Raw genomic sequence first — 93,947 nt, 5'->3', positions numbered from 1 at the left:
GAGGCGTACAAGCAGCTGGCCGCCCAGTGCGACTACCCGCTCCACCTCGGTGTGACCGAGGCGGGCCCGGCGTTCCAGGGCACGATCAAGTCGGCCGTGGCCTTCGGCGCCCTCCTCTCCCAGGGCATCGGCGACACGATCCGGGTCTCGCTGAGCGCGCCGCCCGCCGAGGAGGTCAAGGTCGGCATCCAGATCCTGGAGTCCCTCAACCTCAAGCAGCGCGGCCTGGAGATCGTGTCCTGCCCGTCCTGCGGGCGCGCTCAGGTCGACGTCTACAAGCTGGCCGAAGAGGTCACGGCCGGCCTGGAGGGCATGGACATCCCGCTGCGCGTGGCCGTCATGGGCTGCGTCGTCAACGGCCCCGGGGAGGCGCGCGAGGCCGACCTCGGTGTCGCCTCCGGCAACGGCAAGGGGCAGATCTTCGTCAAGGGCGAGGTCATCAGGACCGTCCCCGAGTCGAAGATCGTCGAGACCCTGATCGAGGAGGCGTTCAAGCTCGCCGAGCAGGACGGCGCCAAGGCGGTGGGCGAGTGAGCACACCGTTTGTCGTCAAACAGCTCGACCGGGTCGTAATCCGCTTCGCGGGTGACTCCGGCGACGGCATGCAGCTGACTGCGACCGGTTCACGGTTCGGACGGCCGGCTTCGGCAGCGACCTGTCGACGCTGCCGAACTTCCCCGCCGAGATCCGCGCCCCCGCAGGCACCCTCCCCGGTGTCTCGTCGTTCCAGCTGCACTTCGCCGACCACGACATCCTCACCCCCGGCGACGCCCCGGACGACCTGGTCGCGATGAAACCGGCCGCGTTCCGGGCCGACCTGGTCGGGGGCTTGAGCCCCCGACGAGAACCGCACACCGACAGCGACACGAACAAAAGGAAGCACCCGTGACCTACGTCATCGCCCAGCCCTGTGTGGACGTCAAGGACAAAGCCTGCATCGAGGAATGCCCCGTCGACTGCATCTATGAGGGCCGGCGGGCCCTGTACATCCACCCGGACGAATGCGTCGACTGCGGCGCCTGCGAACCGGTCTGCCCCGTCGAGGCGATCTTCTACGAGGACGACGTGCCCGTGGAGTGGAAGGACTACCACAAGGCGAACGTCGAGTTCTTCGACGACCTGGGCTCGCCCGGCGGCGCAGGCGGCCTCGGCCCGCTTGAGCGCGACCACCCGCTCGTCGCCGGACAGCCGGTCCGCGCGGCATGAGCCAGGTCGGAATGGACCGCCGGGCGCGGGTCACCGTTCGTGCGCCGGGCAAGGTCAACCTGACGCTGTCGCCTTCCTCTGCCCGGACGGACACCACGAGCTCACCACCGTCTTCCTGACAGTCGGCCTCCACGACGCGGTACGGACCGCCCCCGCACCCCGGCTCACCGTTACCGTCCGGGGCCCCGGCGCCGCCGACATCCCCGCCGGCGACGGCAATCTGGCAGCGCGGGCGGTCCTCCTGATCGCCCGCGCCGCCGGGGTCGAACCGCCAGTCGCCCCCCACATCGACAAACGCGTCCCCGTCGCCGGGCGGCATGGCCGTAGGCAGCGCCGACGCGGCGGCCGCGCTGGTGGGCCTCGGCCTCTCCCGGGAGGAACTGCGCCTCCCGGCCACCGCCCTGTCCGCGACCGGCCGCTACCGCGACGTCCTCGTCACGGCCGGTCCGTCGAGCGGCTGTACGGCGGTCCCGGACTGAACCGAGGGCCGTCGAGGGTGGTATCGGAGCGGTCCGGCGGGAACGCCGAGGGGCCGATACCGGAGAGATCCGGGACCGGCCCCTCGGCGTTCGACGCGAGGCGTAGCTGCTCAGGCCGCGGAAACCGCTCCCGCCGTCGAACGCCTTGAGGTCGAACGCGGGGTCCATGACGGCCTCGGGAGCGGGGGGGGGGGGAGAGCCCAGCCGCGAGCGGCTTGCGCGCCGTGATGTGGTCCGGGGCGCGGTTGACGGACTCCACGGCGACCAGAGCGCCGCCCGGTAGCAGAACAGGGAGAAACAACCGCTCACCGTGCCCGGGAGGACGTCCTGCCTGTGCTCGATGATCAGCATCGATCCGCCGCCCGGCTCCGGGCGGCGCACGTGCCGCCCGCAGAAGAAGCGGACGAGCCCCGTCCGGGGAACGTACGCCCCATGCCCAGGAAGCGCACGCTCCGCCCCGTCGACCAGCCCCCCGTTGTTCAGGCCCTGTCGTTTGGATCATCCCGGCGTCGCCTGATCCAAACGACAGGGCCTAGACCTCGGCCTCCGCCAACCGGACCGTCCGCTCCGCCAGCTCGCTGATCCGTGCCCCGTCGAACCCGAACACCGCACTGCGCACCGTGTCCTCCAGCGGCTCGGTCCACTGGTCCGGGATCGCCGCCGCCCCGGTCAGCACACCCGTCACCGAGCCGGCCGTCGCCCCGTTGGAGTCGGTGTCCAGGCCGCCGCGGACGGTGAGCGTGATGGTGCGGGTGAAGTCGCCGTCGCCGTACAGGAGCCCGGCGGTGAGCACGGCGGCGTTCGGGATGGTGTGGATCCAGCCGAGCCCCACGGTCTCCTCGGTGAGCGTGCTGAGGGTGTCCTCCCAGGTCATCCGGGTGTCGTGCAGCGAGGCGACCCGGCGTACGGTGCGCGCGAGGCGGCTGCTCGCCGGGATGACGGCGAGCGCCTCGTCGACGGCCGCGCGGATCGTGGTAGCCGTGAACGCCGCCGCGATCAGCGCCGCCGCCCACATCGCGCCGTACACGCCGTTGCCGGTGTGCGACAGCGCCGCGTCCCGGCGGGCGAGGGAGGCCGCACGGCGCGGGTCGCCGGGGCAGGTCCAGCCGTAGATGTCGGCGCGGATGAGGGCCCCGATCCACTCCTGGTACGGGTTGTCGTACGTCGCGGTGAGGGGCGGCTTCAGACCGTTCGCGAGGTTGCGGTACGCCGCCCGCTCCGCCGTGAAGGTCTGGAGATACGGCAGCCGCAACAGCCACAGGTCTCCCACCTGCTCGGTGCTGAAGCCGAAGCCGTGCGTTTCCAGGAGGTCCAGTCCGAGGATCGCGTAGTCCACGTCGTCGTCGCGGCAGCTGCCATGGATACGGCCGCGCACGCAACTCCGCCACTCGGGCCGCAGCTCGAAACCGTCGTCCTCGCTGACCGGCTCGGGAAGATAGTCGGTGAGGGGCAGGGCGGCGGCCTGCCGCAGATACCGATCGATCCGCTCCCGCGTCCACAGGTCGCCCTGCTCGACCGGTTTGCCGAGCATGTTGCCCGCGATCCGGCCCAGCCAGCCTCCGAGGATGCGGTCGGCGAGCTCTGGCTCAGTGCCCACAGGGGTCATAGGACCGGTCTACCCAATTCCGGCCGTGGTCGCTCGGGGTTCGGCGGCTCGCACAGCGGCTTCCCGGGCCACTCGTACGTTGTTCCCACAGAGTTCTCAGGGGCCGGGCAGCGCATGACGGCATGGGCCTCCTCCGGTTAAGGTCGCAGCGGCGCGACTGGCCTTGACGTGCGCGAGGCCCGGAGAGCAAGGGGATAACAGGTGACACAGCGCGTGCTCATCGCCGCGGACAAGTTCAAGGGGTCGCTGACGGCCGTGCAGGTCGCCGAGCGGGTGACGGCCGGTCTGCGCCGGGCCGTGCAGGACGTCGTGGTCGAGGCCATGCCTGTCGCGGACGGCGGTGACGGAACCGTGGACGCGGCGGTCGCGGCCGGCTTCGAGCGCCGTGAGGTCCGGGTCGCCGGGCCCCTCGGGGACGAGGTGACGGCGGCGTTCGCGCTGCGCGGCGACACGGCGGTCGTGGAGATGGCGGAGGCCAGCGGCCTCCAGCGGCTGCCCGCGGGCGTCTTCGCACCGCTCACGGCGTCCACCTACGGCTCCGGCGAGCTGCTACGCGCCGCGCTGGACGCGGGTGCCCGCACCATCGTGTTCGGGGTCGGCGGCAGTGCCACGACCGACGGCGGCGCCGGCATGCTGAGCGCGCTGGGCGCGCGCTTCCTGGACGCCGACGGAGAGCCGGTGACGCCGGGCGGTGCGGGCCTGGGAGACCTGGCCACCGCCGATCTGTCGGGCCTGGATCCGAGGCTGGCCTCGGTGGAGCTGGTGCTCGCCAGCGACGTCGACAACCCGCTGACCGGCCCGAAGGGCGCGCCGGCCGTGTACGGCCCGCAGAAGGGTGCCTCGCCGGACGACGTGGAGAGGCTGGACGCCGCGCTCGCGCACTTCGCGAAGGTGCTGGAGGAGTCGGTCGGTCCCCAGGCCGCCGAACAAGCCGCCGAGCCCGGGGCCGGTGCCGCGGGCGGCATCGGCTACGGCGCCCTCCTCCTCGGCGCCCGCTTCCGCCCCGGCATCGAGGTGATGCTCGACGTGCTGGGCTTCGGCCCGGCACTGGAACGGGCCGATCTGGTCATCACCGGCGAGGGCTCCCTGGACGAGCAGACCCTGCACGGCAAGGCCCCGGCGGGCGTCGCGGCGGCGGCCCGCGCCCGCGGCATCGAGGTCGTCGCGGTCTGCGGCCGGTTGGCCCTCACTCCAGCGGCCCTGGGCCACGCGGGCATCCGCCGCGCGTACGCCTTGTCGGAGCTCGAGCCGGATCCGGCGAAGTCCATGGCCCAGGCAGGTCCGCTCCTGGAACGCGTGGCGGAGTCGATCGTGCGGGACTTCCTGACCTGACCGTGGAGGCGACCTGACCGTGGAGGCGGCGCACAGCCCCCTCCTCAACGGCGCGTGCAACGCGTGAGGCCCGGATGCGGAAGGCATCCGGGCCTCGAGAGCGCACCGAACGACGCTAAAGACGGAATCAGCGTCCGTCGCCGGGTCGGTCGTCCGGGCCGCACTTGTCAAAGGTGCCGTCGAAGTGCACGCAAGCGGTGACCTTCACGACGTAGTTGCTCGTGGAGTTGTCGCTGAACGTGGTCTTTCCCTTGCCCTTCGTGTTCCGGAGGACGAGGCCCTTGGTGTTCTTGCGGTCGAACTCCGAGTAGACGTCGTTGCCGTCCGCCCTCTCGTCGAGCACGGCAACATTCTTGTTGCCGTTCGACTGCAAGCTGTAGGCGTAAGCGAAGTGGATGTCCGGGTTCGTGTGGTGGTTGATCCTGGACGTGACATCTTCGCCGGCGTCTGCGAATGCCGGCGAAGCCCCCGCAACGGCGCCGAGCATGGCGACTGCGACGGCAGCCTTCTTGGCGCTTCTGGATATCTGCATGAATTCTCCCCTTTGGCGCAGCGACTCAACAGCTGCGATTGGCGGTCACCACGAAAAACGGCCTTCAGGTATGACGCACCCATGGGCGGGGCGACGCAAGGCAGGTCACGCCTAGCGGCTTCCGTTGTGGAGCCCCCCATGGAAGCGAGAAGAAGGCCCTCCTCGCGACCAGTGCAAGATCATAGGCCAAAGCCGACGGCAGGCAAGCGTGATGTGAGCGGAGCTCGCATCACCACTCGGCGCGCTTCGCATGCGAGGGGAAAATTCCTGTGATCTCTCATCTGCCATGCAACGTAAGCGACTTGACGCCACGTGCGCTCGGTCCGGCGAACAACCTCGTTGCTCTAAAGGCGGGTTGAAGCGCGGCACGCACACACGCCTTTCCCGGCATGTGACGTGCGTCATATGGCCCTCGATGGAATGGGGAGCTTTCTTTTGCCTGGTGATCGCCTTGGCCTAACATCGGCACCAATCGCGAGGGGCTGACCTCTCTCGCGCAACGGGGGACGATTCGCGGGGGCGCTGTTTCATGCTCACGGGAAGCGCCCGTCATCCGCGGGACAGGGGGATCGCCTCTGCCCCGCAGCGTCACCGCGACATCGCACGGTGACGCGGCAACAGCTACCCGAGGGCACATCACGTGAGCAACTCCGACACCGGGCCCGCGCCCGACCCCGTACTCCACATTCAGGATCTGGACTACTCGGTCCGGAACCGGACTCTGTTCAAGGGCCTGGAGCTCAGCGTCAGCGCCGGCGAGTCAGTGGCGATCACGGGCCCGAGCGGCTCGGGCAAGAGCACGCTGCTCTCGTCGGTCCTTGGTCTGATCAAGCCGCATGGCGGAAGCATCAGAGTGACCGGAGCGGAGGTAACGAAGCTGCGAGGAAAGCAGCTCGCCAGGCTGCGCAGCGAAACCATCGGCACGGTCTTCCAGTTCGGGGAGCTCCTGCCCGAACTCAGCCCGCTGGACAACGTGGCGCTGGCGGCGCTGCTGTCGCGTTCCGACCGCGCCGGCGGGTACCGCAAGGCACAGGAACTGCTGGACGAACTGCGCGTTCCGTCGGCTGAGACGACGGAGGAACTCTCCGGAGGAGAGCATCAACGTACGGCTGTGGCTCGTGCGCTGATCAACTCGCCCGAGCTGATCCTGGCCGATGAGCCCACCGGCTCCCTCGACCCTGACGCCACTGCTCGCATCGCGGAACTGCTCTTCGATCTCCCCCGGCGGCGCAGGTGTGGGTTGGTGCTGGTGACACACGATGTCGAGGTTGCCGCACGAGCGGACCGGGTGCTGCGTCTCGAAGCCGGCCTGCTGGTTCCCGCCCAGGTGCGGGAGGCGGTGCAGGCGTGAGCGGGGCCAGACGCGGCGGGTTGTCACTTCAGCTCCTTCGCATAGGACGCGACGCGGGTCGACGCTCGGAGGCGGCCGGAACCAGGGCCGCGGCTCTGGCGCTGTCGGCTTTCGCTGTCGCACTGTGCCTGGGCCTGCTGGCGATGGTGCACGCCGCCTATGTCGGCAAGGAGCTGCGGCGCGACGCCAGGACTCCGGTGGCGCAGACAGAGCAATCGCAGGCCACCCCGGCCACGCTGTGGCTGGTCGGCTCGGACGCGCTGAAGGGGCAGCGGCTCTTCAGCGTCGTGTTCATCGCGCCGCACACGTCGAATGCCCCACTTCCTCCAGGGGTGGATCGTTGGCCGGGGCCGGGTGAGGCCGTTCTCTCCCCAGGCCTGCTGAAAGCCGGCGCCGCGGAGGGAATCGCCGGCCGGTACGGGAAGCTCTCGGGCACGATCGGGCAGGAGGGGTTGGACGACCCTGGAGAGTGGCTCGCCTACGTCCGCCCGGCCAAGGGCATGAAGGCCGAGGCGCCGATCGAGGCCGTGGTCGGTTTCGGGCCGAAGGCAGGCCTGCCGGCTGAAGGCCTGGCGCCAGGCACGGGCCGCGACAACGACAAGCCCGAGTGGATGTTCCAGGGCCTCGTCGTCGGCCTGCTGCTCGTACCGAGTCTCGTGCTCCTTTTCACCGCACTGCGCGCCGGGGCACATGGCCGTGACCGCAGAGGCGCCCTGGTCGACGCCCTGGGAGGGCTGAGGCGCGACCGCGCCCTGATCGCCGTGGGCGAGGCGGTGCGACCGGTGATGTGGGGAGCCTTCGCGTCGATTCCGTTCATCGCCGTGGCCGCGTTCGTTGACGTCCGAGTTCCGTTCGTCGGCTACATGACGTCATCCGCCGATGTGCGTCAGCATGGCTGGCCGGTACTGCTTACTCCTGGGGCCGTCATCGTGACGGCACTGGCCCTGGCCGTCATCAGCGATCAGCTGTCCACCCGGGCCGGGGGGACCCGCCCCGTCAACGCGAGCAGCTCACGCCGGCAGCGGCACCTCGCGTTCCTCTGTGCGCCGGCGATCCTGCTCGCCAGCCGCGGTCCGGAACTCGCCGGGGACAGTTCGCTGTACCGGGCATGGATCAGCTGGATCGGCCTTGCTCTCGTCGTGCTGACTCTGCCCGCCGGAGTGGCGGTCCTCGTGGCCAGGCTCGGGGGGAGCCTGGAGCGGACCGGGCGACAGCGGGGGTGGGCCGGTGCGCTGATCGCGGGCCGCCGCATCAGCCGCTACCCGGCGGCCACGGCCCGCCTGGTCACTGGTGTGACGGTTGCGCTGATCGTCTTCATGCAGGCCCTCGCCTGGCAGGCGATGATCGGGACCTACCACGCCAAAATGGAGGAGATCCTCAGCGCTGTCGACAGAAACGTGGCCGAGATCGGCCCCAGGGGGACTGTCTCCCCCCGGGAGGCCGCCGCCTATCTCGAGTCGATCCCCGAGGGCAATGAGCCCGTCGTCCTCGCGCCTCCCCGCACCGCCGGTGACGGCCCCATCACGATCAGCGGAGGATGCGTTGCCCTGGAGAGTCTTCGGCTGCCGTGTTCGCCCACACCGGCCCGCGTCGACGTCGCACTCGATCGGCGCTTGCAGCAGCTGCTCCAGTGGAACACGGAGGGGGGCACCTACCTGAAGGTGGTCCGAGCCGACCACGCCGAGCTGGCCAGGCAAACCCTGCCGAGCGCCAACACCTTGGCGGTGGTGAAGGCTGATGGCGGAGTCCCCGCCTTCGCGGCGCTCAAGGAAGCCTCCTACCGGGCCTATCCCCGCGGGGCACAGGTCCGTTTTCCCGGGGAGGAGTGGCTGGCGGACGGCATTCCGGACCGGGACCAGGGCCGGTGGATCCAGCTCTTCGGTGTGCTGGGGATGGGAATCCTCATGCTCGCCATCGGCCTCAGTGGCAAAGCCGAGTTCCTGCGCCAGGGCCGGGCACTGGCGCCGCTGACCGTGTTGACCGGCGGATACCGCGTCTTTCGCAGCAGTGCGGCCTGGGCGATCGTCGCGCCGCTCGCGCTCGCCGCGCTGGCGGGGTGCGTCGTGGCTGCCTGGACCGCACGACCGGTCGCCCGGCCGGGAATGGCTTACTACGTCCCCGGGGGCCTCATGGCGACCGCCGTCATTGTGGTGCTCGCCGTGTCCGTCGTGATGGGGCTGTGGGCTGCTCGGATCGCCGGGCAACAGGCACGCAACTGGCGAGCCTAGCCACCACTTCCGGCCCGGCCCGCATCGGAGGCCACTTCGGAGCGCATAGGGACCGCGATGCCGGCGCAGCGACGGACCATGCTGATCACCGAGATGCCTGCGGTGGCCCGGCCGCTGTCGGCAGCGTCGAGGGTGCTGCCGCGAAAACCCGAGGGGCCCGGACCGAATCACGATTCGGTCCGGGCCCCTCGGGCAACGTACAAGCCGAGCTACGGGACCTGCGCCGCCCGTGCCTCGCGGCTCTCGCGCCGGTTGTCACGGAAAGTGTTCACCCGGCGAGCCGTGGCGAACAGCGGGATCGTCGCCGCCATCACGATCTGCAACGCGCAGCCCATCTGGAGCAGCACCTGGCCGCCCGGCGCGTCGAACGCCCACGCCGCCAGCAGACCCATGGCCGACACGATCCAGCCGAGCACCGCCACCGCGAGGATGCCTCGCGGCTTCGGGTACTCGACCCGGCTCACCATCAGCCACGCGGTACCGACGACCGCCAGCAGGGTCGCCTCGAACGGCAGCTCGAGCAGCACGATCGAGACGACCGTGAGTGCACCGAACGGCGAGGGCATGCCCTGGAACGTGCCGTCCTTCACGGTGACGCACGAGAAGCGGGCGAGCCGCAGCACCACCGCCAGCAGCACAACGATCGCGGCCACCGCCGCGACCCGCTCATGCGCGTCTCTCGCGACCATGCCGTACACGAGCACGAAGTACGCGGGGGCCAGACCGAAGCTGATCAGATCAGAGAGGTTGTCCAGCTCCGCACCCATCGGCGACGACCGCAGCTTGCGGGCCACGAGGCCGTCGAACAGGTCGAAGACAGCCGCGCACAGCATCAGTATGACGGCCGTGGCCGCGCTGTTGCGGGCCATGCCCGAAGTGTCACCCGAGAGGTGCGGGATCAGGATGCCGGTGGTGGTGAAGTACACCGCCATGAAGCCGCACGTCGCGTTGCCGAGCGTCAGGGTGTCCGCTATCGACAGGCGCAGAGAAAGAGGCATCTCCTCTTCGTCGACCTCGTCGGCCTCGGGCACCCAGCCCGGCTGTGTCTCAGGATCAATCACGGTCAATGCGAGTCACCCCAGCCACGGTCTTCTGCCCGACCTCGACCGCGACCTCCACGCCCTCGGGCAGGTAGATGTCGACACGGGAGCCGAAGCGGATCAGACCAATACGGTCACCCTGCTCGACCTTCGTGCCCTGCGGGATGTAGGGGACGATGCGGCGGGCCACCGCGCCGGCGATCTGGATCATCTCGATGTCGCCGAGTTCGGTGTCGAAATGCCAGACTACGCGCTCGTTGTTCTCGCTCTCCTTGTTGAACGCCGGAACGAACCCGCCCGGGATGTGCTCGACGGACGTGACCGTGCCGGAGAGCGGCGCGCGGTTGACGTGGACGTTGAGCGGGCTCATGAAGATCGCGACGCGGGTGCGCCCGTCCTTCCACGGCATGATGCTCTGCACCACGCCGTCGGCGGGCGAGATGACCCGGCCCTGGGCGATCTCGCGCTCGGGGTCGCGGAAGAACCACAGCATGCCCGCCGCGAGCGCGGTGGCGGGCACGGCCACAGCCTTGGCGACGCCGGAGCGGCGTGCGCGGGCCAGGCTGAGGGCTGCGGTGGCGACGGTCGGGAGAAGCCACGGCGATGCTCCGCGCGCGAGGCGTACGCCGGCCCGGCTGTCGCGTGGTGCAGAGGTTTGGCTGTGGGGCATGGATGACCTTCGTAGCGGATGATGCCGCGCTTCGGCGGGGGACGGCGGCTTTCCGGGGATCGTACCGGTCGCGGGCCACAACTGGGTAAGCCAGGAAGTCGAGTCGGCGGCTGAAGAGTACTGACGGGGTGTGATCTTCTTCTCGAAGAAAACACCCCGAACCCGGACATCTATCCCTGGAAGCGATACTCTTCGAGCAACCTGCGACCGATGATCATTTTCTGGATCTCGGCGGTACCTTCACCGATAAGCAGCATCGGAGCCTCTCGGTAGAGGCGCTCGATCTCGTACTCCTTGGAGAAGCCGTAGCCGCCGTGGATCCGGAAAGCATCCTCCACGACCTCCTTGCAGTACTCGGAGGCGAGGTACTTCGCCATCCCAGCCTCAAGGTCGTTTCGTTCACCGGAGTCCTTTTTGCGTGCCGCGTTCACCATCATCGCATGCGCCGCCTCGACCTTGGTAGCCATCTCGGCCAGCTTGAACTGGATGGCCTGGTGCTGGGCGATCGGCTTGCCGAACGTGTGCCGCTGCTGGGCGTACTGGACGCCGAGTTCGAACGCACGCTGAGCGACGCCACAGCCACGCGCCGCCACATTGACGCGCCCGACCTCGACGCCGTCCATCATTTGGTAAAAACCTCGGCCGGTGACGCCGCCGAGCACCCGATTGGCCGGAATGCGCAGGCCGTCCATGATGAGCTCGGTCGTGTCGACGCCCTTGTAGCCCATCTTGTCGATCTTGCCGGGGATGGTGAGGCCCGGGCGGACCTCTCCGAAGCCGGGCTCCTTCTCGACGAGGAAGGTCGTCATCGACTTGTGGGGCGCGGTGCCCTCGGGGTGTCCTTCGTCACTTCGGACGAGTACGGCCACCAGAGACGACGTTCCGCCGTTCGTCAGCCACATCTTCTGGCCGTTCAGGACGTACTCCTCGCCGTCCTTCACCGCCTTCGACGTGATGGCCGACACATCGGAGCCCAGGCCCGGCTCCGACATCGAGAAGGCGCCGCGGATGTCGCCGGCCGCCATGCGCGGCAGGAAGTGGTCCTTCTGCTCCTGTGTGCCGTGCTGCTTGAGCATGTACGCCACGATGAAGTGCGTGTTGATGATGCCGGACACCGACATCCAGCCGCGGGCGATCTCCTCGACGCACAGGGCGTAGGTGAGGAGCGACTCGCCCAGGCCGCCGTACTCCTCGGGAATCATCAGACCGAACAGGCCGAGTTCCTTGAGGCCGTCGACGATCGCTTGCGGGTACTCGTCGCGGTGCTCCAGCTCGGTCGCGACCGGGATGATCTCCTTGTCCACGAAGTCGCGGACGGTGGAGAGGATCTCCTGCTGAATGTCCGTCAGACCGGCGGTCTGGGCGAGGCGCGCCATGGCTACTTCTCCTGCTGCTTCAGTTCGGGGCGGCCGGGCTGCTCGCCGCCGCGCTCCTTGATGTACGTCTCGGTCGGCACCATGACCTTGCGGCGGAACACGCACACCAGCGTGCCGTCCTGCTTGTAGCCCTTGGTCTCGACGTAGACGATGCCGCGGTCGTTCTTCGACTTCGACGGCCACTTGTCCAGCACGGTCGTCTGGCCGTAGATCGTGTCGCCGTGGAAGGTCGGCGCCACGTGCTTCAGCGACTCGATCTCCAGGTTGGCGATGGCCTTGCCGGAGATGTCCGGCACGCTCATGCCGAGCAGCAGCGAGTAGATGTAGTTGCCGACGACGACGTTCTTGCCGAAGTCCGTCGTCTTCTCCGCATAGTTCGTGTCCATGTGGAGCGGGTGGTGGTTCATGGTGAGGAGACAGAACAGGTGGTCGTCGTACTCGGTGACCGTCTTGCCCGGCCAGTGCTTGTACGTCGCCCCGACCTCGAACTCCTCGTAGGTGCGTCCGAACTGCATCGCGCTCAGGCCTCCGGGATCTCGAACTTGCTGGTGCGCTGCATGCCGGCCGCACGGCCCTTGCCGGAGATGACCAGCGCCATCTTGCGGCTGGCCTCGTCGATCATCTCGTCGCCGAGCATCGCGGAGCCCTTCTTGCCGCCCGCCTCGGACGTGTAGTAGTCGTACGCGTCCAGGATCAGCTCGGCGTGGTCGTAGTCCTCCTGGGAGGGCGAGAAGATCTCGTTGGACGCCTCGACCTGGCCCGGGTGCAGCACCCACTTGCCGTCGAAGCCGAGCGCGGCGGCGCGCTGGGCGACCTCGCGGTAGCCGTCGATGTTGCGGATCTGAAGGTAGGGGCCGTCGATCGCCTGGAGGTTGTTGGCGCGGGCGGCCATCAGGATCTTCATCAGGATGTAGTGGTAGGCGTCCGCCGGGTAGCCGGGCGGCTGCTCGCCCACGACCAGCGACTTCATGTTGATCGACGCCATGAAGTCGGCCGGGCCGAAGATGATGGTCTCGACGCGCTGGGACGCGGTCGCGATCTCGTTGACGTTGTTCAGACCCTGGGCGTTCTCGATCTGCGCCTCGATGCCGATCTTGCCGACCTCGAAGCCCATCGTCTTCTCGATCTGGGTGAGGAGGAGGTCCAGGGCCACGACCTGCTGGGCCGTCTGCACCTTCGGCAGCATGATGCAGTCGAGGTTCTGGCCGGCACCCTCGACGACCGTGACGACATCGCGGTACGTCCACTCCGTCGTCCAGTCGTTGACGCGCACCACCCTCGTCTTGCCCGTCCAGTCGCCCTCGTTGAGGAACTTGACGATGGTGTGCCGCGCCTCGGGCTTGGCGAGCGGGGCGCACGCGTCCTCCAGGTCGAGGAAGACCTGGTCGGCGGGGAGGCCCTGGGCCTTCTCCAGGAAGCGCGGGTTCGAGCCCGGTACCGCCAGGCAGGAACGCCGGGGGCGAAGGCGGTTGACCGTGGTCATGCGGGGACCTCCAGGGGGTCGAGCTTGTTCGCTTTCCGGATCTCGTCGACGATGCGGCCGATGATTCCGGTGATGTCGAAGTCCTTCGGGGTGAAGACGGCGGCCACACCGGCTGCCCTGAGCTGCTCGGCGTCACCATTCGGGATGATGCCACCGGCGATCACCGGTATATCTGTGGCACCGGCCACACGGAGCCGTTCCAGCACGTCCGGCACCAGCTGTGCGTGCGATCCGGAGAGGATGGACAGGCCGACCGCGTGCACGTCCTCGGCGAGGGCCGCGTCCACGATCTGTTCGGGCGTCAGGCGGATGCCCTGGTAGACCACCTCGAACCCGGCGTCACGGGCCCGCACGGCGATCTGCTCGGCGCCGTTGGAGTGCCCGTCCAGGCCCGGCTTGCCGACCAGGAAGCGCAGTTTGCCGACGCCCATGTCCTTCGCCGTCAGGTCGACCTTGCGGCGGACCTCGGCCATGGCCGAGCCCTCCTCCGCCGGGACCGCGACCGGTGCCGACGAGACCCCGGTCGGCGCCCGGAACTCGCCGAACACCTCGCGCAGCGCCCCGGCCCACTCGCCGGTCGTGACCCCGGCGCGGGCGCACTCCAGGGTGGCCTCCATGAGGTTGGCGGTGCCCTTCGCGGCCTCCTTCAGCTTCTCCAGCGCCTTGCACGGGCGCGGATGGTTGAAGGGCGGCTGGTAGCGGGTGTCGCGCCAGTTCTGAAGACCCGCGATCACCCGGGCCTCGACCGCCGGGTCGACCGTCTGGATGGCCGTGTCGAGATCGGCGGTCAGCGGGTTCGGCTCGGTCGTCTCGAAGATGTTGACGCCGATGATCTTCTCCTGACCCGACTCGATCCGGGCCCGGCGCTCGGCGTGCGAGGAGACGAGCTGCGACTTGAGGTAGCCGGACTCGACGGCGGCCATCGCGCCGCCCATCTCCTGGATCCGCTCGATCTCCGCGAGGGACTCCTCGACGAGCTTGCTCACCTTCGCCTCGATGACGTGCGAGCCCTCGAAGATGTCCTCGTACTCCAGCAGATCGCTCTCATGGGCGAGCACCTGCTGGATGCGCAGCGACCACTGCTGGTCCCAGGGCCGGGGGAGACCGAGGGCCTCGTTCCAGGCCGGCAGCTGCACGGCACGCGCGCGTGCGTCCTTCGACAGGGTCACGGCCAGCATCTCCAGCACGATCCGCTGGACGTTGTTCTCCGGCTGCGCCTCGGTCAGACCGAGGGAGTTGACCTGGACGCCGTACCGGAAGCGGCGCTGCTTGGGGTTCTCGATGCCGTAGCGCTCGCGCGTGACCTGGTCCCAGATCCGCCCGAACGCCCGCATCTTGCACATCTCCTCGATGAAGCGGACGCCCGCGTTCACGAAGAAGGAGATACGGGCCACGACGTCCCCGAACTTCTCGGCGGGGACCTGCCCTGAGTCGCGTACGGCATCGAGAACCGCTATCGCGGTGGACATCGCGTACGCGATCTCCTGGACCGGCGTGGCGCCCGCCTCCTGCAAGTGGTAGCTACAGATGTTGATCGGGTTCCACTTCGGGATGTGGGAGACCGTGTACGCGATCATGTCCGTCGTCAGCCGGAGTGAGGGTCCCGGCGGGAAGACATGGGTCCCCCGCGACAGGTACTCCTTGACGATGTCGTTCTGGGTCGTGCCCTGGAGCTTGGTGATGTCCGCGCCCTGCTCCTCGGCGACGACCTGGTAGAGCGCCAGCAGCCACATGGCGGTGGCGTTGATCGTCATCGAGGTGTTCATCTGCTCCAGGGGGATGTCCTGGAACAGCCGGCGCATGTCACCGAGGTGCGCGACCGGCACGCCGACCCGGCCGACCTCGCCGCGGGCGAGGATGTGGTCGGAGTCGTAGCCGGTCTGCGTGGGCAGGTCGAACGCGACCGACAGGCCGGTCTGCCCCTTGGCGAGGTTGCGCCGGTACAGCTCGTTGGACGCCTCGGCCGTGGAGTGACCGGCGTACGTGCGCATGAGCCACGGCCGGTCCTTCTCCCGCGTGCCTTCGGCGGGCTGACGCTCAGTCATCTATGACCCCGGGTGTCTCAGATGTTGCGGAAGCGGTTGATGGCGTCGATGTGCTGCGCGCGCATCTCCTCGTCGCGCACGCCGAGACCTTCCTCGGGGGCGAGGCACAGCACGCCGACCTTGCCCTGGTGGAGGTTGCGGTGCACGTCGTAGGCCGCCTGGCCGGTCTCCTCCAGGGAGTAGACCTTCGACAGCGTCGGGTGGATCTTGCCCTTCGCGATGAGCCGGTTGGCCTCCCAGGCCTCGCGGTAGTTGGCGAAGTGCGAGCCGATGATCCGCTTCAGCGACATCCACAGGTAGCGGTTGTCGTACTCGTGGTTGTAGCCCGAGGTGGAGGCGCAGGTGACGATCGTGCCGCCCTTGCGCGTGACGTACACGGAGGCGCCGAAGGTCTCGCGGCCCGGGTGCTCGAAGACGATGTCGACGTCCTCGCCGCCGGTGAGCTCGCGGATGCGCTTGCCGAAGCGCTTCCACTCCTTCGGGTCCTGGGTGTTCTCGTCCTTCCAGAACTTGTAGCCCTCGGCGTTGCGGTCGATGATCGCCTCGGCGCCCATCGCCCGGCAGATGTCCGCCTTCTGGTCGCTGGAGACGACACAGATCGGGTTGGCGCCACCGGCGAGGGCGAACTGCGTGGCGTACGAGCCGAGTCCGCCGCTCGCGCCCCAGATCAGGACGTTGTCGCCCTGCTTCATGCCGGCGCCGTTGCGGGAGACCAACTGACGGTACGCGGTGGAGTTCACCAGGCCCGGGGCGGCGGCCTCCTCCCAGCTCAGGTGGCCCGGCTTGGGCATGAGCTGGTTGGACTTGACGAGGGCGATCTCCGCGAGGCCGCCGAAGTTCGTCTCGAAGCCCCAGATGCGCTGCTCGGGGTCGAGCATGGTGTCGTTGTGACCGTCGCTGGACTCCAGCTCGACGGACAGACAGTGCGCGACGACCTCGTCACCGGGCTTCCAGGAGTTGACGCCCGGGCCGGTGCGAAGGACGACGCCCGCGAGGTCGGAGCCGATGATGTGGTACGGCAGGTCGTGGCGCTTGGTCAGCTCGCTGAGCCGGCCGTAGCGCTCCAGGAACCCGAAGGTCGACAGGGGCTCGAAGATCGAGGTCCAGACGGAGTTGTAGTTGACCGAGGAGGCCATGACGGCCACCAGGGCCTCGCCCGGGCCGAGTTCCGGCACCGGCACGTCGTCCAGGTGGATCGACTTGCGGGGGTCCTTGTCGCGGGTCTGTAGGCCCGCGAACATCTCCGTCTCGTCCTTGTGCACGGTGATCGCGCGGTACGACTCGGGGAGCGGCAGAGCGGCGAAGTCGGCCGGCGTCGATTCCGGCGACTGGATCGCGTCCAGAATGTCCTTCACGGTCACGGTGTTGCCTCCGGCGGTGAGCACCCTGAGGGAGGGTGCTGAGGGTTACGTCGGTGCTGCTGAGGGTTTTTGTGGGTGCCGTCGGTTCGGCTGTTGTGCTGTTCGGCAGCGCTTTGTGGCGCGGGAGGTTGCCTGTGACGCAGGCGCCGGGCGCGCAGACCCCGGGGAGGGTTTGCGGGGACAGCCGACGTACGAAAGGTCTCTGCACGCCGGCCGCCCGGACTCCTTCAACGTATGGCACGGCGTGTCACCTGGCAAGGCACCGAGTGCCAGAACTTGCTCTCAGATGAAATCTTTACGTAACAAATGAGCGATGATCGATCAAAGCTACCGACGAGTAGGTTCTTATCGGGTGCTATCGGTCAGGACCATGGCCGTCGCGGTACGTGGCGCCCGCACCGCGCGTCCGCTCAGCTCGCGATCTTCGTCAGCCGGTGGAGGAGCGTGTTCCGGTGGACCGCGAGCCGCTCCGCCGCGCGGACCAGCTGGAAGCCGCCCTCCGCCCAGGCGATCAGCGTCTCCCGCAGCACCGGCCGGTCCTCTCACACGCAGTCCAGCAGGGACCGCGGCCGCGTACCGGGCGCGCTCGTGCCGTACCAGGGACCGCGGCCGCGTACCGGGCGCGCTCGTGCCGTACCACCGAGGCCGCGAGCTGGGCACGCGCAGGTCGGCCACGGCGAAGACACGGCCGTCCGGCTCCAGCCGGGGGACCGGCACGCAGTGCCAGTGCCGAGTCCCGGTGCGAGGCCTGCACCCCGGCGACGCCCCGGCCCGGCTCACCGATCCCGCACCGCGCGTCGGCCTCGTGCCGCCCGCCCAGCCGTTCCCCCAACGCGGAGCATCGCTCGACGAGCTGCTTCGGGTGGCCGGCCGAGGCGTGCAGAACGGCGTACCGGCCGGCCGCGAGCTCCCCGGTCACGTCCTGAGCGGAGCCGAACACCTACCGGACCCTCCGCAGCAGCGACACTCGTGACGCCCCGCGCGTCCGGACGTCCAGCACCACAGTCGTACGCGACAGCCGCGGATCGGCCCCGGCTCCGCCATCCGCGCCGCCACCGTCTCGGCGTCGACCACCTCGGGGTCGTTCAGCGCGATGTCCCGTACGCAGTCGTCGACCGTCCGCTCGTGCAGCAGTCGGGAGCGCAGCAGTCGGGAGCGCAGCAGGGCTCCTTCCTCCAGGAGGATCTCGGTCTGCCGCTGGACGAGCGGTGGCCGCCGGGAAGGGCTACAGCTTCTCGGTGCCGGCCGGGTCGCTGTCGAGACGGCTGGTCCATCTGGGGTCGGCGAAGGCGGTGCCGGCGTCGTTGGGCAAGGGCGTGCGGGGCACCGGGACGACGGAGTCCGACCGGGACCCGGACCGTTTCCGGCCGGGCCGCGTGGAGGCGTTGGTGGCGGCCGCGCGGCCGTATCTGCCGGGGCCGACTGGGAGCGGCGGGAGCAGGAGTGGATGGGGCCGCGCACGATGACCCCGGATGGACTGCCTCTGTTGGGCCCGCGGCCCCTCCCGGGCCGCCCTCGCACCCTCCTCGCCACCGGCCACGACATGCCGGCCCCGGCTACGGGGCGGCTGATGGGCGGGGGCTGCCGACAGGGGAGGCGGATCCCGGGTCGGCGGCCCGATGCGCGCCGGGCCGCTCCATCCGGCGTCTTTCGCGACGCCGGCATGATCCGCCGGACGGGCCCTGGGCGCCCAGACCCTAGGCGCCCAGGCCCAGCAGGGCTACTTGCAGGGGAAGCGCCGGCTCCTCGGGAAGGGCAGGGGGTTCTTCCCCGCGGCCCGTGTGCGTGGGCGGGACGGCGCGCAGGCCCCCTATGCCGTCGGCCGCCCACTTCGCGTCCGTCGTGGGGAGGGACAGCGTCATGCGCCGCCCGTCGGCCAGCGTGGCTTCGAGCTTGGTCGGGTCATTCGCCTGCATGGCAACTCACTTCCGTCGCGCAACCATGAAGATCGTGCTTCGAATTGGAGGACGGATGAGCCGACGCGATGGTTCCCACCGAGGGATCCGTCGCGAGCCCCCTGCGCAGAGCCTAGGCCCGCTCCTTCAGCGCCTGCTCGATCGTCCGCATCACCTCGTCGAGCGGCGCGTCGGTCCGCGCCACCGTCACCAGCACCTCGCCCTGCGAGGCCACGGAGGCGGGCGCCGTGCGCGGCGCGGTGTCCCGGCCCGCCCCGATACCCGTGCCGAACGTCCTCCGTACGATCGCGAAGGCATGGTCGAGCTGTGCCTCCACGTCGCCCTGGCCGCCGGCCCGCAGCCAGCGCCGCAGGACGTGGTTGTGGGCGGTGACCACGGCGGACGCGGCGACCTCCGCCAGCAGCGGGTCGTCGTTGGCGTCGTCGTCGTGCGCGTGCTCGTCGAAGTGGCCGAGGAGATAGCGGGTGAAGAGGCGCTCGTAGCGGGCCACCGACGCGATCTCCGCCTCGCGCAGGGTGGGCACCTCGCGCGTCAGCTTGTAGCGGGCGACCGAGATCTCCGGCCGCGCCGCGTACATCCGCATGACCTCCTTGATGCCGCGGCACACCGTGTCGAGCGGGTGCTCATGGGCCGGGGCGGCGTTGAGCACCGCCTCGGCGCGGATCAGGGTGTCGTCGTGGTCCGGGAAGATCGCCTCTTCCTTGGAACGGAAGTGGCGGAAGAACGTGCGCCGGGCGACCCCGGCCGCGGCCGCGATCTCGTCGACGGTGGTCGCCTCGTACCCCTTGGTCGCGAACAGCTCCATCGCCGCGGCCGCCAGTTCGCGGCGCATCTTGAGCCGTTGGGCGGCTGCGCGACTGCCGGCGGCACTTTCCGGCGCGTCGGGCGTGGCTGGTGTACGTGAGGACTTGGCGGGCTGGGACATGACCCGAACGTACTGCATGTGCGCAGCTTGATGCGCATGTACCGGGTTTCCCCCGCCCTCGGCAGGCGGGGGAGGCCCCGGTTCGGCAGCTGGGGCCGAGCCGTGCCGGGAGGCCGGAAGCGGGCTGCCGGGGTCCAGCAGCCCGCCCCACTCCTGACCGCTTCTGAACCAGTCCCCGGGCTGCTCAGCGCCGGGCATATTCGCGGAAGCCGCGGCCGGTCTTGCGGCCGAGGCAGCCCGCGGCCACCAGGTGCTCCAGGAGCGGCGCCGGAGCCAGACCCGGGTCGCGGAACTCGCGGTGCAGGACCTTCTCGATCGCCAGGGAGACATCGAGCCCGACGACGTCCAGCAGCTCGAAGGGGCCCATGGGGTAGCCGCCGCCCAGCTTCATCGCGGCGTCGATGTCGTCGAGCGTCGCGTAGTGCTCCTCCACCATCTTGATCGCGTTGTTCAGGTACGGGAACAGCAGCGCGTTCACGATGAATCCGGCACGGTCACCGCAGTCCACGGCGTGCTTCTTGATCCTCCCGCAGACCTCGCGGACCGTCGCGTGGACCTCGTCGTCCGTCAGAACCGTACGGACGACCTCGACCAGCTTCATCGCCGGCGCCGGGTTGAAGAAGTGCATACCGATCACGTCCTGCGGACGCGAGGTGGCGCGGGCACAGGCGACGACGGGCAGCGACGAGGTGGTGGTGGCCAGCACCGCGCCCGGCTTGCAGACCTTGTCCAGCGTCGCGAACAGCTGCTGCTTGATCTCCAGGTCCTCGGCGATGGCCTCGACAGCCAGATCGACGTCGGCGAACGCGTCGTACGAACCCGCCGCGGTGATCAGGTCCAGGGTCTGCGCGGCGGCCTCGGCGGTCATCCGCCCCTTGTCGACAGAGCGCGAAAGCGACTTGCCGATACGGGCCTTCGCGGCCTGCGCCTTCTCCTCGCTGCGGGCGGCCAGCACGACCTCGTACCCGGCCTTGGCGAAGACCTCGGCGATCCCGGACGCCATGGTGCCCGAGCCCGCGACGCCGACCGAGCGGACCGTACGGCCGGGGGTGAGGGCGGCGCCGTCCAGCGGCGTCAGCGCGTCCCGCACGACGGTGGCGCTGCCCGGCGCCTCGTACGTGTAGAAGCCGCGGCCCGACTTACGGCCCGTCAGGCCGGCCTCGCTGAGCTGCTTGAGGATCGGCGCGGGGGCGTGCAGCCGGTCGCGGGACTCGGCGTACATGGCCTCCAGGACCCGGCGCGCGGTGTCGATGCCGATCAGGTCGAGCAGGGCCAGCGGCCCCATCGGCAGTCCGCAGCCCAGCCGCATCGCGGCGTCGATGTCCTCGCGGGAGGCGTACTTCGCCTCGTACATCGCGGCCGCCTGGTTGAGGTAGCCGAACAGCAGGCCGTCGGCGACGAAGCCGGGCCGGTCGCCGACCGCGACGGGCTCCTTGCCGAGGTCCAGGGCGAGGTTGGTGACCGCGGTGACCGCCGTCGGCGCGGTCAGCACGGAGGAGACGACCTCGACCAGGCGCATCGCGGGCGCCGGGTTGAAGAAGTGCAGTCCGAGAACCCGCTCGGGACGGGCCGAGTCGGCGGCCAGGCGCGTGACCGAGAGGGCGTTGGTGCCGGTCGCCAGGATCGTCTCGGGGCGCACGATCCCGTCCAGCTCACGGAAGATCTGCTGCTTGATCTCGTACGACTCCGGCGCCACCTCGATGACCAGGTCCGCGTCGGCCGCGGCCCGCAGTTCGGTGAAGGTGCGGATGCGGGCGAGGGCGTCCGCGCGCTCCTCCTCGGTCAGCCGGCCGCGCTCCACGGCACGGGCGGTCGAGGTCTCCAGCGCGGCGACGGCCTTGGCGGCCGTGGCCTCGCTGATGTCGATGCCGATGACCTCGCGACCGGCCTTGGCCAGGATCTCGGCGATGCCGGTGCCCATGGTGCCGAGGCCGACGACGGCGACAGTCTTGAGCGGGGACAGAGGGGTGTCGGACGAGGTGTCGGACAGGGGAGTGGCCATCGCGGGACTCCAGGAATGAGGGTGACGACTGGAATGCGCCCGGGTGCGCCGAGAAGGCGCACCGGGTGCGGAATGGAGTGAGTGCGGGTGTCGTTGCCGGGCTTCTGGCGCACACGCCCGGTGCCGTCGCCGAGCGCGTGCACACGCGCCGGGGAACGGCGGATCCGACCGGCCCTGTCCCGGAGCCGAGTCGTACTGAGGTACATGAAGTACCGAACCGACCAACACTCGCGGCGGCTGCGTCACCAGGCCGCTGCAAGCAAATCCACGAGTGGGTGACTCGCTCGTATGAGCTTAACCGGTGGGTAACGAGCGCGCCAGACCTCGTCTTTGTGATGTAGGTCCCGTGACGCGGGCCGCTTGCATACGCTCGCCTTCATGGACGAAGAGTTGCGATCACTCACGGAGCGCTTACGGCAGGAGTCCGGGGCGTCGGCCGCGTACGAGCACCTCGCGGCGACCGAGGACCTCGACGAACTGGCGAGCGTGCTCACCGCGCCCGGACAGCCGCTGTGGGCCAGGGAGCTGGCCGCGTTCCGGCTGGGCCTCGCGGGCGACCGACGGGCCTTCGAGTCCCTCGTCCTGCTGCTCAACCACCGCGATCCGGAGCGCTGTGTCTCCGCCGCCCACGCCCTCGCCCGGCTCGGCGACCCGCGCACGGCCCGCGCGGCGGCCGCCCTCGCCACCAACGAACTCCGCGTCGCCTACGCCCTGCTCCCGGTCCGCCTCCTGGTCGAACTGCGCGCCCCCGAGGCCGTCCCCGCCCTGATCACCACCCTGGAACGCCGCCTGCGCCCCCACGACCCCTACCGCCGCGTGGCCCTCGCCTGCGTCGAGGGCCTCGGCACCCTCGGCGACACCCGCGCCAGACGCGTCCTGAACGAGGCCCTGGCCCACCCGGCACTGGCGGAGGCGGCGGTCCGGGCGCTGGCGCGGATTCCGCGTCAGCGGTGAGCCCCCAGCTCCCGCATGTACCGCACCTCGGGCACCTCGACGCCGTCCACCTCGAAGGGCTCCTCGGAGCCGTCCGCCCGGAAGCCCGCCCGCTCGTAGAAGCGCCGGGCGCGGGTGTTGTCCTTGAGGACCCACAGGAGCATGCGGCGTCGTCCGGCGGCCGTGCACCGGCGTATCGACTCCTGGAGCAGGGCGTGGCCCGTGCCGGCGCCGTACCGTCCGGGGTCCACGTAGAGGGCGTACAACTCGGCGTCCTCGGTGTGCGCTTCGCCGTCGCGGTACGGGCCGTGGCAGGCCCAGCCGACCACCCTGCCCTCCTCCTCCGCGACCAGGTTCACCACCCGTCGGTCCGCCCCCGTGAAGTGGGCGCGGCGGCGATCGGCGTCCCGGGCCACATCCATGGCGTCCAGGTACGACTGCGGCATGAGCCCCTGATAGGCGCTGCGCCAGCCGCCGACCCGGATCTCGGCGACGCGGTGGCAGTCGGCCAGGGTCATACGGCGGATTCCGATGCGGTGATCGTCGTTCATGGCTGCACCCTAGAGACCGCCCGCTCCGGTCTGCCTCCTGTTTAGCCGTCAGGAGGTCGGACAGCCGGGCGGCCAGGGGCTCAGTGGCGGAAACCGATCAGCTGGTGCAGTTCCGCGCCGCGGGCCGACGTCGAGGCCACCTTGGAGCTCAGCGGCTTCGGGTCGGGCCGGGCCTCGCACACCGCGTCGACCGCGCCCGTGCCGCGCGGCACGGTGCCGTCGGTCAGGTAGGCCGCGAGGTGCCTGTCCAGGCAGCGGTTCCCGCCCAGGGTGATGCCGTGGTTGCCGCCGCCCCGCTCGACCACCAGGCTGGAGCGGGCCAACTGCCGGTGCACCGTGACGGCACCCTGGTACGGGGTGGCCGCGTCGCCGGTCGACTGGAACAGCAGTACCGGCGCCACCTTGCTGTTGGCGATGCTCGGCGAGGACAGCGAGGTCGTAGGCCAGAACGCGCACGGCGCGTTGTACCAGGCGTTGTTCCAGGTCATGAACGGCGCCTTCGCGTACACGGCCCAGTTGTCCGCCCGCCACCGGTGCCAGTCGCGGGACCAGGCGGCGTCCCGGCACTGCACGGAAGCGTAGATGCTGTAGCTGTTCTCGTCGGACGCGTCCGAGGCGCCGAACCTCTCGTACGCCTCGATCAAGGGGGCAGCGTCCCTGTGGTTCGCGTACGCCGCGAACGCCTCGGCGAGATAGGGCCAGTAGCCGTTGAAGTAGCCGCCGGGAAGGAAGGTGTCCTCCAGCTCGGAGGCACCGACCCTGCCCCCGGCCGGCGCGTTGGCCAGGGCCGTCCGCATCGCGTACCACTTGGCCTCGACCCTGGAAGGATCGGCGCCGAGCCCGTACGTCCTGTCGTGCTTGGCGACCCACGCAAGGAACGCGCGATGCCGGTCGTCGAAGGCGACGTCCTGCGCGAGGTTGGCCTCGTACCAGACGCCGGTGGGGTCGACGACCGAGTCCAACGCCGCGCGCCGCACCCGCTCCGGGAAGAGCTTGGCGTAGACCGTGCCGAGGTAGGTGCCGTACGAGTAGCCGAAGTAGTTGATCTGCCGCGCGCCCAGTGCCGCGCGGATCCGGTCCATGTCCCGCACCGCGCTGATCGTGTTGATGTACGGCAGCAGGTCTGCGTACTTCTCACCGCAGGCCCGTGCGAAGGCCTTGGCCCGCTGGAGGTTGGCCTGCTCGATCTGGCGGGTGCGGGGCACGGAGTCCGGGCGGACGGGGGCGAAGTAGCCGGGGTCGCAGGTGAGGGCGGGCCTGCTCTTGCCGACTCCGCGTGGGTCGAAACCGATGACGTCGTACTGCGCCGCCACCTGCTTCGGCAGTGCCGCGGCGACGAACCCGGCGAGCGTGAGACCGCTGCCCCCGGGGCCGCCCGGGTTGACCAGCAGCGGGCCCTGGTACTTCTTCGCGGTGTGCGGGACGCGGGACAGCGCGAGGGTGATCCGCCGGCCGTGCGGGTCGGCGTGGTCGAGGGGTACGTCGAGCGAGGCGCACTGGAGCGTCGGGTACTTGGTGGTGCCGCACTTATTCCAGGTGAGGGGCGCGGCCTGGGCGCTCTCCCCGGAGTGCGGGGCACTGGCCTCGGCGGGGGCGGCCGTCACGCTTCCGGCCAGGACGACGGCGGCGCCGCACAGCAGGGCTGCGCGTTTTCCCATGGTGGTCCTCCCAGGACGGAGCGTTCCGGACCGCGTAGGCCACAGTCCTGGCCGCATTCATCCCGGATCGGACGCCTGGAAGAACTGTTTCTGAGCAGACTTGACCCTATTGGATCGCAGATGCCCTCCAATGCACTCCGGGTCTGCGATGACCTCAGAGCAGGGAGAGCCGGGTCGGTTCGCACCGTGTGTGCCCGGCGGGCTCCGGCACCGGTTCGGACTCGCGGATCCGGCGCGGCATCCCCGCGCGCGTGGGGCCGATGCCGTACTCCTGCGCCAGGTCGTGGACCTGACGGGTGATCCGGCGCTGGTACCACTTCGCCGCGGTCGCTGCTCTGGCCAAGGTGGACCCTGTGCAGGGGGGCCAACTGCACGGTGCCCTCTTGCTCGAAGCGGGGGGCGGCATGTTGTGAGGCGGTCGAGGCCGGCCGGACGCCGTAGCGGGGCGACAGGGTTCATCCGCCTCACAGCTGACGGACGACGTCCTTCCCCCGCCGGGGTCTCGAAGGCGCGGTTCCTTCGCGCGTACGGTGGAGGCATGGCCGGACGGGTATGCCGGTGCAGGCGCTGCTGGGGGCCGTTGCGGACTACCCCGCCGTGACGCGGTGTTCTGCTCCTCGAAGTGCAAAGCCGCCGCCCGCCGCGACCGCCGGCACCGCGTCGAGACGACGAGCATCGCCATCGCGTTCATCAACGGCGAGGAGACCGAGCAGGTGGTAACGCGCCCGGTGTGCGGGACCCGCTTCGCGCTCGGGCACGGTCCGCCGTGACGCGGTCTTCGACCGCCCCGCCTGCGGCCCGAAGGCGTACCGTGCCCGGCGCCGGGAGGCCGAACAGGTCCGCGAAGCCGTAATGCCATGCCGATTCAACAGGGAAGTCCAGGGCATTCACCACGCTATCGACGACGCCCAGATGACCCAGCTCCGCGAAGCTCTCCGGGCTGAGATGGCCGGCATGAAGCCTTTCCCGGTTCAGCTCGGTCCGGTGTGGCCCGGCGTCACCGCGATCACCGTTGCCGTCTATCCGGAGGACGGCATGGCCCAGCTCAACGTGCGGGCCCGGGCGGCAGCGGGGAAGGTGCCCGGCATCTCCCTGCGGGCCCAGGATGCCAAATTCTGGGCTCACGCCACGATGGCGTACGGCCGCGCCGCCTTCCCGGACCAGAAGCTGAACCGGGCGCTGCGGGCACTGCGGCCGCCGCGCGTCGAGATCACGATCGACCGCGTCCATCTCGTCAACCAGTACCAGCACCCAGACCGTGGCTACTACACGTGCGACGTCGTCGAAGAGTTCGCACTCGCCAGTCAGGCCCGGCGGTGCAGGCCTGCGAGCGCCACCAGGTCCAGCAGCTCATCGAGGGCGGCCTGCACCTGACACTTGTCCTCCGCGCCGGTGAGGCTCATGCCGTCCAGCACGTACCCGGCCCGGGCCACAACCGGCGAGCCGCCCATCCGTCACGTCCGGGTCGGCCGCCCGCAGTCCGGACCGGATGGCGGCCGCGCTCGCCCTGTCCTCTGCCCGCACCGCCACGGCGATCACTCGCTCGTTCGCATCCGGCATCCACTCCTCGGTGTCGAGATCGTCCCGGAGCTCCGCGATCGCAGCCAGCACCGCCTCAGTCGGCGCAATGACCGCGACCATACTCGGTCGGGTGAAGATGGCCGGTGTGGGAGAACTGCTGCGGGCGCCAGACGCGTAGTGCTGTGCACGAGGCAGATCATTGACGCGCATGTGGCACAACCGGGCCTGGCCGTGGTGGAGGTCGCGGCCGCCGATGACGAGACCGCGTTCGCCATCCAGGAGTTGCTCGCGGCTCCACCGCAGCAGGCGCTTGCCGGGCCGTGATGTCGCGGAACCCGGGGCGTGGGGGTGGTCTACCACCAGGGCGTGCAGGTGATGCCGCTCTGGGGGGAGGCACTGGTCACCTGCGCGCAGACGCGGAAGGCCCGACTCGCCGAGTTGCTGGTCGGGTAGGCCGGGGTCGTGATCCTGGCGCCGCTCGCAGTCGTAGTGAACGGGCCGCACTGGATCCACGAGTTCTTGCCGTCGTTGGTGACGTCCATCCAGACCACTCCGATGGCACCGGCGCCCCACGTGCTGGAGCTGGTGCTCAGAACGCCCCACCCCATCTGTCGGCCCCCGACAGTGCCGGTGTGCATCCCGTACGAGGCGACGGCCCACGGCCTGCCGCCGAAATCGGCTATCACTGCCCCCGCACCCGCCACGCCGCGGCCGCTGAGACTGTCCGGAATGTCGGTGAAACCATTCGCTCCTCCCGTGCAGTCCGACGGCTCCGCCTGAGCCGCACCGGAAGAACCGACCACGAGCCCTGCCCCGAGCATGAGCGCGGCCGCTCCCACGCTGAAGATCCGGCGGATACTGTGCATGTCTTCTCCCTGGTCTAAGGGCGGACGGATCCCGCAGATCGGCTCTTTGCCGTAATGCCCGCCGGCCGGGACCTTCGGCATGTCGTCACAACGGCTACTGCTGTTATCCGACCGGAGCGTTCACGGCGCTCCTGCTTCAGCCGCCGTAGCGGCCAAGAGGTCCCCCGAGCCAGCGCCTCGAACTGTAGACCGCGCCAGGGACGTCGCGTCCCTGACAGATGTCAGGGTGTGGCATTCGCCCCTCACCTCATCGGCCACGCATCGAGTAGGCGCATTTCAACCTCGATACCGCAGATCAGAGCGGCCATGGTGCCGGTGGGGCAGAAGCCACCGCCGCTCCGCAATGGCAAGCCGCGCACGTAGCAACGTGGGGTACTTCGGCGACCACCGCCCGGCCAGCACGGTCTTGGGCATCACTGAACTGACCTTGCCCGGCCAGGTCAGTCGGGGTCACCTTGATTGCGTTCCGCCTCCTTGCCGCCGTCGGCTGGCTCCCGCTGGTTCTCGCTGAGCGTGGGCTGTGGGGGCTGGTATCGGTGTCGCTGGCTTTCTTCGTGGAGTCCTTGGCGATCTCGATCGAAAGCCCGGTGGAGATGAGCTAGCGCCAAGCGGTCACGCCGACCGGATGCCGGGGCGATGAATGCCACGATCCGCTCGTTCAACTGGGGGATGGTGGCGGTCGGGGCGCCGATCGGCGGATACCTTGCCGACCAGGTCAGCTATCGGTTCGCTTTGTGGATGGGTCTGTCTGGAGCAGTCGTTCAGGCGCTCGTGCTCACGGTGTCCCGCACGCGGGAGGCGCGTGCTGCCGATGAACTCGAGCCTTTCGCGGCTGTTTGAAGGCGCGGAACGGACGGTGGCTGAGGGCGAGTGCTTGTGCACCGTTCGTTTCGTGACCGAACTCGGTCATGCCTGCACGCCGAATAGGTGCGGTCCTGATCGGCTCGATGCGTGTTGTGACCATGTCGCAGGAGTGCGCTCTGGGCCTCCTGTCACGGTGTTGTGCTGGCGGGGTGGGTACGCGGGCCAGAGTGCGGTCGGATGTGTGCGGGCTGGATCAGCTGATTGCTCCGTACGTGATCGCCGACGAGGTCCGTGACCAGCTGGTGCGGGGCGAGGCCTGGTTGCGTTGCGAACCGCTACGTGGGGCACGCCAACAGAATCAAGACGATCAAACGGCAGATGTACGGGCGAGCCTCCTTCAGCCTGCCCAGAGCCCGCATCCTCCAGCCGTAGCCATTCCGGATGGGCCGTCACAACCTGCTGGCCGGCCGCTGAGCGCCGTAGTTTGCCAATTCGGCGCTCAGTGAGCGAAGGGCATCTGTTCAGTCGAGGATCGCGGTGGCTTCGATCTCGACCAGGTGGTCGGGGACGTCCAGTGCCGCAACGCCTATCAGTGTGGCCGGAGGAACCGGGGTGACCCCCAGCTTCGCGGCCGCCCGGGAGATCCCTTCCAGGAGCGCGGGCATCTTGTCGGGGGTCCAGTCGACGACATAGAAGGTCAGCTTCGCCACGTCGTCGTAGGAACCGCCGACCTCGGCCAGGGCGGTGCCGACGTTGAGATAGCTCTGCTCGACCTGGGCGGCGAGGTCGCCTTCGCCGATCGTGTCCCCCTCGGCGTCCCAGGCGACCTGCCCGGCGATGAATACCAGCCTCGATCCGGATGCGATCGACACCTGCCGGTAGACATCGATCTTGGGCAAGCCGCTGGGGTTCACAAAGGTGATGGCCATGGTGCGTGTCTCCTTGTCCTGAGCGCCGGTGGGCTCGCGTCCGCGCTGACCGTGCCGCCATTGGTCTCTTGTGGTTACTCAGGAACCGTAGGAGAGTGGTCGCTGAGGTGGAAGAACGCACTTTTTGGTGACTGGAGAACCTTATGGTGACCAAGCAGTTCACAGGCTCGCCCGAGGATGCAGACCTGGCGCGTGCGGACTCCTTGGCGCGGGAGATCTTCTCCGACGTCGCCAACAAGTGGGCGTTCCTGATCGTTGAGGGTCTCGGGGATCGCACCCTGCGCTTCAGCGAGCTGCGCAACGAGATCGAGGGCATCAGCCACAAAATGCTCACCCAGAACCTGCGCATGCTGGAGCGCAACGGTCTGGTCGAGCGCACCGTGTACCCCACCGTCCCACCGCGGGTCGAGTACACCCTCACCGAGCCGGGCCAGGCTCTGCGAGCGACAGTCGACGGGATGTGCTGCTGGACCCGCCAGTACCTCGGTCACATCGAGGCGGCCCGCCGTCACTTCGACCTCTGACTTCTGCGGCCAACCGGGGGTGTCCCCGCTCGTGCCGTATCTCAGCCCGACGACGTAGCGCGCAGGCTGCTCCTGGCGTAGCGGTCACGCAAGCGCGGTGACAACCAACTGAGGCGCTCAGTCACACCTCAGCTGTGACTGAGCGCGATAGTGGCCGCAGGGAAGCGTCGACGTGAGCCGCCCCATGCCCTCGTCGGCTGCCATGGGAAGCCGGCAGGCGGCGGCGCGTACAGGCCTGCCCGGCGTGACACGTCGGCTTCGCCACGGAGTGTCGGGTCGGCGCCGGCTCGCCAGGAGGCCGAGCCGGAGCCTGGGCCCGGGCGGACTTCGACGCCCCGTGGCGTCACAGATCTCGGTGACTACCTTCTGCGGTGCCCGGCACGAGCGGTCGGCCGGTCGGCAGCGCCAGGCTGGTCTGCGCCATGGCGTTGATCATCACGCTGGGATGTCGGAGAGCGGCCTGCTGTACAGCGCCCTGCCCATGGGGGAGCCTTCGCCGACGACATGAGCCCGGATGGACGCGAGGTAGTCGTCGCGGCTGATGCGGCCGTCGCCGTTGGTGTCCAGGGCCGCGAACGCGGCTTCGGCGTTGGTGGCCGGGTTGTTCAGTGCCGTGCGCAGGGCGGTGAACTCGCAGAGGTCGAGGGCGCCGTCCTGGTCGGCGTCGGCGAGGTCGAAGAGCGCGCCGAGGACGGGCGCGCAGACGGTGTCGAACGCCTCGGCGCCGGCCCATGCCGTGTACTCGTCGAAGGTCATCTTTCCGTCGCGGTCGGCGTCCATCGACGCCCACGCACGCTCGCCGAGGGTGCGTGCGGTGATGACGAGCTGGTCGTCTTCCTTGAGTCCCATGGCCAGCGCCACGTTCCTGGTGCGCGCCATGTATTCCTCTCTGGAGACGGTTCCGTCTCCGTCCGCGTCCAGCATGGCGAAGACGAGCCTGTGCGCGGCTGTCTGGTCCATCGTGATTCCTTCCGCCGTGAGTTCGCAGGTGGGTGCTTCCTTCCGAATTGGCTGTCCTACCCGTCGGGTTGGGGATCAAGGCGCCCCTTTTGGGGGGCGTGGGGGCGTTTCTCCGACGCGGACTGCGCTTTTCGCGCGGGTGGTGTGCCTCAGGGAGCCGGGTGCGGCTGAAGCGGCCTGGGGTAGTCACTGCCCGTTGGAAGATCGGATTCCGTGGAGGGTGGATGTTCGGCAGACACGGTGCGGCAGTGGCGCTGAGTTCCCTGGGCCTGGTGGTCTCGTCGGTGGTGTGGGCTCCATCTGGTCAGGCCCACGAGTCCGTGCCCACAGAGAGCGTCCTGTGTACGGGTTCCAGCACCAGCACGTACGACCCGCCCTTGACCGTGCTTCCCCGCCAGACCCGCGTCCAGACGCACGCCAGTTACACCTGCGGGGTCGCTCCCGGCCGGACGGTGCCGGCCACCGGCTACATGGAAGGGACGTCGCCCGCGGCGTCCTGTATCACGGTGAACAGCCCGCGCCTTGGGGAAGTCGTCCATTACGCCGACGGGAAACGGTCGTCGATCGCGTACGACAGCAGCACCAGCATTCGTGTCGCCGGCGTTCTCGTCGTCAGGCTGTCGGGCCGGGTCGTCGAGGGGCGGGGCGCAGGGCTGGCGGCGCATCGGACCGTTGCCGCGCTCCCCGGTCAGCTGCCCACGACGTGCCTGTTGTCCGGACTCCGGGGCAGCAACGGTGAGGCACAGCTGGAGATCGGGCCGTGAGCCGGGCCACGGTGGACATTCCCACCGAACCGATCGGTAGCATCCCGCGGCCCGCCGAGCTGCTCGCCGCCATGGCGGACCATGCCGCGGACCGGATCAGCGACGAGGAACTCGCCGTCGCCCAGGAACGCGCGGTTGGCGACACCGTCCGCCGACTTGAGGAAATCGGCTCCCCGGTGGTCACCGACGGAGAACAGGCCAAGCCCAGCTTCGCCACCTACCCCCTGACCGGCCTGACCGCACTGGCACCCGACGGCGTCGTCATCCCGTTCGCCGACGGACACCAGCGGCAGCTGCCCCGCCTGACGGCCGGACCACTGCGCTACGGCACGTACGCCGACCGCTACCTGCACGCCGCACGCCGGCACACCGCCTTGCCGGTGAAGCAGGCGGTCATCGCGCCGTCGGCGCTCAGCCTGCTCTACCCGCCCGACGGTATCGACGGATACCCCCGCGAATCCTTCCTCGACGACCTCACCGCCGAGGCCGAAGCGGACATCCGCCGCTGTCTGGACGCCGGTGCGCACCGCGTCCAGCTCGACTTCACCGAGGCCCGTCTCGCGCTGAAGCTCGACCCGAGCGGAGGCCTGCTGGATCAGTTCATCGCCCTCAACAACCGTGTCCTGGAACGCTTCTCGACCGCCGAACAGGCCAGGATCGGGATTCATACCTGTCCGGGCGGCGATCAGGACTCCACCCACAGCCTGGACGTCGACTACACGGCTCTGCTTCCCACACTCCTGCGGCTCAAGGCCGGCGCCTTCTACGTCCAGCTCTCCAGCGAGCCGGAACCGGACAAGGTCCTCGCCGTCCTGGCAGAACACCTCCCTGACGAGGCCCAGGTGTTCATCGGAGTCACCGACCCGATCGACCCGCGTGTCGAGACGCCCGAACAGGTACGCGACCGCGTCCTGGCCGCCGCCCGTCACCTGCCCATCGATCGTCTGGGCACCTGCGACGACTGCGGCTTCTCCCCCTTCGCCGACGACACCTCCACCTCCCGCGACACCGCCTTCGCCAAGATCAGCGCCCGCGTCGAAGGCACCGCCCTGGCCGCCCGCGAACTGCTCGGCTGACCCAAAGCCCCCGAGCGGTCGCCCGACGCTGCTGGTGTAAGTCGGGGGCCGGCGCGACGACGCCTGCGCGACCCGTTGGGGTTGTGCAGGCCGTCGTCGTGTTCAGGAGCGGACCGCCTGGCCCCGCAGGAAGCGGCGCCCGGATCAGCAACCACATCGACGACTCCGTGCCGCGCGTCATCTACCAGCTGCTCGTCCGTCCGGACCTGGAGGGGCTCTTCCTGAGCAGGATGCCCGCGCGCGGCGGAGATCCGAGGCGGGATCGCGCAGCGCCGCTGGGGCGTGGAGCGCGCCCTGCGCGACCTCGGGCTCGGTGACGGTCACGGCGCAGACGTCGCGCGCATTCGTAGCTGCTGCTGGTGCGTCGGTTACAGGCGCTTCGCTGTGCGGTCGCGCAGCAGCAGCCACTGACTCGCGTCGGTGCCGCCTGAGTGCGCAGCCGGTCCATGCAGCAGCACGGCGTAAGCCGTCCTCTCCGCCTTGCTCGGGGCGGCATGCCGGCCTGGCGCCTCCGGGGTCGGGAATGACCTCGTCATGCCTTTCCAGGCCTTGTCCGCGTTCGGAGTGCTGAGCATCGGCCCTCCCGGCCTCAACAGGGTCATGCAGTGAAGTACGCGCACGCGTGCGAGCAGCCCCGGTAGGGATTGACCGTCCACTCGAAGGGCATGCGCGAGGCGCCCGGGACCCGGTTGACGATCGAGCGGGCCCGGATCTCATGGAACGTGATCCCGGCGAACTCGGGCGTGTCGAAGGTCCGGGTGACCACGGCGTCCGCGCCGAACAGGGCGGAGTCGGCCCGGCTGTGATCGGACTCCAGGGTGAGGTTCTCCCAGCGCATGGTGCCTCCTCGGTAGCACTGAGCCCCAGAATAGAACACATGTTCCCTTGATCGTGCGACCTATGTCCCCGCTTCGTTTTCGATCGCTGTGCGACCGCTTCCGTGAGTTGATCGGGACCCCGATTTGGGCGCTGTGGCAGCGGGGTGGTTGGCTTGCTCCAACCCCCGAGAAATCAGGTCCTGGAGGAAGTCAATGGCGCAGGTCGAGGCCACTACGGAGCGGGTCGTCGCGGCGGACGCGGAGAAGGTGTTCGACGCCCTCGCCGACTACAGCGGCACCCGGCAGAAGGTCCTGCCCGAGCACTTCAGCGAGTACGAGGTGCGCGAGGGCGGTGACGGCGAGGGCACCCTCGTCCACTGGAAGCTCCAGGCCACCAGCAAGCGCGTGCGCGACTGCCTCCTGGAGGTCAGCGAGCCCACCGACGGCGAGCTCGTCGAGAAGGACCGCAACTCCTCCATGGTCACCACCTGGCGGGTCACGCCGGCCGGCGAGGGCAGGTCCCGGGTCGTCGTCACCATCACCTGGCAGGGCGCCGGCGGCATCGGCGGCTTCTTCGAGAAGACCTTCGCTCCCAAGGGCCTCGGCCGCATCTACGACGCGCTGCTCGCCAAGCTCGCCGCCGAGGTCGAGAAGTAAGTCCCCGGTGTGCGGGGGCCCTTGGCCTCCTCACCGGTTCGAGTGGATCTCGGTCGTGTCCGGGACGGCGCCGTAACTCGCCGTGCTTGCTCGTAGTTGTCGCCTATTGCGGGAAATGTGAGCAGGTACGGCGAGGGGAGCGGTCCGTGGGCGGCACGACTTTGGTGCAGGACGAAACCGTCACCGCACCTCCTCCACCGGCTCCATCTCAGGAGGCCGAGCCCCAACTGAGCCCGCGCCGCGTGCGCCTGGTCTTCTTCGGACTGATGCTCGCGCTGCTGCTGGCCGCGCTGGAGCAGATGATCGTCGCCACCGCGCTGCCGAAGATCGTCGGCGAGCTGCACGGCCTGGACAAGATGTCCTGGGCGATCACCGCCTACCTGCTCACCGCCACCGTCGGCCTGCCGATCTACGGCAAGCTCGGCGATCTCCTCGGCCGCAAGGGCGTCTTCCAGTTCGCGATCGTCGTCTTCGTCATCGGCTCCGCGCTCGCCGGTCGCGCCGAGACCATGGACCAGCTGATCGCCTACCGCGCGGTCCAGGGCGTCGGCGCCGGCGGGCTCATGATCGGTGTCCAGGCGATCATCGCGGACATCGTGCCGGCCCGGGAACGCGGCCGCTTCATGGGCCTGATCGGCGCCGCGTTCGGCCTCGCCTCGGTCGCCGGGCCCCTGCTGGGCGGCTACTTCACGGACCACCTCTCCTGGCGCTGGTGCTTCTATATCAACGTCCCCTTCGGCCTCGTCACCCTGGTCGTCGTCGCCGTCGTACTGAAGCTGCCCAGGCCGAAGGCCAAGGCCCGGCTCGACGTCCTCGGCGCCCTGCTGCTCGCCGCCGCCTCCACCTGTCTGGTCCTGCTGACGAGTTGGGGTGGCACCGAGTACGCCTGGGACTCCCGCGTCATCCTCGGCCTCGGCGCCGGAGCCGCCCTCGCCGCCGTCCTCTTCCTCGTCGCCGAGCACTACGCCGCCGAACCCCTCATCCCGCTCAGGCTGTTCAGGGACTCCGTCTTCAACGTCACCGGACTCGTCGGCCTGGTGATCGGAGTCGCCCTGTTCGGCGCCGCCAGCTATCTGCCGACCTACCTCCAGATGGTCGACGGGGCCACGGCCACCGAGTCGGGCCTGCTGATGCTGCCGATGATGGGCGGCATCGTCGGCGCCTCCATCGTCTGCGGTCAGCTGATCAGCCTCACCGGCCGCTACAAGATCTACACCGTGCTCGGCAGCGCGCTCTCGACCGTCGGCATGTGGCTGCTGTCCCGCCTCGAAGTGGACACGCCCCGGCTGCACTACAGCATCTGGATGGCCGTACTCGGTGCCGGTATCGGCATGGTGATGCCGGTCCTGATCCTCGCCGTGCAGAACTCCGTGCGCCCCACCGACCTGGGCACCGCCACCAGCGCCAACAACTACTTCCGGCAGATCGGCGGCAGCGTCGGCGCCGCGATCTTCGGCACGCTGTTCGCCGGCCGGCTCGCCGACGCCCTGGCCGAACGGCTGCCCACGCGCGCGGGCGCCGAGCTGCCCGACCCCGAGTCGATCACCCCGCAGCTCGTCCACACCCTGCCCGCCGCGCTGCGCGACGACTACATCCAGGCCTACGCCGACGCCATGCCGAGGATCTTCCTCTACCTCGTGCCGGTGCTCGTCGTCGGGCTGCTCATCGCCTTCTTCCTCAAGGAGACCCCCCTGTCGACCGATGCGGCGTCCCACAACGCCCCGGCCCCGGAGACGGACGCGGCGCCGGCGAACCCCAAGATTCCGCAGGCTCGTTCGCACTACGCCGCCGAAGTCCCCGTCCACGGCACCGTGCAGCATCCCGACGGGACGTACGTACGCCACGCCGCACTCACCCTCATCGACGTCACCGGGCAGCAGGTCGGGCGGGGCGCGAGCGGCGAGGACGGACGGTACGCGCTGGCGACGCCGGGCCCGGGGTCGTACGTCATGATCGCGGCGGCGGGCGGCCACCAGCCGCAGGCCGTCTCCGTGACCGTCGGCGACGGCCCCGTCGAACTGGACATCGTCCTCGGCGGCGCCGGACGCCTCGCCGGGAAGGTCCTCACCCCGGACGGCACCCCCGTGGACGCCACCGTCACACTCACCGACGTGCGCGGCGAGGTCGTCGCCACCACCCGCAGCGGACGCGAGGGCGGCTATGTCATCACCGAACTCGTCGCAGGCGAGTACACCCTCGCCGCGAGCGCGGCCGCGTTCCGCCCGGCCGCCGTCCCCGTCACCGTCAAGGCCGCACGGGAGACCCGCCAGGACATCGAACTCGCCGGCGGCGCCCTGCTGCGCGGCACCGTGCGGGCGGGGGGCGGGCGCCCCGTCGAGGACGCGCGCGTGACCCTCCTCGATGCGGCCGGCAACGTCATGGACACCCTCACCACCGGACCGGACGGCACTTTCCGGTTCGTCGACCTGTCCACCGGCGAGTACACCGTCATCGCCACCGGTTACCCACCGGTCGCCACCGTGCTCCAGGTCGCCGGAGGGGGCCGTACGGAACGTGATCTTCAGCTCGGGCACGAGGACTGAGCCGACGACCGGGACACGGGCCTGTCCTGCGCGGATGCCGCGTGGACGGGGCCCTTCGCCCGATGCGTGAGCCGACGTGAACCCGCCTCATGAATTCCGGTGTTGCGGCACATCACCTCGGCCCGGAGCCGTACGGTGGTGTGGGCGCGCAGATCTTGCGGAGCCTTGGGGAGAGAGGGCCTTGGGCATGAACCGTGGCACCGAGACGGACGGCGCGGTGGCGGAACAAGCCGCGTCCGGACGCATCCCGCTGGCCGTGGTCGTGGTCGACCGCGAGGGTCTCGTCTCGCACTGGAGCTCCGGCGCACGCCGTCTGTTCGGCGCCTCCAAGGAGGAGGCGATCGGCTACCCGGCCGTCGACCTGCTGCCCGTCTCCGGAGCGCTGCCCGAGGACGACGACGTCTCGCCGTACGGCGCCTACGCGGCCTACGACGGTCTCGGCCACGATCTCGAATCGTCCCTCGACGGGCGGCTGTACTACCCGGCGGCGGGCCGCGCCCGCCTCACCGTGCCCGAGCGAAGCGAGAGGGGGGTCCCCCCGCCCGAAGGGTGGGGGAGAGACCGTGTCGACGTGCTGTGGTGGGCCTACCCGCTGGTGGGACCCGGCCCGGAGCGGCTGCTCGTGCTCGGAGCCGACGTGGGACGGCTCCAGCAGGACGCCCAGGACCACGACGACCCCACCGGATACGAGCGTGTCGCCCCCGGGTTCGCCCTGCACACCGACTTCCCCGGCGCCGAGGAACTCGCCCGCAGGCTCCCCGAGATCCTGCCCAGCATGAGCGTCGACGAAGGCGCCCGCATCGTCGGGCAGATCCTCGAACTCGGCTACCCGGTCCTGGAGTTCAGCCAGAACGACCGGGTCCCCGTCACCCCCGACTGGGGCGTGCCCCGGCGCGTGGAGCGCAGGGCCCGCCGGGAGCGGGCCGCCAGAGCCGCCGCGCAAGGCCTTCCGGCGGCGCAGGACGACCCTGACGAAGGAGAGGACCTCGAATACGCGGCCGTACGCGAACGGCTGGAGTTCCTCAACGAGGTCAGCGGCCGCATCGGCACCTCCCTCGACCTGTCGCGGACCATCGTCGAGGTCAGCAAGGCCGTCGTGCCCCGCTTCACCGATGTCGCCGGCACCTATCTGCGCGAACAGGTAGTCGCGGGCGAGGGATTCCCCGAGGGCGTGCCGGACACGACCACCATGTGGCACCGGGTCGCCCTGGAGCACACCGACGAACCCGGCCGCTGGGACGACGTCGTGCCGGTCGGCGAGGCCATGCCCTTTCCCGCGCACACGCCGTTCTTCCAGTGCATGACCACCGGCGATCCGGTGCTCGTGCCCCGCATCAGCGAGCAGATGGGCCATGCCATCGCCTCGCAGTTCGAGAAGCGCGACATCCGGCCGCTCATCACGGGCCGCTCCATGCTGGTCGTGCCCCTCAAGGCCCGCGACGTCGTCCTCGGCTTCATGATCCTGCTGCGCCACCCGGAGCGGCCCGTCTTCAACGACATGGACCGTGTCACCGGCGCCGAACTCGCCGCCCGCGCGGGCCTCGTGCTCGACAACGCGCGCATGTACACGTACCAGGAGAGCGTCGCCGAGACCCTCCAGGACAGCATGCTGCCGCACATCCCGCCGCGCATGGCGGGCTGCGACATCGCCACCCGCTATCTGCCGGGGACCCTCCTCGGCCGCGTCGGCGGCGACTGGTTCGACTCCGTGAAACTGCCCGGCGCCCGCACCGCCCTCGTCGTCGGCGACGTCATGGGACACGGCCTCAACTCGGCGGCCATGATGGGCCAGTTGCGTACGGCCGTGCAGACCATGGCCGCCCTGGACCTGCCACCCGCCCGGCTGCTGCGCAACCTCGACGACCTCGCCCAGCGCCTCGGCGACACCTACCTCGCGACCTGCCTCTACGCCGTCTACGACCCCATCGCGGGCGAACTCCACATCGCCAACGCCGGTCACATCCCGCCCGTCCTGGTCCGCGCCGACGGCGGACACAGCGAGCTGCTCGACCTGCCCACGGGCGCGCCGATCGGCGTCGGTGGGGTGCCGTTCGAGGCGGTACGCGTGCGCGTGGCGCCCGGCGACCGGATCGTGATGTGCACCGACGGACTCGTCGAGGTGCGCGGCGAGGACATCGGTGTCGGCCTCGCCACCCTCTGCGAGTCCGCCGCCCACCCGGCCGCGTCCATGGACGACGCCTGCGACACCATCATCCGCGCCCTCAACACACGCGGCGGCCGCAAGGACGACGTGGCCCTGCTGATGGCCCGGCTCAATGGCATCGAACCGCAGGACGTCGCCGAATGGCGGCTCGCCCTCGACCCGGAGGAGGTCGGCCGGGCCCGCGCCGTCGTCCGGGAACAGCTGCACGACTGGGGCCTGGAGAGGCTGGCCGACAGCGCCGAGCTGATGGTCAGCGAACTCGTCACCAACGCCCTGCTGCACTCCCACCGCCGCCCCGTCGAACTGCGCCTCGTCCGCGGCGACACGCTGCTGTGCGAGGTGGACGACGACGACCACGACCTGCCGACCCTGCTCAACGCCGGGCCCGCCGACGAGTCCGGGCGCGGGCTGCGCGTGGTGAGCGTGCTCGCCCGCGAGTGGGGCACGAGCCGTACGAGCACCGGCAAGGCCGTCTGGTTCGAGCTCACGCTCCCGCGCCGCTGACACGACGGCCTCAAAGGGCGTACGACGGCGTAAAGAGTCTCGAATGCGCAGTGAAGGTATGTGCCGCGCGCTTGTGGCCGAAACCAGGCCGCGATAAACCGTACTCGCCCGTCACTTCACGACGGGTCGGCATCGCAATCTGGGGAGTCGGTCATGAGCGTGACGAGTCGATACCGGGAGGCCTGGGAGGGCTTCTGGCGTGAAGCCTCCGAGGAGCCGGGGGCGGTGTTCTGGGACGCGGAGCCGGTGCTGACCGCCGGCCGCCATCTGGCCCTCTTCGAGGCGCACCTGACCGATCCGGGCCTGGCCATGGTGGACCTGGGCTGCGGCAACGGCACCCAGACCCGTTTCCTCGCCGAGCGCTTCCCGCGTCTGGTCGGCGCCGACCTGTCCGCCGCGGCCCTCGACCACGCCCGCCGCGCCGACCCCGCGGGACAGGCCACGTACCGGCTGTTCGACGCCGTGGAGAAGACCGAGGCAGAGACGCTGCACGCCGAACTCGGCGATGCCAACGTCTATATGCGGGGCGTGCTGCACCAGGCCGAGCCCGACGACCGGCAGCTGATGGTGGACGGGATCGCCACGCTGGTCGGCGAGCGCGGCCGGGTCTTCCTCGTCGAACTCTCCGAGGCCGCCAAGCCCGTCCTCATGGGCCTCGCGCAGAGCCCGTCGGGGCCGCCGCCCAAACTCGCCCCCATCTTCCGGCACGGCATCGCCCCGGGCGAGGTGGCCGACGAGACGGTGCCCGAGTATTTGCGCGCCGCCGGGCTCACCGTTCTCGCCAGCGGCGAACTGCCGCTGGTCACCACGGAGTACGGGCCCGACGGCACGCGGATCGAACTGCCGTCGAAGTGGACGGTGGCGGGCCGGACCGCCAACTAGCCGTATGTGTGGGTCAGTTGACGGCTCCCGCTCGAAGGCGCGCCGCCCGGTGACAGTGCAGGAGGCCTCGCGCACAGACCGTGTTCACGCTGGGCCTGGGTCGTCGAGGCCGCGGGAACGGTGGACGCGGGCAAGGGAGCCGGTCTGGACAAGCCGTTCACACCGATCACCAGCGAGTCCCTGGTGCGGGCCCGGCCAAACGCCGGCCGGCATGGACCGTCGGGTGGTGGACTTGGAGGCCGGGGTGCGTTGCCGCGCAGGGCCTCACGGTTCGGTCGGCGCGTCGCCGTGTACGCGGGCGGGGTCGGCCACCTCCGGGCGCTCCGCCCAGAAGGCCGGTGCCCTCAGGCGCCACACGACCATGAGGACCACACCCGCGAGGGTGATGCCGATGCCGATGACCAGCGGCGGGCCGAGCCCGAACCAGGAGACGCCGCTGTAGGAGTTCGCGGGGTCGGACATGTCGCCGATCGACTCGACCAGCAGCCAGACCAGCAGCCCGGCGCCGACCAGCGGGCCGAGGCCGATGAGCAGGAAGTGGTGCGGGCTCTCGGTGAGATGGCGGCGGTAGTAGACCGCGCAGGCGACGCCCGTGAGCGCGTAGTAGAACGCGATCAGCAGCGACAGCGCGGTCAGCGAGTCGAACAGCGCGTTCTGGCTGATCTGGCGCACCGCGACGTACCAGGCGATGGCGATGGCCGCGACCCACCAAGTACTCACGTCCGGCGTGCGGAAGCGGGCGTGGATGTGCCCGAAGTACGCCGGCAGCGCGTGCCGGCGTGCCATGGACAGCGCGGTGCGCGAGGCGGGGATGATCGTCGTCTGCGTCGACGCGAGGGCGGAGGTCGAGACCGCCAGCAGTACGACCCAGTCCCAGGCGCCCATGACCTCGTCGGCGAGCAGCGCGAAGATGAACTCCTCCTCCTGCGCGTTCTCGGCCAGGTACGCCGGGCCGGCGTAGGCCACGACCGCGTAGGCGACCGACACATACGTCACCAGCAGGACGACCGTCGACCACACGGCCGCCCTGCCGGGAGCGGTCGCGGAGTTCTCCACCTCCTCGGTGAGGTTCACCGCAGATTCCCAGCCCCAGTAGATGAACACGCCCAGCAGCAGACTCGCCGTCAGTTCGGCGCCACCGGCTCCGAAGGGATCCAGCCAGCCGAACGCCGGATCGACGGAGTCGAGCGAACCGGTGTCGGCGTAGACCCGGTAGATCGCCACCACGGCGAACACGAGCAGACAGGCGACCTGCGCGAGGATCAGTACGTTCTGCACCTTGGCCGACACCTCCGTGCCGATGACGCACACGGCCGTCATCACCAGGATGAGCAGCACCGTCAGCGTCTCGCGCAGCAACTCGTCGTCGACCCAGCCTTCGAGGCCGAACGCGAGCAGGGCGAACGTCACCGCGACGTCCGCGAGCGAGCCGACCACCAGGACCCCGGTCAGCGTGATGGCCCAGCCGCCGAGCCAGCCCGCCCACGGGCCCATCGCCCGGGTGACCCACGAGAACGTCGTCCCGCAGTCCTGGTCGACCCGGTTGAGGTAGTAGAACGCCGACGCGATCAGCAGCATCGGGACGAACGAGGCGAGCATGACGCCGGGGGCGTGGACACCGACGAGCGCCACCACCGGGCCGATCGCCGCGGCCAGCGAGTACGCGGGCGAGGTGGAGTTGAGCCCGATGACGAGGGCGTCGACGAACCCGATCGCGTTGGCCTTCAGCCCTCCGGGCGGGTGGGTGTCCTCCGTGGCGTCGGCCATGCTGCCTCACTTCGGTCGTACGTGACCTCATGAAACAGCGAACCGTGGGGACCGCCCCGCCTTTGGTGTGTGCTCGCGGGATGTATCACCCGTGTGCCCAACGCGCGCACAAGTCAGCCTTCGGCCGGGCTCGGTGCCGTGGCCAGGGCCGCCAGTGCCTCCGCGTCGCGCGGGCCCGGCGACGCGTCGTCCAGCAGGCCGTGCGCGCGCAGGAACTGGGCCGCCGCGACGCCCCAGGGCAGGCGCAGCCCGGCCTGCTGGAGGAGATCGGTGCGGGCCAGCATGGCGGGCGCCGCTCCTGTGCGGACGCCGCCCGGGGTCAGCAGGGCCGCGTCGTCCGCCCAGCGCAGGGCCAGGTCGACGTCATGAGTGGCCATCACCACCGTGGTGCCGCTCGCGCGGAGCCCGTCGAGGGTGGCCAAGAGACGCTCCTGACCGTCGGGGTCCAGCCCGGCGGTCGGCTCGTCGAGGATCAGCACGCGGGGCCGCATCGCGACGGCGCCCGCGATGGCCGTGCGCTTGCGCTGCCCGTACGACAGCAGATGCGTGGGCCGGTCGGCCAGCGCGGTGATGTCCAGGGCGGTGAGCGCCTCGTCGACCCGTGCCCGCACCTCGGCGTCGGGCAGGCCCAGGTTCAGCGGGCCGAAGGAGACGTCCTGGGCGACGGACGCGGCGAACAGCTGGTCGTCAGGATCCTGCACCACCAGCTGCACGGTCGTCCGCAGCCGGGTCAGGCCCTTGCGGTCGTAAGTGACCGGGGTACCCGCCACGGTCAACCGGCCGTCGTCCGGACGCAGTCCACCGCTGAGCAGCCGCATCAGCGTGGTCTTGCCGCTGCCGTTGCGGCCGAGCAGCGCCAGCGCGCGCCCCTCGCGGACGTCGAAGTCGAGGCCGCTGAGGACGACGGGGCCGTCCTCGTAGGCGTAGGACACGCCCCGCAGGGCGACCAGGGCGGTGGGCTCGCTCATGGCAGGGCCCTTTCCAGTACGAGGGTGAGGGCGGCCAGCGCTGCGAGGAGCCCGCAACTCGCGGCCGTGAAGCGGACGGAGACCCGGGCCTCGGGCACCAGGACGCGCAGCGTGCCGTCGTAGCCGCGCCCGGCGAGCCCGGCCTGGAGCCGGGTGGCCCGGTCGAAGGCCCGCACGAAGGCGGTGGCCCCGAGCCCGGCCAGCGACCGCCACTCCGCGGCCCGGCCGGTGTGCCCGAGCCGGGCGGCCTGGGCCTCCCGGATACGGCGCACGGAGTCCAGGAGCAGGAAGCTCATCCGGTACGTCACCAGGGCGACGTCGACGACTGGCGCGGGCACCCCGGCCTTCACCAGGCGGGGCAGCAGATCGGACATCGGCGTGGTGAAGGCGAACAGCAGCACGCCCAGCGAGGCGGCCGAGGTACGCAGCAGCAACTCCCCGGCGCGCAGCGGGCCCTCGTCGGCGAGGGACACGAAGCCGTCCGGCCCGCCGACCTGGACGAGCAGGGTGAGCGCGCCGGTCACACAGAAGCCGAGCGGCACACGGTAGGCCCGCCACAGCCGCCGCGCGGGCACGCCCGCCGGACCCAGCAGTACGGCGAGGGAGGTGGCCAGGACCAGTGCGGCGCCCGGCCAGGGCGGCAGCGAGATCGCGAGCACGGTGAGGCCGAGTCCGAGCACGGCCTTGTCCACGGGGTGACGGCGGCGCCAGCGACTGCTGTGCGCCGCCGCGTCGATCGGCAGCACGAGAGGTCAGGACCTCTCGGCCGGGGACTCCTCGGCGGTCGCGCCGGCCGCGCTCTCGGCGCCGCCGACCCGCTCCAGCGCCCGCTCCTCGCCCTGCCGCCGTCCCCGGCGCAGGCCGAAGTAGTAGGCGAGGACCCCGGCCCCGAGGGCCGCTTGGAGGGAGAACAGGGCCGACTCGATCTCACCGGACGGCGGTTCGTACAGCGGGGAGAACCATGGTTCGTAGTCCGGCTGGATCTCGGTGATCGCAGTCTCCGCCTCGCCGTCGGCGCCCGTGAACGGCTCCTCCTTGTGGTCGCCGAGGCCGAGGGCCAGCGGCAGTACGGCGAGGGCGGCCACGACGACCAGCAGCAGGATGTTGATCTTCGTGTTCCTGCTCATCGGGCCACCGCCTCGGTCTCGGTCCGGGACCGCTTCTTGGTCAGGAGGACGCCCAGCCGGGTCAGTTCGCCCTTGCTGGACTGCACCAGCAGCCGCATCACGAGCACCGTGAGCAGTCCCTCGCTCACCGCGAGGGGGATCTGGGTGACGGCGAAGATGGAACCGAACTTGCCGAGCGCGCCGAGGAATCCGCTGCTCGGGTCGGGGAAGGCCAGCGCCAGCTGGATGCTGGTCACGCAGTAGGTGGACAGGTCGGCGAGGAAGGCACCGAAGAAGACGGCGACCATCAGCGGCACGTCGTACCGCCGCAGCAGCTTGTAGATCGCGTACCCCGCCCAGGGGCCGACGATCGCCATCGAGAAGACGTTGGCGCCGAGCGTGGTCAGACCGCCGTGCGCGAGCAGCAGCGCCTGGAAGAGCAGGGTGATCGTGCCCAGCACCGCCATGATCGGCGGCCGGAACAGGATGGCGCCCAGACCGGTGCCCGTGGGATGCGAGCAACTGCCGGTCACCGAGGGCAGTTTCAGCGCGGACAGAACGAACGTGAAGGCCCCGGAGGCGCCGAGGAGCAGCGTGCTCTCCGGATGCTCCTTGACCTCACGGGTGAGTGAACGGACGCCGTGGACGACGAAGGGCGCAGACGCGACGCCCCAGGCGACCGCGTGCGCCGGAGGCAGGAAACCCTCGGCTATGTGCATGGCTCAGCAGACCCTCTCCAGCACCTCGTGGATGGTTGACGCGCCCTGGCCGGTCTCCTGGCTTACGGGTACCACCGCCCGTGCTCCGCCTTCCCGGGTCCCGAAGAACCCAGTGGCTGCCCGTGAGGGCCGGAGCCGGACTTCCCGATTCACAGTGGCGAGGGCCGCACCGGCATCACACCGGGTTTCCCGTTCACCAAGGCGTGGTGACAGTAGTGCCCGGACAGGGTGGCTGACAAGCGCGCCCGGGCGCGTGAAGGGGGCGCGCGGCGCTACGCGACAGGCCGCCGCGCGTACACCTCTATCTCGGGAGGCCGGCCCCCGGGCGACGTCGGCGAGGGGCCGCGGAGCGCAGGTGGCGGAGCAGGCGGGTGCGGCGCGGGATGCGGTGCCGGACGGTCTCCTCGAGCGCGTCGCAGTCCGCCCACGCGGAGTCGGCGGCCGCGCTGTCGGGTCTGCGGCCCGCGTACTCGACCTCGTTGACCAGGGTGGCCAGGTCCGGCAGGCGCCGGCCCGCGGTGCCGCCCACGTGCTCCGCGCCGAACGCGGCGATCTCCTGCGCCGTGTGCGCTCCCGTGGCGGGAAGGCCGATCTCCGTGAGGCGTTCGACGATCTGCTGCCAGGCCCCGAGGACCCTGTGCCGCGCGTCCGGGCCGTTGCGCCGTCTGCTGCGCCTGTTGTACGGCAGCCACAGCGCGTACAGCACATAGGCCGTGGCGAGCAGGAGCAGCGCGAGCGGGACGGTGAGCCACAGGGGCGGCATACCGGTGCCGGACGCGCCCCCGGTGGCGGGGGCCGCCTCGGCCGGTTTGCGCGGGGGCGTCGACGACGGCGTCGGCTCGGTGCCCTCCCGGTCCGCATGCTGACGTTCCTCGGGCTCCGCCGCCGACGCGGCTCCGGAGCCGCCCTGAGCGGCCTCGCCGGGCGTCGGATGGAACGGCACCCAGCCGACCCCGGCGAACTTCACCTCCGGCCAGGCCAGCACGTCCCGTCCCCGTACCTGCCAGGTGCCGGAACCGGTCCGCGTACCCGGGCGGAAGCCCACGGCCACCCGGGTGGGCAGGCCGAGGGTGCGGGCCAGGACCGCGAACGAGGCGGCGAACTGCTCGGACGTGCCCCCTCCGCCGTCCGCCAGGAAGAACTCCAGGCTCCGGTAGGTGTGCCCGGGCAGCGCCTCGGGGTCGAGCCGGTAGTTGGCGCGCAGCCAGTCGGCCAGGCGTACGGCCCGCTGATAGGGGTGGGTCGTGCCCCGGGTGACCTGTACGGCGATGTTCCTGAAGGACCGTACGGAGGGGATCGGTTGCCCGGCCGCGTCGACGGCGGGGAGCTTCACGCGTGCCGGGTCGTGGGCGGCCGCCGCGTACCGCAGCCGGTCGGCGTCGTACTCGGGGAGACGGGAGATCGCGGTGTAGGTGAAGCCGTGCCGGACGGCCGCCCCCGTGGAGAGCACCCCGCTGTCCGGGTCGACGGACAGGGAGGTCCCTTCGGGCGTGGTCACGGATGAGGGCCGGTCGGCGGCGGGGAGCCAGATGCCGGGCAACGACTGTACGGTGACATGCTGTTCGAGCGTCTTGGTCCGGCCCGCTCCGTCCGGATCGGTGCCTTTCTCCTCCGGCACCCGGCCACCGGTACGGGTCAGCCCGGCGTTGCTGCTCCAGGTCGTCCCGTCGTACCGGTCGAGGACCGCCAGCCGGTAGTTCCCGGGGGTCGCACCCGAGGTCCGTACGGTGAAGACCTTCTCGTCGCCGTTGCGCAGCCAGGCCGCGACCTGGTCCAACGGGCTGATGGACTGCGGCCGTTCGGTCGGTGGTGTGACCGTCTTCCGTAGGTCGTAGGGGGAGCCGAGACCGGGAAGGAGCGGGCCCAGCAGTGCCGCGACGCCGCCGAGCGCGGCCACGGCCGGCAGCCGGAGCGCCATGGCGCGCAGCGGAAGCCGGACTCGGGAACGCACCAGCACCAGCAGCGCGGCGGCCCCGGCCAGCGCGCCCGCCGCCGGGTACGACGATCCCGGCCCGTCCGCGCCGAGTACCAGCGGGAAGCCGAAGGCGAGGACCGCGGGGACGGCGGGAAGCAGCGGCGCGCGGGTCCGCAGGGCGAGTTCAGCGGCGACGGCGGTGGCCGTCCAGACGACGGCGTGCGGCAGCACCAGCAGTTCGGGCTCGCCGGGCGCGGGCAGGATGGTGGTGAGCAGCGCGTGCGGTGCGTCGAGGAGCGCTGACCACGTGGCGCGCAGTGCGGCTGCGCCCGGCAGACCGTCGCTCACCTCGTGGAAGAGGGTCGCGCTGACGACGCCGGCCCAGGCGACGAGGGTCAGCAGCGCGGCCGGCCACAGCGGCAGGGTGGGTCGGCTCGCGCGCCCCTCGCGGGCGGGGCGGCGACGGAGCAGGCCCGACAGCACCGCCGACAGTGCGAGCGGGGCGAACACGGCCACCGCCAGCACCGGAAGCAGCTCGGACGGCGGGAAGACCCGGGCGAAGCCGCACCCCGAGGCGCCGGACAGCGCGGCCACGGGCACCAGCGACCACAGCCGCCGCGCCCGGTCCGGCTCACCGGCGATGCCGCCGGTCCGTGCGGGTACGTCGCCCTGGAGCGACGGGGCGGCCACCGGGGCCGTGGCGCTCATCGCACGGCCTCCCGGCGCCATCCGGCGAGCAGCTCGTCCAGCGAGGCGACGCGCAACTGCGGCAGGTCGGAGACAGGGCCGGCGCCGGCGCCAGGGCCAGGGCCAGGGCCAGAGCCAGACCCGCCGCGCGTGGTCTGCGCGTCGGCGCCGGCGCGGACCACCGTCACCCGGTCGAAGCGGCCCCGTACCCCGTCGACGGCGCCGAGCCCTCGGGTGTCGCCCGTGCCGGTGACGACGACCAGCGTCCCGTTGTTCCCGTGGCCGCTGCCCAGTCCGTCGAAGGCGGCTGCCACGGACGTCAGGTCCGAGCGGCGCACCACGGCCAGCGCGTCCAGCAGCGCCTCGCCGTCGTCGCCCGAGCCGTCGGTGTGCAGCAGCGGCCCCGCCTCGCCGACCAGGTGCACGGGGAAGTGGGAGCGGGCCGCCGCGTACGCGACGGAGGCCGCGCAGTCCACGGCCAGTTCGAAATCGTCCTCCGAGATGTAGGCACGGTGGCGGCCGTCGAGCACGAGGGTGGTGTGCGGGAGCGACACGTCGACCATCTGGCGGACCATCAGCGTTCCGGTGCGGGCCGTCGACCGCCAGTGGACGCGGCGCAGGTCGTCGCCGAGCACGTACTCGCGCAGCGCGTGGAAGGTCAGCGAGCCGTCGTCGGCGGCGTCGGAGGCCGGCCCCTCCACATGGTGCGCCTGCCCCGACGGCAGCACGGGCAGCGGGCAGATCCGGGGCCGTACGAGCAGCGTGTCCTCGGCACCGTACGGACGCTTACGGCGGGCGAGCCCGAGCGGGTCGGTGCGTTCCAGCCGCAGCGGGCCCACCGGCACACGGCCGCGGCGGGCGGTGGGCAGCGCGTACCGCAGCTCGTGGGCCGCGCCCGGCCGCAGCGCCGGTACGTCGACGGGGATGTCCCGGTCACCGCACCGGTCGACGGCGCGCAGGCCCCGTCGCGTACGTCCCCCCGTGTTCGCGAGGGTGACGACGCCCTCGGCGGGATCGCCCCGGCTCACCCGGCCCGGCTCGATCTTCCGCTCGGCGCCCAGCCGGGGTGCGGGCAGCGCCCACAGGACGGCGAGCGCGACCGCGAGCAGACAGGTCACGCCGAGCGCCGCGAACTCGCCGTACCCGAGCCCATAGCCGACGCCGGTCAGTACGGCGCCCCCGGCCAGCGTGCCCCACCCGGTGCCCGACAGCATCAGAGGCGTGCCCCGCTGTTCAACTCCACCGTGGCCAGCACCTCTTCGATCACGTCCGTGCCGGTGCGGCCGCTGAGCTCGGCCTCCGGCGTGAGGATCAGCCGGTGCGCCAGGACCGGCCCCGCCAGCGCCTTCACGTCCTCCGGGAACGCGTACGGCCGGGACTGCGAGGCCGCCCGGACCCGCATCGCGCGCAGGAGGGCGACGGAGCCGCGTGGCGAGGCACCGAGGCGTACGTCGGGAAGGGAACGGGTCGCCGCCACCACCCGTACCAGGTAGTCGTACAGCGCGTCGGCCACCTGTACCTCGGCGGCGGCCCCTATGAACTCCGCGATCTCCTTGGCGGTGGTGACGGGGGTCAGCGACTCCGGGGTGGCATCCGTGTCTGCCCCCTTGAGGACGGCGACCTCGGAGGCGTGATCGGGGTAGCCGACGGTGATCCGCATCAGGAAGCGGTCGAGTTGGGCTTCCGGCAGCGGGTAAGTGCCGCCCATGTCCACCGAGTTCTGGGTCGCGAGCACCATGAACGGGCGGGGCACCGGGTGCGTGGTGCCGTCGGCGGTGACGCGGCGCTCCTCCATCACCTCCAGCAGCGCGGACTGCGTCTTGGGGGAGGCGCGGTTGATCTCGTCGCCGAGCACGATGTTGGCGAAGACCGGGCCGGGGAGGAACTCGAAGGCGCCGGTGTTCTGCCGGTAGACCGTGACGCCGGTGATGTCGGAGGGCAGCAGGTCCGGCGTGAACTGCACGCGCGCGAAGTCGGCCTCGATGGAGGCGGCCAGACAGCGGGCGAGGGTGGTCTTGCCGGTGCCGGGGACGTCCTCGACGAGCAGGTGCCCTTCGGAGAAGAGGCAGGTCAGGGCCAGTTCGATGGTGTCGCGCTTGCCTTTGACGACGCGCTCGACGTTGTCGGCGAGGGCGTGGAAGCACTGCGCTGCGCGGGCGAGGCCGTCGCTGTCGGTGGGGGGAGGGGTCATTCGCATTCCCAGACGTCGAGGTTGGAGCGGGTCTCCACGAATAGGTCAGTGACGTATCCGGTGATGTTCTTGTCTATGAGGGGGTCGTAGTAGGTGAGGCGGGCCCAGACGTCGGTTGTCTTCTCGTCGATCGTGATTTCTTCGCCCCTCATATTGCAGTGGACCGTGACCTCGGGGTTCTCCCCGGCGGGGATGCTCCCCGCACGGCCACCCACCGTGCTGTGGGGCTTGTTACGGATCCCGAGATCGCGCCCGTTGGGCAGGTTGTTCACGATGTTCATCCGCTGAGCGGGCGGGGTCAGGTCGATCCACCCGGATGCCGCTGGACCCGATCCGGCCGCGTTGGTAGCCATCACCGCCACCCCGCGGACGATGCCGTTCCGCAGGCCGCCGTAGGTGTGACTGTGCTCGATGGTCTCAGCCGTCCCGCCGGGCCCGTTGATCGTGTACCTCACCGAGCCGTTCGTCCCCTGCGGCGCCTGCCAGGTCACCGTGCCGCCGTGTCCGCCCTGTGCAGGGGTGAAGGCGAGCTCCCGCGGCGCCCCCGGCGCGACACACGGCCTTGCCAGTGCCGACGGCGCCGACTCCTTGTCCGGCCTGCCCCCGCCGTACTGCGCGACCACCGTGAAGCTGTACTGCTTCTCGCACGACCCGCCGCTCACCTCGAAGACGAACGGGCCGTCGGGGCCGACCGCGTCCGGGGTGACGGTCTGGCCCTGCGCCGCCCCCTTGAGGACATAGCGCTGCGGCGTCGCACCCAACGCCTTGGCGAAGGTGATGCGGATGGCACCCGACCGCGACTCCGCCTGCGGTGCCCCCGGCGCCCCGGGCTCGGGTGCCGGCTGTGTCGGCCCGGGCGGACCGGACGCTCCTCCGGACGGGCCACCGGAGGCACCGTCGGAGGGGGCGCCCGACACCGGAGCCGTCGTGCCCGGGACGTCCGCAGGCGGCGGAACCTGCGCGACCGGGGCGCCCGTCGGGACGCCGTCCTCGACCGGCTCGTCCCCGGGCTCGCGCGCCGACGGGGCCTTGGTCCCGTACTTGCTGATCCGCCTGACCTCGCCGTCGGCGTCGATCACCGCGGCTGCGGCGCCGTCCGGGTCGTTCACCCACAACAGGCCGTCCTGTACGAAGAGTTCGAGCTCACCGGGTCCATCGGCGATCCGTATCGGTTCGGCGAGGGCGGACAGGGCGGTGTCGTACACCAGCAGCCTGCCGGTGGACTCGTCCGGTATGTAGACCCGCTCGCCGAGCAGTTGGGGTGCTCCCAGCACCTGGCCTTCCGTCGGTACGCGGACGCGCAGGGTGTGTCTGCTGTGGACGTCCACCACGACCAGATCCCCGGTGCCGGCGGCCAGCACCGGTACCGCGGAGCCGTCGGTGCCCGCGGGCACCAGGACGTCCGCCGGATCCGCCACGGCGAACGCGTCGCCGAGGTCGAAGGCGCCCCGCACACCCGAGGTCGACAGCACCTTCGTCGTGGCGGCGGTCCCGTCGGTCACCACGGGACGGCCGCCGGCCACGGTCAGCGTCAGATCGTGGCCCGCGTCGGCCACCTTGACGGCCGTGCCTTTCAGGCCCTCGACGAACGGCACCACCGTGCCGGAGTCCGGCAGTGGCACCCACAGCGTGCCCTCCCCGTCCACCACGGCGGCGCCCGGCTTCCCGTCCAGCGGCACGGGCGGACTCTCGGCTGTCGTCTTCGCCGGGTCGATCAGCTGGACGGTGCCCCGCGCGGGGTCGACGACATACGCGTACGCACCGCCGGAGACGAGTTGAAGCCCCGCCGCACCGTAGTCCGCCGACTGGGCGGCGGTGAGCTGTGCGGCATCGATCCGGACGACCCTGCCGGTCCGTTCGTCCAGCACCAGCGTGGTCCTGCCGTCCTGCGCGACCGAGACCGGGTGGCCCGCCATCCCGGCCGGCAGCGCGGCCTTGCCGTCCACCTCGCCGGTCAGCCCGTGCGCATGCACGACCTCGCCCTTCGTGCCCCCCGCCAGCCAGGCGCCGATGTCGGCGAGTTCGGGCCGGGTGCCGGACGTGCCCGCTCCGACGGCGAGCGAGGTGCCGATGAGCGTGCCGGCCGCGCAGACCGCCAGGTAGCCGGTGACATGGTTGCCCGTCGGGCGCAGTCGCGCGCGGGCTGCGGCGAGCAGTGTCGTGGCACGTATGCCTGGCGTACTGGTCCTTCTCGGCATCCTTGCTCCCCCATGCCGGCAGCCAACTCTGCGTGGCCGAAGGTTAGTTGACAGAAAGCGGAGGTGTCAGCGGCAACACGGGCCACTCGGCCGCCGTTTCGTGGGAAGCGGCGGCCGAGTGATCAGGTGAAACGGCTCAGCAGTTGGCGACCCACTTGTGGGAGGCGATGTTGTCGTTCAGGGACTGACCGCCTCCCGCGCCATTGTGCGGGAAGTAGTGGTGGACGATGTTCTCCAGGTACACGCCCTTGTTGAGGCAGAAGTGGGCACCGGTCTGGCCGGGACCATAGTAGAGCCAGACGTCGTGCGTACGGCCGTTGTTCCAGACGGAGCTCGCCTCGTTGCGCATGCCGCCGCAGGTGTCCCAGTTGCCGACGTTGCCGGACCACGCGCAGTGCAGGCCGCCCTTCTTCTGGTTCTGCCACACGTGCAGCTTGCCGTCCGGCGCCGCCTGGACCCGCGTCGACGGCGCGGCGGCCGGCGACGCATACCACTCGGGGTTGGCGTGCGCGGCGCCCGGCAGAGCGGTCAGCGTCGCGGCGGCGAGCCCCACGGTTGCCAGCGCGGAGGCGATTTTGGTCCTCATGACGGTTTCTCCTTGGTCGTGTTGTCGTGCCGGTTGTGGCCACGCCGACGCTGGCAGGGCGTTTCGGCGCCTGGCAACGGATCACCGCCCGGTGGGATGCTGGGACGCGGAAACGTGTGGTGGCCTCGCACTTCAGTCGGCCCGCTGGGACACCGGTGGGACAGTGGGACGGCGTGGTACGACGGTGTGCGCCGAGGGGGAAGACCGAAATGGGATCGCAGCCCGTGGAGTTCGACGAGTTCGCGGCCTGTCTACGGGCGCTCAAGGAACGGGCGGACCTCAGCTATGAGGCGCTGGCCCGCAGGACCGGAATAGGCAGGTCCAGCCTGCACCGCTACTGCTCCGGCTCGCATGTCCCACAGGACTACGGATCGGCCCACCGGTTCGCCACGGCCTGCGGGGCGTCACCGGAGGAACTGCGCCGATTACACCGGCTCTGGGCACTGGCGGACGCTGCTCGGGAGCCTGACCGTGGCGTGGACACGGACACGGACACGGACACCGATACGGACACGAACACGGATGCGGACTCGGACGCGGTTCCGGAACCAGCCCCAGCCCCAGCCCCGGACCTTGAGCCGGAAACAACCCCGACGCCGACCCAGGAGGCCGAACCAGCCCCGCGCACACGCCGGCACCCCGCCACCTCACCTGCCCTCGTAGTCCTCGTGCTCGTCCTGGCGCTGGGAGCCACGGCATGGGGCATCGCGGCCGTCTCCGGAACGGGAACCGGATCCGATGGCGGAACCGCCGACAGCGACAAACGCCCGCTGTTCTCGGCGGAGTGCGCCGGGCCGGTGCGTCTCGGGCAGCGCGGCGCCTGCGTACGGGAGGTGCAGCGGCTGCTGGCCCGAGCCGGGGCCGAGATGGACGTCGACGGCGATTTCGGCCCGCAGACACTGCGTCGGGTGACCGCCTTCCAGGCACTGTCGCGCATCGACGCCGACGGTGTGGTCGGCGAGGAGACGAAGAAGGCGCTCTACGCGCCGAAGAGCCGGATGGAGACCTGGCCGCCCGGGAAGGTGCGGCAGCGGGTCCGCAAGGTGTTCCGCGAAGCGCCCGACGACGCGGTCGCGCTCGCCGACTGTCAGTCGTCCCTCGACCCGTTCCACATCGTGCCGAACACCAACGGCACCCGGAACTGGGGCGTCTTCCAGATCTCGGATGCCGTGCTGCGGAAACTCGGCGGCACACCGCGCGACGCGATGGACCCGGAGTGGAACATTCAGGCCGCCCACCGCCTGTGGAGCCGCACGAAAGGGTTCGGCGACTGGCCGCACTGCGACCGCGCGTCCTCACCCGAAGCCGTCGGACCGGCCCTGGTGTCGACGGTCGACGACCGGTCGTCGGAACCGGCACAGGACGGCTCCTCGTCCCCGGCGTCCACCACGAACACCGTCTGCCCGGTCCCGGGACAGCGCTTCAAGACGCCCCACCACGACCGCGTCTACCTGGTCGGCCCCGGCAATCGTCTGTACTACGTCCCCGACGCGACCGTCTACTTCAACCTCTGGGACGACTGGAACGGCGTCGCCGTCGTCAGCGACCGTGTCTTCGCGGACTGTGCGTGGGACGAGGCCCGCGAGTTGGCCAACGGGTTCCTGGCCAGGGTGAGCGGCAGCTCGCGGGCCTACCTCTGGGACGCGTGGTACGGCTACCGCCCGATCACGGACCGTACTGTCTTCAACAAGTACGGCTTCTCGGAGGCGAAGGTCCAGACACGGCCCTCCCTGTCCCCGATCAGCGGCGACACCAGCTGGCGGTGAAGGCGGGCACGGGCGACGGGAGCGCACCGGGAAGAGGGTCGGGCGGGGCCGATCCGACTCGTAGGAAGTTCCCGCACCGACGCGTAACGTGAAGCCTCATGAAGATCCTGATCAGTGCCGACATGGAGGGCGCCACCGGCGTGACCTGGCCGGCCGACGTGCTGCCCGGGACGCCGCAGTGGGAGCGGTGCCGGGGGATGTTCACCTCGGACGTCAACGCCGCCGTGCTGGGGTTCTTCGACGGCGGCGCCGACGAGGTCGTCATCAACGAGGCCCACTGGACGATGCGCAACCTGCTGCTCGAACGGCTCGACGAGCGGGCGGAGATGCTCACCGGCCGGCACAAGACGCTGTCCATGGTCGAGGGCGTGCAGCACGGCGACGTGGACGGCATCGCCTTCGTCGGCTACCACGCGGGCGCCGGCATGGAGGGCGTCCTCGCGCACACGTATCTCGCCAACTCCATCACCGGGGTGTGGCTGAACGACGTACGGGCGAGCGAGGGGCTGCTGAACGCGTATGTCGTCGCCGAGTACGGCGTGCCCGTCGTGCTCGTCACCGGGGACGACGTGGCCTGCGAGGACGCGCTCGGGTACGCGCCCGAGGCGCTGAAGGTCGCCGTCAAGGACCATGTCTCGCGGTACGCCGCCGTGTGCCGGACGCCCGCAAGGACCGCCACCGACATCCGCGCGGCGGCCAAGGAGGCGGCCGCGCTGGCGGTCCGCCGGGCACCGGTGAGCGACGGGCCGTTCACCGTCGCCCTGGAGTTCGACGCCGAGCACCTCGCGATGGCGGCCACCGTCGTCCCCGGCGTCGAACGTGTCGGCGAGCGGAAGGTGGCGTACACCAGCGAGCGCATGTACGAGGGAATCCGTACCTTCAAGGCGGTCACCACGATCGTCTCGGCCGCGGTGGAGGAGCAGTATGGCTGACCAGCAGGCACTCGACGAGGTCGTGACGTTCACCTCCGACCTCATCCGGATCGACACGACCAACCGGGGCGGCGGCGACTGCCAGGAGCGCCCCGCCGCCGAGTACGCCGCAGCGCGGCTCGCCGAGGCGGGCCTCGAGCCCACGATGCTGGAGCGCACGAAGGGCCGTACGAACGTCGTCGCCCGCTTCGAGGGCACCGACCCGTCGGCGGACGCGCTGCTCGTCCACGGTCATCTGGACGTGGTGCCCGCCCAGGCCGCCGAGTGGAGCGTGCACCCCTTCTCCGGGGAGATCCGCGACGGCGTGGTCTGGGGCCGGGGCGCGGTCGACATGAAGAACATGGACGCGATGATCCTGGCCGTCGTCCGGGCCTGGGCCCGCCAGGGCGTACGGCCCCGCCGGGACGTCGTGATCGCGTTCACCGCCGACGAGGAGGCGAGCGCCGAGGACGGCTCCGGGTTCCTCGCCGATCAGCACGCGGGCCTCTTCCAAGGCTGCACCGAGGGCTTCAGCGAGTCCGGCGCCTTCACGTTCCACGACGGCAGCGGACGGCAGATCTACCCGATCGCGGCGGGGGAGCGGGGCACCGGCTGGGTCAAGCTCACGGCACGCGGGAGGGCCGCGCACGGCTCCCAGCCCAACCGGGAGAACGCGGTCACCCGCCTCGCCGCCGCCGTCACCCGAATCGGCGCACACGAGTGGCCGCTCCGGCTGACCCCGACGGTCCGCGCTGCCCTCACCGAACTCGCCGCGCTGTACGGCCTGGAGGCCGACCTGGACGACGTGGACGGACTGCTGGAGAAGCTCGGCCCGGCGGCCCGGCTCGTCGAGGCGACCGTCCGCAACAGCGCCAACCCGACGATGCTGGATGCCGGTTACAAGGTCAACGTGATCCCGGGGGAGGCGGTGGCCTACGTCGACGGCCGCTATCTCCCCGGCATGGAGGACGAGTTCCGCGCCACCCTCGACGAACTCACCGGGCCCGACGTGGAATGGGAGTTCCACCATCGCGAGGTGGCCCTCCAGTCGCCGGGGGCTCTCCAGTCGCCGGTTGACTCACCGACGTACGCCAAGATGCGCGCCGCCGTCGAGGAGTTCGCGCCGGAGGGGCACGTGGTGCCGTACTGCATGCCCGGCGGCACGGACGCCAAGCAGTTCTCGCGGCTCGGCATCACCGGGTACGGCTTCTCGCCGCTGAAGCTGCCGGAGGGCTACGACTACGGGGCGATGTTCCACGGTGTCGACGAACGTGTGCCGGTCGAGGCGCTGCACTTCGGCGTCCGTGTCCTCGACCGCTTCCTGCGGACGGCCTAGGCGAGGTGGGGGAGACAGTGCGGACGCTGGCGTACGGTTCCTGGCCCTCGCCCATCGACGCGGCCCTCGCCGCCACGCGCGACGGGCACCCCGAGTGGGTGGGCTTCGTCGGCGACGAGGCGTGGTGGACCGAGCCACGGCCCACGGAGGGCGGCCGGCGCACCCTGGTGCGGCGACGGGCCGACGGTATGGAGGAGTCCGTGCTGCCCTCCCCGTGGAACGTGCGCAGCCGGGTCGTCGAGTACGGCGGACAGCCCTGGGCGGGCGTGGTGGTCGACGGCCGGCCGCTCGTCGTGTTCGTCGATTTCGCGGACCAGCGGCTCTACCGGTACGAGGAGGGCGGCGAGCCGCGTCCGCTCACTCCCGTGTCCGACGTGGGCGGTGGACTGCGCTGGGCGGAGCCGCAGGTGCGGCTGGAACTCGGTGAAGTGTGGTGCGTCCTGGAGGAGTTCACGGGGGAGGGGCCGACGGACGTACGGCGCGTCCTGGCCGCCGTACCGCTGGACGGCTCGGCGGCCGAGGACCGGGACGCCGTACGCGAACTCGCCGACGAGCGGCACCGGTTCGTCACCGGTGCACGGCTCTCGCCGGACGGGCGGCGTGCGGCGTGGCTCGCCTGGGACCATCCGCGGATGCCGTGGGACGGCACGGAACTGCTGGTCGCCGAGGTCGCAGCCGACGGCACGTTCGGCGGCCCGCGGACCGTCGCCGGTGGCTCTGATGAGTCGATCGCCCAGGTCGACTGGTCGGCCGACGGCCGGCTGCTGTACTCGAGCGACCGCGGCGGCTGGTGGAACCTCCACCGCGACGGCGCACCCCTGTGCCGGCGCGAGGAGGAGTTCGGCGGACCGCTGTGGAGGTTCGGCCTGCGCTGGTTCGCCCCCCTGGAGAGCGGGTTGATCGCCGTGGTGCACGGCCGTGGGGCGACCGCCCTCGGGATCCTGGACCCCGAGACCGGCGAGATCGTCGACTCGGCAGGCCCCTGGACCGAGTTCGCGCCCACCCTCGCCGTGCACGGCGAGCGGGTGATCGCCGTCGGCGCCAGCCCGCGCAGCGCCTACGAGGTGATCGAGCTCGACACGCGCACCGGCCATTCCCGGGTCATCGGCGCCCAGCACGACGACGCCGTGGACCCCGCCTACTACCCCGAGCCACAGATCCGCACCTTCACCGGCCCCGCCGGACACGACATCCACGCGCACGTCTACCCGCCCCACAACCCCGGCTGCGTCGCCCCCGCCGACACTCCGCCGCCCTACGTCGTCTGGGCGCACGGCGGCCCCACCGACCGGGCGCCCCTCGTCCTCGACCTGGCCATCGCCTACTTCACCTCGCGCGGCATCGGGATCGCCGAGGTCAACTACGGCGGCTCCACCGGGTACGGCAGGGCCTACCGCAACCGGCTGCGCGAGCAATGGGGCGTGGTCGACGTCGAGGACTGCGCGGCCGTCGCGCTCGCCCTCGCCGACGAGGGCACCGCCGACCGGGACCGGCTCGCCATCCGGGGCGGCAGCGCGGGCGGCTGGACCGCGGCGGCGTCGCTCACCGCCACCGACGTCTACGCCTGCGGCACGATCCTCTACCCCATCCTCGACCTGGCCGGCTGGGGCACCGGGGAGACCCATGACTTCGAGTCGCAGTACCTGGAGTCGCTGGTCGGCCCCCTCGCCGAGGTACCGGCGCGCTACGCGGAGCGCTCGCCCGCCGCGCACGCCCACCGTCTCACCGTGCCGTTCCTGCTGCTCCAGGGCCTGGACGACGTGATCTGCCCGCCCGCCCAGTGCGAGCGGTTCCTCGCCCGTATGGAGGGTCGCCGGGTGCCCCACGCCTACATCGCCTTCGAGGGTGAGGGCCACGGCTTCCGGCGGGCGGAGACGACGATCCGCGTCCTGGAGTCCGAACTCTCCCTGTACGCCCAGGCCTTCGGGCTGAACCCGCCCGGGATCCCGACGCTGGAGCTCGCCAAGTGACCAGGGGGTGTTCTGGAAGTCCCGTGCGGCCCCGGGTACGGCCGCCCCGACTCGCCCCCGGCGCCCGCGTGGCCGTCGTCGCGCCCAGCGGACCCGTCAGCGAGGAGCGGCTGGAGGCCGGGCTCGACGTGCTGCGCGGCTGGGACCTCGACCCGGTGGTGGCGCCCCATGTGCTGGACCGGCACGGCGAGTTCGACTACCTCGCGGGGACGGACGCGGACCGCGCCGCCGATCTCCAGCGCGCCTGGTGCGATCCGTCAGTGGACGCCGTGCTGTGCGCCCGGGGCGGTTACGGGGCCCAGCGCATGGTCGACCTCCTCGACTGGGCGGGGATGCGGGCGGCCGGGCCGAAGGTGTTCGTCGGGTTCAGCGACATCACCGTGCTGCACCAGGCCTTCGCCACCCGGCTGGACCTGGTCACTCTGCACGGACCGGCGGCGGCCGGCGTCGACTTCGTCAAGAACGCCCGGGCGCAGGAGCATCTGAAGGCCACGCTCTTCCAACCGGAGACGGTCCGCGTGATCCCCTCCGGCGGCACGGCCATGGTTCCCGGACGGGCCCGTGGCATCACCCTCGGCGGCTGTCTGAGCATGCTCGCCTCCGATCTCGGCACGCCGCACGCGCCGACCGGTGCGCGAGGCGGGCTGGTTCTGCTGGAGGACATCGGAGAGCAGCCGTACCGCATCGACCGGATGCTGACCCAGCTCCTGCGCACGGGATGGCTCGACGGGGTCGCCGGGATCGCGCTCGGGTCCTGGGTGGGGTGCGGACCGTACGACACGGTGCGTCCGGTCCTCCTGGACCGGCTCGGCGGCCTCGGTGTGCCGGTGGTGGAGGAGTTCGGCTTCGGGCACTGCGGAGGCGCGCTGACGATCCCCTTCGGGATGAGCGGCGAACTCGACGCAGAAGCGGGGGAGTTGACCCTTGATGAGCCGGCCCTGCGCTGACGGCTCTCCACTGAATCTCCGTCAAGAAACCCTCTTCCCGGTGATTGACCCCGCCTGACACGTGTCACACCATGACAACCGGCCAGTACTTACTGGTTGGTAAACAGGGCAGTCTCCAACGTGCTTCCGTGTGGAGGTCTCCGTGTCCCGTCGTGTGCCCAGATCCCGAACCCCACTCGCTCTCGTTCTCGGCGCCACGCTCACCGTCCCCCTCGCGCTCACCGCTCCAGCGGCGGCCGCGACCGGCCAGTTCACCGTCACCGCCCTGAAGTTCACCGTCCAGGCAGGCGACCGCGCCTGCACCGTCGACGCCGACCTGTACCGGCCCACGGGCGTGGACCCCGCCCACCCCGCACCCGCCGTCCTCGCCACCAACGGCTTCGGCGGCAGCAAGTCCGACGGCTCGACCGACGCCATCGGCAAGGCCTTCGCCCAGCGCGGCTATGTCTCCCTCGTCTACTCCGGGCTCGGCTTCGGCAGGACGGGCTGTCTGATCTCCCTCGACGACCCCACCATCGACGGCGTCGCCGCCGCACGGCTGATCGACTTCCTGGGTGGCACCCGCGCCGCCGACGACGGCACGAAGGCCGACTTCATCACCCTCGACGCCCCGGGCGACCCGCGCGTCGGCATGCTGGGCGGCTCCTACGGCGGCGCCATCCAGCTCGCCACGGCCGCCGTCGACCAGCGCCTCGACGCGCTGGTGCCGATGATCACCTGGAACGACCTCGCCTACTCCCTCGACCCGAACAACGCGACATCCGGCGGCAGCGTGCCCGGCGCCTTCAAATGGCAGTGGGCCAACGGCTTCTACCTCATAGGCGAGGGCCAGCCCCTGCTCCAGCCGAGCCTCGACCCCTCCCGCATCAACTCCCTCGCCTGCCTGCACTTCGTCACCAAGGCCTGCGACACCGTCCGCACCCTCAACTCCGGCCGCTACCCGGCGAAGCAGACCGCCGAGCTCCTCGCCTACGCGCGCAGCGTGTCGCCGGTGACGTACCTGAACCGCGTCAAGACACCCACCCTCCTCGTCCAGGGCCAGGCCGACAGCCTCTTCAACCTCAACGAGGCGACGGCGACGTACAAGACGCTCAAAGCCCAGGGGACGCCGACGAAGATGATCTGGCAGTCCTGGGGCCACAGCGGCGGAATCACCGACCCGGCCGCCGGTGAACTCAACCTCGGCCAGGGCAACTTGGAGACCAGTTACGTCGGCCGGCGCATCCTCGCCTGGTTCGACCGCTACCTGGGGAAGAAGCACGTCGACACCGGACCCGCCTTCGCCTACTACCGCGACTGGATCACCGACCCGAACGGCACCTACGCCACAGCCGGCCGGGTCCCCGCGCTCAGCCGGACGCTGTACCTCTCCGGCGACGGCAAGCTGGTCGACAACCGCCGCAAGGTGGCCCGCGGCAGCCGGACGTACACCAACTGGCTCGTCCCCACCAGCCACTCCGAGAGCTCACTCGCCGGCGCCATCGGCATCCCGGACCCGGCGCCGTACGACACCCAGGGCACCCATCTCGGCTGGACCAGCGAGCCGCTCGCGCGCACCACCGATGTCGTCGGCGCGCCCCGGGCCACCCTCAAGGTCGTCTCCCCGAAGGCCGAACGGACCCAGAACTCCGGGGACGCCGCCGACAAGCTCGTCCTGTTCGCCAAGCTGTACGACATCGCGCCCGACGGCACGAAGACGCTGGTGCACCGGCTCGTCGCACCGGTCCGCGTGCCCGACGTCACGAAGAGCTTCACCGTGACCCTGCCGGGGATCGTGCACCGGTACGAGAAGGGGCACCGGCTGCGGTTCGTGATCGCTGGGAGTGACGACGCGTACTTCGGGAACCGGGGGATCAAGCCGGTGACCGTCGTCAGCGCGCCCGGCGACACAGGGGTGATCCGGCTGCCGGTGGTCGGCTGAGCGCTCCGCGGGGTCGCTCACCGTGCGTGATCGCGTTGCCGGGAGCATCCTGGTCATATGACCGCGAAGACGTCGTCGCAGAGTGGCAGGAAGGCGGGCGGGACACAAGGCGGCCGGCGCCGGGCGCTGACCCCCAAGGGGATCACCGTGCTGGTGCTGCTCGGCCTCGCCCTGGTCTTCATCTTCGAGAACACCCGCGAGACCGAGATCCGCCTGCTGGTGCCCCTGGTGACGATGCCGCTGTGGCTGGCGCTGCTCGCCATGGGGGTCATCGGCGCGCTGGTCGGGGCGTACTTCATGGGCCGGCGTCGATAGCGGGTCGTCGTAGGCTGGCGCCATGCCGCACCCCGCGACCCGCTATCTCGCCGAAGGCCCCCGCGTGGGCATACGTCACTTCACCTACGAGGACAGCGCGGAGTTCACGGCCCGGGTCCGGGAGAGCAAGGAACTGCACCACCCGTGGCTCTTCCCGCCGGACGGCGCCGCGGCGTACTCCGCCTATGCCGGGAGGCTGATCGAGGATCCGAGCAAGGCCGGGTTCCTGGTCTGCGCGAAGGACGACGGCGGGGGCATCGCCGGGTACATCAACATCAACAACATCGTCCAGGGCGCCTTCCAGTGCGGGGCCCTCGGCTACGGCGCCTTCGCCCACGCCGCCGGGCGCGGCCTGATGCGGGAGGGACTCGACCTGGTCGTGGGGCACGCCTTCGGGCCGATGCGGCTGCACCGGCTGGAGATCAACGTCCAGCCGGCCAACACGGCCTCGATCGCCCTCGCCCGCGCCTGCGGGTTCCGCCTGGAGGGCTTCTCGCCGGGCATGCTCTTCATCGACGGGGCCTGGCGGGATCACGAGCGGTGGGCGATCACCGCCGAGATGCGGACAGCTCCGCCGGATGTGCCGTGATGCGCCGTCGGCCGTTCCCGTCGCCGTCCCTGTGAATTTGCGTTGAGGGCCGCCTCCACGTCGGCCAGGATGGAGCGCATGCGGAACATCGTCGTGCTCGACGCCCCTTCCAACCTGGGCCTGCGCCCACCCGCCCCCGGCACCGTGCCCGGCTGCTACAAGCTCGCCGGCGCCCTGCGCGAGCAGCGGATCGTGCAGAGGTTGCGGGCGCTGGAGGGCGGGGTGGTGGTGCCGCCGAGGTACGACCGTGGGTACTGGCGGGAAGGCGACGGCGTCTTCAACGCGGCCGCGCTCGCCTCCTACACCTGCAAGCTCGCCGACCGCATCGAGCGCCATGTGCGCGCCGGGGACTTCCCGCTCGTCCTGGGCGGCGACTGCTCCATCAACCTGGGCGCCGCCCTGGCGCTGCGCCGCATCGGCCGGCACGGGCTGGCCGTCCTGGACGCCTCGCCCGACTTCCGGCATCCCGGCAACTCCGACCGGGTCGGCGCGGCGGGCGGTGAGGAGGTCGCCCTGGCCACCGGACGCGGGCAGGAGGACCTGACGAACCTGGAGGGGCTCAGGCCCTATCTGCGGGACGAGGACGTGCGGTACTTCGGCATCCGCGACTGCTTCGAGGAGGACCGGGCCGAGCTCGCCGACCTGAAGATCCCCGTGGTGACCGTCGGCGACCTGCGGGAATGGGGCGCCGAGTCGCTCGCGTCGGTCACCAGGCAGGCCTTCGAGATCCCGGAACTGGACGGCTTCTGGGTCCACTTGGACGCCGACGTCCTCGACCCGTCCGTCATGCCCGCCGTCGACAGCCCCGACCCGGACGGGCTCACACCCGACGAACTCGTCGCGCTGCTCCGCCCCTTGCTGGGCTCCGCACACTGCGTAGGGCTCAACGTCACCATCTACGACCCCGACCTTGACCCGGAGGGCACGGCCGGGGCGCTGCTGACCGACATCATCGTGTCGGCCTTTGAGGAGCGCTGACGATCAGCCCTGACGGTCCACGTACTCGTAGATCGCCCCGTCCGGATGCATCGCGATCAGATTGCGGCCCACTGGCGTCGCCACCGGCCCCGCGATGACGTGCGCACCCAGTTCGGTGAGCACCTGACGGGCCTCCTCGACGTCCTTGACCGCGATCGTCGCCGCGACCTTGCGCAGCACCTCCAGCTCGGCCTCCGGGCCGCTCATCAGCAGGAAGCAGCCGACCGCGGCCACCTGGACGCCACCGCGTTCGAAACGGAGGGCTTGGCCGCCCGCGAGCCGTTCGTAGAAGGGGACTGCCCTCTCCAGGTCGTCGACGCACACGCGAAGCGTGGTTCCCAGGATGTCCATACGGACGAGCCTAGTTGGGGGCGCCCGGCCGGGGAGATCGTTTCACGCGATCCCCTCACTCCGGTAGCCGGCCCACGTGCCGGTACGGGCCGTCACGGAGCGCGTTATGAGCACGCCTGTACGGGTACTCGGGCGCCATGGACCGCTTGGATCATCTTGAGCACCTGGACAAGCAACTGGTCGACGAGCTGGCGCAGGTGGCGCGTGAGACCGTGCGGGACGAGCTGCGCGAGCAGACGCGCAGGCAACGCCGTCGGGCCATGCTCTACGCCGGCTCCGGCGCCGTCGCCCTGTACGCGGGCGCGGCCCTCGCCCTCGCCCTCGGGCTGGGCCTCGCCGCCGGACTGCCGGACTGGGCCGCCGCGCTGATCACCGCGGCGATCCTCGGAGTGGTGGCGTACGTGCTGCGCGGCGCGGCACGCCCGTCGTCGTCCCGGCCGATGACGGAGCACGCGGCAGCACCGGGCGCCACTCACGACGCCACCCTCGGCGGCAGTGCGCCGACCGCGCCGCCCGGCGGGCTCGGCCTGCCGTACCCGCCGATGCCGGCCGGCCCGCCCGGCGCGACGCCGGACGCGTCCGGGACGCGGCCGCCGCACCCGGACGACATCGACCCCGAGCAGCCGCACCACCGGGCGTGATGTTGGTGCGCAAGCCGCGGAAGGGGGCCCTGCCGAAGCACGGCAGGGCCGTCGTCGTGACCGGCGCCAGTGGCGGTGTCGGCCGGGCCACCGCCCTGGCCTTCGCCGCGCGCGGCGACCGGGTCGCCCTGCTCGCCCGGGGACGCGAGGGCCTCGCCGGGGCGGCGGACGAGGTGCAGCGGGCCGGCGGCGAGGCCCTCGTCGTCACCGTGGACATGGCCGACGCCAAAGCAGTCGAGGACGCCGCCCAGCAGGTCGTCGACGCGTTCGGGCACATCGACGTCTGGGTGAACAACGCCTTCGCCGGGATCTTCGCGCCGTTCACCGAGATCACCCCGGACGAGTTCCGGCGGGTGACCGAAGTGACGTACCTGGGCTATGTGTTCGGCACGCGGGCCGCCCTGCGGCACATGCTGCCGCGCGACCGGGGCACGATCGTGCAGGTCGGATCCGCGCTCGCCTACCGCGGGGTTCCGTTGCAGTCGGCGTACTGCGGGGCGAAGCACGCGATCCAGGGGTTCAACGAGTCGCTGCGGTGTGAGCTGCTCCGCGACGGGAGCCGGGTGCGGACGACGATGGTGCAGATGCCGGCCCTCAACACCCCGCAGTTCGACTGGGTGTTGAGCCGACTGCCCGGGCGGGCCCGGCCCGTGGCCCCGGTGTACCAGCCGGAGGTGGCCGCGCGGGCTGTCGTCCACGCCGCCGGGCACGCGCGGCGCAGGGAGTACTGGGTCGGGGGCTCCACGGTGGCGACGCTGATGGCCAACGCCGTCGCTCCCGGGTTCCTGGACCGGTACCTGGCGCGGACCGGGTTCGACGCGCAGCGTGAGGAGGGGGAGCAGGCAGGGCCGGCGAACCTGTGGACGCCGGCGGACGGGCCTCGCGGGCGGGACTTCGGGGCGCACGGGCGTTTTGACGAGGAGGCCTGTGCGGGGGGTCCGCAGGAGTGGCTGTCCCGTAATCGTGGCCGGGTCGGGCAGGGGCTGACGATCGGGGCGGGTGTGCTTACCGCACGATGGCTGGGGCGGCGGCTGTAGGCAGATCGTCTTCGGCGCCGTCGTGGCTGGTCGCGCCCGCGCAGCGAAGCCGCACATTGCTACAGCCCCGCGCACCTGGGGGGTTGTCGTCAGGCCACCCTGAATTCCTGGACCTCCTCCGCCCTCAGCGTCAGTCCGTGGCCCACCCCCTGCGTCGGGGTGATCGTGCCGCCCGTGGGGTCCAGGGCGCCGTCGAAGAACATGTCCTCCACGCGGACGTGGTCGTGGAACCACTCGATGTGGCGGAGGTTGGGAAGCGCGGCGGCCGCGGCGGCGTGGGCGTGGGGCGCGCAGTGGGCCGAGACCTCCAGGCCGTGGGCCTGGGCCAGGGCGGCGGCGCGCAGGAACTCGGTCAGGCCGCCGCAGCGGGTCGCGTCGATCTGGAGGCAGTCGACCGCGCCCGCGGCGATCATGCGGGCGAAGTACGGGAGGTCGTAGCCGTATTCGCCGGCCGTGACGTCGCACGGCAGGGTGTCGCGGATCAGCCGCAGACCGGTCAGGTCGTCCGAGGACACCGGTTCCTCGAACCAGCCGACACCGTGCTCGGCGAGAGCGTGGCCGACGCGGACCGCCTGCTTGCGGGTGTAGGCGCCGTTGGCGTCGACGTACAACTCCGCCTCGTTGCCGATCACTTGGCGTGCCGCCCGGACCCGGGAGACGTCACGCAGGGCCGCGCGGCCCCAGTCCTCGCCGATCTTGATCTTCACGCGTGGGATGTGCTGGCCGTGCACCCAGCCGTTCAACTGGGCGGCCAGATGCGTGTCGTGGTACGTCGTGAAGCCTCCGCTGCCGTAGACGGGGACGTGCTCGCGGCAGGTGCCCAGCAGCCGGGCCAGGGGCAGTTCGAGGAGGCGGGCCTTGAGGTCCCACAGGGCGATGTCCAGCGCCGAGATCGCGCACGCGGCGATGCCCGGGCGGCCCGCGTTGCGGATCGCGCGGGACATCGCGTCGTGCGCCGCCGGGATGTCCAGGGCGCTTCGTCCCTCGACGAGGGGCGCGAGATGGTCGCGCAGGAAGTCGCCGACCGCAGCCGGGCCGTACGTCCAGCCCGTACCGGTCGCGTCGCCCGCCGTCACCTCGGCGATCACCACGGTCGTGGAGTTCCAGGCCAGGGTGCCGTCCGCCTCGGGGGCGTCGGTGGGCACCGTGTAGACGGAGACGACGGGGAGGTGGAGTTTCATCGCGTGGGTCCGCCCCTCGTCACGGCTGAAGCTGCGGCAGCACCTTGGTGCGGTAGAAGTCGAAGAAGCCGCGCTGGTCGGGGCCGATCTGGCTGACGTAGACGCGGTCGAAGCCCGCCTCGGCGAAGGCGCTCAGCTCGGCCACGTGCTCGTCGACGTCGTCGCCGCACACCGTGTTCTCGCTCACCATCTGCTCGGTGACCAGCGGTTCCAGCTGCTCGAAATGGCGCGGGGAGGGCAGGATCTGGGCCATCTCGCCGGGCAGCAGCTGGTTGGACCACAGCCGCCGCACGGTGCGGACGGCCTCGTCGCGGTCGGTGCCGTAGCAGACCTTCGTGCCGCCCATCACCGGCTTGCCGTGGCCGCCGCCCTTGCGGAACCGCGTCACCATCTCCTCGTCCGGCATCATCGTGATGAACCCGTCGCCGACGCGTGCCGCGAGGGCCGTCGCCGCCGGGCCGAAACCGGAGATGTCGATCTGGACCGGTTCGGCGGGGACCGTGTAGAGGCGGGCGTTCTCCACCCGGTAGTGGCTGCCGTAGTGGCTGATCTCCTCACCGGTGAACAGCCGGCGCATGATCAGGATCGCCTCCTCCAGCATCTCCAGACGGACGCTCGCGGGCGGCCACACATGCCCCAGGACGTGCTCGTTGAGGGCCTCGCCCGAGCCCACGCCGAGCCGGAAGCGGCCGTTCGTCATGACCGCGGAGGTCGCCGCGGCCTGTGCCACCACCGCCGGGTGGATCCGCACGGTCGGGCAGGTCACGGCCGTCTCGACCGGCAGTGACACCGCCTCCGAGATCGCGCCGATCACCGACCACACGAAGGGGCTCTCGCCCTGTGCGTCGTTCCACGGGTGGTAGTGGTCCGATATCCACAGCGACTGGAATCCGGCCTGTTCCGCCATCCTCGCCTGCTCGACGAGTTCGGCGGGACGGAACTCCTCGCACGCCAGGAAGTAGCCGTACTCGGGCATGGGGGGCACCTCCGGGACTGCCGCGTCGGGTAGGCGGCGGGGACGGGTCGCCGTCCGGGTACCCGGCGGCCCGGCGGGAAACCGGGCCGGAACCGGGATGTACGGGTCGGTGTGCCGGAAGCCGGCGCCGGCCGGGGGCGACGTTTGGGGGCCTTGACCAGGGGGACGCGGAAGGCTCCCGAGGTACGCGACAGCCCCGGAGGCACACCGTGAGTCGACCCCGCATCGTGATCGTCGGCGCCGGATTCGCCGGGTACCCGGCGGCCCGCACCCTGTCCCGGATCACCCGGGACAAGGCCGACATCACCCTGCTGAACCCGACCGACTACTTCCTGTACCTGCCCCTGCTGCCCCAGGTCGCCGCCGGCATCCTGGAACCGCGCCGGGTGACCGTCTCCCTCTCCGGCACCCTGCCCCACGTACGGCTCGTGCTGGGCGAAGCCGACTCCGTCGACCTCGACGGGCACACCGTCCACTACACCGGCCCCGAGGGCGACGTCGGCACCCTGCCCTTCGACCGGCTGATCCTCGCCGCGGGCAGCGTCAACAAGCTGCTGCCCATCCCCGGCGTCGCCGAGCACGCGCACGGCTTCCGCGGTCTGCCCGAGGCGCTGTACCTGCGGGACCACGTGACCCGGCAGGTGGAGCTGGCGGCCGCCGCCGACGACCCCAAGAGCTGTGCCGCGCGGTGCACCTTCGTCGTAGTGGGTGCCGGATACACCGGTACGGAGGTCGCCGCACAGGGGCAGCTGTTCACCGACGCCCAGGTGCGCAAACACCCGCTGCGGGCCGGTATGCGGCCGCGCTGGCTGCTGCTCGACATCGCCGACCGCGTCCTGCCCGAGCTGCACCCGAGGCTCTCCCGCACCGCCGACCGGGTGCTGCGGGACCGGGGCGTGCAGGTGCGGATGGGCACCTCCGTGAAGGAGGCCACGCACGGTGGGGTGCTGCTGACCGACGGCGAGTTCGTCGACACCCACACGCTGGTGTGGTGCGTCGGCGTACGGCCCGATCCGCTCGCCGAGTCCCTCGGACTGCCCCTGGAGCGGGGCCGCCTCCTCGTCGACCCGCACCTTCAGGTGCCGGGCCGGCCCGAGCTGTTCGCCGCCGGGGACGGGGCCGCCGTGCCCGATCTGGAGAAGCCCGGCGAATACACACCCATGACGGCTCAGCACGCCTGGCGGCAGGGCAAGACCGTGGCCCACAACGTCGCCGCGTCCTTGGGGCTCGGCGAGCGGCGCCCCTACCGCCACCGCGACATGGGCTTCGTCGTGGACCTCGGCGGCGTCAAGGCGGCCGCCAACCCGCTCGGCATCCACCTCTCGGGCATTGCGGCGGGCGCCGTCACCCGCGGCTACCACCTCGCCGCGATGCCCGGCAACCGCGTCCGCGTCGCCGCCGACTGGTTCCTGGACGCCGTACTCCCGCGTCAGGCCGTGCAGTTGGGACTGGTGCGGTCGTGGTCGGTACCGCTGGACACCGCCTCGCCGGAACTGGCGCGAACGCCGGGGCGGCCGGAGAAGGCGCCCTCGGCGGGACCGAACCCCGGGGAGTCCGGGCCGTCCGGGCGCGAGGCCGAGCCCGCCCAGGGGCGGCATGCGAGCAGCGAGGCTGCGACGGTCCCGCCTGGCGGTGAGGCGGGAAAGAACGAGCCCGGTAGTGAGTCGGCGAGGAACCAGCCCGGTGGTGAGCCCGTGAGGAATCAGCCTGCCGGTGAGTCGGCGAGGAATCAGCCCGGTGGTGAGCCCGTGAGGAATCAGCCTGCCGGTGAGTCGGCGAAGCACCAGCCCGGTGGTGAGCCCGTGAGGAATCAGCCTGCCGGTAAGCCGGCGAAGCACCAGCCCGGTGGTGAACCGGCGAGGAACCAGCCCTCCGGTGAACCCGCCAAGAACCAGCCCGGTGGTGAACCCGCGAGGAACCAGCCCTCCGGTGAACCCGCCAAGAACCAGCCAGTCGGCGAGCCCGCCAAGAGTCCGGGGCCCGGCCCCGTCGCCGGATCCGAACCGCTCGACCCCGTCCAGGACCCCGACGCCGCCAAGCACCACGAACCTCCCGGCCCGGTGACGCGCCCCGATCTGCGAGCGGGCCGCGAGCCGGAACCCGGTGGCGCCGCGGGCGGTGAAGCACCTCCGGGCTCGCCGGCCGTCCACAAGCCGCATCCGGACGCTCCCATAGCCCCCGAACCCCGCTCCCGCCAGCCTTCTGAAGGAGACCAGGAGACCCATGAACACCGCTGAACTCGTCGAACTGGCCCAGCAGTTGCGCGTGGACAGCGTGCGTGCCTCCGACGCCGCGGGGTCCGGGCATCCGACGTCGTCGATGTCCGCCGCGGATCTGATGGCCGTACTCCTCGCGGAGCACCTGCGCTACGACATCGACCGCCCCGCCCACCCCGGCAACGACCGCTTCGTCCTCTCCAAGGGGCACGCCTCGCCCCTGCTGTACTCCGCGTTCAAGGCCGCGGACGCCATCGAGGACGGCGAGCTGGTCACCTTCCGCAAGCTCGGCAGCCGGCTCGAAGGGCATCCGACGCCGAGGCAGCTGCCGTGGGTGGAGACCGCGACCGGCTCGCTCGGCCAGGGACTGCCGATCGGTGTCGGCATCGCGCTGGCCGGGAAGCGGCTGGACCGGAGCGGGTACCGGGTGTGGGTGCTGTGCGGGGACAGCGAGCTCGCCGAGGGATCCGTCTGGGAGGCAGCCGAGCACGCGGCGTACGAGCATCTGGACAACCTCACCGCGATCGTCGACGTGAACCGGCTCGGCCAGCGCGGGCCGACCCGGCACGGGCACGACCTCGACGCCTACGCCCGCCGCTTCCAGGCCTTCGGCTGGCACACCGTCGAGGTCGACGGGCACGACGTGGACGCCATCGACCGCGCGTACGGGGAGGCCCGCTCCACCGTCGGGCAGCCCACCGTGATCCTCGCCCGCACCCTCAAGGGCAAGGGCGTAGGAGCCGTCGAGGACCGTGAGGGACTGCACGGCAAGCCGCTGCCGGACGCCGACGAGGCCATCGCCGAGCTCGGCGGACGGCGCGACCTGCGCGTCCGGGTCCACGAGCCGCCCGCGACCCGCATGCTGCACGCCGTACGCGCCGGACACGTCGAACTGCCCCGCTGGGAGAAGGACGAGGAGGTCGCCACCCGCAACGCCTACGGCGAGGCGCTCGCCGCGCTCGGTACCGGACGCGGCGACATCGTCGCCCTCGACGGCGAGGTGAGCGACTCCACCCGCGCCGAGTTCTTCGCCAAGGAACACCCCGACCGGTTCTTCGAGTGCTACATCGCCGAGCAGCAGATGGTCGCCGCGGCGGTGGGGCTCGCGACCCGTGGCTGGGTGCCGTACGCCTCCACCTTCGCGGCCTTCCTCACCCGCGCCCACGACTTCGTCCGCATGGCGTCCGTCAGCGGCGCCGGCGTCAACCTGGTCGGCTCGCACGCGGGCGTCGCGATCGGGCAGGACGGGCCGAGCCAGATGGGCCTGGAGGACCTGGCGATGATGCGGGCCGTGCACGGCTCGACCGTGCTGTACCCGTGCGACGCCAACCAGACCGCGCGGCTCGTCGCCGCCATGGCAGGCCTGGACGGCGTCCGCTATCTGCGCACCTCGCGCGGCGCGAGCCCGGTGATCTACGGCCCCGACGAGGAGTTCCCGGTCGGCGGCAGCAAGGTGCTGCGCTCCGGTGACCGCGACCGGCTGACCGTCGTCGCGGCCGGCGTCACCGTGCACGAGGCGCTCGCCGCCGCCGACGCCCTGGACCGCGACGGCATCCAGGTCAGGGTCATCGACCTCTACTCCGTCAAGCCCGTCGACCGGGCCACCCTGCGCCGGGCAGCCGAGGAGACCGGCTGTCTGCTCACCGTGGAGGACCACCACGAGGAGGGCGGACTCGGCGACGCCGTCCTCGACGCGTTCCTCGACGGGCGCCCGGTGCCGCGCCTGGTGCGTCTCGCCGTCCGCAGGATGCCCGGGTCGGCCTCGCCGGACGAGCAGCTGCACGCCGCGGGCATCGACGCCGCGTCCATCGCCGCCGCGGGGAAGCTGCTGGTGGAGGAGGCGGTCGTACGGTGACCGGCGGCGGCGAGACGAAGCGGGTGCGGGCGGGCCGCCGTACCGTCGAGGTCAAACGGGTCGACAAGGTGCTCTTTCCCGGAGACGGGGGCGCGAAGGAGTACACCAAGGGCGACCTCGTCGACTACTACCGGTCCGTCGCCGAGTTCATGCTGCCGCATCTGCGCGGCCGTCCGCTGATGCTGGAACGGCACCCCGACGGCGTCGGCGGACCTCGGTTCATGCAGAAGAACACCCCGGAGCACTACCCGGACTGGATCACCCGGGCCGTGGTGGCCAAGGAGGACGGCACCGTCCGCCACACGGTCTGCGACGACGTCGCGACCCTCGTCTACCTCGCCGACCAGTCCTGTCTCACCCTGCACCGCTGGCTGTCGCGCACCGACCGGATCGACTTCCCCGACCGGATGGTCTTCGACCTCGACCCGGCCGACGACGACTTCGAGCAGGTGCGGGAAGCGGCCGTTCTGCTCGGCGAGCTGCTCGACTCCTTGAAGCTTCCGTCGGCGCTGATGACCACCGGGTCACGCGGCCTCCACGTCGTCGTACCGCTCAAGGGGGAACAGGACTTCGACCAGGTACGCGAGTTCGCCCGGGACGTCGCCGACACCCTCGTCGACGCCCACCCGGACCGGCTCACCACCGCCGCCCGCAAGAAGGACCGCGGCGACCGTCTCTACCTGGACGTGCAGCGCAACGCCTACGCCCAGACCGCGGTCGCGCCCTTCACCGTGCGCCCCCGGCCCGGCGCCCCCGTGGCCACGCCCTTGACCTGGTCCGAACTGGAGGACCCGGACCTCGACGCCCGCCGCTGGACCGTCGCCGACGCGGTGGAGCAGGCCCGCACCAACCCGTGGGCGGGGGTGATGAGCCGTCCCCGTGCCCTGGGACCCGCCCGGCGCAGGCTCGACGCGCTCCGTGGCTGACGCACACGGACTCATGGGTTTGGCGGGCGTCTTCCGGGCCACTCGCCGTGGGAGGCGCCCATGACTGATTCACAGAACTCACCCACATCATCCAGACGACGACAAGGCGGGGCAGACGACATGCCGAGCCCCATGGAGGTGCTGCGCCAGGCGCGCGCCCAGCTCGCCGAGCTCACCGGCAAGGCCGCGGAGACGGTGTCCTCGTTCGAACAGACCGAGGACGGCTGGGTGCTGGAGATCGAGGTCCTGGAGCTGGCCCGTGTCCCCGACACGATGAGCCTGATGGCGAGCTACCAGGTGGACCTCGACCAGCAGGGACAGCTCACCGGCTACCGCCGTGTCCGCCGCTACGAACGCGGACGGTCCGACGCGCACCGGTCCGGCGGCCGTTAGTCCGCCCGCCCACACCCGTCACACCATCCCCAGACAAGGAGGAACGGCCGGCATGACCGTTGTCCCGGCACAGCAGACCGGAGGCGGAGGCGGCAGCAGCGGCCTCTACGACGTCCTGGAACTCGTCCTCGACAGGGGGCTCGTCATCGACGCGTTCGTACGGGTCTCCCTCGTCGGTATCGAGATCCTCAAGATCGACGTACGGGTGGTCGTCGCCAGCGTCGACACCTATCTCCGCTTCGCCGAGGCGTGCAACCGGCTCGACCTGGAGGCCGGCCCGCGCAAGGACCCGGGTCTGCCCGACCTGGTCGGCGAGATCACCGAGTCCGGCGCGCACGGCAAGTCCAAGGGGGCACTGTCCGGTGCCGCCGAGACCATCTCCGACGCCTTCAAGCAGGCACGGGACGAAGGGGAGCGCGAGCCCAAGCCGCGTGCCCGCAAGGCCACCGCGTCGCGCCGGAAGGAGGAGCAGGAGTGAGCACGTACGTGTACGGCATCACCGCGAGCTCGCACCCCTCCCTGCCGAAGGCCGTGGGCGGCGTCGGCGACCCGCCCAGCCCGGTCCGGGTGCTGAAGCAGGGCGAACTGGCCGCGCTCGTCAGCGACGCACCAGAAGGGCTGCGCCCCAAGCGCAGGGAACTGCTCGCCCACTCGAACGTGCTCGCCGAGGCGGGCGCGGCCGGGTGCGTGCTGCCCATGCGGTTCGGGAGCATCGCGCCCGACGACGACACGGTCACCTCGGTCCTCGCCGAACGCGCCGAGCACTACAAGGAACGCCTCACCGCCCTGGACGGCAAGGTCGAGTACAACATCAAGGCCAGCCACGCCGAAGAGGCCGTGCTGCACCGCGTACTGTCCGAGAACCCGGAGATCCGGGCCATGACGGAGTCCAACCGGCAGGCCGGCGGCGGTACTTACGAGGAGCGGCTGCGGCTCGGCGAGATGGTGGTCGCCGCGGTCAAGGCCCAGGAGGCCGAGGACGCGACCGACGTCCAGCACACCCTGGAACCGGCGGCGGACGCGGTCAGCGTGGGCCCCGACTCCTCCGGCTGGCTCGCCAACGTGTCGTTCCTGGTGGCCCGCGAGGGGGCCGAGACCTTCCTCGCGGCAGTGGAGCAGCTCCGCAAGGGCCACCCGCACCTCGACCTGCGCGTCAACGGTCCGCTGCCGCCGTACAGCTTCGTCGATCCCGGCCCGGCCGAGCCCGCGGGGACCATGACCGGCGCGGTGAGCCCGAAGAGCACGGAGGAGTGAGGCCGTGGGACTGATCGGAGAGGTGGTGCTGCTGCCGTTCGCCCCGGTGCGCGGCAGCGCATGGGTGATCAGACAGGTCCTGGAGGAGGCGGAGCGCCTCTACTACGACCCGGCGACCGTGCGTGCGGAACTGGCCGCGTTGGAGGAGCAGTTGACGGCGGGCGAGATCGACGAGGAGGAGTTCGACCGCCGTGAGGACGAACTCCTCGACCGGCTCGAGATCGCCCTCGCGCACGGCACGGGCAAGTGAGGGGACGGCACGATGAACCGAGTGGGACTCGGCCTCGCGGTAGGGGCCGGATACGTCCTCGGACGTACGAAGAAGTTGAAACTGGCGTTCGCCGTCGGCACGTTGGTGGCCGGCAAGCGCATGCAGCTGAGCCCGCGGGCCCTCGCGGACCTGGTGTCCCAGCAGCTCCAGAACAACCCGCAGTTCAAGGAGCTCGGAGACCAGCTGCGCGAGGACCTGCGCGGTGTGGGCAAGGCGGCGTCCGGCGCCATGGTCGAGCGACAGCTCGACGCCTTCGCGGACCGGCTGCACGGGCGTACCGCACAGGTGCGTGACCAACTGGCGGGCGGCGTGCCCGAGGCGGAGTCGAAGGACGAGTCCAAGGAGGAGCCGCAGGAGGAGCCGCGCCGGAAGGCGGCGAAGAAGGATCCGGCCAAGAAGGCGTCCGAGCCCGCCAGGAAGACCGCGGCGAAGAAGACGGCGGCCAAGAAGACAGCAGCGGCGAAGAGGGCGGCGGACAGGAAGCCCGCCGCCAAGAAGACGGCTGCCGCGACGCGCGGAGCCGCTCGTGGCGCCCGCTCCCGGCTGCCGAAGGGCGGTGACGAGCGATGACCGAGACCCTCAGCGGCGTGGCCCGCAGCGAGGCCGCCGACCGGCTCAAGGCCGAACTGCGCGAATACCTGGCCGCCCAGGCCACCCGGCTGCTGACCGGCGCCGGCCACAAACTCGGCGAGGCGACCGTCAAGCTGACCGACATCGCCGAGGGCCGCAGCCCCGGCTTCGCCCAGCTCGCCCTGGACGGCGGCCGCAAGCTCGCCGAGGGCAAGGGGCCCCTGCGCAGCGCACTGGAGCTCGGCGCCTCCCGCGTCAAGGACAACGTGACCGAAGCACTGAAGAACCTCGGCGGCGGCAAGGGCAGGCGCAAGGGCGGGGCGGGCAGGAAGCCGACCGTCATCATCGAGTACGTCGATGTCGGCGTCCCGCTGCGCACGGCGTACGACCAGTGGACCCAGTACCAGGACTTCAGCACCTTCGCGAAGGGCGTGAAGAGCGCGGACCGCGCCGACGACACGACCTCCGACTGGCAGCTGAAGGTGTTCTGGTCCAACCGCAGCTGGAAGGCGCACACCACCGAGCAGGCACCGGACGACCGCATCGCCTGGACCTCCGAGGGCGCCAAGGGCACCACGAAGGGCGTCGTCTCCTTCCACCGGCTCGCCGACAACCTCACCCGCGTCCTGCTCGTCGTCGAGTACTACCCCAAGGGCCTCTTCGAGAAGACCGGCAACCTCTGGCACGCCCAGGGCCGCCGCGCCCGGCTCGACCTCAAGAACTACGTCCGTCACATCACCCTCAAGGGAGAGGCCGAGGACGGCTGGCGCGGTGAGATCCGTGACGGCGAGGTCGTCCGCAGCCACGAGGACGCGGTCGCGGAGGAGGACGAGGAGGCGTACGAAGGAGGGGAGGAGGAAGAAGGAGAAGCCGCGTACGCGGACGACGAGAACGGGGAGTACCCGGACGATGACGGGGAGTACGCGGACGAGGAGGGTGAGGAACCGGAGGGCGAGTACGACACCGAGGAGGAGTACGCGGACGACGAGCCCGAGCCCGAGCCCGAGCCCGAGCCCGAGGCCGAGGCCGAGGCCGAGTACGCCGGTGGTGGGAGTCGCCGATGACGACGCCAGGGCGGCTGCCCCAGCCCTACGGCCACGACAGCGGCGCCAACCTCGCCGACATCCTGGAGCGGGTGCTCGACAAGGGCGTCGTCATCGCCGGCGACATCCGGATCAACCTGCTCGACATCGAACTCCTCACGATCAAGCTGCGGCTCATCGTCGCCTCCGTCGACAAGGCGAAGGAGATGGGCATCGACTGGTGGGAGGACGACCCGGCGCTCTCGACGCGCGCCCGCCGTGACGAACTGGCCCGGGAGAACGCCGAGTTGCGTGAGCGTCTGGCTCAGCTGAAGCCCGCTCGGGGACAGGAGGAGGCCTCATGACCGGACTGCGCTACGTCTACGCCATCTGCCGTCCCTTTCGCTCCGCTCTCCAGCGGCAGCTGACAGGGGTGGCGGGGTCGCCGCCGAAGCAGCTGACGCACCACGGCCTGATCGCCGTCGTCAGCACGGTGCCCGAGGCGGACTTCGCCGAGGAGCCGCTGCGCGCCCACCTGGAGGACATGGAGTGGCTCACCACCACGGCCCGCGCCCACCAGCAGGTCATCGACGCACTCACGGTCGTCACCACCCCGCTGCCGCTGCGGCTCGCCACCGTCTTCCGGGACGACAGCGGCGTACGGACCATGATCGAGGCCCGCGAGGACGACTTCCGGCGCATCCTGGACCGGCTGGAGGGGCGCGTCGAGTGGGGCGTGAAGGTGTATGCCGAGCCTGAGCCCACGGAGGCCGCCCAGCACGGCGAGCCCGCGCGGCCGGAGGAGGGCGCGGAGGGCGCGGAGGGCCCGGAAGGTGGCCGGACCGGGCGTGGGGCCGTGTCCGGTCGCGACTATCTGCGTCAGCGTCGCATGCAGACGCGGGCCCGCGAGGACGTATGGCAGAAGGCTTCCGCATTCTCCGGCAGGCTGCACGAAACGCTCTCCGCTTTCGCCGAGGACTCCCGGCTGCATGCCCCGCAGAGCGCCGCGCTTTCCGGTGCGTCCGGGCAGAACATGCTGAACGCCGCTTATCTCGTGCCGCGTGCGGAATCCGAGGAATTCGTGGAACTGGTGGACCGGGAGAAGGACGACGCCCCCGGAATCCGGGTCGAACTCACCGGACCCTGGGCGGCCTATTCCTTCACCGGGGAGTTCGCGGAGGAACCGGAGGTGGAGCCGTGACCGCCGTCGAACGCCGCGAGATCGCCCTCGTGGACCTGCTCGACCGGCTGCTCGCCGGGGGCGTCGTCGTCACCGGGGACATCACCCTGCGGATCGCGGACGTCGACCTCGTCCGCATCGACCTGAACGCACTGATCAGCTCGGTCAACGAGCAGGTCCCCTCGCCCTGGGGGGAGCCGGCGTGACACCAGCGGACCGCAACCGGCTCGACCTCGACCCCGACACCGTCGAACGCGACCTCGTGAAACTCGTCCTGACCGTCGTCGAGCTGCTGCGCCAGCTCATGGAGCGCCAGGCGTTGCGCCGCTTCGACACGGGCGACCTGAGCGAGGAGCAGGAGGAACGGATCGGCCTCACGCTGATGCTGCTGGACGACCGGATGACCGAGCTGCGCGAGCGCTACGGACTGCGGCCCGAGGACCTGAACCTGGACCTCGGGCCGCTCGGCCCGTTGCTTCCCCGGGAATGAGAACCAACGCTCTCCCGGGAGAATGAGAACCAACGCTCTCCCGGGAGTGAGAAACAAACTCCGATTTACCAGCGATACCGATTTACCATCGATACCAGCGACCCCGGCCTCCCGCCGCGGTGGTGCCGCGCATCACGAAACCCAGGAGCCACAGCGCCAGAACCACGATCGCGATCCACCACAGTGCCTCCAGCGCGAATCCGGCGCCGAAGAGAATCAGGGCCAGCAGCAGCACGAGCAGAATAGGAACCATAGTTTTTGACCTCCTGCTCACCGGGTTTCCAGAAAAACGCGGTTCAGGCGCTTTTACGGCACAGAATCTCCCCGTGCAGAACACTGAACCAGCCGTCTTCCTGCCGGCCCCACTCCCGCCACGCCTGCGAGACGGCCCTCAGCTCCTCCGCGCTCGCGTGCCCGCCCTCCGTGGCCCGCCCGGCATACGCCGAGGCCAGTGTGCGGTCCGCCCACAGCCCGCTCCACCATTCCCGCTCGTCCGGCGTCGAGTAGGTCCAGGTGCTCGACGTGGCCACGATGTCCGTGAGCCCCGCCCGCAGCGCCCACGACTTCAGCCGTCGCCCGGCGTCCGGCTCACCCCCGTTGGCGCGGGCGACCCGGCGGTACAGGTCCAGCCACGCGTCCATCCCCCGGGACGCCGGATACCAGGTCATGGCCGCGTAGTCCGAGTCGCGGACGGCGACGAGCCCGCCCGGCTTCGTCACCCGCCGCATCTCGCGCAGTGCGCTCACCGGGTCACCGACGTGCTGGAGCACCTGGTGGGCGTGGACGACGCAGAAGGTGTCGTCCGGGAAGTCCAGGGCGTGCACGTCGGCGACCGCGAAGTCGACGTTCGTCAGACCGCGTCCGGCCGTCGTGGCGCGGGCCTGCTCCAGGATCTCCGGCGCCCGGTCGACACCGGTCACCCGCCCGTCCGGGACCAGGGCCGCCAGGTCGGCGGTGATCGTGCCCGGACCGCAGCCGACGTCCAGGATCCGCATGTGCGGCTTCAGGGAGCCGAGCAGGTAGGCCGCCGAGTTGGCGGCCGTACGCCAGGTGTGCGAGCGCAGCACGGACTCGTGGTGCCCGTGGGTGTAGACGGCGGTCTCCCGCGCACGTTCCCGTGAACTCTCCGGTGCGGTCTCGTCGGCTTTCGACATGGCTGTGTCCCCTCGTCTCGTCCTGTCGGGCGGTACGCGACACGGTACGCCCGCATGTCGAATGGTGAGACTGCCGTTTTGCCATGTGGACTGACGGTATGTCAGGGGCCGGGCAGTGGGCGGTACACGGTCAGCGCCTCCGGCAGCTTCTCCAGCGTCACATCGCCGCCCACCTCGGTGACTTCGCCGTCGTAGGCGAGGAGCGCGCCCGGGGTGACGCCGGACAGGTGCAGTCGGCCGACCTGGACCGCCGCGTGCGCCGGGGATCGGGTCAGCGGGCCCGCCACGGCGGCCGCGAGCAGGCGCAGCGCGGGTCGGCGTCCGCCGTGCACGACCCGTACGTCGAGCACACCGTCCGCGAGGTTCAGGCGCCGGGCGGGGGCGAGGCCCATCCGGTGGTAGGTGCCGTTCCCGGCGAACAGCATCCACAACGGGTGTGCGCGGCCCGCGACTTCGGCGTGCAGCGGATGACGGTCGCGGCGCAGGACACGCAGCGCCGCCAGCACCCCGCCCGGCCAGGCGCCGACGCGGGACGAGAAGCGGTCCCGCTCCCGCACCAGTTCCGGATACACGCCGAGACTGCACGTGTTGAGGAACACCCCCCGCTGTCCGTCGCAGGTGAACCGGCCCACGTCCACCCGCACGGCCTCACCCCGCCGGACGGCCCGGCTCAGATCGCGCTCGTCCTCCACGCCCAGGTCGTACGCGAAGTGGTTCAGCGTGCCGCCGGGCAGCACCGCGAGGGGCAGGTCGTGCTCCAGGGCCACCTCGGCGGCCGCGTTGACCGTTCCGTCGCCGCCGCACACGCCGAGCACCCGGGCCCGGGCCGCCGCCTTGCGCAACTCCGCCCGGGTGTCGGCCGGTTCGCACTCGACGAGCTCGGCGCGCGGCAGCAGGTCCAGCAGGGCGTGCACCCGGTCGGAGCTGCCCGATCCCTTGTTGGCCACCACGACCAGGCCGTCGCCGTCCGGCAATGCCGGAACGTCCGTACGGGGCCGGGCCGGCGGAACCAGCCGGTCTCGCGTCGGCACCATGCCGCGTACGGCGAACGCGGCACCCGCGCCCAGGACCGCGCCCGCCACCACGTCGCTCGGGAAGTGGACGCCGGTGTACACCCGCGACAGCGCGACCGACCAGGCGATCGGAGCCACCGCCAGGCCCCAGGCGGGCGACTCCAGCGCGACACCCGTCGCGAACGCGGCCGCCGACGCCGCGTGCCCGGACGGGAACGACGTGGTGATCGGCTGTCGCTTCAGCTGCCGGCCCAGCGGTACGGGGTCCAGGACGGGACGGGGACGGCGTACCGACCGCTTGCCCACGGTGTTGATCGTCAGCGAGGCCAGGCTCAGCGAGGCGAGGCCCCGGGCCGCTGCCCTGCGGCCCCGGGGGGTCCGGCCGGCGGCGATCACGGCAGCCGTCGCGAACCACAGGACACCGTGGTTCGCACTCCGGCTCAGCCGCGGCAGGACCGGCTCGGCATACGGCCAGTTCTGCTCGGCGGCGAACTCGAACAGCCGGGAGTCGAGGGTGAGGAGCCGGGTGCGCAGGGCGTGCCGGCCGGGCTTCGGGACGGTGAGGTCGACGTCTGGGCTCATACAGGGCTGGGTACCCTGAAGTGGCCGATTGCTGTGCCGCCGGCGGTGACTGACACACGGAGGAACCCGTAGATGCGCCTGCTCCTCGTCCGCCACGGCCAGACGCCCTCCAACGTGGACTTCCTGCTGGACACGGCGGTTCCGGGCGCCGGCCTGACCGCGCTCGGCGAGCAGCAGGCCGCGGCGCTCTCCGCGGCGCTGGCCGACGAGGACATCGAGGCCGTCTACGCCTCCACCCTGATCCGCACCCAGCTCACCGCCGCCCCCTTGGCCGCCGCACGGGGCCTGGAGGTGCTCGTGCGGGACGGGATCCGTGAGGTCGCGGCGGGGGACCTGGAGATGCTGCGCGGGGACACCGAGCACGGTGAGCTCTACATGAAGACCGTGTTCGCCTGGGCGGGCGGGGATGTGGGGCTGCGGATCCCGGGGGGTGAGAGTGGCGCGGAGGTGCTTTCGCGGTACGACGGTGTGGTGGCGGAGGCCGCGGGCAGTGGGGCCGCTGTGGTCGCCATGGTCAGTCATGGTGCGGTGATACGGCTGTGGACGGCTGCTCGGGCGGCCAACGTCGACGTTCCGTTCGCTGCCGCGCGGCCGCTCGAGAACACCGGGGTCGTGATCCTGGAGGGGACGCCGGAAGACGGTTGGAAGGTGTTGACCTGGGAGGGGGCCGTGGTGGCTCCGGTGGGTGAGGGTGGGCCGACGGGGCGGGCGGTGGACCCCGAGTAGGTTTCTCGCCCCCGCGGCCCCACCCGTCCCATCCCTTGAAGGGGCTCCGCCCCTTCGACCCCGCGTCGGCCCGGAGGGCCTCGTCCTCAAACGCCGGACGGGCTGCGGGTGCCTGGGTGGCGGCGAGAAGTGGGCCGATAAGGGTTTGCCCGGGGCCGTCCGGTGACCTCAGAATGCGGCCCTATGGGACATCTGGAAGCCGCGCATCTCGAGTACTACCTTCCCGACGGGAGGGCGTTGCTCGGCGATGTGTCGTTCCGGGTGGGGGAAGGGGCCGCCGTGGCGCTCGTCGGGCCCAACGGGGCCGGGAAGACGACCTTGCTGCGGCTGATCTCCGGAGAGCTGAAACCGCACGGGGGCTCCGTCACCGTCAGCGGGGGCCTCGGCGTGATGCGGCAGTTCGTGGGGTCCGTGCGGGACGAGACGACCGTGCGTGACCTGCTCGTGTCGGTCGCGCCGCCCCGTATCCGGCAGGCCGCGCAGGCCGTGGACGCCGCCGAGCACGGCATCATGACCGTGGACGACGAGGCCGCTCAGCTGAAGTACGCGCAGGCGCTCGCCGACTGGGCCGAGGCGCGGGGTTACGAGGCCGAGACGCTGTGGGACATGTGCACCACGGCGGCGCTCGGGGTGCCGTACGAGAAGGCGCAGTGGCGGCAGGTGCGGACGCTGTCGGGGGGTGAGCAGAAGCGGCTGGTGCTGGAGGCGTTGCTGCGGGGCACGGACGAGGTGCTGCTGCTCGACGAACCGGACAACTACCTCGACGTGCCCGGCAAGCGGTGGCTGGAGGAGCGGCTGAAGGAGACCCGTAAGACGGTCCTCTTCGTCTCCCACGACCGTGAACTCCTCGCCCGCGCCGCCGAGAAGATCGTCTCTGTCGAACCCTCGCCCGCCGGCGCGGACGCCTGGGTGCACGGCGGCGGCTTCGCGACCTACCACGACGCACGGCGTGAACGCTTCGCCCGGTTCGAGGAGCTGCGCAAGCGCTGGGACGAGAAGCACGCACAGCTGAAGAAGCTGGTGCTGACGCTCCGTCAAGCAGCCGAGAACAGCGCCGATCTGGCCTCCCGGTACCGGGCCGCCCAGACCCGGCTGCGCAAGTTCGAGGAGGCGGGGCCGCCGCCGGAGCCGCCGCGTGAGCAGGACATCAGGATGCGTTTGAAGGGCGGGCGTACCGGGGTGCGGGCCATCACCTGTGAAGGGCTTGAACTCACGGGCCTGATGAAGCCGTTCTCACTGGAGGTCTTCTACGGCGAACGAGTCGCCGTCCTCGGCTCCAACGGCTCCGGCAAGTCGCACTTCCTGCGGCTGCTGGCCGGCGAGGACGTGGCGCACACGGGGGAGTGGAAGCTGGGGGCGCGGGTTGTGCCCGGGCACTTCGCGCAGACGCATGCGCATCCTGAGCTGATCGGCCGTACGCTGCTCGACATCCTGTGGAAGGAGCATGCCCAGGATCGGGGCGCGGCGATGTCCCGGCTGCGGCGCTATGAGCTCACCCACCAGGCCGAGCAGACCTTCGACCGTCTCTCCGGCGGGCAGCAGGCCCGTTTCCAGATCCTCCTGCTGGAACTACAGGGCGTCACCGCGCTCCTCCTCGACGAGCCGACCGACAACCTCGACCTGGAGTCCGCGGAGGCCCTCCAGGAGGGGCTGGAGGCCTTCGAGGGGACGGTGCTGGCCGTCACGCACGACCGCTGGTTCGCGCGGTCCTTCGACCGGTATCTGGTCTTCGGGAGCGACGGGCGGGTGCGGGAGACGGGGGAGGCGGTGTGGGACGAACGGAGGGTGGAGCGAGCGCGATAGCTTCCTCGCCCCCGCTGCCCCTACCCGTCCCATCCCCCAGGGGCACCGCCCCTTCGACCCCGGGTCGTTCTTCGGGTGTGGGCGAGTGGGGGGTGGTCGCGCCCACGCGGCGGAGCCGCATATCGATACAGCCCCGCGCCCCTTCTGGGGCTCCGCCCCAGACCCCGCTCCTCAAACGCCGGAGGGGCTGAATTTCAGCCCGTCCGGCGTTTGAGGACGAGGCCCGAAGGGCCGACAGCGGGGGTCTGGGGGCGCAGCCCCCAGGGACGGGACGGGTAGGGGCGGCGGGGGCGAGCAGCCTTCGGTCACGGCCAGCGCAGGAGGGCGCCCAGGCCACCCGCCGGGGTCTCCCCCTCGGGGGCCGGTGTCACCGACAGCGCCCCCGCCCCCGTGGCGACCGCACAGCGGATCAGGGCGTCGTCGGCCCGGGCCGACCACGAGTGCTGCTCGCCGAGGATCTTGAGGTCAGTCCGTCGCACCGCCAGCTGGTCCGGCTCCTCGCCGATCCACACCTCGCGATGCGCGTCGGGGCCGTCAGGGCGGATCAGCAGTTCGTCGATACGGTGCTCACGGGCCGCCTCGACCAGCGCGGGCACGCCCTCCACCGCCACGGCACGTCCTTCCGCCCCCGTCTCACGGGCCGCAAGGAACCGCTCCAGCTCCCGCACCGCCCGCTGCCGCACATGCTCCTCGCGCGCCCGTTCGACGTCCTCGTCGATCAGTCGGCTTCCGGTGCCGTGCCGGGCCTCGACCACGAAGTCGTGCAGCCGCCGCGGCAGCCGTTCGTGCACCGACCGCCGCTCCCGGTCGTCACCCACGAGAATCAGCAGGTCGGCACGCGTCTCCTCCTGGCAGACGGTGAGCGCGTCGGCGATCTCCGCCGCGTTGTGCTCCCAGGTGTTCTCCACCTTGAGCTGGAAGTGCCGCTCGGACCAGTCGACCGTGCTCGTCCGGTGGATCGGATGCTGCCGGCCGGTGACGGAACCGACGTCCTGCCGGCCCAGCGCGGTACGCAGCTCGAACGCGGCGCCGCGGCGATCGACGTAGGCCACCACACAGACCGGGTCCTCGCCCGCCAGCTCCAGCAGCGGCGCGGTGTGCGGCAGCGGGGCCCAGTCGGCGCTGTCGCGCAGCGGGGCGCGGGCCAGTGGCGGATCCAGGACCACCTCACCCGCTCGGGCGAAGATCGCCCGGCCGTGCGGTTCGGACGAGTGCCGCAGTTCCTCCAGCGCGTCCCGCACGGCCCGGCAGGTCGCGTCGTCGGCGCCCTGCCCGGCCAGTTCCCGGGACAGGGCCCGGGCCGTCAGCTGCCGCTCGTGAGGGGTGTCCTCCGTGTGCCGGGAGGTGTCCACGTATACGGAGGCCCAAGGCCCGGGGTGTTCGTACAGTGGGTTCAGGAAGGCGAGATCCATGGTCTGTGTCTCCTGTACGCCGCTCGGGTGCTGTGTGCTCCCGGGGCGGGTACCCGGACCCCATGATTGAACACGACGAGCGGGGCACCACGATGACCGGAGTCGACCCCAGCCGGCTGGACGACCAGCAGCTCATGAAGGAGCTGGAGACCATCCACCGGACGCGTCACGACACGCTGCTGTACGGCTCGAACGGCGCGCTGCGGGCCCACAACGAACGCATGGCGCAGCTGGAGGGCGAGTACCTGCGCCGCAACCCGCGCCGCACGGTGGCCGCGGGCCGTACCCGCGAGGGCGCCCGCGACCGCGGCGCATGACGAGCGGGGCGTGCCCCGCACACCCCGCTCGCCACGGTCGGCAGGTCCGCGAGCTCAGCACCCCACCGGCGCACGCCCCCAGTGGCGGTGGGCCGACACGGCGGCCTTGAAGGCCTCCAGGAAGTCCGCGCTCGCCGGGCCCGGCGACGTGTCCGTCACCACGCCCTGGTCGGACACCGTGTGGTGGAACTCGGCGGACAGCCGTACGCCTTCCGGCTCCAGGGAGGCCAGGACGCCCACGCCCGAGCCGAGCGCGCCGACGGGCTTGCCGTGCCGGTAGGCGCCCCGCACGAACCGCATCGCGTCCTGGTCGGCGGCCGTGGGCGGGGTGCCGTGCGGGCCGCCGGGCAGCAGTACGGCGTCGTACAGCACGGAGGCGACCGTCGGCAGGGCGCGGTCGACCTCGCACCGGTCGCCGTGGGCACCGGCGACCGAGCCGTCCGTCGGCGCCAGCGCCTCGACGATCGCGCCCTCGGCCGTGAGCGCCTCCCGCACCGAGTCGACCTGCGCGGTGTCCACGCCGTCGGTGACGAGCACCGCGATCTGCCGGGTGCGGATCGAACCGTCGCCGCGCAGTGAGTCAAGGCTCAACGCGGGGGAGGAGAGCTTGTCCGCCGCCTCCGTCCCGGACGGCTCCGGAACTCCGATGCCGCGCGCCACCTGGGACGCCAGGTCGCCGTTCACCTTGGCGAGATGCTCGACCGTACGGGCCCGCACCTCCTTCGCGCCGACCTTGCCGAGCTCGAACCGGAACGCCGCGACGATGTGCTCCTTCTCCCAGTCCGCCATGCTGTTCCAGAACATCGCCGGCTGGCTGTAGTGGTCCTGGAAACTCGGGCTGCGGCGGCGGATCTTGGCGCCGTCGACGCGCTCGGCGTAGTGCGTGTACGCGTGCCCGTCGACACCGGCGTGCGCGGGGCAGCCGCCGCCGAGGGAGTTCGGGAAGTAGTTGGTGCCGCTGTGCAGCGCGCTCTGGTGGTAGCCGTCGCGCTGATTCGTGCGTACGGGCGCCACCGGGCGGTTCACCGGCAGCTGGGCGAAGTTGGGACCGCCCAGCCGGATCAACTGCGTGTCCAGGTAGGAGAAGTTGCGGGCCTGGAGCAGCGGGTCGTTGGTGAAGTCGATACCGGGGACGACGTTCGCCGTGTGGAACGCGACCTGCTCGGTCTCCGCGAAGAAGTTCTCCGGGTTGCGGTTCAGCACCATCCGGCCGATCGGCCGCACCGGCACCTGCTCCTCCGGGATGATCTTCGTGGCGTCGAGGAGGTCGAAGTCGAAGGCGAACTCGTCCTCCTCCGCGACGAGTTGGACACCCAGCTCCCACTCCGGATACTCGCCCGCCTCGATCGCGTCCCACAGGTCACGCCGGTTGAAGTCCGGGTCGCGGCCCTGGCACTCCTGCGCCTCGTCCCACACCAGCGACCGCACGCCCAGCCGCGGCTTCCAGTGGAACTTCACGAACGTGCCCTTCCCGTCCGCGTTCACGAACCGGAACGTGTGCACGCCGAAGCCCTGCATCATGCGGTAGCTGCGCGGGATCGCCCGGTCCGACATCAGCCACATGATCGCGTGCAGCGTCTCCGGCTGAAGCGACACGAAGTCCCACAGGGTGTCGTGCGCGGAGGCGCCGGTGGGGATGTCGTTGTGCGGTTCCGGCTTCACCGCGTGCACGAAGTCGGGGAACTTGATGCCGTCCTGGATGAAGAAGACCGGGAAGTTGTTCCCGACCAGGTCGTAGTTCCCCTCCGAGGTGTAGAACTTGGTCGCGAAGCCGCGCACGTCCCGCACGGTGTCCGCCGAGCCCTTCGGGCCCTGCACGGTCGAGAACCGCACGAACACCGGGGTCTGCACGGCCGGGTCCTGGAGGAACGCCGCGCGGGTGAACTCCGCGCAGGACTCGTACGGTTGGAAAGAGCCGTACGCGCCGGCGCCCCGCGCGTGCACCACCCGCTCCGGGATCCGCTCGTGGTCGAAGTGGGTGAGCTTCTCCCGGAAGTGGAAGTCCTCCATCAGCGTCGGGCCGCGTTCGCCGGCAGCCAGCGAGTCGTCGGTGTGGTCGACCTCCACGCCCTGGTCGGTGGTGAGCGGCCCGGCCGTCGGGTCGTCCGCCCGGAAGCTCTCCCGCTGCTCCTGCTTGCGGTCCCCCATCAGACGGCCTCCCTCCTGGACTCCCTGGCGAACACCTCGAGGAACGTCTCGCAGAACGCGTTCAGGTCGTCCGGCTTACGGCTGGTGACCAGCTTGTTGTTGCCGTGGTCGCAGATCCGCACCTGCTCGTCGACCCAGGTGCCGCCCGCGTTGCGGATGTCCGTCCGCAGGCTCGGCCAGGAGGTCAGCACCCGGCCGCGTACGACGTCCGCCTCCACCAGCGTCCATGCGGCATGGCAGATCGAGGCGACGGGCCGGCCCTGCTCGAAGAAGTCCCGCACGAACGCGACGGCCTTGCTGTTCATCCGCAGATAGTCCGGGTTGGCCACCCCGCCCGGCAGGACCAGCGCGTCGAAGGAGCCCGCGGACGTCTCACCCACGACCTCCTGCACGGGGAACTTGTCGGCCTTGTCGAGATGGTGGAACGCCTGGATCGTGCCCGGCTTCGTCGACACCAGCACCGGCTCATGACCCGCGTCCACCACCGCCTGCCATGGATCGGTGAGCTCGACCTGCTCGACGCCCTCGGGTGCGGTCAGAAATGCGATACGCATGATGTCTCAACGTCCTTCCGTGGCCCTGAAGTGGGCCTCGTCGCTCGTGGAGCGCTTCTTGTCCCGCCGGCGGGCCCGCACACAGCGCCACAGCTCCTCGCCGTACGGCAGCAGCACACAGGCCCCGATGGCGACGCCGATGCCCGCGAGATAGCCGCGCGACAGCGGCCGTCGGCGCGGCACGAGACGCCACGCGTCGGGATCGCCCCGGCCGCCACGCAGCAGGGACCTCACCTGGTCGGCGTGCAGACACATCAGCGCCGACAGCCCGCCGAACGGCAACGACTCCAGGAAGCTGTGGATGTGCTGCTCGACCGGCCTGACCTCGCGGTCGCTGGCGACGGCCGTCCGCACGTCCCACAGCGCGGTCGCCTCGTGCGCCGCCGTCGCGCCCAGCTGCACGCTGAGCAGCAGCGGGTTGACCTCGTAGCGCAGGGTCAGTGCGATGGGGATGCCGACCTCGGTCATCATCAGCGAGTGGATGAGGGACTCCCTGACGCCCGCCGTCTCCTCGATCCGGGTGCGGCGGTGCATCCACCAGTCGGCGACGCCCGGCACGAACCAGCTGGGCAGCAGCCCGTAGAGCAGATAGCGGACGGTGGCGTCGCCGACGTCGACGGTGACACCGGAGCGGGTGATCTCGGCGGCCTGGTCCCGGCTCATCCGATCACTCATCCGCTCACTCGTCCGGAGCCGCACGGCTGATCTCGGCCAGCGCGGAGTCGGGGTCCTGGGTCTCGGCGAGGTCCCCGAGGCTGACGACGCCGACCGGCAGCCCGTCCTCGACGACCGGCAGCCGCCGCACCGCGTGCTCGCGCATCAGGGCGACCGCGACGGACACCCGCTCGCCCGGGTCGATCAGCACCGGGTCCCGGGTACACACCGACCGGACGCTCACCGTCAGCGGGTCGGCGCCGTCCGCGACCGCACGCACCGTGATGTCACGGTCGGTGAGGACGCCCACGACGTCCTGTCCGTCGGCCACCACGACATCGCCTATGTCCTGCGCCCGCATCAGCTGCGCGGCCTCGACGAGCGAGGCGTCCGGGCGGACGGCGACCACACCCGGCGTCATGACATCCCTCACGAAATCAGCCATCCCCGGCCCTCCCGCGTTCCCCGGCCCCGGTCAGGGCCTCGGCCAGCTGCTGGACGTTGGCGTAGCGCGTCGAGCGCGGCAGGCGCTCCAACGACTCGATCAGGGCGTCGGGTGCGTACCCGCGGCGCAGGGCGGTGGTCAGTTCCCGAGGGCTCGCCGGGAAGGCGCTGCGGCCCAGGGTCCGCGCCAGCTCCATCCGGACGGTCTCCAGGGACGCCGCCGTGGGCCCCGGCCACCCCACGGGCCCGTGGGCAACCTGCGGATCGTCGTCGGCGGACGGCTCCGGGTCGTGCCACTCCTCCGTCCGGGTGGGGTGCCCGGACCGCAGCATCCCCTGGAGTTCGTGCTTCATCTCGTCGTCACGGTGAACGCTCAGCCGGTCACTGCCTCGCTGCATGACTCCCTCCAGATCTTCGGCGTGCGCACCGCGTACCCGCACATCCGGGGGCGACACAGGGTTTGCGCATCGGAAGGAGGGAGACCCGGCTCCTTACCCCCCACGCACGTTCTGCTCCGGGGAAGGACCAGGTCATGGCACTGCTCGCTGTGCTGCTCCCACTTCTCATGCTCGGCGTGGTGCTGGCACTGGGCCGTTACGAGGACGTACTGCTGCCGAAGGAACCGGACGAGGCGGACCGTCCGGACGGGACGGCGCCGGTCCACTAGGGGGTGTTCTGAAAGTCCCGCACAGCACCCACGGCGCCGCGGGCACCGCACGGGACTTTCAAAACACCCCCTAGGTCAAGACGCGAAAAATGGGATGCGAGGCGGCCTGCGGCCGGAGGCTGCTGATGAACAGCGCCTCTCGCCCCGGGGTGCTCGGACGAGTGCATGGCCGCGGAGACGCGATGGAAGAGATCAGAGCGTGCCGATCACGAGTCGGCTCGGATGCTCCTCGCCCATGTGGATCATCTGGTGGGCGACCACGGTCTCGGCCGAGTCGTAGGCCGACAGGCCCGTGTTGAGGTTGCGGTCCCAGCGGGGGTGGCAGCTGGACGTCACCTGGACACGCAGCCGCTCTCCCGGGGCGAGGGTGCAGGCGGTGCTCCACAGGCTGACGGTGAACTCGTACACGCGCCCCGGTTCGAGTGGTGTCGACCGGTGGCCGGGGCGGTGGGTGCCGGCGGCGTAACTGTCGCGCCAGGAGGCGCGCACGATGCCGTCGTTGAGCCCGATCGAGACACCGTCCGGCGAGACCTTGCACAACCTGATCACGAAGTCGGTGTCCGGGGCGCTGGAGGAGGCGTGGAAGGTGGCGCGTACCTCGCCGAAGAGGGTCAGCGGTGCGGTGAGCGGTTCCGAGGTGAAGGTGAGGACGTCGTCGCGGGCCTCGACGCGCCGCTGGTCGGCCGGGCCCGAGCGGACGCCGTGGATCATCGTGGCGCCGCCGACGGTCGGCACGGGGTCGAGGGGGTCGTAGTCGTAGGCGGCGCGGGAGTCGCCGCCGGGGTGGTCGAGGAGCCGGCCCCCGTCGGCCAGGTACCAGGTGCGGTGCGCGGTGGGAGCGGGCAGCTCTTCAAAGCCGCGCCAGCGATTCTCGCCGAGGAAATACAGGAGCACCGGCGGGATGCGGCGCAGCGCGGTGTCGTCGCCCTTGAGGACGGTGTCGAACCAGGCGACGTGCATGGCGGTCAGGTCGCCGTGGCCGCCCATGACACCCGACGAGGCGGCGATGCCGAGGCTGAGGTCGGGGAAGTCGCCGGAGAAGTCGCTGTGCGACCAGGGCCCGATGACCAGTCGCGGGGGCGGAAGGGAGCGGGTGCGGCTGTGTGCGAGTTGCATGCGGTACTGGGCGAGGGTGGCCGGCGCGAAGATGTCGAACCAGCCGCCGATGTGCAGGGTGGCCGCGTCGACGGGGTGGGCGGAGGCGCTGTTCCACAACTCGGACAGGGGGCTGCCGGGACCTTCCCCGGCCGAGCCGAGGATGTGGGTGTTCATGAAGGTGCCGAGGCGGGGGGCGAGCGCGCCGATCGGCAGGGTGTCGAAGACGTCTCCGGCGACCACCTCCTGGTCGAGTGCCTGCCAGTCGCGCAGGGCGGCGTGGCGCCGGTCGGGGGCGTCGGCGAACTCGCGGGCCAGGGCATGGGGGGTGATGGCGGTGTGTCCCCAGGTGAAGCGGGAGCCGAACTCGTGGGCCCCACCACGGTAGAGGCCGCCGTCGTCGGCGCTGCCTCCGGCCGACACACCGAGGGCGAGGGCCTTGAGCGGCGCGGGGGCACTGGCGGCGGCCCGCCACTGGGTCTCGGCGAAGTAGGAGCGGCCCCACATGCCGACGCGGCCGTCACTGCCCGGCAGCCCCGCTGCCCAGGCGACCGTGTCGGCACCGTCGGAGGCCTCGTGCACGGAGGGGTCGAAGACGCCGTCGGAGCCGAAGCGGCCGCGGCAGTCCTGCATCACCACGATGTAGCCGGCGGCGGCGACGGTCAGGGGGTTGAAGTAGGCGGAGTTGACGGCCAGGTCGCGACCGTAGGGGGTGCGCGTCAGCAGGACTGGGAAGACCTCGCCGTCCCGGGCGGGTCGGTAGACGGTGGCCCGCAGGACGGTGCCGTCGGTCATCTTGGCCTCGGCGTCGTGCTCGACGAGGACGGGGTGTTTGGGCACGGGAGGCCTTCTCTGTGAAGCAGGAGCGTGAAGGGGAGGGAGGAAGGGGCGTGGCGGCGACGCGGACACGTCGCCGCCACGGGGTCATGCGGTTTCCGGCTTGCGGCCCAGTTCCTCGGTGGGGGTCCGGTAGTTCTCCCGCACGCCGAACAGGACGACTGTGGCGGAGGCGAGGCAGCACACGGCGGTGAGGACGGCGACCGGGATCCAGCCCGTGGGGCCGGGGCGGATCAGGGCGGCGGCGATGGTGGGGGCGAACCCGGTGACGACGAGGCCGAGTTGGGAGGCCGCTGCGGCACCCGAGTAGCGGATACGGGTCGGGAAGAGCTCGGCGACCATGGGCGGGGCCAGGGGATTGACGAGGCCGTACCCGACCACCATGAAGAGGACCGAGCTCAGGAAGATCAGCGGGATGTCGCGTGCGCTGATCGCCGAGAAGACCGCGAACACCGCCCCGGCGCAGATCAGGTTGCCGGTGATGAACACAGGCTTGCGGCCGATACGGTCGGCCAGGATGCCGGCGCAGGGCTGGACGACCACGGCGAGGGCGGCGGTGAGGATCGTGGCTTCGAGCATGACCGTCCGGGGGAGCCCGAGGCCCGCGGCGTAGCCCAGTGCGAAGGCGGCGAAGATCGTCGAGACCACGCTGAACAGACCCAGCACGACGACCTTCAGGACCGTGGCCCAGTGGTCGCGGAGAACGGTCTTGATGGGCAGTTCCCGCTCGGGTTCGTCCCTGGCCGCTTCGAAGATCTCCGGCTCGGGCAGTCTCAGGCGGATCCACAGGCCGACGCCCACCACCAGGGCGCTGGCCAGGAACGGTATCCGCCAGCCCCACGCCAGTAGGTCCCGCTCCGGCAGGCTGGACACGGCCAGGAAGGCCAGGGAAGCGAGGAGGATACCGGCGACGGCGCCTGTGTTGACCCAACTGCCGTAGAAGGCACGCCGGTTGCTCGGGGCGTGTTCCATCGCCATGGTCACCGCGCCCACCGACTCGCCGGCCGCCGATATGCCCTGGACGACGCGGAGCAGGACGAGCAGGAGGGGGGCGGCCACGCCGATGGTGGCCGGCGTCGGCAGGCAGCCGATCAGGAAGGTGGCCACCCCCATCATCAGCAGCGTGAGCACGAGCATGCGGCTGCGGCCGACCCGGTCTCCGAAGTGCCCGATGACCACACCCGCCACGGGGCGCACGACATAGGCGATGCCGATCGTGGACATCGAGAGGATCATGCCCGCGGTGGGCGAGGCCTGGGGGAAGAAGACCTGGTTGAAGACCAGCGCGGAGGCCGAGCCGTAGATGAAGAGGTCGTAGAACTCGAGCGTGCTGCCGACGAAGCTCGCGACGGCAGCCCTGCGGGCGTGTGGCGAGCCGACGGGGATGTCGGCAGGGGGAACCGGGGACGTGGCGGCGGGTGCCGCCGAGGAGCGGGAAGTGACCATGTACGGCTCCGGACGGGTCGAGGGAGGGCACCGTGGACGGTGCCCGATCAAGGCCGTGGGCTCCGGGGGAATCCCGGCCTCGGCGCCAGAAGGTATGCAGTCTCCGCAGCGGCCGTCAATAACGGTGCAATGTTTATTTCGTGGCCTGGCTTCCCGATAATGGGACGATGCGCAGGGAACACGAGACGATGAGCGCCGCCGGGGCCACCGGCGGCGCGTTGGTGAACGCCGACTTCCCTCGTCCGCTCAAGGGATCGTCGACCCAGCACCTGCTGACCACGCTGCTCACCGACTTCTGGCTGGACTCCGCGGCGTGGATACCGTCCCGGCTGATCGTGGCCCTGGCCGCCGACCTGGAAGTGACCCCCTCCGCGGCGACCTCGGCGCTCAGCCGGCTCGCCTCGCGTGGTGTACTGGAGCAGTCCAGCGTCGGACGCAGCTCGCGCTACCGGTTGACCGACAACGCCCGCACACGGCTCGTCGCGGCGGTCGACCGTGTCTTCGCGTTCGGGGCCGGCACGGCGCACTGGGACGGCTGCTGGACGGTGATCGCCTTCACGATCCAGGAGACGTCGCGTGATGTGCGCGAGCTGTTCCGCAGATACCTGAAGTGGCGTGGTTTCGCTCCTGTCTACGGCGCTTTGTGGGTCTCGCCGAGGGAGGACCCGAGCGAACTGGAGCGTGCCTGCGCGGAATTCGGGGTCACTGACTACGTGGTCTTCCGGACGGCGGACACCGACCTCCACGGCAAGAAGCTGATCGAGGCCTGGCCGCTGGACGAACTCGCGCAGCTCTACCAGCCGTTCATCGACCGGTTCTCGCCCTGGGTGTCGCGGACGGCAGCCGGTGACCCCACCCCCAAGGAGGCGTTCCGCGTCCGCGTCCAGCTCATGGACACCTGGCGCACGTTCCCCTGGGACGACCCGGACCTGCCGCTCGAGCTGCTCCCCGAGCGCTGGCGACTGAGCGAGGCGCACGGCCTCTTCGCCGCCCTGTACACGGAGCTGACGGACCGCGCCCTGGAACACGTACGGGCCCAGGCGACCCGGTACTCCCCGGAACCGGTCCCGCCTGCCTGCCTTCGCCTGCCCGACGGGGGCCGGGTGGGGCAGGCGAACGGACAGACGGCCCACCGGCCCGTCTGACCTGTCCCGATCGGGCCATCGTCATCTGGGCACCGGACGGCTCCGTGGGCGGACGGCGGCCTGCCCGGCATGGAAACAGGCGGTCCGACCCGCACCCTCGGCCTGCCACACCACTGATCATTCGGTGGGCTCACGCGTCAGATGGACGAGAGTGGACGCGTAGTCAGCACGCGGTGACCTACTGGCGGTTGACCGTCCGGCTCACGCCGGCGACGACCGTCGTGGCCTGGATCCAGCCGGTGAGGACGAGGACGTACGTGTAGGTCGCGGCGGCGGCCGGGGACGCGGTGAGCAGGGGGGAGGTCAGGGCGGCGGCGGTCGCACCGGCCGTCGCCTTGAGAACATCGCGCCGACTGCGCTGGCGGGCGTTGCCTTCCTGCATGTCCAGCGTCCCCGCTCCATGATCGGCACCGACGCCCGAGTCCGCCAACTCAACCTCTGCCGCCACTGCTTCGACCTCGTCGCCGCCGGCGCCTGGACGATCGAGGCAGGCGAATGGCCGGCGCGTTCTCTCCGAGTTCCTTCGCGACGGTGGTACTCGCCGACAGGTCGATGTCGGCGAGTACCACTGCCGCGTCGAGCTCCCGCCTTGCAAAAGGCCTGAGCCCCCGCCCGGTACCCCCTGCTATCGGCACTGGCCCGCGTGCCGCCTTTGGCCGATGGGCCCGGCGTCGCATGCGCGTGTGCTTGGCGCGGTCAGTCTGTGGTGAAGCTGGACAGCATCGCGGCGGGGTAGCGGCTGCCTGCCGAGCCGTGGGGAAGGATCTCAGTGATGCGGGCCAGATCAGCGGCGGAGAGCTGGACGTCGGTGGCGCCGGCGTTCTCCTCGAGGCGCTTGGTGCTGCGGGTGCCGGGAATGGGCGCGATGTCCTCGCCCTGGGCGAGCAGCCAGGCCAGCGCGAGTTGGGCGGTGGTGATGCCCTTGGTGTCGGCCAGATTCTTGAGCTGTTCGATGGCGTGCACGTTGTACGTGTGGTTCTCGCCCTGCCAACGCTCGTCCCAGCTGCGCAT

Annotated in this window: 90 protein-coding genes, 4 pseudogenes and 1 riboswitch; of the genes and pseudogenes, 48 read left to right on the top strand and 46 right to left on the bottom strand. The window is 70.9% G+C overall.

What is annotated here, in order from left to right; genetic code table 11:
- The 4 genes and pseudogenes from KUM44_RS45810 to KUM44_RS29090 all read left to right on the top strand — a co-directional run.
- On the top strand, window positions 1-534 hold a 534-nt coding region (locus KUM44_RS45810), incomplete at its 5' end, for a flavodoxin-dependent (E)-4-hydroxy-3-methylbut-2-enyl-diphosphate synthase (RefSeq protein ID WP_254390260.1).
- Window positions 531-820, top strand: a pseudogene (locus KUM44_RS29100) (2-oxoglutarate ferredoxin oxidoreductase subunit alpha); the annotation flags it as partial. The gene KUM44_RS45810 and the pseudogene KUM44_RS29100, both read left to right, overlap by 4 nt.
- Before the next feature lie 65 nt (window positions 821-885).
- Complete coding sequence (fdxA, locus tag KUM44_RS29095; protein WP_217212622.1) at window positions 886-1,206, top strand: ferredoxin; 321 nt, start codon at window positions 886-888, stop codon at window positions 1,204-1,206.
- 317 nt (window positions 1,207-1,523) lie between these two features.
- Complete coding sequence (locus tag KUM44_RS29090) at window positions 1,524-1,685, top strand: hypothetical protein (protein ID WP_217212620.1); 162 nt, start codon at window positions 1,524-1,526, stop codon at window positions 1,683-1,685.
- 532 nt (window positions 1,686-2,217) lie between these two features.
- On the opposite strand, the gene KUM44_RS29085 is transcribed toward KUM44_RS29090, so the two are convergent.
- Window positions 2,218-3,291, bottom strand: coding sequence for an ADP-ribosylglycohydrolase family protein (locus KUM44_RS29085; RefSeq protein ID WP_217212618.1), 1,074 nt, complete (start codon window positions 3,289-3,291; stop codon window positions 2,218-2,220).
- A 201-nt stretch (window positions 3,292-3,492) separates the two neighbouring features.
- On the opposite strand from KUM44_RS29085, the gene KUM44_RS29080 reads away from it, so the two are divergent.
- Window positions 3,493-4,623, top strand: coding sequence for a glycerate kinase (locus KUM44_RS29080; RefSeq protein ID WP_308402751.1), 1,131 nt, complete (start codon window positions 3,493-3,495; stop codon window positions 4,621-4,623).
- A gap of 127 nt (window positions 4,624-4,750) precedes the next feature.
- Here KUM44_RS29080 and KUM44_RS29075 read toward each other — a convergent pair whose 3' ends face one another.
- Window positions 4,751-5,155 carry a hypothetical protein gene (locus KUM44_RS29075; RefSeq protein WP_217212616.1) on the bottom strand — a complete coding sequence of 135 codons (405 nt, stop codon included), beginning with the start codon at window positions 5,153-5,155 and terminating at the stop codon, window positions 4,751-4,753.
- Window positions 5,156-5,795: 640 nt separating this feature from the next.
- Here KUM44_RS29075 and KUM44_RS29070 point away from each other — a divergent pair.
- Window positions 5,796-6,506 (top strand): ABC transporter ATP-binding protein, encoded by a 711-nt coding sequence (locus KUM44_RS29070; protein WP_217212615.1) that lies wholly within the window; start codon window positions 5,796-5,798, stop codon window positions 6,504-6,506.
- Window positions 6,507-6,649: 143 nt separating this feature from the next.
- Window positions 6,650-8,734 (top strand): ABC transporter permease, encoded by a 2,085-nt coding sequence (locus tag KUM44_RS29065; RefSeq protein WP_217212613.1) that lies wholly within the window; start codon window positions 6,650-6,652, stop codon window positions 8,732-8,734.
- A gap of 209 nt (window positions 8,735-8,943) precedes the next feature.
- On the opposite strand, the gene pssA is transcribed toward KUM44_RS29065, so the two are convergent.
- The 11 genes from pssA to KUM44_RS29010 form a co-directional block, all read right to left on the bottom strand.
- The gene (gene pssA, locus KUM44_RS29060; protein ID WP_217212611.1) at window positions 8,944-9,801 is read right to left on the bottom strand and encodes a CDP-diacylglycerol--serine O-phosphatidyltransferase; all 858 of its coding nucleotides are present in this window, start codon (window positions 9,799-9,801) and stop codon (window positions 8,944-8,946) included.
- On the bottom strand, window positions 9,788-10,444 hold the full coding sequence (locus KUM44_RS29055; RefSeq protein WP_048579466.1) for a phosphatidylserine decarboxylase: 657 nt from the start codon (window positions 10,442-10,444) through the stop codon (window positions 9,788-9,790). The genes pssA and KUM44_RS29055 overlap by 14 nt, the downstream gene beginning before the upstream one ends.
- Before the next feature lie 170 nt (window positions 10,445-10,614).
- The gene (locus tag KUM44_RS29050; RefSeq protein WP_062716552.1) at window positions 10,615-11,820 is read right to left on the bottom strand and encodes an acyl-CoA dehydrogenase family protein; all 1,206 of its coding nucleotides are present in this window, start codon (window positions 11,818-11,820) and stop codon (window positions 10,615-10,617) included.
- Between the two features lie 2 nt (window positions 11,821-11,822).
- On the bottom strand, window positions 11,823-12,335 hold the full coding sequence (locus KUM44_RS29045; protein ID WP_062716551.1) for a MaoC family dehydratase: 513 nt from the start codon (window positions 12,333-12,335) through the stop codon (window positions 11,823-11,825).
- Window positions 12,336-12,340: 5 nt separating this feature from the next.
- Window positions 12,341-13,303 (bottom strand): CoA ester lyase, encoded by a 963-nt coding sequence (locus KUM44_RS29040; protein ID WP_048579464.1) that lies wholly within the window; start codon window positions 13,301-13,303, stop codon window positions 12,341-12,343.
- Window positions 13,300-15,348 carry a protein meaA gene (locus KUM44_RS29035; protein WP_217212609.1) on the bottom strand — a complete coding sequence of 683 codons (2,049 nt, stop codon included), beginning with the start codon at window positions 15,346-15,348 and terminating at the stop codon, window positions 13,300-13,302. Before KUM44_RS29035 ends, KUM44_RS29040 begins: the two co-directional genes overlap by 4 nt.
- A gap of 17 nt (window positions 15,349-15,365) precedes the next feature.
- Window positions 15,366-16,703, bottom strand: a complete 1,338-nt coding sequence (ccrA, locus tag KUM44_RS29030) for a crotonyl-CoA carboxylase/reductase (protein ID WP_217212805.1) — start codon at window positions 16,701-16,703, stop codon at window positions 15,366-15,368.
- Window positions 16,704-17,119: 416 nt separating this feature from the next.
- The gene (locus KUM44_RS29025; protein ID WP_217212606.1) at window positions 17,120-17,239 is read right to left on the bottom strand and encodes a helix-turn-helix domain-containing protein; all 120 of its coding nucleotides are present in this window, start codon (window positions 17,237-17,239) and stop codon (window positions 17,120-17,122) included.
- 1,167 nt (window positions 17,240-18,406) lie between these two features.
- Window positions 18,407-18,625: a hypothetical protein gene (locus KUM44_RS29020; RefSeq protein WP_217212604.1), complete on the bottom strand. Its 219-nt coding sequence runs from the start codon at window positions 18,623-18,625 to the stop codon at window positions 18,407-18,409.
- A gap of 112 nt (window positions 18,626-18,737) precedes the next feature.
- The gene (locus tag KUM44_RS29015) at window positions 18,738-19,550 is read right to left on the bottom strand and encodes a TetR family transcriptional regulator (RefSeq protein WP_254390259.1); all 813 of its coding nucleotides are present in this window, start codon (window positions 19,548-19,550) and stop codon (window positions 18,738-18,740) included.
- A 184-nt stretch (window positions 19,551-19,734) separates the two neighbouring features.
- The gene (locus tag KUM44_RS29010; protein ID WP_217212600.1) at window positions 19,735-21,552 is read right to left on the bottom strand and encodes a 3-hydroxyacyl-CoA dehydrogenase family protein; all 1,818 of its coding nucleotides are present in this window, start codon (window positions 21,550-21,552) and stop codon (window positions 19,735-19,737) included.
- 378 nt (window positions 21,553-21,930) lie between these two features.
- Here KUM44_RS29010 and KUM44_RS29005 point away from each other — a divergent pair, with 378 nt between their 5' ends.
- The gene (locus KUM44_RS29005) at window positions 21,931-22,506 is read left to right on the top strand and encodes an adenylosuccinate lyase (RefSeq protein WP_217212598.1); all 576 of its coding nucleotides are present in this window, start codon (window positions 21,931-21,933) and stop codon (window positions 22,504-22,506) included.
- On the opposite strand, the gene KUM44_RS29000 is transcribed toward KUM44_RS29005, so the two are convergent.
- From KUM44_RS29000 to KUM44_RS28990, 3 genes and pseudogenes are all read right to left on the bottom strand, one after another.
- A complete protein-coding gene (locus tag KUM44_RS29000) occupies window positions 22,497-23,036 on the bottom strand; it encodes a GNAT family N-acetyltransferase (protein WP_217212597.1) in 540 nt (179 codons plus the stop codon). The genes KUM44_RS29005 and KUM44_RS29000 overlap by 10 nt on opposite strands.
- Window positions 23,037-23,116: 80 nt before the next feature.
- Entirely contained in the window at window positions 23,117-24,694 is a 1,578-nt protein-coding gene (locus KUM44_RS28995) for an alpha/beta hydrolase (protein ID WP_217212595.1), read from the bottom strand.
- 154 nt (window positions 24,695-24,848) lie between these two features.
- Window positions 24,849-25,034, bottom strand: a pseudogene (locus KUM44_RS28990) (radical SAM protein); the annotation flags it as partial.
- Window positions 25,035-25,299: 265 nt separating this feature from the next.
- On the opposite strand from KUM44_RS28990, the gene KUM44_RS28985 reads away from it, so the two are divergent.
- The 3 genes from KUM44_RS28985 (at window position 25,300) to KUM44_RS46925 (ending at window position 26,539) form a co-directional block, all read left to right on the top strand.
- The gene (locus KUM44_RS28985; protein WP_217212593.1) at window positions 25,300-25,464 is read left to right on the top strand and encodes a hypothetical protein; all 165 of its coding nucleotides are present in this window, start codon (window positions 25,300-25,302) and stop codon (window positions 25,462-25,464) included.
- 184 nt (window positions 25,465-25,648) lie between these two features.
- Window positions 25,649-26,068 (top strand): hypothetical protein, encoded by a 420-nt coding sequence (locus KUM44_RS28980; protein WP_217212591.1) that lies wholly within the window; start codon window positions 25,649-25,651, stop codon window positions 26,066-26,068.
- 27 nt (window positions 26,069-26,095) lie between these two features.
- Window positions 26,096-26,539, top strand: a complete 444-nt coding sequence (locus tag KUM44_RS46925; protein WP_302186066.1) for a DUF6207 family protein — start codon at window positions 26,096-26,098, stop codon at window positions 26,537-26,539.
- A 29-nt stretch (window positions 26,540-26,568) separates the two neighbouring features.
- Here the strand turns inward: KUM44_RS46925 and KUM44_RS28975 are convergent, their stop codons facing one another.
- Complete coding sequence (locus KUM44_RS28975; RefSeq protein ID WP_217212589.1) at window positions 26,569-27,081, bottom strand: hypothetical protein; 513 nt, start codon at window positions 27,079-27,081, stop codon at window positions 26,569-26,571.
- 443 nt (window positions 27,082-27,524) lie between these two features.
- Between KUM44_RS28975 and KUM44_RS28970 the strand changes: the two are divergent.
- A pseudogene (locus tag KUM44_RS28970) lies at window positions 27,525-27,921 on the top strand (MFS transporter); the annotation flags it as partial.
- 485 nt (window positions 27,922-28,406) lie between these two features.
- Here KUM44_RS28970 and KUM44_RS28965 read toward each other — a convergent pair.
- A complete protein-coding gene (locus tag KUM44_RS28965) occupies window positions 28,407-28,814 on the bottom strand; it encodes a RidA family protein (protein ID WP_217212587.1) in 408 nt (135 codons plus the stop codon).
- A gap of 143 nt (window positions 28,815-28,957) precedes the next feature.
- On the opposite strand from KUM44_RS28965, the gene KUM44_RS28960 reads away from it, so the two are divergent.
- Window positions 28,958-29,338: a helix-turn-helix domain-containing protein gene (locus KUM44_RS28960; RefSeq protein ID WP_217212586.1), complete on the top strand. Its 381-nt coding sequence runs from the start codon at window positions 28,958-28,960 to the stop codon at window positions 29,336-29,338.
- Between the two features lie 435 nt (window positions 29,339-29,773).
- Here the strand turns inward: KUM44_RS28960 and KUM44_RS28955 are convergent, their stop codons facing one another.
- A complete protein-coding gene (locus KUM44_RS28955; protein ID WP_217212584.1) occupies window positions 29,774-30,298 on the bottom strand; it encodes an EF-hand domain-containing protein in 525 nt (174 codons plus the stop codon).
- Between the two features lie 224 nt (window positions 30,299-30,522).
- Here KUM44_RS28955 and KUM44_RS28950 point away from each other — a divergent pair, with 224 nt between their 5' ends.
- Entirely contained in the window at window positions 30,523-31,062 is a 540-nt protein-coding gene (locus KUM44_RS28950; RefSeq protein ID WP_217212583.1) for a hypothetical protein, read from the top strand.
- A gap of 11 nt (window positions 31,063-31,073) precedes the next feature.
- Window positions 31,074-32,138 carry a cobalamin-independent methionine synthase II family protein gene (locus KUM44_RS28945; protein WP_217212803.1) on the top strand — a complete coding sequence of 355 codons (1,065 nt, stop codon included), beginning with the start codon at window positions 31,074-31,076 and terminating at the stop codon, window positions 32,136-32,138.
- A 610-nt stretch (window positions 32,139-32,748) separates the two neighbouring features.
- Here KUM44_RS28945 and KUM44_RS28940 read toward each other — a convergent pair.
- Window positions 32,749-32,976, bottom strand: a pseudogene (locus KUM44_RS28940) (radical SAM protein); the annotation flags it as partial.
- Window positions 32,977-33,169: 193 nt separating this feature from the next.
- Here KUM44_RS28940 and KUM44_RS28935 point away from each other — a divergent pair.
- The 4 genes from KUM44_RS28935 (at window position 33,170) to KUM44_RS28920 (ending at window position 39,706) form a co-directional block, all read left to right on the top strand.
- Window positions 33,170-33,613: an SRPBCC family protein gene (locus tag KUM44_RS28935; RefSeq protein WP_217212581.1), complete on the top strand. Its 444-nt coding sequence runs from the start codon at window positions 33,170-33,172 to the stop codon at window positions 33,611-33,613.
- A 146-nt stretch (window positions 33,614-33,759) separates the two neighbouring features.
- Window positions 33,760-36,156: an MFS transporter gene (locus KUM44_RS28930; protein ID WP_217212579.1), complete on the top strand. Its 2,397-nt coding sequence runs from the start codon at window positions 33,760-33,762 to the stop codon at window positions 36,154-36,156.
- A gap of 187 nt (window positions 36,157-36,343) precedes the next feature.
- Complete coding sequence (locus KUM44_RS28925; RefSeq protein WP_217212577.1) at window positions 36,344-38,824, top strand: SpoIIE family protein phosphatase; 2,481 nt, start codon at window positions 36,344-36,346, stop codon at window positions 38,822-38,824.
- A 153-nt stretch (window positions 38,825-38,977) separates the two neighbouring features.
- Window positions 38,978-39,706 carry a class I SAM-dependent methyltransferase gene (locus KUM44_RS28920; protein WP_217212575.1) on the top strand — a complete coding sequence of 243 codons (729 nt, stop codon included), beginning with the start codon at window positions 38,978-38,980 and terminating at the stop codon, window positions 39,704-39,706.
- A 264-nt stretch (window positions 39,707-39,970) separates the two neighbouring features.
- Here the strand turns inward: KUM44_RS28920 and KUM44_RS28915 are convergent, their stop codons facing one another.
- The 10 genes from KUM44_RS28915 to KUM44_RS28870 all read right to left on the bottom strand — a co-directional run bounded on the left by KUM44_RS28915 (window position 39,971) and on the right by KUM44_RS28870 (window position 51,843).
- The gene (locus KUM44_RS28915) at window positions 39,971-41,473 is read right to left on the bottom strand and encodes an APC family permease (protein ID WP_217212573.1); all 1,503 of its coding nucleotides are present in this window, start codon (window positions 41,471-41,473) and stop codon (window positions 39,971-39,973) included.
- A 113-nt stretch (window positions 41,474-41,586) separates the two neighbouring features.
- Window positions 41,587-42,441, bottom strand: a complete 855-nt coding sequence (locus tag KUM44_RS28910) for an energy-coupling factor ABC transporter ATP-binding protein (protein ID WP_217212571.1) — start codon at window positions 42,439-42,441, stop codon at window positions 41,587-41,589.
- Complete coding sequence (gene cbiQ, locus KUM44_RS28905) at window positions 42,438-43,187, bottom strand: cobalt ECF transporter T component CbiQ (RefSeq protein WP_217212569.1); 750 nt, start codon at window positions 43,185-43,187, stop codon at window positions 42,438-42,440. The genes KUM44_RS28910 and cbiQ overlap by 4 nt, the downstream gene beginning before the upstream one ends.
- Window positions 43,188-43,193: 6 nt before the next feature.
- On the bottom strand, window positions 43,194-43,568 hold the full coding sequence (locus tag KUM44_RS28900) for an energy-coupling factor ABC transporter substrate-binding protein (RefSeq protein ID WP_217212566.1): 375 nt from the start codon (window positions 43,566-43,568) through the stop codon (window positions 43,194-43,196).
- Window positions 43,565-44,266: an energy-coupling factor ABC transporter permease gene (locus KUM44_RS28895; RefSeq protein WP_217212565.1), complete on the bottom strand. Its 702-nt coding sequence runs from the start codon at window positions 44,264-44,266 to the stop codon at window positions 43,565-43,567. Before KUM44_RS28895 ends, KUM44_RS28900 begins: the two co-directional genes overlap by 4 nt.
- A 29-nt stretch (window positions 44,267-44,295) precedes the next feature.
- Window positions 44,296-44,504: riboswitch (cobalamin riboswitch) on the bottom strand.
- A gap of 63 nt (window positions 44,505-44,567) precedes the next feature.
- Complete coding sequence (locus tag KUM44_RS28890; protein WP_217212563.1) at window positions 44,568-46,889, bottom strand: transglutaminase domain-containing protein; 2,322 nt, start codon at window positions 46,887-46,889, stop codon at window positions 44,568-44,570.
- Window positions 46,886-48,082, bottom strand: coding sequence for a DUF58 domain-containing protein (locus KUM44_RS28885; protein WP_217212561.1), 1,197 nt, complete (start codon window positions 48,080-48,082; stop codon window positions 46,886-46,888). The genes KUM44_RS28890 and KUM44_RS28885 overlap by 4 nt, the downstream gene beginning before the upstream one ends.
- Window positions 48,082-49,059 carry a MoxR family ATPase gene (locus KUM44_RS28880; RefSeq protein WP_254390256.1) on the bottom strand — a complete coding sequence of 326 codons (978 nt, stop codon included), beginning with the start codon at window positions 49,057-49,059 and terminating at the stop codon, window positions 48,082-48,084. Before KUM44_RS28880 ends, KUM44_RS28885 begins: the two co-directional genes overlap by 1 nt.
- On the bottom strand, window positions 49,056-51,257 hold the full coding sequence (locus KUM44_RS28875) for a hypothetical protein (protein ID WP_217212557.1): 2,202 nt from the start codon (window positions 51,255-51,257) through the stop codon (window positions 49,056-49,058). Before KUM44_RS28875 ends, KUM44_RS28880 begins: the two co-directional genes overlap by 4 nt.
- A 136-nt stretch (window positions 51,258-51,393) precedes the next feature.
- Window positions 51,394-51,843 (bottom strand): peptidase inhibitor family I36 protein, encoded by a 450-nt coding sequence (locus tag KUM44_RS28870; RefSeq protein ID WP_217212555.1) that lies wholly within the window; start codon window positions 51,841-51,843, stop codon window positions 51,394-51,396.
- A 209-nt stretch (window positions 51,844-52,052) separates the two neighbouring features.
- Between KUM44_RS28870 and KUM44_RS28865 the strand changes: the two genes are divergently transcribed.
- From KUM44_RS28865 to KUM44_RS28825, 9 genes are all read left to right on the top strand, one after another.
- The gene (locus KUM44_RS28865; protein ID WP_217212553.1) at window positions 52,053-53,609 is read left to right on the top strand and encodes a helix-turn-helix domain-containing protein; all 1,557 of its coding nucleotides are present in this window, start codon (window positions 52,053-52,055) and stop codon (window positions 53,607-53,609) included.
- Window positions 53,610-53,707: 98 nt separating this feature from the next.
- Complete coding sequence (locus tag KUM44_RS28860) at window positions 53,708-54,541, top strand: M55 family metallopeptidase (RefSeq protein ID WP_217212551.1); 834 nt, start codon at window positions 53,708-53,710, stop codon at window positions 54,539-54,541.
- Window positions 54,534-55,856, top strand: coding sequence for a M20/M25/M40 family metallo-hydrolase (locus tag KUM44_RS28855; protein WP_217212549.1), 1,323 nt, complete (start codon window positions 54,534-54,536; stop codon window positions 55,854-55,856). Before KUM44_RS28860 ends, KUM44_RS28855 begins: the two co-directional genes overlap by 8 nt.
- 5 nt (window positions 55,857-55,861) lie before the next feature.
- Window positions 55,862-57,826, top strand: a complete 1,965-nt coding sequence (locus KUM44_RS28850; protein WP_217212547.1) for an LpqB family beta-propeller domain-containing protein — start codon at window positions 55,862-55,864, stop codon at window positions 57,824-57,826.
- A 23-nt stretch (window positions 57,827-57,849) separates the two neighbouring features.
- Complete coding sequence (locus tag KUM44_RS28845; RefSeq protein ID WP_217212545.1) at window positions 57,850-58,773, top strand: LD-carboxypeptidase; 924 nt, start codon at window positions 57,850-57,852, stop codon at window positions 58,771-58,773.
- A gap of 142 nt (window positions 58,774-58,915) precedes the next feature.
- The gene (locus KUM44_RS28840) at window positions 58,916-60,694 is read left to right on the top strand and encodes a CocE/NonD family hydrolase (RefSeq protein WP_217212543.1); all 1,779 of its coding nucleotides are present in this window, start codon (window positions 58,916-58,918) and stop codon (window positions 60,692-60,694) included.
- A 57-nt stretch (window positions 60,695-60,751) separates the two neighbouring features.
- The gene (locus KUM44_RS28835) at window positions 60,752-61,009 is read left to right on the top strand and encodes a DUF1049 domain-containing protein (protein ID WP_217212541.1); all 258 of its coding nucleotides are present in this window, start codon (window positions 60,752-60,754) and stop codon (window positions 61,007-61,009) included.
- 22 nt (window positions 61,010-61,031) lie between these two features.
- Window positions 61,032-61,598: a GNAT family N-acetyltransferase gene (locus tag KUM44_RS28830; RefSeq protein ID WP_217212539.1), complete on the top strand. Its 567-nt coding sequence runs from the start codon at window positions 61,032-61,034 to the stop codon at window positions 61,596-61,598.
- Window positions 61,599-61,676: 78 nt separating this feature from the next.
- Complete coding sequence (locus KUM44_RS28825; RefSeq protein ID WP_217212537.1) at window positions 61,677-62,576, top strand: arginase family protein; 900 nt, start codon at window positions 61,677-61,679, stop codon at window positions 62,574-62,576.
- Between the two features lie 3 nt (window positions 62,577-62,579).
- Here the strand turns inward: KUM44_RS28825 and KUM44_RS28820 are convergent, their stop codons facing one another.
- Entirely contained in the window at window positions 62,580-62,927 is a 348-nt protein-coding gene (locus KUM44_RS28820; protein WP_217212535.1) for a VOC family protein, read from the bottom strand.
- A gap of 137 nt (window positions 62,928-63,064) precedes the next feature.
- On the opposite strand from KUM44_RS28820, the gene KUM44_RS28815 reads away from it, so the two are divergent.
- Both KUM44_RS28815 and KUM44_RS28810 read left to right on the top strand, forming a co-directional pair.
- The gene (locus KUM44_RS28815; RefSeq protein ID WP_217212533.1) at window positions 63,065-63,568 is read left to right on the top strand and encodes a phage holin family protein; all 504 of its coding nucleotides are present in this window, start codon (window positions 63,065-63,067) and stop codon (window positions 63,566-63,568) included.
- Complete coding sequence (locus tag KUM44_RS28810; RefSeq protein WP_217212531.1) at window positions 63,568-64,605, top strand: SDR family oxidoreductase; 1,038 nt, start codon at window positions 63,568-63,570, stop codon at window positions 64,603-64,605. The genes KUM44_RS28815 and KUM44_RS28810 overlap by 1 nt, the downstream gene beginning before the upstream one ends.
- 89 nt (window positions 64,606-64,694) lie before the next feature.
- Here the strand turns inward: KUM44_RS28810 and KUM44_RS28805 are convergent, their stop codons facing one another.
- Both KUM44_RS28805 and KUM44_RS28800 read right to left on the bottom strand, forming a co-directional pair.
- The gene (locus KUM44_RS28805; protein ID WP_217212529.1) at window positions 64,695-65,786 is read right to left on the bottom strand and encodes an enolase C-terminal domain-like protein; all 1,092 of its coding nucleotides are present in this window, start codon (window positions 65,784-65,786) and stop codon (window positions 64,695-64,697) included.
- Between the two features lie 19 nt (window positions 65,787-65,805).
- Window positions 65,806-66,762 carry an LLM class F420-dependent oxidoreductase gene (locus KUM44_RS28800; RefSeq protein ID WP_217212527.1) on the bottom strand — a complete coding sequence of 319 codons (957 nt, stop codon included), beginning with the start codon at window positions 66,760-66,762 and terminating at the stop codon, window positions 65,806-65,808.
- 209 nt (window positions 66,763-66,971) lie between these two features.
- Between KUM44_RS28800 and KUM44_RS28795 the strand changes: the two genes are divergently transcribed.
- Genes KUM44_RS28795 through KUM44_RS28735 form a run of 13 tightly spaced genes read left to right on the top strand, consistent with a single transcriptional unit; the run spans window position 66,972 to window position 76,939 of the window.
- Entirely contained in the window at window positions 66,972-68,999 is a 2,028-nt protein-coding gene (locus KUM44_RS28795) for an FAD-dependent oxidoreductase (RefSeq protein ID WP_308402749.1), read from the top strand.
- The gene (locus KUM44_RS28790; RefSeq protein WP_217212525.1) at window positions 68,986-70,833 is read left to right on the top strand and encodes a transketolase; all 1,848 of its coding nucleotides are present in this window, start codon (window positions 68,986-68,988) and stop codon (window positions 70,831-70,833) included. The genes KUM44_RS28795 and KUM44_RS28790 overlap by 14 nt, the downstream gene beginning before the upstream one ends.
- Complete coding sequence (ligD, locus tag KUM44_RS28785; RefSeq protein WP_217212524.1) at window positions 70,830-71,759, top strand: non-homologous end-joining DNA ligase; 930 nt, start codon at window positions 70,830-70,832, stop codon at window positions 71,757-71,759. The genes KUM44_RS28790 and ligD overlap by 4 nt, the downstream gene beginning before the upstream one ends.
- Window positions 71,760-71,819: 60 nt before the next feature.
- Window positions 71,820-72,152: a gas vesicle protein gene (locus KUM44_RS28780; protein ID WP_217212522.1), complete on the top strand. Its 333-nt coding sequence runs from the start codon at window positions 71,820-71,822 to the stop codon at window positions 72,150-72,152.
- 52 nt (window positions 72,153-72,204) lie between these two features.
- The gene (locus KUM44_RS28775) at window positions 72,205-72,630 is read left to right on the top strand and encodes a gas vesicle structural protein GvpA (RefSeq protein WP_217212520.1); all 426 of its coding nucleotides are present in this window, start codon (window positions 72,205-72,207) and stop codon (window positions 72,628-72,630) included.
- Complete coding sequence (locus KUM44_RS28770) at window positions 72,627-73,406, top strand: GvpL/GvpF family gas vesicle protein (protein ID WP_217212518.1); 780 nt, start codon at window positions 72,627-72,629, stop codon at window positions 73,404-73,406. The genes KUM44_RS28775 and KUM44_RS28770 overlap by 4 nt, the downstream gene beginning before the upstream one ends.
- Before the next feature lie 4 nt (window positions 73,407-73,410).
- On the top strand, window positions 73,411-73,656 hold the full coding sequence (locus KUM44_RS28765) for a gas vesicle protein GvpG (RefSeq protein ID WP_217212517.1): 246 nt from the start codon (window positions 73,411-73,413) through the stop codon (window positions 73,654-73,656).
- Window positions 73,657-73,668: 12 nt separating this feature from the next.
- A complete protein-coding gene (locus KUM44_RS28760; protein WP_217212515.1) occupies window positions 73,669-74,247 on the top strand; it encodes a DNA primase in 579 nt (192 codons plus the stop codon).
- A complete protein-coding gene (locus KUM44_RS28755; protein ID WP_217212513.1) occupies window positions 74,244-75,311 on the top strand; it encodes an SRPBCC family protein in 1,068 nt (355 codons plus the stop codon). The genes KUM44_RS28760 and KUM44_RS28755 overlap by 4 nt, the downstream gene beginning before the upstream one ends.
- Window positions 75,308-75,634 carry a gas vesicle protein gene (locus KUM44_RS28750; protein WP_217212511.1) on the top strand — a complete coding sequence of 109 codons (327 nt, stop codon included), beginning with the start codon at window positions 75,308-75,310 and terminating at the stop codon, window positions 75,632-75,634. Before KUM44_RS28755 ends, KUM44_RS28750 begins: the two co-directional genes overlap by 4 nt.
- The gene (locus tag KUM44_RS28745) at window positions 75,631-76,470 is read left to right on the top strand and encodes a GvpL/GvpF family gas vesicle protein (protein WP_217212509.1); all 840 of its coding nucleotides are present in this window, start codon (window positions 75,631-75,633) and stop codon (window positions 76,468-76,470) included. The genes KUM44_RS28750 and KUM44_RS28745 overlap by 4 nt, the downstream gene beginning before the upstream one ends.
- Entirely contained in the window at window positions 76,467-76,655 is a 189-nt protein-coding gene (locus KUM44_RS28740) for a gas vesicle protein (protein ID WP_217212507.1), read from the top strand. The genes KUM44_RS28745 and KUM44_RS28740 overlap by 4 nt, the downstream gene beginning before the upstream one ends.
- Entirely contained in the window at window positions 76,652-76,939 is a 288-nt protein-coding gene (locus tag KUM44_RS28735; protein WP_217212505.1) for a gas vesicle protein K, read from the top strand. Before KUM44_RS28740 ends, KUM44_RS28735 begins: the two co-directional genes overlap by 4 nt.
- A gap of 82 nt (window positions 76,940-77,021) precedes the next feature.
- On the opposite strand, the gene KUM44_RS28730 is transcribed toward KUM44_RS28735, so the two are convergent.
- The 3 genes from KUM44_RS28730 to KUM44_RS28720 form a co-directional block, all read right to left on the bottom strand.
- Window positions 77,022-77,192 (bottom strand): hydrophobic protein, encoded by a 171-nt coding sequence (locus KUM44_RS28730; protein ID WP_217212503.1) that lies wholly within the window; start codon window positions 77,190-77,192, stop codon window positions 77,022-77,024.
- Between the two features lie 43 nt (window positions 77,193-77,235).
- Window positions 77,236-78,093 carry a methyltransferase domain-containing protein gene (locus tag KUM44_RS28725; protein ID WP_217212501.1) on the bottom strand — a complete coding sequence of 286 codons (858 nt, stop codon included), beginning with the start codon at window positions 78,091-78,093 and terminating at the stop codon, window positions 77,236-77,238.
- A 101-nt stretch (window positions 78,094-78,194) separates the two neighbouring features.
- Window positions 78,195-79,688 (bottom strand): bifunctional phosphatase PAP2/diacylglycerol kinase family protein, encoded by a 1,494-nt coding sequence (locus KUM44_RS28720; protein WP_217212499.1) that lies wholly within the window; start codon window positions 79,686-79,688, stop codon window positions 78,195-78,197.
- Between the two features lie 72 nt (window positions 79,689-79,760).
- Between KUM44_RS28720 and KUM44_RS28715 the strand changes: the two genes are divergently transcribed.
- The gene (locus KUM44_RS28715; RefSeq protein WP_217212498.1) at window positions 79,761-80,414 is read left to right on the top strand and encodes a histidine phosphatase family protein; all 654 of its coding nucleotides are present in this window, start codon (window positions 79,761-79,763) and stop codon (window positions 80,412-80,414) included.
- A gap of 183 nt (window positions 80,415-80,597) precedes the next feature.
- The gene (locus tag KUM44_RS28710) at window positions 80,598-82,217 is read left to right on the top strand and encodes an ABC-F family ATP-binding cassette domain-containing protein (protein WP_217212496.1); all 1,620 of its coding nucleotides are present in this window, start codon (window positions 80,598-80,600) and stop codon (window positions 82,215-82,217) included.
- Window positions 82,218-82,522: 305 nt separating this feature from the next.
- Here the strand turns inward: KUM44_RS28710 and KUM44_RS28705 are convergent, their stop codons facing one another.
- Window positions 82,523-83,629: a Vms1/Ankzf1 family peptidyl-tRNA hydrolase gene (locus KUM44_RS28705; protein WP_217212494.1), complete on the bottom strand. Its 1,107-nt coding sequence runs from the start codon at window positions 83,627-83,629 to the stop codon at window positions 82,523-82,525.
- Between the two features lie 62 nt (window positions 83,630-83,691).
- Here KUM44_RS28705 and KUM44_RS28700 point away from each other — a divergent pair, with 62 nt between their 5' ends.
- Complete coding sequence (locus KUM44_RS28700) at window positions 83,692-83,946, top strand: DUF6158 family protein (protein WP_217212492.1); 255 nt, start codon at window positions 83,692-83,694, stop codon at window positions 83,944-83,946.
- 54 nt (window positions 83,947-84,000) lie between these two features.
- Here KUM44_RS28700 and KUM44_RS28695 read toward each other — a convergent pair whose 3' ends face one another.
- The 5 genes from KUM44_RS28695 to KUM44_RS28675 are packed head-to-tail and all read right to left on the bottom strand — an operon-like array spanning window position 84,001 to window position 88,144.
- Complete coding sequence (locus KUM44_RS28695) at window positions 84,001-86,094, bottom strand: catalase (protein ID WP_217212490.1); 2,094 nt, start codon at window positions 86,092-86,094, stop codon at window positions 84,001-84,003.
- A complete protein-coding gene (locus tag KUM44_RS28690; protein WP_217212488.1) occupies window positions 86,094-86,648 on the bottom strand; it encodes a type 1 glutamine amidotransferase domain-containing protein in 555 nt (184 codons plus the stop codon). The genes KUM44_RS28695 and KUM44_RS28690 overlap by 1 nt, the downstream gene beginning before the upstream one ends.
- Window positions 86,649-86,654: 6 nt before the next feature.
- Window positions 86,655-87,311, bottom strand: a complete 657-nt coding sequence (locus KUM44_RS28685) for a diguanylate cyclase (RefSeq protein ID WP_217212486.1) — start codon at window positions 87,309-87,311, stop codon at window positions 86,655-86,657.
- 16 nt (window positions 87,312-87,327) lie between these two features.
- Entirely contained in the window at window positions 87,328-87,747 is a 420-nt protein-coding gene (locus KUM44_RS28680; RefSeq protein ID WP_217212484.1) for a CBS domain-containing protein, read from the bottom strand.
- On the bottom strand, window positions 87,740-88,144 hold the full coding sequence (locus KUM44_RS28675) for a DUF2795 domain-containing protein (protein WP_217212482.1): 405 nt from the start codon (window positions 88,142-88,144) through the stop codon (window positions 87,740-87,742). The genes KUM44_RS28680 and KUM44_RS28675 overlap by 8 nt, the downstream gene beginning before the upstream one ends.
- Before the next feature lie 134 nt (window positions 88,145-88,278).
- Between KUM44_RS28675 and KUM44_RS46920 the strand changes: the two genes are divergently transcribed.
- A complete protein-coding gene (locus KUM44_RS46920) occupies window positions 88,279-88,413 on the top strand; it encodes a hypothetical protein (RefSeq protein WP_302186065.1) in 135 nt (44 codons plus the stop codon).
- A gap of 192 nt (window positions 88,414-88,605) precedes the next feature.
- Here the strand turns inward: KUM44_RS46920 and KUM44_RS28670 are convergent, their stop codons facing one another.
- Window positions 88,606-90,348 (bottom strand): CocE/NonD family hydrolase, encoded by a 1,743-nt coding sequence (locus KUM44_RS28670; RefSeq protein WP_217212480.1) that lies wholly within the window; start codon window positions 90,346-90,348, stop codon window positions 88,606-88,608.
- 84 nt (window positions 90,349-90,432) lie between these two features.
- Window positions 90,433-91,791 carry an MFS transporter gene (locus KUM44_RS28665; RefSeq protein WP_217212479.1) on the bottom strand — a complete coding sequence of 453 codons (1,359 nt, stop codon included), beginning with the start codon at window positions 91,789-91,791 and terminating at the stop codon, window positions 90,433-90,435.
- A gap of 167 nt (window positions 91,792-91,958) precedes the next feature.
- On the opposite strand from KUM44_RS28665, the gene KUM44_RS28660 reads away from it, so the two are divergent.
- Complete coding sequence (locus KUM44_RS28660) at window positions 91,959-92,936, top strand: PaaX family transcriptional regulator C-terminal domain-containing protein (RefSeq protein ID WP_217212477.1); 978 nt, start codon at window positions 91,959-91,961, stop codon at window positions 92,934-92,936.
- 178 nt (window positions 92,937-93,114) lie between these two features.
- Here KUM44_RS28660 and KUM44_RS28655 read toward each other — a convergent pair whose 3' ends face one another.
- Together KUM44_RS28655 and KUM44_RS28650 are read right to left on the bottom strand one after the other, a co-directional pair.
- On the bottom strand, window positions 93,115-93,384 hold the full coding sequence (locus KUM44_RS28655; protein ID WP_217212826.1) for a twin-arginine translocation signal domain-containing protein: 270 nt from the start codon (window positions 93,382-93,384) through the stop codon (window positions 93,115-93,117).
- A 248-nt stretch (window positions 93,385-93,632) separates the two neighbouring features.
- On the bottom strand, window positions 93,633-93,947 hold a 315-nt coding region (locus KUM44_RS28650), incomplete at its 5' end, for an aldo/keto reductase (protein ID WP_217212475.1).

Origin of the sequence: Streptomyces sp. AC550_RSS872 (genome assembly GCF_019049285.1) — a bacterium.
Lineage (GTDB): Bacteria > Actinomycetota > Actinomycetes > Streptomycetales > Streptomycetaceae > Streptomyces.
Note: the sequence above shows the minus strand (reverse complement) of the source record. Positions and strands in the feature narration are given on the sequence as shown.

What these genes read in the sequence shown, in the direction of transcription:
- KUM44_RS29090 (WP_217212620.1), top strand. Translation starts at nt 1,524, where the DNA reads ATGGCCGTAGGCAGCGCCGACGCGGCGGCCGCGCTGGTGGGCCTCGGC.
- KUM44_RS29085 (WP_217212618.1), bottom strand. Translation starts at nt 3,291, where the DNA reads ATGACCCCTGTGGGCACTGAGCCAGAGCTCGCCGACCGCATCCTCGGA.
- KUM44_RS29075 (WP_217212616.1), bottom strand. Translation starts at nt 5,155, where the DNA reads ATGCAGATATCCAGAAGCGCCAAGAAGGCTGCCGTCGCAGTCGCCATG.
- KUM44_RS29065 (WP_217212613.1), top strand. Translation starts at nt 6,650, where the DNA reads ATGGTGCACGCCGCCTATGTCGGCAAGGAGCTGCGGCGCGACGCCAGG.
- KUM44_RS29055 (WP_048579466.1), bottom strand. Translation starts at nt 10,444, where the DNA reads ATGCCCCACAGCCAAACCTCTGCACCACGCGACAGCCGGGCCGGCGTA.
- KUM44_RS29050 (WP_062716552.1), bottom strand. Translation starts at nt 11,820, where the DNA reads ATGGCGCGCCTCGCCCAGACCGCCGGTCTGACGGACATTCAGCAGGAG.
- KUM44_RS29045 (WP_062716551.1), bottom strand. Translation starts at nt 12,335, where the DNA reads ATGCAGTTCGGACGCACCTACGAGGAGTTCGAGGTCGGGGCGACGTAC.
- KUM44_RS29040 (WP_048579464.1), bottom strand. Translation starts at nt 13,303, where the DNA reads ATGACCACGGTCAACCGCCTTCGCCCCCGGCGTTCCTGCCTGGCGGTA.
- KUM44_RS29035 (WP_217212609.1), bottom strand. Translation starts at nt 15,348, where the DNA reads ATGACTGAGCGTCAGCCCGCCGAAGGCACGCGGGAGAAGGACCGGCCG.
- KUM44_RS29020 (WP_217212604.1), bottom strand. Translation starts at nt 18,625, where the DNA reads ATGCAGGCGAATGACCCGACCAAGCTCGAAGCCACGCTGGCCGACGGG.
- KUM44_RS29015 (WP_254390259.1), bottom strand. Translation starts at nt 19,550, where the DNA reads ATGTCCCAGCCCGCCAAGTCCTCACGTACACCAGCCACGCCCGACGCG.
- KUM44_RS29010 (WP_217212600.1), bottom strand. Translation starts at nt 21,552, where the DNA reads ATGGCCACTCCCCTGTCCGACACCTCGTCCGACACCCCTCTGTCCCCG.
- KUM44_RS29005 (WP_217212598.1), top strand. Translation starts at nt 21,931, where the DNA reads ATGGACGAAGAGTTGCGATCACTCACGGAGCGCTTACGGCAGGAGTCC.
- KUM44_RS29000 (WP_217212597.1), bottom strand. Translation starts at nt 23,036, where the DNA reads ATGAACGACGATCACCGCATCGGAATCCGCCGTATGACCCTGGCCGAC.
- KUM44_RS28995 (WP_217212595.1), bottom strand. Translation starts at nt 24,694, where the DNA reads ATGGGAAAACGCGCAGCCCTGCTGTGCGGCGCCGCCGTCGTCCTGGCC.
- KUM44_RS28980 (WP_217212591.1), top strand. Translation starts at nt 25,649, where the DNA reads ATGAAGCCTTTCCCGGTTCAGCTCGGTCCGGTGTGGCCCGGCGTCACC.
- KUM44_RS46925 (WP_302186066.1), top strand. Translation starts at nt 26,096, where the DNA reads ATGCCGTCCAGCACGTACCCGGCCCGGGCCACAACCGGCGAGCCGCCC.
- KUM44_RS28975 (WP_217212589.1), bottom strand. Translation starts at nt 27,081, where the DNA reads ATGCACAGTATCCGCCGGATCTTCAGCGTGGGAGCGGCCGCGCTCATG.
- KUM44_RS28965 (WP_217212587.1), bottom strand. Translation starts at nt 28,814, where the DNA reads ATGGCCATCACCTTTGTGAACCCCAGCGGCTTGCCCAAGATCGATGTC.
- KUM44_RS28960 (WP_217212586.1), top strand. Translation starts at nt 28,958, where the DNA reads ATGGTGACCAAGCAGTTCACAGGCTCGCCCGAGGATGCAGACCTGGCG.
- KUM44_RS28955 (WP_217212584.1), bottom strand. Translation starts at nt 30,298, where the DNA reads ATGGACCAGACAGCCGCGCACAGGCTCGTCTTCGCCATGCTGGACGCG.
- KUM44_RS28950 (WP_217212583.1), top strand. Translation starts at nt 30,523, where the DNA reads ATGTTCGGCAGACACGGTGCGGCAGTGGCGCTGAGTTCCCTGGGCCTG.
- KUM44_RS28935 (WP_217212581.1), top strand. Translation starts at nt 33,170, where the DNA reads ATGGCGCAGGTCGAGGCCACTACGGAGCGGGTCGTCGCGGCGGACGCG.
- KUM44_RS28925 (WP_217212577.1), top strand. Translation starts at nt 36,344, where the DNA reads ATGAACCGTGGCACCGAGACGGACGGCGCGGTGGCGGAACAAGCCGCG.
- KUM44_RS28920 (WP_217212575.1), top strand. Translation starts at nt 38,978, where the DNA reads ATGAGCGTGACGAGTCGATACCGGGAGGCCTGGGAGGGCTTCTGGCGT.
- KUM44_RS28915 (WP_217212573.1), bottom strand. Translation starts at nt 41,473, where the DNA reads ATGGCCGACGCCACGGAGGACACCCACCCGCCCGGAGGGCTGAAGGCC.
- KUM44_RS28910 (WP_217212571.1), bottom strand. Translation starts at nt 42,441, where the DNA reads ATGAGCGAGCCCACCGCCCTGGTCGCCCTGCGGGGCGTGTCCTACGCC.
- KUM44_RS28900 (WP_217212566.1), bottom strand. Translation starts at nt 43,568, where the DNA reads ATGAGCAGGAACACGAAGATCAACATCCTGCTGCTGGTCGTCGTGGCC.
- KUM44_RS28895 (WP_217212565.1), bottom strand. Translation starts at nt 44,266, where the DNA reads ATGCACATAGCCGAGGGTTTCCTGCCTCCGGCGCACGCGGTCGCCTGG.
- KUM44_RS28890 (WP_217212563.1), bottom strand. Translation starts at nt 46,889, where the DNA reads ATGAGCGCCACGGCCCCGGTGGCCGCCCCGTCGCTCCAGGGCGACGTA.
- KUM44_RS28885 (WP_217212561.1), bottom strand. Translation starts at nt 48,082, where the DNA reads ATGCTGTCGGGCACCGGGTGGGGCACGCTGGCCGGGGGCGCCGTACTG.
- KUM44_RS28880 (WP_254390256.1), bottom strand. Translation starts at nt 49,059, where the DNA reads ATGACCCCTCCCCCCACCGACAGCGACGGCCTCGCCCGCGCAGCGCAG.
- KUM44_RS28875 (WP_217212557.1), bottom strand. Translation starts at nt 51,257, where the DNA reads ATGCCGAGAAGGACCAGTACGCCAGGCATACGTGCCACGACACTGCTC.
- KUM44_RS28870 (WP_217212555.1), bottom strand. Translation starts at nt 51,843, where the DNA reads ATGAGGACCAAAATCGCCTCCGCGCTGGCAACCGTGGGGCTCGCCGCC.
- KUM44_RS28865 (WP_217212553.1), top strand. Translation starts at nt 52,053, where the DNA reads ATGGGATCGCAGCCCGTGGAGTTCGACGAGTTCGCGGCCTGTCTACGG.
- KUM44_RS28860 (WP_217212551.1), top strand. Translation starts at nt 53,708, where the DNA reads ATGAAGATCCTGATCAGTGCCGACATGGAGGGCGCCACCGGCGTGACC.
- KUM44_RS28855 (WP_217212549.1), top strand. Translation starts at nt 54,534, where the DNA reads ATGGCTGACCAGCAGGCACTCGACGAGGTCGTGACGTTCACCTCCGAC.
- KUM44_RS28835 (WP_217212541.1), top strand. Translation starts at nt 60,752, where the DNA reads ATGACCGCGAAGACGTCGTCGCAGAGTGGCAGGAAGGCGGGCGGGACA.
- KUM44_RS28830 (WP_217212539.1), top strand. Translation starts at nt 61,032, where the DNA reads ATGCCGCACCCCGCGACCCGCTATCTCGCCGAAGGCCCCCGCGTGGGC.
- KUM44_RS28825 (WP_217212537.1), top strand. Translation starts at nt 61,677, where the DNA reads ATGCGGAACATCGTCGTGCTCGACGCCCCTTCCAACCTGGGCCTGCGC.
- KUM44_RS28820 (WP_217212535.1), bottom strand. Translation starts at nt 62,927, where the DNA reads ATGGACATCCTGGGAACCACGCTTCGCGTGTGCGTCGACGACCTGGAG.
- KUM44_RS28815 (WP_217212533.1), top strand. Translation starts at nt 63,065, where the DNA reads ATGGACCGCTTGGATCATCTTGAGCACCTGGACAAGCAACTGGTCGAC.
- KUM44_RS28810 (WP_217212531.1), top strand. Translation starts at nt 63,568, where the DNA reads ATGTTGGTGCGCAAGCCGCGGAAGGGGGCCCTGCCGAAGCACGGCAGG.
- KUM44_RS28805 (WP_217212529.1), bottom strand. Translation starts at nt 65,786, where the DNA reads ATGAAACTCCACCTCCCCGTCGTCTCCGTCTACACGGTGCCCACCGAC.
- KUM44_RS28800 (WP_217212527.1), bottom strand. Translation starts at nt 66,762, where the DNA reads ATGCCCGAGTACGGCTACTTCCTGGCGTGCGAGGAGTTCCGTCCCGCC.
- KUM44_RS28790 (WP_217212525.1), top strand. Translation starts at nt 68,986, where the DNA reads ATGAACACCGCTGAACTCGTCGAACTGGCCCAGCAGTTGCGCGTGGAC.
- KUM44_RS28780 (WP_217212522.1), top strand. Translation starts at nt 71,820, where the DNA reads ATGACTGATTCACAGAACTCACCCACATCATCCAGACGACGACAAGGC.
- KUM44_RS28775 (WP_217212520.1), top strand. Translation starts at nt 72,205, where the DNA reads ATGACCGTTGTCCCGGCACAGCAGACCGGAGGCGGAGGCGGCAGCAGC.
- KUM44_RS28760 (WP_217212515.1), top strand. Translation starts at nt 73,669, where the DNA reads ATGAACCGAGTGGGACTCGGCCTCGCGGTAGGGGCCGGATACGTCCTC.
- KUM44_RS28755 (WP_217212513.1), top strand. Translation starts at nt 74,244, where the DNA reads ATGACCGAGACCCTCAGCGGCGTGGCCCGCAGCGAGGCCGCCGACCGG.
- KUM44_RS28750 (WP_217212511.1), top strand. Translation starts at nt 75,308, where the DNA reads ATGACGACGCCAGGGCGGCTGCCCCAGCCCTACGGCCACGACAGCGGC.
- KUM44_RS28745 (WP_217212509.1), top strand. Translation starts at nt 75,631, where the DNA reads ATGACCGGACTGCGCTACGTCTACGCCATCTGCCGTCCCTTTCGCTCC.
- KUM44_RS28730 (WP_217212503.1), bottom strand. Translation starts at nt 77,192, where the DNA reads ATGGTTCCTATTCTGCTCGTGCTGCTGCTGGCCCTGATTCTCTTCGGC.
- KUM44_RS28725 (WP_217212501.1), bottom strand. Translation starts at nt 78,093, where the DNA reads ATGTCGAAAGCCGACGAGACCGCACCGGAGAGTTCACGGGAACGTGCG.
- KUM44_RS28720 (WP_217212499.1), bottom strand. Translation starts at nt 79,688, where the DNA reads ATGAGCCCAGACGTCGACCTCACCGTCCCGAAGCCCGGCCGGCACGCC.
- KUM44_RS28715 (WP_217212498.1), top strand. Translation starts at nt 79,761, where the DNA reads ATGCGCCTGCTCCTCGTCCGCCACGGCCAGACGCCCTCCAACGTGGAC.
- KUM44_RS28710 (WP_217212496.1), top strand. Translation starts at nt 80,598, where the DNA reads ATGGGACATCTGGAAGCCGCGCATCTCGAGTACTACCTTCCCGACGGG.
- KUM44_RS28705 (WP_217212494.1), bottom strand. Translation starts at nt 83,629, where the DNA reads ATGGATCTCGCCTTCCTGAACCCACTGTACGAACACCCCGGGCCTTGG.
- KUM44_RS28700 (WP_217212492.1), top strand. Translation starts at nt 83,692, where the DNA reads ATGATTGAACACGACGAGCGGGGCACCACGATGACCGGAGTCGACCCC.
- KUM44_RS28695 (WP_217212490.1), bottom strand. Translation starts at nt 86,094, where the DNA reads ATGGGGGACCGCAAGCAGGAGCAGCGGGAGAGCTTCCGGGCGGACGAC.
- KUM44_RS28690 (WP_217212488.1), bottom strand. Translation starts at nt 86,648, where the DNA reads ATGCGTATCGCATTTCTGACCGCACCCGAGGGCGTCGAGCAGGTCGAG.
- KUM44_RS28685 (WP_217212486.1), bottom strand. Translation starts at nt 87,311, where the DNA reads ATGAGCCGGGACCAGGCCGCCGAGATCACCCGCTCCGGTGTCACCGTC.
- KUM44_RS28680 (WP_217212484.1), bottom strand. Translation starts at nt 87,747, where the DNA reads ATGGCTGATTTCGTGAGGGATGTCATGACGCCGGGTGTGGTCGCCGTC.
- KUM44_RS28675 (WP_217212482.1), bottom strand. Translation starts at nt 88,144, where the DNA reads ATGCAGCGAGGCAGTGACCGGCTGAGCGTTCACCGTGACGACGAGATG.
- KUM44_RS46920 (WP_302186065.1), top strand. Translation starts at nt 88,279, where the DNA reads ATGGCACTGCTCGCTGTGCTGCTCCCACTTCTCATGCTCGGCGTGGTG.
- KUM44_RS28665 (WP_217212479.1), bottom strand. Translation starts at nt 91,791, where the DNA reads ATGGTCACTTCCCGCTCCTCGGCGGCACCCGCCGCCACGTCCCCGGTT.
- KUM44_RS28660 (WP_217212477.1), top strand. Translation starts at nt 91,959, where the DNA reads ATGCGCAGGGAACACGAGACGATGAGCGCCGCCGGGGCCACCGGCGGC.